Annotated in this window: 100 protein-coding genes and 1 tRNA gene (1 of these 101 only partly in view); 47 read left to right on the top strand and 54 right to left on the bottom strand. The window is 45.2% G+C overall.

What is annotated here, in order from left to right; genetic code table 11:
* The first annotated feature begins 275 nt into the window (after positions 1–275).
* Together HF322_RS07595 and rnr are read left to right on the top strand one after the other, a co-directional pair.
* Entirely contained in the window at positions 276–1,517 is a 1,242-nt protein-coding gene (locus HF322_RS07595; protein ID WP_169392795.1) for a toxic anion resistance protein, read from the top strand.
* Between the two features lie 115 nt (positions 1,518–1,632).
* Positions 1,633–3,891, top strand: coding sequence for a ribonuclease R (gene rnr / locus HF322_RS07590; protein WP_169392794.1), 2,259 nt, complete (start codon positions 1,633–1,635; stop codon positions 3,889–3,891).
* A 77-nt stretch (positions 3,892–3,968) separates the two neighbouring features.
* Here rnr and HF322_RS07585 read toward each other — a convergent pair whose 3' ends face one another.
* The 3 genes from HF322_RS07585 to hisA all read right to left on the bottom strand — a co-directional run bounded on the left by HF322_RS07585 (position 3,969) and on the right by hisA (position 6,651).
* Positions 3,969–4,229, bottom strand: a complete 261-nt coding sequence (locus tag HF322_RS07585; protein ID WP_169392793.1) for a hypothetical protein — start codon at positions 4,227–4,229, stop codon at positions 3,969–3,971.
* Between the two features lie 110 nt (positions 4,230–4,339).
* A complete protein-coding gene (locus tag HF322_RS07580; protein WP_169392792.1) occupies positions 4,340–5,818 on the bottom strand; it encodes a mechanosensitive ion channel family protein in 1,479 nt (492 codons plus the stop codon).
* A gap of 92 nt (positions 5,819–5,910) precedes the next feature.
* A complete protein-coding gene (hisA, locus tag HF322_RS07575; RefSeq protein ID WP_169392791.1) occupies positions 5,911–6,651 on the bottom strand; it encodes a 1-(5-phosphoribosyl)-5-[(5-phosphoribosylamino)methylideneamino]imidazole-4-carboxamide isomerase in 741 nt (246 codons plus the stop codon).
* A 626-nt stretch (positions 6,652–7,277) separates the two neighbouring features.
* On the opposite strand from hisA, the gene HF322_RS07570 reads away from it, so the two are divergent.
* The 13 genes from HF322_RS07570 (at position 7,278) to HF322_RS07510 (ending at position 22,441) form a co-directional block, all read left to right on the top strand.
* Positions 7,278–8,630, top strand: a complete 1,353-nt coding sequence (locus HF322_RS07570) for a Na(+)-translocating NADH-quinone reductase subunit A (RefSeq protein WP_169392790.1) — start codon at positions 7,278–7,280, stop codon at positions 8,628–8,630.
* Between the two features lie 5 nt (positions 8,631–8,635).
* Entirely contained in the window at positions 8,636–9,871 is a 1,236-nt protein-coding gene (locus HF322_RS07565) for an NADH:ubiquinone reductase (Na(+)-transporting) subunit B (protein ID WP_169392789.1), read from the top strand.
* Positions 9,852–10,730 carry a Na(+)-translocating NADH-quinone reductase subunit C gene (locus HF322_RS07560; protein ID WP_169392788.1) on the top strand — a complete coding sequence of 293 codons (879 nt, stop codon included), beginning with the start codon at positions 9,852–9,854 and terminating at the stop codon, positions 10,728–10,730. Before HF322_RS07565 ends, HF322_RS07560 begins: the two co-directional genes overlap by 20 nt.
* Positions 10,723–11,394 (top strand): NADH:ubiquinone reductase (Na(+)-transporting) subunit D, encoded by a 672-nt coding sequence (locus HF322_RS07555; protein ID WP_169392787.1) that lies wholly within the window; start codon positions 10,723–10,725, stop codon positions 11,392–11,394. Before HF322_RS07560 ends, HF322_RS07555 begins: the two co-directional genes overlap by 8 nt.
* Positions 11,394–12,002 (top strand): NADH:ubiquinone reductase (Na(+)-transporting) subunit E, encoded by a 609-nt coding sequence (nqrE, locus tag HF322_RS07550; RefSeq protein WP_169392786.1) that lies wholly within the window; start codon positions 11,394–11,396, stop codon positions 12,000–12,002. The genes HF322_RS07555 and nqrE overlap by 1 nt, the downstream gene beginning before the upstream one ends.
* A 36-nt stretch (positions 12,003–12,038) precedes the next feature.
* Positions 12,039–13,274, top strand: a complete 1,236-nt coding sequence (gene nqrF, locus HF322_RS07545) for an NADH:ubiquinone reductase (Na(+)-transporting) subunit F (RefSeq protein WP_169392785.1) — start codon at positions 12,039–12,041, stop codon at positions 13,272–13,274.
* A gap of 106 nt (positions 13,275–13,380) precedes the next feature.
* Entirely contained in the window at positions 13,381–14,475 is a 1,095-nt protein-coding gene (locus HF322_RS07540; protein WP_169392784.1) for an FAD:protein FMN transferase, read from the top strand.
* Positions 14,476–14,698: 223 nt separating this feature from the next.
* Positions 14,699–14,947, top strand: coding sequence for a (Na+)-NQR maturation NqrM (gene nqrM, locus HF322_RS07535; protein WP_169392783.1), 249 nt, complete (start codon positions 14,699–14,701; stop codon positions 14,945–14,947).
* Between the two features lie 409 nt (positions 14,948–15,356).
* On the top strand, positions 15,357–16,607 hold the full coding sequence (locus HF322_RS07530; RefSeq protein WP_169392782.1) for a CynX/NimT family MFS transporter: 1,251 nt from the start codon (positions 15,357–15,359) through the stop codon (positions 16,605–16,607).
* A gap of 134 nt (positions 16,608–16,741) precedes the next feature.
* Positions 16,742–17,548, top strand: coding sequence for an arylesterase (locus HF322_RS07525; protein WP_169392781.1), 807 nt, complete (start codon positions 16,742–16,744; stop codon positions 17,546–17,548).
* A gap of 37 nt (positions 17,549–17,585) precedes the next feature.
* Positions 17,586–18,350 (top strand): ABC transporter ATP-binding protein, encoded by a 765-nt coding sequence (locus tag HF322_RS07520; protein WP_169392780.1) that lies wholly within the window; start codon positions 17,586–17,588, stop codon positions 18,348–18,350.
* Positions 18,347–20,977, top strand: coding sequence for an ABC transporter permease (locus HF322_RS07515; protein WP_169392779.1), 2,631 nt, complete (start codon positions 18,347–18,349; stop codon positions 20,975–20,977). Before HF322_RS07520 ends, HF322_RS07515 begins: the two co-directional genes overlap by 4 nt.
* Positions 20,978–21,094: 117 nt before the next feature.
* Positions 21,095–22,441, top strand: coding sequence for a valine--pyruvate transaminase (locus HF322_RS07510; RefSeq protein WP_169392778.1), 1,347 nt, complete (start codon positions 21,095–21,097; stop codon positions 22,439–22,441).
* 30 nt (positions 22,442–22,471) lie between these two features.
* Here HF322_RS07510 and HF322_RS07505 read toward each other — a convergent pair whose 3' ends face one another.
* From HF322_RS07505 to hisB, 3 genes are all read right to left on the bottom strand, one after another.
* On the bottom strand, positions 22,472–22,843 hold the full coding sequence (locus tag HF322_RS07505) for a hypothetical protein (protein WP_169392777.1): 372 nt from the start codon (positions 22,841–22,843) through the stop codon (positions 22,472–22,474).
* Between the two features lie 79 nt (positions 22,844–22,922).
* Positions 22,923–23,555, bottom strand: coding sequence for an imidazole glycerol phosphate synthase subunit HisH (hisH, locus tag HF322_RS07500; protein WP_169392776.1), 633 nt, complete (start codon positions 23,553–23,555; stop codon positions 22,923–22,925).
* On the bottom strand, positions 23,552–24,187 hold the full coding sequence (hisB, locus tag HF322_RS07495; RefSeq protein WP_169392775.1) for an imidazoleglycerol-phosphate dehydratase HisB: 636 nt from the start codon (positions 24,185–24,187) through the stop codon (positions 23,552–23,554). The genes hisH and hisB overlap by 4 nt, the downstream gene beginning before the upstream one ends.
* Positions 24,188–24,449: 262 nt before the next feature.
* On the opposite strand from hisB, the gene HF322_RS07490 reads away from it, so the two are divergent.
* The 7 genes from HF322_RS07490 (at position 24,450) to HF322_RS07460 (ending at position 27,671) form a co-directional block, all read left to right on the top strand.
* The gene (locus tag HF322_RS07490; protein WP_169392774.1) at positions 24,450–25,157 is read left to right on the top strand and encodes a hypothetical protein; all 708 of its coding nucleotides are present in this window, start codon (positions 24,450–24,452) and stop codon (positions 25,155–25,157) included.
* Positions 25,158–25,219: 62 nt separating this feature from the next.
* Entirely contained in the window at positions 25,220–25,642 is a 423-nt protein-coding gene (locus HF322_RS07485; RefSeq protein WP_169392773.1) for a hypothetical protein, read from the top strand.
* A 91-nt stretch (positions 25,643–25,733) separates the two neighbouring features.
* Positions 25,734–25,809: transfer RNA gene (locus HF322_RS07480), tRNA-Phe, on the top strand.
* 211 nt (positions 25,810–26,020) lie between these two features.
* Positions 26,021–26,521, top strand: coding sequence for a DUF4385 domain-containing protein (locus HF322_RS07475; RefSeq protein WP_169392772.1), 501 nt, complete (start codon positions 26,021–26,023; stop codon positions 26,519–26,521).
* Between the two features lie 54 nt (positions 26,522–26,575).
* The gene (locus HF322_RS07470; protein ID WP_308811487.1) at positions 26,576–27,268 is read left to right on the top strand and encodes a phosphoglycolate phosphatase; all 693 of its coding nucleotides are present in this window, start codon (positions 26,576–26,578) and stop codon (positions 27,266–27,268) included.
* On the top strand, positions 27,265–27,465 hold the full coding sequence (locus HF322_RS07465; protein ID WP_169392771.1) for a DUF4177 domain-containing protein: 201 nt from the start codon (positions 27,265–27,267) through the stop codon (positions 27,463–27,465). Before HF322_RS07470 ends, HF322_RS07465 begins: the two co-directional genes overlap by 4 nt.
* Before the next feature lie 23 nt (positions 27,466–27,488).
* Positions 27,489–27,671: a Fe3+ hydroxamate ABC transporter substrate-binding protein gene (locus tag HF322_RS07460; protein WP_169392770.1), complete on the top strand. Its 183-nt coding sequence runs from the start codon at positions 27,489–27,491 to the stop codon at positions 27,669–27,671.
* Here HF322_RS07460 and HF322_RS07455 read toward each other — a convergent pair.
* The gene (locus tag HF322_RS07455; protein ID WP_169392769.1) at positions 27,668–29,194 is read right to left on the bottom strand and encodes a YifB family Mg chelatase-like AAA ATPase; all 1,527 of its coding nucleotides are present in this window, start codon (positions 29,192–29,194) and stop codon (positions 27,668–27,670) included. The genes HF322_RS07460 and HF322_RS07455 overlap by 4 nt on opposite strands.
* Before the next feature lie 341 nt (positions 29,195–29,535).
* On the opposite strand from HF322_RS07455, the gene hemN reads away from it, so the two are divergent.
* Complete coding sequence (gene hemN, locus HF322_RS07450) at positions 29,536–30,975, top strand: oxygen-independent coproporphyrinogen III oxidase (protein WP_223193230.1); 1,440 nt, start codon at positions 29,536–29,538, stop codon at positions 30,973–30,975.
* Positions 30,976–31,056: 81 nt separating this feature from the next.
* On the opposite strand, the gene HF322_RS07445 is transcribed toward hemN, so the two are convergent.
* The 5 genes from HF322_RS07445 to HF322_RS07425 all read right to left on the bottom strand — a co-directional run bounded on the left by HF322_RS07445 (position 31,057) and on the right by HF322_RS07425 (position 37,491).
* Complete coding sequence (locus tag HF322_RS07445; protein WP_223193220.1) at positions 31,057–32,520, bottom strand: esterase-like activity of phytase family protein; 1,464 nt, start codon at positions 32,518–32,520, stop codon at positions 31,057–31,059.
* A 202-nt stretch (positions 32,521–32,722) separates the two neighbouring features.
* Positions 32,723–35,032 (bottom strand): FepA family TonB-dependent siderophore receptor, encoded by a 2,310-nt coding sequence (locus HF322_RS07440; protein ID WP_223193219.1) that lies wholly within the window; start codon positions 35,030–35,032, stop codon positions 32,723–32,725.
* Between the two features lie 245 nt (positions 35,033–35,277).
* Positions 35,278–36,135 carry an SPFH domain-containing protein gene (locus HF322_RS07435; RefSeq protein ID WP_169392768.1) on the bottom strand — a complete coding sequence of 286 codons (858 nt, stop codon included), beginning with the start codon at positions 36,133–36,135 and terminating at the stop codon, positions 35,278–35,280.
* An 84-nt stretch (positions 36,136–36,219) separates the two neighbouring features.
* A complete protein-coding gene (locus tag HF322_RS07430) occupies positions 36,220–36,705 on the bottom strand; it encodes an NfeD family protein (protein ID WP_169392819.1) in 486 nt (161 codons plus the stop codon).
* A gap of 258 nt (positions 36,706–36,963) precedes the next feature.
* Positions 36,964–37,491, bottom strand: coding sequence for a porin family protein (locus HF322_RS07425; protein WP_169392767.1), 528 nt, complete (start codon positions 37,489–37,491; stop codon positions 36,964–36,966).
* A 398-nt stretch (positions 37,492–37,889) separates the two neighbouring features.
* On the opposite strand from HF322_RS07425, the gene HF322_RS07420 reads away from it, so the two are divergent.
* Both HF322_RS07420 and HF322_RS07415 read left to right on the top strand, forming a co-directional pair.
* Positions 37,890–39,110 carry an 8-amino-7-oxononanoate synthase gene (locus tag HF322_RS07420; protein ID WP_223193218.1) on the top strand — a complete coding sequence of 407 codons (1,221 nt, stop codon included), beginning with the start codon at positions 37,890–37,892 and terminating at the stop codon, positions 39,108–39,110.
* Between the two features lie 63 nt (positions 39,111–39,173).
* Positions 39,174–39,956 (top strand): methyltransferase domain-containing protein, encoded by a 783-nt coding sequence (locus HF322_RS07415; protein ID WP_169392766.1) that lies wholly within the window; start codon positions 39,174–39,176, stop codon positions 39,954–39,956.
* 94 nt (positions 39,957–40,050) lie between these two features.
* Here HF322_RS07415 and dnaK read toward each other — a convergent pair whose 3' ends face one another.
* Together dnaK and grpE are read right to left on the bottom strand one after the other, a co-directional pair.
* A complete protein-coding gene (gene dnaK / locus HF322_RS07410; protein WP_169392765.1) occupies positions 40,051–41,997 on the bottom strand; it encodes a molecular chaperone DnaK in 1,947 nt (648 codons plus the stop codon).
* A gap of 323 nt (positions 41,998–42,320) precedes the next feature.
* Positions 42,321–42,926 carry a nucleotide exchange factor GrpE gene (gene grpE, locus HF322_RS07405; protein WP_169392764.1) on the bottom strand — a complete coding sequence of 202 codons (606 nt, stop codon included), beginning with the start codon at positions 42,924–42,926 and terminating at the stop codon, positions 42,321–42,323.
* Positions 42,927–43,378: 452 nt separating this feature from the next.
* Between grpE and HF322_RS07400 the strand changes: the two genes are divergently transcribed.
* Positions 43,379–44,902: an alpha/beta hydrolase gene (locus HF322_RS07400; protein ID WP_169392763.1), complete on the top strand. Its 1,524-nt coding sequence runs from the start codon at positions 43,379–43,381 to the stop codon at positions 44,900–44,902.
* Positions 44,903–45,069: 167 nt separating this feature from the next.
* The gene (locus tag HF322_RS07395; RefSeq protein WP_169392762.1) at positions 45,070–45,252 is read left to right on the top strand and encodes a hypothetical protein; all 183 of its coding nucleotides are present in this window, start codon (positions 45,070–45,072) and stop codon (positions 45,250–45,252) included.
* Between the two features lie 145 nt (positions 45,253–45,397).
* On the opposite strand, the gene HF322_RS07390 is transcribed toward HF322_RS07395, so the two are convergent.
* The 8 genes from HF322_RS07390 to fmt form a co-directional block, all read right to left on the bottom strand.
* Positions 45,398–46,498, bottom strand: a complete 1,101-nt coding sequence (locus HF322_RS07390) for a metallophosphoesterase (RefSeq protein WP_219848193.1) — start codon at positions 46,496–46,498, stop codon at positions 45,398–45,400.
* Between the two features lie 69 nt (positions 46,499–46,567).
* A complete protein-coding gene (locus HF322_RS07385; protein ID WP_169392761.1) occupies positions 46,568–47,551 on the bottom strand; it encodes a TIGR01777 family oxidoreductase in 984 nt (327 codons plus the stop codon).
* Positions 47,552–47,745: 194 nt separating this feature from the next.
* Positions 47,746–48,402, bottom strand: coding sequence for a Sua5/YciO/YrdC/YwlC family protein (locus tag HF322_RS07380; RefSeq protein WP_169392760.1), 657 nt, complete (start codon positions 48,400–48,402; stop codon positions 47,746–47,748).
* Between the two features lie 37 nt (positions 48,403–48,439).
* The gene (gene dprA / locus HF322_RS07375; RefSeq protein WP_169392759.1) at positions 48,440–49,660 is read right to left on the bottom strand and encodes a DNA-processing protein DprA; all 1,221 of its coding nucleotides are present in this window, start codon (positions 49,658–49,660) and stop codon (positions 48,440–48,442) included.
* 16 nt (positions 49,661–49,676) lie between these two features.
* Positions 49,677–50,774 carry a LysM peptidoglycan-binding domain-containing protein gene (locus HF322_RS07370; RefSeq protein ID WP_169392758.1) on the bottom strand — a complete coding sequence of 366 codons (1,098 nt, stop codon included), beginning with the start codon at positions 50,772–50,774 and terminating at the stop codon, positions 49,677–49,679.
* A gap of 262 nt (positions 50,775–51,036) precedes the next feature.
* Entirely contained in the window at positions 51,037–52,464 is a 1,428-nt protein-coding gene (thrC, locus tag HF322_RS07365; RefSeq protein ID WP_169392757.1) for a threonine synthase, read from the bottom strand.
* Between the two features lie 44 nt (positions 52,465–52,508).
* Positions 52,509–53,999 (bottom strand): 16S rRNA (cytosine(967)-C(5))-methyltransferase RsmB, encoded by a 1,491-nt coding sequence (rsmB, locus tag HF322_RS07360; protein ID WP_169392756.1) that lies wholly within the window; start codon positions 53,997–53,999, stop codon positions 52,509–52,511.
* A gap of 13 nt (positions 54,000–54,012) precedes the next feature.
* Entirely contained in the window at positions 54,013–55,065 is a 1,053-nt protein-coding gene (gene fmt, locus HF322_RS07355) for a methionyl-tRNA formyltransferase (protein ID WP_169392755.1), read from the bottom strand.
* 383 nt (positions 55,066–55,448) lie between these two features.
* On the opposite strand from fmt, the gene HF322_RS07350 reads away from it, so the two are divergent.
* Entirely contained in the window at positions 55,449–58,286 is a 2,838-nt protein-coding gene (locus HF322_RS07350; protein WP_169392754.1) for a response regulator, read from the top strand.
* Between the two features lie 44 nt (positions 58,287–58,330).
* On the opposite strand, the gene HF322_RS07345 is transcribed toward HF322_RS07350, so the two are convergent.
* From HF322_RS07345 to rpmH, 8 genes are all read right to left on the bottom strand, one after another.
* Complete coding sequence (locus tag HF322_RS07345; RefSeq protein ID WP_169392753.1) at positions 58,331–58,993, bottom strand: riboflavin synthase; 663 nt, start codon at positions 58,991–58,993, stop codon at positions 58,331–58,333.
* Between the two features lie 305 nt (positions 58,994–59,298).
* Positions 59,299–60,375, bottom strand: a complete 1,077-nt coding sequence (gene ribD, locus HF322_RS07340; protein WP_169392752.1) for a bifunctional diaminohydroxyphosphoribosylaminopyrimidine deaminase/5-amino-6-(5-phosphoribosylamino)uracil reductase RibD — start codon at positions 60,373–60,375, stop codon at positions 59,299–59,301.
* A gap of 32 nt (positions 60,376–60,407) precedes the next feature.
* Positions 60,408–60,887: a transcriptional regulator NrdR gene (gene nrdR / locus HF322_RS07335; RefSeq protein ID WP_169392751.1), complete on the bottom strand. Its 480-nt coding sequence runs from the start codon at positions 60,885–60,887 to the stop codon at positions 60,408–60,410.
* 49 nt (positions 60,888–60,936) lie between these two features.
* Positions 60,937–62,340, bottom strand: coding sequence for a tRNA uridine-5-carboxymethylaminomethyl(34) synthesis GTPase MnmE (mnmE, locus tag HF322_RS07330; protein WP_169392750.1), 1,404 nt, complete (start codon positions 62,338–62,340; stop codon positions 60,937–60,939).
* 139 nt (positions 62,341–62,479) lie between these two features.
* On the bottom strand, positions 62,480–64,165 hold the full coding sequence (gene yidC / locus HF322_RS07325; protein ID WP_169392749.1) for a membrane protein insertase YidC: 1,686 nt from the start codon (positions 64,163–64,165) through the stop codon (positions 62,480–62,482).
* 196 nt (positions 64,166–64,361) lie between these two features.
* Entirely contained in the window at positions 64,362–64,721 is a 360-nt protein-coding gene (gene yidD / locus HF322_RS07320) for a membrane protein insertion efficiency factor YidD (RefSeq protein ID WP_169392748.1), read from the bottom strand.
* Positions 64,718–65,086, bottom strand: coding sequence for a ribonuclease P protein component (rnpA, locus tag HF322_RS07315; RefSeq protein ID WP_223193216.1), 369 nt, complete (start codon positions 65,084–65,086; stop codon positions 64,718–64,720). Before rnpA ends, yidD begins: the two co-directional genes overlap by 4 nt.
* A 160-nt stretch (positions 65,087–65,246) precedes the next feature.
* A complete protein-coding gene (gene rpmH / locus HF322_RS07310; RefSeq protein WP_007394757.1) occupies positions 65,247–65,381 on the bottom strand; it encodes a 50S ribosomal protein L34 in 135 nt (44 codons plus the stop codon).
* Between the two features lie 533 nt (positions 65,382–65,914).
* On the opposite strand from rpmH, the gene dnaA reads away from it, so the two are divergent.
* The 5 genes from dnaA (at position 65,915) to HF322_RS07285 (ending at position 74,446) form a co-directional block, all read left to right on the top strand.
* The gene (dnaA, locus tag HF322_RS07305) at positions 65,915–67,336 is read left to right on the top strand and encodes a chromosomal replication initiator protein DnaA (protein ID WP_169392746.1); all 1,422 of its coding nucleotides are present in this window, start codon (positions 65,915–65,917) and stop codon (positions 67,334–67,336) included.
* A gap of 157 nt (positions 67,337–67,493) precedes the next feature.
* Positions 67,494–68,669 carry a DNA polymerase III subunit beta gene (gene dnaN, locus HF322_RS07300; protein ID WP_169392745.1) on the top strand — a complete coding sequence of 392 codons (1,176 nt, stop codon included), beginning with the start codon at positions 67,494–67,496 and terminating at the stop codon, positions 68,667–68,669.
* A gap of 38 nt (positions 68,670–68,707) precedes the next feature.
* On the top strand, positions 68,708–69,943 hold the full coding sequence (gene recF / locus HF322_RS07295) for a DNA replication/repair protein RecF (protein ID WP_169392744.1): 1,236 nt from the start codon (positions 68,708–68,710) through the stop codon (positions 69,941–69,943).
* A 342-nt stretch (positions 69,944–70,285) separates the two neighbouring features.
* Positions 70,286–72,865 (top strand): DNA topoisomerase (ATP-hydrolyzing) subunit B, encoded by a 2,580-nt coding sequence (gene gyrB / locus HF322_RS07290; protein WP_169392743.1) that lies wholly within the window; start codon positions 70,286–70,288, stop codon positions 72,863–72,865.
* Positions 72,866–73,003: 138 nt separating this feature from the next.
* Complete coding sequence (locus HF322_RS07285; RefSeq protein WP_169392742.1) at positions 73,004–74,446, top strand: hypothetical protein; 1,443 nt, start codon at positions 73,004–73,006, stop codon at positions 74,444–74,446.
* 45 nt (positions 74,447–74,491) lie between these two features.
* On the opposite strand, the gene rlmF is transcribed toward HF322_RS07285, so the two are convergent.
* Positions 74,492–75,523, bottom strand: coding sequence for a 23S rRNA (adenine(1618)-N(6))-methyltransferase RlmF (gene rlmF, locus HF322_RS07280; protein WP_219848191.1), 1,032 nt, complete (start codon positions 75,521–75,523; stop codon positions 74,492–74,494).
* A 162-nt stretch (positions 75,524–75,685) separates the two neighbouring features.
* Between rlmF and HF322_RS07275 the strand changes: the two genes are divergently transcribed.
* Both HF322_RS07275 and guaA read left to right on the top strand, forming a co-directional pair.
* A complete protein-coding gene (locus tag HF322_RS07275; protein ID WP_169392741.1) occupies positions 75,686–76,846 on the top strand; it encodes a MalY/PatB family protein in 1,161 nt (386 codons plus the stop codon).
* A 212-nt stretch (positions 76,847–77,058) separates the two neighbouring features.
* Positions 77,059–78,657: a glutamine-hydrolyzing GMP synthase gene (gene guaA / locus HF322_RS07270; RefSeq protein ID WP_169392740.1), complete on the top strand. Its 1,599-nt coding sequence runs from the start codon at positions 77,059–77,061 to the stop codon at positions 78,655–78,657.
* Between the two features lie 67 nt (positions 78,658–78,724).
* Here guaA and HF322_RS07265 read toward each other — a convergent pair whose 3' ends face one another.
* The 6 genes from HF322_RS07265 to HF322_RS07240 form a co-directional block, all read right to left on the bottom strand.
* Complete coding sequence (locus HF322_RS07265) at positions 78,725–79,576, bottom strand: NgoPII family restriction endonuclease (RefSeq protein ID WP_169392739.1); 852 nt, start codon at positions 79,574–79,576, stop codon at positions 78,725–78,727.
* 15 nt (positions 79,577–79,591) lie between these two features.
* Positions 79,592–80,584: a DNA cytosine methyltransferase gene (locus HF322_RS07260; RefSeq protein WP_169392738.1), complete on the bottom strand. Its 993-nt coding sequence runs from the start codon at positions 80,582–80,584 to the stop codon at positions 79,592–79,594.
* Positions 80,585–80,672: 88 nt separating this feature from the next.
* Positions 80,673–81,311, bottom strand: coding sequence for a GDYXXLXY domain-containing protein (locus HF322_RS07255; RefSeq protein ID WP_219848189.1), 639 nt, complete (start codon positions 81,309–81,311; stop codon positions 80,673–80,675).
* Entirely contained in the window at positions 81,308–82,471 is a 1,164-nt protein-coding gene (locus HF322_RS07250) for a DUF4401 domain-containing protein (protein WP_169392737.1), read from the bottom strand. Before HF322_RS07250 ends, HF322_RS07255 begins: the two co-directional genes overlap by 4 nt.
* Positions 82,471–83,571, bottom strand: a complete 1,101-nt coding sequence (locus tag HF322_RS07245; RefSeq protein WP_169392736.1) for a DUF2157 domain-containing protein — start codon at positions 83,569–83,571, stop codon at positions 82,471–82,473. The genes HF322_RS07250 and HF322_RS07245 overlap by 1 nt, the downstream gene beginning before the upstream one ends.
* A gap of 108 nt (positions 83,572–83,679) precedes the next feature.
* Positions 83,680–83,934, bottom strand: coding sequence for a DUF2798 domain-containing protein (locus tag HF322_RS07240; RefSeq protein WP_169392735.1), 255 nt, complete (start codon positions 83,932–83,934; stop codon positions 83,680–83,682).
* 142 nt (positions 83,935–84,076) lie between these two features.
* On the opposite strand from HF322_RS07240, the gene HF322_RS07235 reads away from it, so the two are divergent.
* Positions 84,077–84,811: an aspartate/glutamate racemase family protein gene (locus HF322_RS07235; RefSeq protein WP_169392734.1), complete on the top strand. Its 735-nt coding sequence runs from the start codon at positions 84,077–84,079 to the stop codon at positions 84,809–84,811.
* Between the two features lie 56 nt (positions 84,812–84,867).
* Here the strand turns inward: HF322_RS07235 and HF322_RS07230 are convergent, their stop codons facing one another.
* The gene (locus HF322_RS07230) at positions 84,868–86,436 is read right to left on the bottom strand and encodes an MATE family efflux transporter (protein ID WP_308811486.1); all 1,569 of its coding nucleotides are present in this window, start codon (positions 86,434–86,436) and stop codon (positions 84,868–84,870) included.
* A gap of 298 nt (positions 86,437–86,734) precedes the next feature.
* On the opposite strand from HF322_RS07230, the gene HF322_RS07225 reads away from it, so the two are divergent.
* Positions 86,735–87,679, top strand: a complete 945-nt coding sequence (locus HF322_RS07225; RefSeq protein WP_169392733.1) for an alpha/beta fold hydrolase — start codon at positions 86,735–86,737, stop codon at positions 87,677–87,679.
* Here HF322_RS07225 and HF322_RS07220 read toward each other — a convergent pair.
* Entirely contained in the window at positions 87,676–88,659 is a 984-nt protein-coding gene (locus HF322_RS07220; protein WP_169392732.1) for a YheT family hydrolase, read from the bottom strand. The two genes, HF322_RS07225 and HF322_RS07220, sit on opposite strands and share 4 nt — an antisense overlap.
* A 122-nt stretch (positions 88,660–88,781) precedes the next feature.
* Complete coding sequence (locus HF322_RS07215) at positions 88,782–89,384, bottom strand: YigZ family protein (protein ID WP_169392731.1); 603 nt, start codon at positions 89,382–89,384, stop codon at positions 88,782–88,784.
* Between the two features lie 143 nt (positions 89,385–89,527).
* Between HF322_RS07215 and HF322_RS07210 the strand changes: the two genes are divergently transcribed.
* Together HF322_RS07210 and HF322_RS07205 are read left to right on the top strand one after the other, a co-directional pair.
* Positions 89,528–90,232 (top strand): pseudouridine synthase, encoded by a 705-nt coding sequence (locus HF322_RS07210; RefSeq protein ID WP_169392730.1) that lies wholly within the window; start codon positions 89,528–89,530, stop codon positions 90,230–90,232.
* Positions 90,233–90,531: 299 nt separating this feature from the next.
* Positions 90,532–91,569 carry a thioredoxin fold domain-containing protein gene (locus HF322_RS07205; protein ID WP_169392729.1) on the top strand — a complete coding sequence of 346 codons (1,038 nt, stop codon included), beginning with the start codon at positions 90,532–90,534 and terminating at the stop codon, positions 91,567–91,569.
* 108 nt (positions 91,570–91,677) lie between these two features.
* Here HF322_RS07205 and HF322_RS07200 read toward each other — a convergent pair whose 3' ends face one another.
* On the bottom strand, positions 91,678–92,337 hold the full coding sequence (locus HF322_RS07200; RefSeq protein ID WP_169392728.1) for a DUF2939 domain-containing protein: 660 nt from the start codon (positions 92,335–92,337) through the stop codon (positions 91,678–91,680).
* Between the two features lie 453 nt (positions 92,338–92,790).
* On the opposite strand from HF322_RS07200, the gene dnaJ reads away from it, so the two are divergent.
* The 3 genes from dnaJ to HF322_RS07185 all read left to right on the top strand — a co-directional run bounded on the left by dnaJ (position 92,791) and on the right by HF322_RS07185 (position 95,808).
* Positions 92,791–93,927, top strand: a complete 1,137-nt coding sequence (dnaJ, locus tag HF322_RS07195) for a molecular chaperone DnaJ (protein ID WP_169392727.1) — start codon at positions 92,791–92,793, stop codon at positions 93,925–93,927.
* A gap of 164 nt (positions 93,928–94,091) precedes the next feature.
* Positions 94,092–94,943, top strand: a complete 852-nt coding sequence (dapB, locus tag HF322_RS07190; RefSeq protein WP_223193215.1) for a 4-hydroxy-tetrahydrodipicolinate reductase — start codon at positions 94,092–94,094, stop codon at positions 94,941–94,943.
* 37 nt (positions 94,944–94,980) lie between these two features.
* Positions 94,981–95,808, top strand: coding sequence for a hypothetical protein (locus tag HF322_RS07185; RefSeq protein WP_169392726.1), 828 nt, complete (start codon positions 94,981–94,983; stop codon positions 95,806–95,808).
* An 83-nt stretch (positions 95,809–95,891) separates the two neighbouring features.
* Here the strand turns inward: HF322_RS07185 and HF322_RS07180 are convergent, their stop codons facing one another.
* From HF322_RS07180 to erpA, 9 genes are all read right to left on the bottom strand, one after another.
* Positions 95,892–97,067, bottom strand: a complete 1,176-nt coding sequence (locus tag HF322_RS07180; protein WP_169392725.1) for a type III PLP-dependent enzyme — start codon at positions 97,065–97,067, stop codon at positions 95,892–95,894.
* An 86-nt stretch (positions 97,068–97,153) separates the two neighbouring features.
* Positions 97,154–97,690 carry a peptide deformylase gene (gene def / locus HF322_RS07175; protein WP_169392724.1) on the bottom strand — a complete coding sequence of 179 codons (537 nt, stop codon included), beginning with the start codon at positions 97,688–97,690 and terminating at the stop codon, positions 97,154–97,156.
* 217 nt (positions 97,691–97,907) lie between these two features.
* Complete coding sequence (locus tag HF322_RS07170; RefSeq protein WP_169392723.1) at positions 97,908–98,162, bottom strand: GlsB/YeaQ/YmgE family stress response membrane protein; 255 nt, start codon at positions 98,160–98,162, stop codon at positions 97,908–97,910.
* Positions 98,163–98,528: 366 nt separating this feature from the next.
* Positions 98,529–100,031 carry a UDP-N-acetylmuramate:L-alanyl-gamma-D-glutamyl-meso-diaminopimelate ligase gene (mpl, locus tag HF322_RS07165; protein WP_169392722.1) on the bottom strand — a complete coding sequence of 501 codons (1,503 nt, stop codon included), beginning with the start codon at positions 100,029–100,031 and terminating at the stop codon, positions 98,529–98,531.
* Positions 100,032–100,212: 181 nt separating this feature from the next.
* A complete protein-coding gene (locus HF322_RS07160) occupies positions 100,213–100,839 on the bottom strand; it encodes a copper resistance protein NlpE N-terminal domain-containing protein (protein WP_169392721.1) in 627 nt (208 codons plus the stop codon).
* Positions 100,840–101,237: 398 nt separating this feature from the next.
* Complete coding sequence (locus tag HF322_RS07155) at positions 101,238–101,747, bottom strand: disulfide bond formation protein B (protein WP_169392720.1); 510 nt, start codon at positions 101,745–101,747, stop codon at positions 101,238–101,240.
* 46 nt (positions 101,748–101,793) lie between these two features.
* Entirely contained in the window at positions 101,794–103,386 is a 1,593-nt protein-coding gene (gene gshA, locus HF322_RS07150; protein WP_169392719.1) for a glutamate--cysteine ligase, read from the bottom strand.
* Between the two features lie 318 nt (positions 103,387–103,704).
* Positions 103,705–104,061 carry a roadblock/LC7 domain-containing protein gene (locus HF322_RS07145; protein WP_169392718.1) on the bottom strand — a complete coding sequence of 119 codons (357 nt, stop codon included), beginning with the start codon at positions 104,059–104,061 and terminating at the stop codon, positions 103,705–103,707.
* Positions 104,062–104,383: 322 nt separating this feature from the next.
* On the bottom strand, positions 104,384–104,758 hold the full coding sequence (gene erpA, locus HF322_RS07140; RefSeq protein ID WP_169392717.1) for an iron-sulfur cluster insertion protein ErpA: 375 nt from the start codon (positions 104,756–104,758) through the stop codon (positions 104,384–104,386).
* 204 nt (positions 104,759–104,962) lie between these two features.
* Between erpA and HF322_RS07135 the strand changes: the two genes are divergently transcribed.
* The 3 genes from HF322_RS07135 to HF322_RS07125 all read left to right on the top strand — a co-directional run bounded on the left by HF322_RS07135 (position 104,963) and on the right by HF322_RS07125 (position 108,623).
* Entirely contained in the window at positions 104,963–107,059 is a 2,097-nt protein-coding gene (locus HF322_RS07135; RefSeq protein WP_169392716.1) for an ABC-F family ATP-binding cassette domain-containing protein, read from the top strand.
* Between the two features lie 119 nt (positions 107,060–107,178).
* Entirely contained in the window at positions 107,179–108,177 is a 999-nt protein-coding gene (locus HF322_RS07130) for a DnaJ C-terminal domain-containing protein (protein WP_169392715.1), read from the top strand.
* A 122-nt stretch (positions 108,178–108,299) separates the two neighbouring features.
* Entirely contained in the window at positions 108,300–108,623 is a 324-nt protein-coding gene (locus HF322_RS07125) for a chaperone modulator CbpM (RefSeq protein ID WP_169392714.1), read from the top strand.
* A gap of 82 nt (positions 108,624–108,705) precedes the next feature.
* Here HF322_RS07125 and sstT read toward each other — a convergent pair whose 3' ends face one another.
* From sstT to HF322_RS07110, 3 genes are all read right to left on the bottom strand, one after another.
* A complete protein-coding gene (sstT, locus tag HF322_RS07120; protein ID WP_169392713.1) occupies positions 108,706–109,920 on the bottom strand; it encodes a serine/threonine transporter SstT in 1,215 nt (404 codons plus the stop codon).
* A 193-nt stretch (positions 109,921–110,113) separates the two neighbouring features.
* A complete protein-coding gene (locus HF322_RS07115; RefSeq protein ID WP_169392712.1) occupies positions 110,114–110,593 on the bottom strand; it encodes a DNA polymerase III subunit chi in 480 nt (159 codons plus the stop codon).
* The gene (locus HF322_RS07110; protein WP_169392711.1) at positions 110,594–112,201 is read right to left on the bottom strand and encodes a leucyl aminopeptidase; all 1,608 of its coding nucleotides are present in this window, start codon (positions 112,199–112,201) and stop codon (positions 110,594–110,596) included. It lies immediately after the preceding gene.
* Positions 112,202–112,562: 361 nt separating this feature from the next.
* Here HF322_RS07110 and lptF point away from each other — a divergent pair, with 361 nt between their 5' ends.
* Positions 112,563–113,780: an LPS export ABC transporter permease LptF gene (gene lptF, locus HF322_RS07105; protein WP_169392710.1), complete on the top strand. Its 1,218-nt coding sequence runs from the start codon at positions 112,563–112,565 to the stop codon at positions 113,778–113,780.
* Positions 113,777–114,985 carry an LPS export ABC transporter permease LptG gene (gene lptG, locus HF322_RS07100; RefSeq protein ID WP_169392812.1) on the top strand — a complete coding sequence of 403 codons (1,209 nt, stop codon included), beginning with the start codon at positions 113,777–113,779 and terminating at the stop codon, positions 114,983–114,985. Before lptF ends, lptG begins: the two co-directional genes overlap by 4 nt.
* A 105-nt stretch (positions 114,986–115,090) precedes the next feature.
* On the opposite strand, the gene HF322_RS07095 is transcribed toward lptG, so the two are convergent.
* A protein-coding gene (locus tag HF322_RS07095; RefSeq protein WP_169392709.1) for a class I SAM-dependent methyltransferase crosses the window boundary here: on the bottom strand, positions 115,091–115,343 show its end. 356 nt of this gene lie beyond the right edge of the window; 253 of the gene's 609 nt are visible here — the last part of the coding sequence; its start codon lies off the right edge, out of view; its stop codon occupies positions 115,091–115,093.

Below are 115,343 nucleotides of genomic sequence, written 5' to 3'. Positions count from 1 at the left end.
AATTGCTCTTGGTAATTGATGGCTTTTTTGCGTTTTTTAGTTGTGAAAAACCGCTGCCGTTACCTAACTCCTGAGTCAGGTTACAATTTAGCGCTTAAAAGCAGGACTTGGCTCAGCTACTCTTTTTAAAATGGCTTATTAAGCTTACCTCTTGAATATCAAGCTAGCCGCCGCAATAATTAAGCCTAACCATAATAATTAACAATAATTTAACGTCTGGTTTTGAATAAAAAGCGTTTTAAATAAAAAGCGATTAAAAATTAAAGGATAACCTTATGGCGCAAGAATTGACCCCTCCGGATACTGCAAAATCTTCAGTTATTGCCCTAACCCCGCCTGAGCCGGTAACGCAAGTGGCAACGAGCGAAGCGGATCAAATGGTAAGTTTGGATAAAAATAAAATTCCTGAGCTTGATGCCAAAGTCGCCGCGTTTGTCAATCATGTGATTACCAATCCGGTTCATAGCCCTGATTTTCAGCAAAATGTGCAATCCATTCACAATTTAGGCAATAAAGAAATCCGCGAATCGGCGCAAGTGTCGAACCGAATGTTGCAATTGCCCGCTAAAAGTATCGATGATGGCTTGTTCGAAAACTCCCCCATTGCCAAATCTCTGACCGAGCTTCGCGGTATCGTTGAGGACTTAGACCCCAGTAAAAAAACGCTTACCCACTCGCGAAAGCTGTTTGGCATTATTCCTTTTGGCAATAAAGTTCAAGATTATTTTCGCCAATATGAATCGGCGCAGTCGCATATTAATGCGGTGGTGACCAGTCTTTATAATGGCAAAGATGAGCTGATTAAAGACAACGCCATGATTGAGCAAGAAAAAGTCAATATGTGGGAGCTGATGCAGTCGATCCGGCAATATATTTATGTCGGTAAAAAAATTGATGAAGAACTTGAGCGCAAAGTTGCTGATTTAGAAGCTACCGATCCTGAAAAAGCACGAATTATTAAAGAAGAAATGCTGTTTTATGTTCGCCAAAAAAATACCGACTTTTTAACGCAATTGGCAGTGAATGTTCAAGGTTATTTGGCGCTAGATACTATCCGCAAAAATAACTTAGAGTTGATAAAAGGTGTTGATCGAGCAACCACGACGACCATTTCAGCATTAAGAACGGCAGTGGTTGTCGCGCAGGCCATGACCAATCAAAAATTGGTGCTTGATCAAATCACGGCGCTCAATAAAACAACGAGCAGCGTGATTGAATCAACGTCAGCCATGCTTAAACGCCAATCGCTTGAAATCAATCAGCAAGCCACCAGCAGCACCATTGAGCTTGATAAGCTGCAAAATGCCTTTAACAATATCTATGAAACGATGGATATGATTAGTAAATATAAAATCGAAGCCCTTGATAATATGAAACAAACGGTCGATAGCTTAACCACGGAAGTCGATAAAGCACAAAAGTATCTTGATAAAGCCAACCAAACGACGGTGCTTGAGGTTTCAAAAGAGCTTGAGACTTCAAGAATCACTGATGAGAGCAACTCAATTCAAATTTGATCGCTTAAAATGACCAGACAAAATCCTTAGTGTTTATCAGGATAAGCATTAAGTAATACTGACAGGATCGTGTTAAAATGACACGACTCAATAATTAATGAAGACATGGTAATTTATGACTTGGAATGATCCAAACGCTCGAGCTGAAGCGCAAAAATATGACAATCCGATCCCAAGCCGCGAGCTGATCTTGACGACGCTTGCCGAGCATAGTGACATCACGCATCCAAAGCTTGCGGCGATTTTTGGTATCAGCGATCCGGATCAATTTGACGCGCTAGGCAACCGCTTAAAAGCCATGACGCGCGACGGTCAAGTCAATCGCGAAGGTCGACCTTATCGCTATCGCGTGGTTACCAAGCACGATGTGGTAACCGGAGTCGTATCAGCGCATGCCAAAGGCTTTGGGTTTGTTATTCTTGATGACATGCCCGATTTGTTTTTGCATGAAAAGCAAATGCGCTGGGTCTTTAATGGCGATAAGGTCAACGCTATTGGTACGGCAACGGACAATCGCGGTCGTACTGAAGGTCGTATCGTTGAGGTGATTGAGCGCCAACAAAATGAGTTTATTGGAACGCTGTCCGGTGACGATGACGGCTATTTTGTTGAGCTTGGTAGCCCAAATTCGCATCAGCCAATTACTGTGACTGAAGAAAACGTTCAAGCGCTGAATGCCAAAATTGGCTTTCCGGTTAAAGTTGCCATTATCGATTGGCCAAATCAGCATGAATTTGCTACCGGTAAAATCACGGAAGTGCTCAATGATGACAATGATCGCGAATTGATCATTGAAACGACGCTATTAAACTACGATATCCCCTCAGAATTTAGCCAAGCGGCACTTGATCAAGCCAACAGCTACCAAGAACCAAGCAACAAAGAGCTGTCAGGTCGTGTTGATTTGCGCGACATTCCGCTCATTACCATTGATGGTGAAGATGCTCGCGACTTTGATGATGCCGTTTTTGCCGAAAAACGCAGCGGTGGTAACTATCGCGTATTGGTTGCCATTGCCGATGTTAGCCATTACGTCACGCCAAACTCGCCGCTTGACCATAACGCTTTTGAGCGTGGAACGTCGGTTTATTTTCCGCACCGCGTGATTCCGATGCTTCCTGAAGTCCTGTCAAATGGGCTTTGCTCACTCAACCCTGACGTTGATCGCTTATGCATGGTTGCCGACATTAAAGTCTCGCGCGCCGGCAACGTCACCGGCTACGAGTTTTATCCGGCGGTCATGCACTCGCAGGCACGGCTGACTTACAACCAAGTGAATGCTTATTTTGCTGACCCTAAAGATGAGAGCATTCCCAAATCTTTAACCGAAAATAAAGCGGTTAAAAAATCGGTCGATAATTTGCATCAGCTTTATGAATTACTGCTAAAAAAACGTGAAGAACGCCATGCGATGGAGTTTGAAACGGTCGAAACGTTAATCGAATTTAATGAGGAAGGCGGGATTAAAGATATCGTCCCAAGAACGCGCGGCGATGCTCATAAGCTGATTGAAGAATGTATGCTGCTTGCCAATACCAGTGCGGCAAACTTTGCCTTAAAAAATGAGCTTCCCGTGCTTTATCGAAATCATGATAAGCCGGATGCCGAAAAATCCTCTAAAATCCATGAGTATGCCAAAAACTTTGGCTTAAGCTTCCCGCAAGAAAGCCCAACGCAGGCAGATTATCAGCGCATTATCGAGGCGACCAAAGACCGTCCTGATGCCGTGAGCATTCACAGTATGCTGCTGCGATCAATGATGCAGGCAAATTATGCGCCCGACAACATCGGTCATTTTGGTTTGGCTTATGATGAGTACAGCCACTTTACCTCGCCGATCCGCCGCTATCCGGATTTGATGCTGCATCGGGCGATCAAAGCCAAAGTCACGGGTAGCAAGCAACCGGTGATGGACTTTAATTTGGCAGAAGCCGGAACGCAAACGTCCGATACTGAGCGCCGTGCTGAAAAAGCTTCCCGCTTTGTTGAATCGTGGCTCAAATGCCATTATATGAAAGACCATATCGGTGAAGAGTTTGATGGCGTTGTCACCACCGTGACCAACTTTGGCTTGTTTATCACTTTAACGAGCTTATTTATCGATGGTTTGGTGCATATTTCAAACGTTGGTGATGATTATTTTGTCTTTGATGAAAAGCAGCAGCAATTAATTGGTCAAGACCACGGCAAAATCTTTGGTCTTGGTGATTTGGTTCGAGTAAAAGTTGCTGGCGTGAATATGGACTTATTGCAAATTGATTTTGAATTGGTCGCTAAACTGCAATCAAGTCAAATGAATCAGTCCAAAAAAAAGCGCAAACGTAGCTTTGATAACGGGGATAAAAACCATAAAACCAAAGGTAAAAAAAGCTAATTGCTTTTAATCCATTATTAAAATAAAAAAGCTCACAATATCGTGGGCTTTTTTTTGGCATTACCATTTTTTAAAGCTTATTGTTGGTCGGCAGCGGCTAATTGCTGATTGCTTTGTTTTTGCGCGGCATCAATCTTGCTGTTGGCGTCATCAAGGATGGCTTTTGGCTGCTTACCTAATGGCGTTGAGTTTGGCGTGGTCAATGGCTCAGCGGTTTGATCATTTTGATTGAGCATGGCTGAGCGCTGACTGTCATGGCGCTGATTGCTAATGATATTAAATCCTGCCAGCATCACAATGGCAACTAGGCTTGCGATAATCACATGCTTGATTTGCATTTTTATATCCTTGGGCAACAGTAAGGGGTCTTGCCAACACTGCTGCAGGATTCGTGCCGACTTGTTGTTAATGACTCACTTACCAAAATTACGCCATCAACCATTTAACCTCACTCTTGCGGGCTGTCTTTATTTAACAAATCCGTTTCTTGGTTGGTATTGGCGATTTCTTGTTTGACTTTATCAAGCAGTTTATTGTCATTACGAGCATCAAGAACGTCATCATTATTTTGTCGACTTAAGACGTGCTTTGATCGGGCGCGGGCTTGCTGCTTTGCTTGATCATCGAGGGTTTCGCTATCAATCTCTGGCAAACTTACCGTGTTATTTTGCGACCCCCATTTTGGCAATTGCTCAAGCGATTTTTCAAGGTTTTTATTAAAGCGCAATCGGTAAACAGGCTCTGGCAAATTAAAACCTTCATTTTCAATCGCGTGCTTGGCTTCGCGAATGGCAATGCTGCGCGCTTTGGTAAAATCGGTCGTCGATTGATCGACCCAAACCAAAAACTCAAGAACCGTGCTTGCCTCGCCGACCTCAACGATAATGGCAACGGCTTTGGGCTTTTCGAGAACAAAATCAAGCGATCTTATCGCCTCAAGACCCACTTTCATTGCGGCAAGCGGATCGTCGTTGCTGTTGATGCCAAGCTGAAAGCTAAATCGGCGCTCAGGATTTTTGGTGTAATTTAAAATGGTGCCTTTAAACACTTCAGCATTTGGAATTCGCAATTGGTTGCCATCAAGGGTCATCAAAATGGTGGCTCGCGGCGTCAAGCGAACCACAATGCCTTCTTGACCGTTAATTTTGATATGATCGCAAGCCCGAAACGGTTGGCGGATGCTCAGCATCATTGAGGCAATGTAGTTTTCAATCGTGTCTTTGATGGCAAAACCAACGGCAATGCCAATCACGCCTGCGCCGCCTAATAGCGTCCCTAAAATGGTCTCAGCGCCAATCAAGCTTAACCCTAAAATTAAGCCAAAAATAACAAAAATGATTTTGACCGTTTGCGAGAGCAGCTCAGCGACAAACGGATTTGGGGCGATACGCTGCCAAAGTGCTTGCCTACCCGACAACCAACTGCCAAAGCTTGCCACCAAAATAAAAATGATAATGCCCACGATTAATAAGGGCAGCGCTTTAACGAGCGTTTGAGCTTGATGCTTTAATCCGTTAAATACGCTTGAGACGTTATCTTGAACATCAAGGGTTCGGCTGATGCGATCTTCAACGGTGACGACATCGGTTAAGCGGTTGGTGATGTTGATGGCTTGTTGGGCTTTTTTTTCATTGGGCGTCTCACCACCTAGGCGGACGACGCCTTGATTGACCCTAATAGTGACCGATTGCAAGCCATCAATTTCCGAAAAAATGCCGCTGATTCGGTCATGAATGTCACGATCTTTTTGTGGGTTGGGGTGAGATTCAATTTTTTCGTTGTTGGTGGTCTCGCCATTAATGACAGGAACGGCTTTGGTTTCACTGTCAGGCTTGGCATCTTGAGAGGTGCTGGGGATGCCAAGCGCGGCTGCGGTATCGGAAATAACGTCACCTTCAGCAAGGACAGCCGGCGAATAAACCGTCATGACCAAACTGAAAGTCAGCAAAAAAAGCCAAGCTAGACTTAGCGCTTTTGTTGTTAGTTTAGTATTGTTAGCCGCGCACTTGGTCACTGATGCTAAGCTCGATCTAAATAACTTTGCGCCTCGCCCAAATCAAGCGTCCCTTCATAAATAGCACGACCGGTGATGATGCCTTCAAGCTCAGCACCAAAAGGCTTGAGCAATTTGATATCTTGCATGTCAGTGACGCCGCCTGAGGCAATCACTGGCAAGCCGCCTTCACGAGCCAAATTGACCGTTTGCTCAACGTTAACGCCTTGCATCATACCATCGCGGGCGATGTCGGTATAAACGATAGAGGACACGCCCACATCGGCAAAGCGCTTGGCAAGCTCGGTGGCGCGGGTGTCGGTCACATTTGCCCAGCCGTGGGTTGCCACCAAGCCGTCTTTGGCATCAATGCCTACGATGATGTGACCGGCAAACTCGCGGCAAGCTTCAGCCACAAAATCAGGATCTTCCACAGCTTTAGTGCCGATGATGATGTAAGTAAGTCCAGCATCAATATACTGCTCAATGGTGGTCATGTTGCGAACGCCGCCGCCAAGCTGAATCGGCAACTTTGGATAGGCTTTGGCAATGTCTTGAACCACGCGCTTGTGAACCGGAACGCCATCAAAGGCGCCGTTTAAATCCACCAAATGTAGACGGCGAGCGCCTTCTTTGACCCATCGCGCTGCCATCGCGACCGGATTGTCCGAAAAGACCGTATCGTCTTCCATCCGACCTTGTTTTAAGCGAACGCATTTGCCATCTTTTAAATCAATAGCCGGAATAATCACTGGCGCTTTAATCATACCCTGATCCTTATTTTATCAATCCAAACATAATATTCTTTTATAAAACTTAAAAAATTTTGCCAATAGTTTCAAGCGCTTTGCTATTGCCAAAAATTAGGAAGGCAATAAAAATTGCGAATTTTAGTTGCAAAAAATCGCAATCAAAGCGCTGGCAAACTGGTAATTTTAGGTAAGTTTAGCGTATAATCCTAAGTAAATTTGTTTTTACTTATCCTAAGATAGCTTTTATTGTGACAATTTGCAGCATTTTTGTGAGGCAAACCGCAGAATAAAGGGTTTTTAGGGTATGGGGCAAATTTAAAGTTATAAAAATATGACGGTGGTTGCTATTTTGTCGAAGGTTAGCTTGAGCTTATCACGGCAAAAAGCAGTATTAATAATATTGCTATCACCCTCATGACTTTGGTAGCCGGTCGCCTTTTGGTTATGGATTAAGACATTAACGTGTTGTTAAGGAGTCTAAGGTCAGCGTTAATAGGCTTATTTGCAGTAATTTTTAAGCGCAAAACTGCCCTAATGATGCCTAAAATTTAGGCGTTTGGGCGCCGCTTTTGTCTATTACTGAGGTCATACCATTCAAAGACGTCTGGTATCGTTTTAGACTATGGACTAAGTTTTCGCTTATGATTACCATCAAAAAAGGTTTGGACTTGCCGATTTTAGGCGAGCCTTCCCGCGAGATATCCGAGCACAGACCTGCTCAAGTCGCCCTTATTGGCTATGATTTTGTGGGAATGAAACCCACAATGAACGTCAAAGAAGGCGATATGGTGGCAAAAGGTCAACCTGTTTTTGAAGATAAAAAACGGGTCGGGGTCATTTATACCGCCCCTGCTGCCGGAAAAGTTGTCGCCATCAACCGCGGCGAGCGCCGAGTGTTTGAAAGTCTAGTGATTGCCGTTGACCCTCAAGGGGAAGAGATCATCTTTACTCAATTTGACTCCCAAGCGCTAGCTGACCTTGACTCACAAACGGTTGCCACGCAGCTTGTTACCTCAGGCGAATGGACAGCGTTTCGAACGCGACCGTTTAGCCGAACGCCCGATATTGGCGAGCGCCCGCACGCCATTTTTGTGAATGCAATGGATACCAATCCACTTGCCTTTGATCCCATGCTGCTCATCAATGAGCAAATAGACGCCTTTAACGATGGCTTAGCCGTGCTCTCAACGCTCAGCCCAAAGACCTTCGTTTGTCATCATGGCAATGCCAATTTGCCAAAACTTACCAAAACGGCGCCCAATAACGTCACTGAATACCACAGTTTTGCCGGAAAACATCCGGCAGGACTTGCTGGCACGCACATTCACTTTTTACATCCAATTGCTCGCGGCGTGAGCGTTTGGACGATTGGCTATCAAGACGTGATTGCCATTGGTAAATTATTCACCACCGGACGGCTTTATACCAAACGCTTAGTCAGCCTTGCAGGACCTTCGGTGAAAAATCCGCGATTGATTGCCACTGAGCGCGGCGCAAATATTCTTGATCTTGCCAAAAATGAGCTGATTGCTGGTGACAACCGATTAATTTCAGGATCGGTGCTGTCAGGTCGCAAAGTTGCAAGAAATACCGAATATTTAGGGCGTTTTCATGACCAAATCAGCGCTCTGACTGAAGGCTACGAGCGCCCTTCGCTGCATTTTTTAAGCGCCGGAAGCAACCGCTTTTCCAAACTGCCCATTTATGTGTCGCAATTTTTTAGCCGCAAAAAATACAATTTCACCACCTCAACCAATGGCTCACCACGAGCGATGGTGCCGATTGGCACGTTTGAGGAAGTGATGCCGCAAGATTATTTGCCGACTCAGCTGTTGCGGGCGCTCATCGTTGAGGACATTATTACGGCGGTGGATTTGGGCGCGCTTGAGCTTGATGAAGAAGATTTGGCGCTTTGCACTTTTGTGTCCCCCGGAAAATACGAGTTTGGCGACATTTTGCGCGACAATTTAACGCGAATTGAGCTTGAGGGCTGATGACGATGAAATTTTTACACAATAAGTTCGATCGTATGGCGCCATCGTTCAACAAAGGCGGCAAGTACGAAAAATATTATGCCCTCTATGAGATGTTTGATACGTTTTTGCGTCAACCAAGCTCTACCACGTTTTCAGCATCGCACGTTCGCGATGGTATTGATTTAAAACGGATTATGATTACCGTTTGGCTTTGTACGTTTCCGGCAATGTTTTGGGGAATGTACAACATCGGTCATCAAGCTTTAACTGCCATTGCCCAATTGGGACTTCAGCCGGACGGTTGGCGAACGGTGATCACCTCTATGGTCGGCTACAATCCGGACAGTGTCTGGGCGTGCTTTGTTTATGGCGCAATGCAGTTTTTGCCGATTTATGCGGTGACTTTTTTGGTAGGCATTTTATGCGAAATCATCTTTGCGGTGGTTCGCGGTCATGAAGTCAACGAAGGCTTTTTTGTCACCTCGGTGCTGTTTGCGTTATGTTTGCCGCCCGATATTCCGCTTTGGCAAGTGGCGCTTGGCATTACCTTTGGCGTAGTTGTTGCTAAAGAAGTCTTTGGCGGCACGGGCAAAAACTTTCTTAACCCTGCCCTATCGGGTCGCGCATTTTTATATTTTGCCTATCCGGCTTATATGTCAGGCGATACCGTTTGGACAGCGGTTGATGGCTTCTCAGGCGCCACGCCTTTGGGACTTGCCGCGCTTGGGGTTACGCCGGATAAATTCACTGATGCTTATGGTCATGCCATCACCTGGTCGGATGCGTTTTTGGGAAATATCCAAGGCAGTATTGGCGAGGTATCCACCCTTGCGATTTTAATTGGCGCGGTATTTTTGCTTTGGACGCGGATTGCGTCATGGCGAATTATGGCAGGTTGCGTGGTCGGCTTAATTGCCACCTCGATGATTTTTAATCTTGTTGGCTCTGAAGAAAACCTAATGATGAACATGCCATTTTACTGGCATTTGGTCTTGGGCGGCTTTGCCTTTGGTGCGGTATTTATGGCAACCGATCCGGTGTCGGCGGCGCATACCAACAAAGGTCGCTGGGCTTACGGGATTTTGATTGGCTTTATGACCGTGCTCATCCGCGTGGTCAACCCCGCCTTCCCTGAGGGCATCATGCTGGCGATTTTATTTGCTAACTTGTTCGCGCCGCTGTTCGACTATTTTGTCACCCAAGCCAACATCAAACGCCAAACGGCACGGAGGATGCGCTATGTCCAAGCCCAAAAGTAACAATATGAAAACCATCAGCGTGGCGCTCGTGCTGTGCTTGGTGTGCTCAATATTGGTGTCAGCGGCGGCGGTGGGGCTAAAACCTGCCCAAGTCGAAAACGCGCGCCTTGACCGCAACAAAAATATCTTGGTGGCGGCAGGCATGTTTGACCCTGAAAAAGACACCAACGCCGATGTCGCAAAACGCTTTGAAGACTTTAAGGTCGAAATTGTCGATTTAAACGCCGGCAACTATTTGACCGATGATGAGCTTAAAAAAGTCGGCATCCCTGACCGTAACGCTTATGACGCAAGTCAAGCCACCAAAAACCAAGCATTAAGCGAAGATTTGGGCGCCAATGACCCTGCCAGCATCGGTCGCAAGCCCAAATACGCGAAAGTTTATGTAAAAAATGACGCGTCGGGAAATCCTGAACTGGTCGTGCTTCCCATTCAAGGCTACGGGCTTTGGGGAACGATTTATGGCTTTTTGACTTTGGAGAGTGATTTAAACACCATCAAAGGCATCAGCTTTTACGACCATAAAGAAACCCCTGGTCTTGGCGCCCTGATTGAAGAGCCAAAATGGCGCGCGATGTGGCACGGCATTCATTCTTACGATGACAATGGCAATGTCGCAACCGGCGTCACCAAAGCGGGCAACCAGAAAGACAACTGGGTCGATGGCATCAGCGGTGCCACCTTAACGAGCCGCGGGGTCAGTAACATGATTCAGTTTTGGCTTGGCGACCAAGGTTATAAACCGTATTTGGACTATTTGCGTAAGCAAAGCGGTCAAAACCCTAATAGCCAAAATCAAGCTGCAACTCAACCCAGCAATAAGCTTTCCGCTCAAAGCAAGGAGGCAACTCATGGCTGATACCAAGGGCATTTTAGTCACGCCCATTTTTGACAATAACCCGATTGCGCTGCAAATCCTTGGGATTTGTTCGGCGCTTGCGGTCACCACCAGTGTGGCAAACGCTTTGGTGATGTGTGTGGCGTTAACGCTAGTCACCGCATTTTCAAGCTTTTTTATCTCCATTATCCGCAAAAATATCCCATCGAGCATCCGAATTATCGTTCAGATGACGATTATTGCCTCCCTCGTTATCGTCGTTGACCAAATCCTAAAAGCGGTCGCTTATGACGTGAGTAAAGGCTTATCGGTATTTGTAGGTTTGATTATCACCAACTGTATCGTGATGGGTCGCGCCGAAGCGTTTGCGATGAGCAATCCGCCAATCCCAAGCTTTTTAGATGGCATTGGTAATGGTATGGGCTACTCGGCGGTGCTGCTGTTTGTTGCCACTATCCGTGAGATTTTAGGTGCTGGAAGTTGGTTTGGGATTACCCTATTGCCAACCACAACAGATGGCGGCTGGTATTTGCCAAACGGGCTGTTATTGTTGCCACCCTCAGCGTTTTTTATCATTGCGCTGTTTGTCGTTATTATCCGAATTTGGAAGCCTGAACAAGTTGAAGCGGCAGAGTTTGTCATCAAGCCGCAATCAAAAGGCATGGTTCAAGGGGGCGGTCACTAATGGGACATTACGTCAGTTTATTTATTACCACCGTTTTCATTGAAAACATGGCGCTGGCTTACTTTTTGGGGATGTGTACCTTTTTAGCAGTTTCCAAAAAAGTATCGACCGCCATTGGTCTTGGAATCGCGGTGGTGGTGGTGATGAGCATCACCGTACCGTTAAACAATTTGTTGTATCAATTTATCTTAAAAGACGGGGCGCTTGCTTGGGCAGGATTCCCTGATATTGATTTAAGCTTTTTGGGGCTGCTCAGCTACATCGGCTTGATTGCGGCGGTCGTGCAAATCTTGGAGATGTTCCTTGATAAGTTTGTACCAAGTTTATATAACGCGCTTGGCATCTTTTTGCCGCTGATTACAGTCAACTGCGCCATTATGGGCGGGGTATTGTTCATGGTTGAGCGCGATTATCAATTTGGTGAATCGGTGGTTTACGGGGTTGGCGCAGGACTTGGTTGGGCAATTGCGATTACCGCGCTTGCTGGTATTCGAGAAAAACTCAAATACTCTGATATCCCAGCACCCCTTCGTGGTCTTGGGATTACCTTTATCACCGTAGGACTGATGTCACTTGGCTTTATGTCGTTTGGCGGCATGTCCATTTAAGCAGCTTTCATTTATTTATAAATTAAGGATACATTCATGGATTATGCTACGGCGATTGGTGGCGTTGCCATGTTCACGGTGATCATCATGAGCTTTGTTGCCATTATTTTGGTGGCGCGAGGACGGTTGGTCAGCTCAGGTGACGTGACCATCCATATCAATGATAATCCCGACAATGACGTGGTGACCGCAGCTGGCGGTAAGCTTTTACAAACCTTGGCAAGCGAAGGCATCTTTTTGTCATCGGCTTGCGGTGGGGGCGGGACTTGCGCTCAGTGTCGCTGCCGCGTGATTGAAGGTGGCGGCTCGATTTTGCCGACCGAAGAAGGTCATTTTACCCAAGGGGAAATCCGCGATCATATGCGCTTGGCGTGTCAGGTAGCCGTCAAGCAAGATATGAAAATCGAGATTGACCCTGAGTTTTTTGACGTTCAAAAGTGGGAATGCGAGGTCATCTCAAACGACAACGTGGCGACCTTTATTAAAGAGCTTGTGCTAAAAATTCCTGAAGGCGAAGCGGTGAATTTTCGCGCCGGCGGTTACGTTCAGTTAGAAGCGCCGCCGCACGAGGTTCATTATAAAGACTTTGATATTGCGGAAGAATACCGCGAAGATTGGGACAAATTTGGCGTTTTCAAATACGTCTCCAAAGTCGATGAGCCGGTGGTTCGCGCCTATTCAATGGCAAACTACCCTGAAGAAAAAGGCATCATTAAGTTTAACATTCGTATTGCCAGTCCCCCACCCCGCGGCGGTGACGGCATCCCACCAGGTAAAATGTCGTCTTGGGTATTCAGCTTAAAGCCGGGCGATAAAGTCACCGTTTCAGGACCTTATGGCGAATTTTTTGCCAAAGATACCGACGCTGAAATGATCTTTATTGGCGGTGGCGCGGGCATGGCTCCGATGCGATCGCACATTTTTGACCAGTTAAAGCGCATCAACTCCAAACGCAAAATCAGCTTTTGGTATGGCGCGCGCTCCATCCGCGAGATGTTTTACGTGGAGGATTACGACGAGCTTGAAAAAGAGTTTGATAACTTTGAATGGCACGTGGCGCTGTCCGACCCACTTCCTGAGGACAATTGGGAAGGCTACACGGGCTTTATTCACAACGTATTATTTGAAGAGTATCTCAAAGACCATCCAAACCCTGAGGACTGTGAGTACTACATGTGTGGGCCTCCGGTCATGAACGCAGCGGTGATTGAGATGCTTCATGGTTTGGGCGTTGAAGATGAAAACATCTTGCTTGATGACTTTGGCGGCTAGTTTTTAGAAAGATTAACGCCTTTTAAAAATAGGATGAACAACAACGGAGCGTCAACGTCAGTATTGGCGCTCTTTTTTTTATTTTTTTTTGACTTAGGTCATTGTTATGAAAAACTTTTCAATAAAGATTGCAGCAGTAAGTTTTACCCTTGCTACCACTACCCTACTCAGCGCTTGCCAAAAGTCCCCTGAATATCACTATTTAACGGGGGAAACCATGGGAACCAGCTACCATATCAGCTATCAGTTGCCGGACGGCGCAAGTGAATCTGCTATCCAAAAGGAGGTTGATGATCGCTTGGCGCAAATTAACACCAGCATGTCCACCTATATTGATACGGCAACCATTTCAAAATTTAACCGCTTAGGTAAAAATACCCCCATTACCATTGACCCTGATTTTAGCCATGTGCTAAGCGTCTCAAGGCAAGTGTATCAGCAGTCGGGCGGCGCATTTGACCCAACGGTGATGCCATTAGTTGAAACTTGGGGCTTTGGTAAAACCATGACCGTTGAGCGCTTGCAAAGTCCGCCATCAAGCGAGGAAATCGCCAAAGCCAAAGCCTTGGTTGACTTTGATGCCGTTATTCAAAAAAACAATCAGCTTTATAAAACCAAAGATGGCGTGAGCCTTGATTTTTCAGCGGTGGCAAAAGGTTACGGCGTTGATGTCATTGCAGAAGTGCTCAAAGACAGCCACAACATCCATAACTATATGGTCGAAATCGGCGGCGAGGTGGCAACGTCCGGCGTCAATCAACAATTAAAGCCGTGGCAAATCGCCATTGACGCGCCCATTGTCGGCAGTACGGTCAGCAAACGGCAAACCATTGCCTCAATCCGGCAGCCAACCTCGCAAAATAATCAATTGCATTTGGCAACGTCTGGCAATTACCGAAATTCAGTGATGTTTAACAATCAGCGTTTTAGCCATACCATTGACCCAACAACCGGCTCGCCCATTGCCGGTGGCGCGCCCTCAGTGACGGTTGCCGCAGCCTCCACCGCGCTTGCAGACGCTTGGGCAACGGCGCTTACCGCGATGCCTTATCAGACCGCACTAAACACTGCCAACCAACAAAATATTGCTGCGCTATTTGTCATCCATGATGCGTCAAAATCGGGTGAGGATGATATTAGCGACTGGCAAGTGGTCGAAACGGCGGCGATGAAACAATTGCGAGCGGATAAGAATCTCTAATTTTAGCTGTCTTAAAAGCAATACCGCGATGCTGGGATGAATTTTTTGCCGCCTCTGTGAATGAAATGAACAGCAAGCAAAAAAAATTTATACCAGTTGAGCGTCTTTAATAATAGTAACTATTTTAAATATAGCAAAATCAAAGCCTTGTAAGCTAATTAAGACGCGCCAGCCAAATTTTGCTATACTACTCACTATGATTAAATAACCGCGAGGTTACCTTATGCTCAGCCAACTTCTTATTATCCTTGCCATCACGTTTGGCGTGTTTTTGCTTTTTTTTATCTTTATGGGCATCGGCTATATGGTAAAAAAACAGCCGCTTAAAGGCTCTTGCGGCGGCGTGGCGGCATTGATGGGCGACACCCACTGCCAGTTTTGCGGCAATGATCCAAATAAATGTGAGTCATTGATCGAGGATCAGCAAAAAACGGCACTAAAAGCCGCTGAACTTGGAAAACCTGCCAATTAATTTAATCATTATCTCAATTTTACCTCCAAGTGCCTGAATGTCGCTGATTGTTCGGGCAATTGTTACCATTCGCTGATACTATAGGTCGATAACGGCTTTTATAACTGCTTTATATTGTCGCCAAGGCTTAGTTTAAACTTACAGGCTTGGCGTTACGCTGCATCGTTGTTGAGGCAAGGTTTTTAAGTCAAGATTGAATTCTTGACTTGCCCTCACCAACTGTTCTTATTATTCTAAAGTTTGTGCTGCCATTGATTTCTCATGAATTGCAGCACGACGAGCGATTTTCTGTTTTTTCAATCATGAATCGACCGCCGATTTATGAGCCTTTTTTTAGGTTGTTTTTATCGGCAGTTAAACGCTGCTGGTGACTGCCTTATTCTTTTTTCATTTTGATAGTTGTGCTGCCATGACCACCTCTGCTGATTTGTCATCTAAGCCTGTAGATGAGCAAAAATCAAAGTTACCCTCAGGCAAGTTTGTTTTTTGGTTAGTGATTTGCGCGATGGTGCTGCTTGGCACCAACATGCGATCGCAAATCGTGCTGCTTGGCTCAATGGCGCCTGTGATTCAAGAGGCGCTGAACATCAGTGAAATTCAAATTGGCTGGCTTGGCGCCGTTCCCATGCTAACCTTTGCGGTCGGAGCACTGATATCCCCTGCCATTGGCAAGCGCTTTGGCATTGAAAACACGCTGATCGTGATGATTGCGCTGTTGACTCTTGGGATTTTTATTCGCGCTATTGTGCCAACTTGGGGCGGATTTTTAACCGGAACGCTCTTGTTAACGCTTGCCGTTGGTTTCGCAAACACGCTTGCAGCTCCGGTGATTAAGCAGCGAACGCCCAATCATATTCCGCTGGTGACGGGAATATTTAGCTTAACGATGACGGTAACGGCAGGGCTGGTTTCAGGGGTGGTGCTGCCGTTATCTGAGCATGTGGGCTGGCAATGGGCGATTGGCGGTTGGGGTGTTTTGGGCATTTTTGCGCTGATCGTTTGGAGCATTATGCGCCTAAAACTGGGCGCATTAGACAGCAGCCAAACGGGCAGCTTGGAAATTGCGCCGCAAGTTTCGGTTTGGCGATCAGCGTTTGCTTGGCAAATCGCCATTTTTATGGGAATCCAATCCTTACTTTTTTATACCGTGGCAAGCTTTTTGCCCTTGATTTGGATCAGTCGCGGCTTGGATGCCAAAACCGCCGGTCAAATGGGGTCGATGTTCCAATTTATGGCGCCAGTATCCATCATTACCTTAACCTGGCTGATCAATCGCGGTCGACCAATTCGCGCGTTAGCCATTTTGGCAACGGTGCTGAACTTTATTGGCGTTTTGGGGCTTGGCTATTTGTCGCCAAGTTGGTCACTGATTTGGTCAGGAATGATGGGGCTTGGCTGCTCAGCGATTTTTACCTTAAGTATGATGCTGTTTTCCATGCGGACTTATACCACCAATCAAGCCAGTGAATTGTCCGGAATGGCGCAAGGGGTCGGTTATGTGCTCGCTTTTTTTGGTCCCTTAGGAACCGGATTTTTGCATGAGCTTACGGGCAATTGGAACACGCCGATTTTGGTGATGCTGGCATTTATGGCAATTAATATTTGGTTAGCTTGGCTCGTTTGTCGCCCTGTCATGGTCGATGGTCAAGCGATAAAATAACAAGCTTTAATTTTTTAAATCAATAATCAGCGGTTGGGTTGTTCACAATGCGTTACGCTTGAATGAACCAAGCGCTTTTTTATTTGCTAAACTAACCTTGAGCCTTTTTAATTTGACATGGTTAGGATGCAAGTATGCGCTTAAAAAATGGCAATACGCAGCTGCTTACGGTAACGCTGATTGCTGCTCTTGGGGTGGCGCTTAGCGCTTGCCAGCCAAAATCATCTACAGACAATAACCAACCGTCAGCTGATTCACAAAGCACCACGACCAAAACCAATTTACAAAATCAAGCTGCATCGCCAAACGATGTTAAATTAACGCCAATAACCATTTTAGCGCTTGGCGACTCGCTCACCGAAGGTCTTGGGGTGGCAAGCGATGCCAATTATCCGGCGCAATTGCAACGCGCATTGCATCAAAAAGGCTATAAAAATATCCAAGTTATCAATTCAGGGCTAAGCGGTGAAACCAGCACGGGCATGATAAATCGCCTTGATTGGGTCGCGCAAACTCATCCGGACATCACCATTTTAACCATTGGCGCTAACGATGCCATTCGCGGAATTGACGTTGCGATTGTGGATAAAAACATCCGAACGGCAATTGCGAGATTGCAAAATGACGGCAGCGTTATTGTTTTGGGCGGCATGCAAATTTATGACAATTTGGGCAGTGATTACGTTAACGCGTTTTCCAAAATGTATCCAAAAATCGCCAATGATACCGGCTCGGCGCTGATTCCGTTTTTTTTGGAAGGCGTTGCTGCGGATCGTAAGCTAAACCAAGCTGACGCCATTCATCCGACTGCTGAGGGCTATAAAATCGTGGTCAATAGCAATATTTTACCGGTATTAGTGCCAGTCATAGATAGCACGATTCAACAAAAACAAGCTCAAAAAAATGATAATTTAGAAAGTAGCTATGAAAAAAAACAATGAAAAAAACAACCTTTCAGAAAAATAATAAGGTCGCCTTATGACGCCTCAAGCCTCAATGTTAAGTACCACTGACAATCAAAAAAACGCGCCACTATTAATCGCCAAGCAGCTTAATAAATCGGTTCGCCTGGGCGAGCGCCGCCTTGATATTATCAAAAATGTTAGCTTAAGCGTTTTGGCAGGCGAGTTTGTTATCATCATGGGAAAATCAGGCTCAGGCAAATCAACCTTACTTGGGCTTTTAGCGGCTCTTGATTATCCCGACAGCGGCAGCATTGAGCTTGATGGTAAGCTTCTTAATACTTTAAGCGAAGAAGAACTGGCTAAAATCCGTCAGTCAGAAATGGGCTTTGTGTTCCAATCGTTTCATTTATTGCCAACATTGACCGTTAGCGAAAATATCGCCTTTCCCCTTGATATTGCCAAAGCGCCTGATGCTGACCGCGTTCAAGAATTAATTACGGCGGTCAATTTAAACCACCGAAAAGACAACTTGCCCTCTCAATTGTCCGGCGGCGAGCAGCAGCGAACGGCAGTGGCGCGAGCGTTGGTCGCCCGACCAAAAATCGTCTTTGCTGATGAGCCAACAGGCAATTTGGATGAAGAAAACGCCAAGCAAGTGCTTAATTTGCTCCTTGATTTACGCAAAGACTCGGGCAGTGCTTTGGTAGTCGTCACCCACGACTCTGCCCTTGCCAAGCTTGCCGACCGCGTGATTATCATGAAAGATGGCAGCATTGAGGACAGCAGTTTGCAAAATTCGCAAATTGCAAACGCGGCAAAAAGAGAGGTTGAAATTTGAGCCTTGACCATCAAAAAACGCCAAATCCGCCCAATGCTGCCAAATCAAGCGAAACCTTTTTAGCATCGTATTTTTTAGAATTGTTTTTTGGGCGATCACTGGGCAATAAAGCACTCTCACAAGCGTGGTGGCGGCGCTGGATTTATCCACTGCTTTTGCTATTAACGCTAAGCTTATCGCTTGCCACCTATTTAAGCCTTGACTCCATTCAAGCGTCGGTTGATGACTACATCAATGACAATCAGCGCGCCCTTGTTGGCGGCGATTTGATCATTAGCAGCAATCAAGACTGGCCGCCGGAACTGCTTGCCAATATTCAAAAGCTTGACCCTAATAACGTGGTGATGGATTATCGCTTTAACGCCATGCTGACCACCGACAAGCAAACTCAGCTTGGCTATGTCAAAGCCGTTAGCGCCAATTATCCGCTTTATGGCGCGGTCAAACTTGGCTCAAATAAAGCGCTTTGGCAGCAATTATCCGACCAAAATATCATCGTCGCGCCCGAAGTCCTCACCGGACTTAATGCCAAAATCGGCGATAACATCACCATTGGCGAAGGTCAGTTTGTCATTGCTGATACCTTAATCAAAGAGCCCGACCGACCGCTGACTGCCTTTGGATTTGGCGGTCGGGTGATGATGAGTGAGTTGGCGGTTGCCAAAACCAAACTGATTGGCGAGCGCAGCCGCGTCAGCTATAAAATTGCGCTAAAAGGCAGCCCAGATACCATCGATGCCGAGCGCGAAAGCTTAAGCAATATTTTGACCCATTATCCGGACATTAAACTGAGCGACGCGCAATCTGCGGACACCTCCATCACGCGGATTTCGGACAACGTGCTGCTGTTTTTAAAACTGCTGGTTATTGCAGTGCTGCTGCTTGCGTTGGTGGCGATGTTCGGCATCATCACCGCCTTTGTCAATAAGCAGCAACCCGTTAATGCCACAAGGCTTGCGCTTGGTGAATCAAGGCGCGCGGTAAATATCAGCTATTATCGCCTTTTTGCCATTTCCGCTATCCTTTCTTGGCTGATTGCCACGGTATTAAGTATCGGCTTTCTTATCATTGCCAGACCGCAGCTTGGCGCGATTTTACCTGCCGATATTAGCTTGAGCATCAGTCCCATTAGCGTCATTAAAACGCTGATTATTGCCTTGGTGCTCACTTTATTTATCACCCAACGCGCGCTGATAAGCCTTACTAAAATGCAACCTGCGGTGCTGCTTCAAGAAGACACAAGCGCAAACCAAAGCAATTTTTTACCGCAAAAAAAATCATGGCTAAAAGTTATTCTCATCGGCTTGGTACTGTTCGGCTTTTTTACTTTGGAAGCAGGCTCGTGGCAATTGGCACTTGGATTAATGGTTGGCTTAGTTACTGTATTAACAATTTTTTGGGGATTGGCGCAAGCTTGGCTTTGGCTGCTCGCAAAACTTGCCAAACACCATAATGTTGGTCTCTTGCCACGACTCGCCATTCACAATTTATCGCGAAAAGGCAACCAATCGGCGCTGTTTTTTATGACCCTTGCCTTGTCTGTCGCCGTGCTTGCGCTCGTGGCGACGCTCAATCACAGCATCACCAAGCAGTTTGTCACCAGCTACCCAAAAGACGCGCCAAATCTGTTTTTGTTGGACGTTCAAAGCGACCAACACGACAGCATTAATCAAATTATTAACGCGCCGGTGACTTATTTTCCGGTCATTCGCGCCCGCGTGGTCAGCGCAAACGGGGTAAAAGCTGCTGATATCGTGCCCAAAGACGGCTTTGATGACCCAACCCGAGTCTTTAATTTAAGCTACAGCAATGAGGTGATGGACACCGAGTTTATCAAATCAAGTGTTAAAAAAGACGCGCTGTTTGCGCCTGTCAGCCAAGATAAAAGTCAGCTTGCCGGCGCGCTAAAAATGGCGCCGATGTCGATTTTAGATACTGCTGCTGACTTGTTAAACGTCAAAATGGGCGATGAAGTCCGCTTTAATATTCAAGGGATTGAAATCATTGGTAAAATTACCAGTATTCGCTCACGATTTGAACAAGGTCCAAGCCCGTTTTTTTACTTTTTATTTGAGCCGGACGTGTTAGCTAAAGCCCCGCAAATTCAATTTGCCACCGCCCATGTTGAAAAGCAAAATATCGCGCCGATTCAAGGGGAGCTGACGCGGCGCTATCCGGCAATTACTACCATTGATGGCGCGATGATTGCTGAGCAAGTTCAATCGCTCATTGCACAAATGAGCCGATTGGTGTTTGTATTTACCTTGCTAGCGCTGATAACCGGTTTTATGGTGCTGATAAGTTCCTTGCTAGCAACAACCCAAGAGCGCTTAAAAGACAGCGCCTCATATCGTTTGCTTGGCATGCAACAGCGTGATTTGTACGCGCTCAACATCATCGAAATTATCTTGATTGGCTCAAGCGCTGCGGTGTTTTCACTTGTGGTAGCCAGCCTTGGCGCTTGGTTTGTGGTCACCCAAAAATTTCAGCTGCCTTTTAGCTTACCTTGGCTGCAGTTTTTATTGGGGCTTGCCGTGCTGCTGATTATTTTGATTGCCATTGCGCTGATTTACGTTCGCTTGGTGATTGGTCGCGGGATTATGGCACGGGTTCGGGCGCTGATTTAGTTGGTTTAGGCGAAAACGAATTTATCTAAACCATAGTCAAAAGCGTCAACGCCAAAAGCCAAGCTTTGCTATACTAATTTTATTTTTAACTTTCAGACAATGATTTAGGCAAACGTTATGAAATTTTCAAGTTTTGGGCAAAAATTTACCAAGCCCACCGGCATTTCACAATTGATGGATGATTTGGGCGACGCGCTCAAAAGCGATCAGCCCATTAACATGCTTGGCGGCGGCAATCCGGCGCGAATCAATGCGGTGAATGATGCCTTTTTAACGATTTATCAGCAGTTGGGCGCAGCGGATTTACTTGCCAATCAAGCTTTAGAGAATATCGGCAACTATTCCAACCCGCAAGGCGACGGCAAATTTATCGACGCGCTTGTTGATTTTTTTAACCGTCATTACGATTGGCAATTGACCAAAGACAATATCGCGCTGACCAACGGCTCACAAAACGCCTTTTTTTACTTATTTAACTTGTTTGGCGGCGAGTTTGCTGATGAACAAAATCAAAGCGAAAATGACAAAAGTGCCGAAAACAATAAAAAAATAAACAAGTCCATTTTGCTACCGCTTGCCCCTGAATATATCGGTTATAGCGACGTTCAGGTTGGCGGTCAATATTTTAAAGCGGTGCTGCCAAAGATTGAACCTTGCGAGCATGACGGCGATGCCGGATTTTTTAAATATCACGTTGATTTTGACGCCCTTGAAAACTTGCCGGAACTCAACAACGGCGAAATCGGCGCGATTTGCTGTTCACGCCCGACCAACCCCACTGGAAACGTGCTGACTGATGAAGAAATGCAGCGCCTAGCCGCCATTGCCAAACGCTTTGATGTGCCGCTCATCATCGATAATGCTTATGGTATGCCGTTTCCTAACATCATCTATTCCGATGCGACGCTTAATTGGGACGACAACACCATTTTGTGCTTCAGTTTGTCCAAAATTGGCTTGCCCGGAATCCGAACTGGAATTATCGTGGCAAATCCTGAAGTGATTGCAGCGGTCAGCGCGCTAAATGCCGTGGTTAATTTGTCGCCAACCCGATTTGGCGCTGCCATTGCCACGCCGCTGCTGCAAGATGACCGAATGAAAGCCTTATCCGATGAGGTCATTCAACCGTTTTATCAGCAGCAAGCCACCACCGCCGTTCGCTTGTTAAAAGAAGCGCTAGGTGATTATCCGATGCAAATTCATAAGCCGGAGGGCGCGATATTTTTATGGATTTGGCTCAAAGACTTGCCGATTACTACCCTTGAGCTTTACGAGCGCCTAAAAGCAAAAGGCACACTGATTGTGCCAAGCCAGTACTTTTTCCCTGGGGTTGATGTTGATAATTACGACCATGCTCATGAGTGCTTTCGGATGAGTATTGCCGCCGATGAACAAACATTAATTGAGGGCGTAAAAGTGATTGGTGAAGTCGTTCGCGAAATTTATGACAACGCAAACGGTTAATTTGAAAAATTAAGCATAAAAAAAGCTGCGTTAACGATTTAGCAGCTTTTTTGGTTCGGTGATTTTATTAAATAGTTTGGTAAAATAACTTAAAAAATAAAGCACGTAAGGCAGCAGGCAAGTATTGATAAGGTCATGAATGCTGTCGCGAATCTCCTTATCACTTAAACCTTTAAGCCCTGCCTTAATCAGCGTGGGCTTGTTGTCCAAATACTCACCCAAGAGCGCAATCATCGTGACGACAATTAGCGCCATGATACCGCGAGCGCCCAATTTTTTGATAACGGGTCGCAGCACGATTAAGCTCAGTAAATAAATACTCACGCCGACATAAATATGCAGCGCATCTTTATCAAGACCGCTTACAGCAACGATGCCTTCTTTAAAATTGTAAAAATCCACCAAACGCCCCCTAACTGTTAAGAGCGCCTAGTTTACCGCACCGGATTTTCATTAGCGTAAGCCAAATGTAGCTTTTAGATTAAATCTTCCAATCCACAAAGTTCTTGAGCAGTTGCAGCCCTGCGGTGTGGCTTTTTTCAGGGTGAAATTGGGTGGCAAATAAGTTGTCTTGAATCAAGCTTGCGCAAAACGGCTTGCCATAATCGCAAATTGCGGCGACCACGGATGCCTCTTTTGGCGCGCAGTAATAGCTATGGACAAAATAAAAGTACGAGTCCTCAGCAATATTTTTCCAAAGCGGGTGCTCGGTTGCCATCTGATTGATGGTATTCCAGCCTATATGCGGGACTTTTAACACCTTGCCTTGAGCGTTAAATAATGGGTTATCAAAGGCGTTGACCGACCCTTTTAAAATCTCTAAGCACGGTGTTCCGCCATTTTCCGCCGACGACTCAAACAGCGCCTGCATTCCCACGCAAATTGCCATCACCGGCTTGTTAAAAACCGCCGATTTAATCACCTCATCGATGCCAGCATCTTGCATGCCAAGCATACAATCGCGCATTGCGCCGACGCCCGGAAAGACGATTTTATCCGCTGCCGCCACCACTTTGGGGTCAGCGGTGATGCTCACTGTCGCCCCAACACTCGCCAGCGCCTTTGCCGCCGAGTGCAAATTTCCCATTCCATAATCGAGTAATGCGATTTTCATAAAGCCTCTTTGGTTGATGGCAAGGTGTTCAGCGCTCGCGGGTCGTACTCGCAGGCCATGCGTAGCGCTCGGGCAAACGCTTTAAAGGTACATTCAATTTGGTGGTGGCTGTTTTTGCCTTTTAAATTATCCAAATGCACCGTCATCCAAGCGTGATTGACAAAGCCGTAAAAAAATTCGCTAAATAAATCGACATCAAACGTGCCCACGTGCGAGCGGGTGAATGGAATATCCATGTGCAGCCCCGGGCGACCTGAAATGTCCACCACGGCGCGGGTTAACGCTTCATCAAGCGGCGCGTAAAAATGACCGTAGCGGCGGATGCCTTTTTTATCGCCAAGGGCTTTAGCAAATGCTTGCCCAAGGGTGATTCCGGTGTCCTCAACGCTGTGGTGGTCGTCGATATAGGTGTCGCCCGTGCATTTAATGTCCAAATCAAACAGACCATGACGCTTGATTTGGTCAATCATATGGTCCAAAAACGGCACGCCCGTATCGACCACCCCTTGACCGGTACCATCAAGGTTGACCGTACAGATCACTTGAGTCTCGGCAGTGTTGCGCTCAACGGTGGCGGTGCGGTCAGGACGATTGGCAAGGACTTTTGTGTCATCAGTCAAATTGGCGGTCATGGCTACTCTCAATAATAAATCGTCAATAATGAACGTCGGTTTTAGGTGTTAGCTTTGGATGTCAAATTTTGGCGGTCGATTTTGGCGTCAATAACCATGGGTTATCAAAATCGAACCATTGAAAAGTTCTGCTTATGATAGCAAACCCTGTGATAATCGGCTATGGCTTGGCAGGATTGCGGGTAAATATTTATAAAGGTAATTAAAATATTCGCAAATCATTTATAATATTACTTTTGTTTACTAAGTCAGGATAGGAAAAATGCAAGTTAATATTAATACTTCAACTAAGGTTGCCCTGCTTTTTTGTGGTGCCCTTATGAGCAGCAGTGTTTTTGCAGAAAACGTCATTCCTAAAGGTGCAAGCAACCTACCAAGTTTAGAATTTGGGGCACTGGTCAAAACATACATGATTGATAGCACGTCAAAAAGTACTTGGAACTTCTCGACCAATAGCCAAAATATACTTTGGGATTCTGGTATTAGTTGGAATACCAATACTAAAAAATATGAAAAAGACGGATTTGTGAGATTACAGTTTGATGGGTTTAAATTAAAGGAAAGTGCTTATGACAATCCAAAAAAAGTTCGACCCGAAGCCGCTTGGAATATTAACTACTCAGGAACAAATAAAAGTAATGTCAACCAAATAACAATTGAGCACTTTTTAGGTGGATTTTTATCAAGTACGGATGAAATAGAAATACCTGCTATTCAGTCTCTAACAAAATATAATATTAATTATCATCCAGTCTGCATCCATAAATACATATTCGGTAACTATAGCACGGCATATAAACTCTCTGTTTTAAAGAAAAAGGATATTTACCTATTATCAACTGTTTCAACTGGTGGTTCTGGTAATCTTTCTGTAAGTTATATTTTGTTTCCAAATAAAAAGGATTTTTTAGATTATTTTTACGACTTCACAGATACAGATGATGATAGTTCAAACTGTATTTCTTTTTAGATAAAAACTATATAAACAAAACTCTGCTAAAATAATCTTTATATTTCCATCAGGAACTTGCCATGCCCCTTGAAGCCTTTGCCATCACCCGCCTTGATGCGCCGCTGATGAAAAAACCCGCCCGAAAAAACGAGCTTGCCGAGCGCCTAAAAGACCTTTATGATGCTGACGACAGCCACCCTGACGGCGATAGCGTACTAAACCTTATCGAAGCCAGCTTTGCGCGCGGCGGCTGCCTTTATGTGGGGATGTTTAACGACAAGCCCATCGCGGCGGTCGGCTGCTTTGATGACGGTCAAACCAACAGCAAGCGCTTACAATACCTCACCGTGCATCCGCAAAATCGCGGTCGCGCCATCGATGCCAAATTTATCAAAATGGTCTATGACCTTGAAGTCAAAAAAGGCGTCCGAGCGTTTGTTCCTGCCGAAACTTCGATTCACCAAATCATGAGCGATTACGGCTTGCTTGCTCTTGACGGCTAATTTTGCCAAAAATGGCAACTATTTTGACTTTTTTAGAAAAATATCTTGACAGTAGCACTAATATTTAGTTTAATAGCGCCTCAACGACATTGGCTCGATAGCTCAGTCGGTAGAGCAACGGATTGAAAATCCGTGTGTCGGCAGTTCGATCCTGCCTCGAGCCACCATTCGTTGACCAGTTTTTAAAAGCCTCACTCCTTTGGGATTGAGGCTTTTTTTATGGTTAAATTTTTATCTTTTAAAAGCAAATAATCAAAAAAACAAATAGCCCAAAGCCGTCAGTCACGGTTTATAACAGTTTTGCGCCAACCTTTTGCCTATACTAAATCATGGCAAAGCTGAGCTGTGGCAAAGCTAAGCCGTGGCAAAGGAGGCATTATGGCGGAATTTGATTACGATTTAGACTACAAAGCGCTTGATTTGCGCGCACACCCTGAACTTTACCGTATCGGTCGCGGCGAGCAAGGCGTGCTTTTAGTTGAGCCGTATAAGTCAGAAATCCTGCCGCATTGGCGCTTTGCTACGCCTGAGGCTGCCCAAAAAAGCAGCGACACCATTTATCAGATGTTTTTGGACTATTTGGCGGCAGGCGACTTTGTTGGTGCGGACATGGCGCGCAAGTTTTTGCAAATGGGCTTTACCCGAGCGCGCCGCTACGCCAATCATAAAGGCGGCAAAAAATATAAAGGCGCGGTTCCCGATGATAAAAAAGGTCAAAGCGGCGCTCATGGTCGCGACGAGTTGCCACGGCAGGTTGAAGACCCAATCAAAGCCGAATCAGCGCGAATTTTTAAAGAAAAATGGGACTTGTGCCGAGAAAACAGTGATTATCAAGCGCAAAAATCTGACCACAAACGCCGTTATGAAAGCGCCAAGTAATAAACTTCCAATGCCAAATCAGCCGTCTAAATAATAAGAATAAGGAAAAATTTCGTGCAACAAAAACAATTACTCATGTTTGATTTTGATGGCACGCTGATTGATAGCGTTGCCGATTTGACCGCCGCTGTTAACGTCATGATGCAGCATCTTGGTCGCGACCCCTACCCGCTAGAAACAATTAAAACTTGGATTGGCAATGGCGCGTTAATGCTGGTGAAGCGCGCGCTGTCAGGCGACATTCAAGTTAATGAGTCGCTTTCAGAATCCGAAATTCAAGAGTCTGAGCGCTTATTTTTAGCCGCTTATGAGGCGCTTGACTGCTCGCAAACCATCGCCTACCCCGATGTCACCTCAGGCTTAAATAAGCTTCATCATGCTGGCTTTACCTTAGCGCTGGTCACCAATAAGCCCATCCGCTTTGTTCCCAAAATTATCAATTATTTTGGCTGGTCGCCGCTGTTTTCAAATCTGATTGGTGGTGACAGCTTGCCGCAAAAAAAACCGGATGCCGCGCCACTTTTGCACACTTGCCAAACGCTAAATATTGACCCAAAAAACGCGGTGATGATTGGCGACTCGATTAATGATATTTTAGCCGGAAAAAATGCCGGAATTGACACCATTGGGCTGTCTTACGGCTACAACTACGGTCAAGATATTAGAGATTGCAATCCCAATTTTGCCTTTGATGACTTCTCTGAGCTGACCGAATTTTTACTTAATACCTATCGAGAACAACAATGAACTACGAATATCAATTTATAAAAATAGAATTTAAGCGGCTAACCGGCGAACCACGTGAAAATTATCAGGATATTATCATTGAGCAAGCTAAGCAAGGTTGGCGCTTTGTTCAAATTTTCTCTCCTGATTTTGTTACTTCAGGAGTAGCCGTTGGTTCATATTTTGAGTTGATCTTTGAGCGCTCTAGTCAACAGTGACTTTAGCATTCAAGGATAAGGACATGTTTATTAAACGCCCATTATACTGCGCCAATTGCGGTAAAGAAGTGAATGGTGGCGAAACCATTTTTGCCAAAATGCCCGCGCCAGAAAATATCGTCATGGTCGAAATTAAAGCATACTTAAAAAAGAACAGCACCATTTTTTGTGAAGCTTGCTTTAAAAACGAGTCAGCAAAACTTTAAGCTTTACTGCGATAACTGAGCGCCTCGGACAAATGGCGGCTGTCGATCGTGTCACTTGCTGCCAAATCGGCAATGGTTCGCGCCACCCGCAAAATTCGGTGATAACTGCGAGCGGATAAATTAAGCTTTTCTTGAGCGACTTGCAATAGTTGCTGCTCAGTTGCGCCAAGGATGGCAAATTTGTCCAAATCGCTTGGGGTCAGCTCACTATTGGCTTTATTTTGGCGTAAAAGTTGCCGCTCATAAGCTTGACTTACTCGAAAACGAACGTCAACAGAGGCTTCACTGGCTTGCGCGTTTTGCAAATCGCTAATTGGCAATGCAGGAACGGTAATATGTAAATCAATTCGGTCAAGTAATGGTCCTGACAACTTATCCTGATAGCGCTTGACCTGCTCAGGTCGGCAGCGGCAACGACCAGACGGGTCGCCATCAAAGCCGCAAGGACACGGATTCATCGCGGCTATCAGCTGAAAATTTGCCGGAAACGTCAATTGGGAGCTGGCGCGGCTGATGGTGATTTGTTTGGCTTCTAACGGTTGCCGCAGTACTTCCAAGACGCTGCGCTCAAATTCGGGCAATTCATCTAAAAAAAGCACGCCTTTATTGGCAAGGGTAATCTCGCCAGGCCGCGGTTTTGAGCCGCCACCAACCAACGCCACTGCCGAAATCGTATGATGGACTTGACGAAAGGGTCGCGTTCCAAAATGATAATCGCTGTCGGCAATTGAATAGGTGCTTGCCACCTCAAGCGCTTCCTCGCTGCTCAGCTCCGGCAAAATCGTTGGCAAGCGCTCTGCCATCAAGGTTTTTCCCGACCCTGGTGGCCCTGTAAATAATAGTGAGTGACCGCCGGCTGCGGCAATCTCAAGGGCGCGGCGGGCATGATGCTGACCTTTAACGTCGGCTAAATCGACCGAATATTGAGCTTGATTTTGGCTAAAATCAGGCTGAACGACCGCTAAAGGCTCGGCGTTGATGCTCGTAGCAGCTGCGGTTTGGATTAAACTTTGCAAATGCGCGCAAACGGCTTTTAGATTAGGCGCGGCAAGTACAGTCAAACCTTCAACGCGAGCCGCCTCCTTACCATTATCATTAGGAACGATCAGCTGCTTGACCTTTGATTTTGCAGTCATCATGGCGCGAGCAACGGCAAGGCTTCCGGAAACCGGTCGCAAATCACCATTTAAAGCAAGCTCACCGATAAACTCAAAATTACTTAGCGTTTCGGCATCAATTTGACCGCTTGCTGCCAAAATACCAATGGCAATTGGCAAATCAAGGCGAGCGCCGTCTTTGGGCAAATCAGCAGGGGCTAGATTAATCGTCAATCGGCGGTTGGGAAACTGAAATCCTGAGGTCAAAATCGCTGAGCGAACGCGGTCTTTACTTTCTTTGACCGCCGTGGCAGGCAAGCCAACAATGGTTAGCGCCGGCAAGCCTTGCGACAAATGAACTTCAATCACTACTTCAGGCGCGTGAAGCCCAACCACCGAGCGCGTAAATACTTGCGCAAATGACATGATATTTCCCAAATTGCGTTAATTGCTAACGATAATAAATCAATCTTTATAACTGCGCAATTGTTTTGCCTTAACTTAAAATCGCTGACCTTTGTTAGTGTCCTGATTAATCCTTAATCTTAATGCTGATTTGCAGTCAAGCTTTGTTATAATGGTCTAAGCTTAATTATCACGCCGCTCATAAAAACGACTGCTGATAATTTGCCGCCTTATTTTTATAAAAGGAAAGTCAGATGCCAAACTCTACCCCAAATCTTAATGCTCAAGACTTTTCGCCGCAAGAGATGCCAACGACCACCAGACCCATTGAGGACTTACTTCAGCGCCAAAGCCCGTACGCGATGATTGAGGGCAGCCTTGGCAGCAAAAAACTGCCTAAATTTGATGAAGCGCTTATTCAAAAATATAACCGCTCAGGACCTCGCTACACCTCCTACCCAACCGCGCTTGAATTTGCGCCAATTGCTGACGGGGTGGAAGTCAAAATTTTAAATCAGCGCGAAACTGCCGCGCCATTATCGCTTTATTTTCATATCCCCTTTTGCCGCCACCTTTGCTATTACTGCGCTTGCAATAAAATCATTACCAAAAAAAATAGCGACTCAGGCGACTATTTAGAATATCTCATGAGCGAGATTACCGCCAAACACAAGCTGCTTGCCAACGCGGCGAATCAGTATAAGCCGTTTGTAAAACAGCTGCATTTTGGCGGCGGCACGCCAACATTTTTGCAAGATGAAGAGTTGGTTCAGCTTTGGCAGTTTTTACAAGATAAGTTTGAATTTGCCCCAGAGAGTGAGGGCGATTATTCCATCGAAATTGACCCGCGCGAGCTTGGTGACAATACGCTTGCCACCTTGCGAAATCTTGGCTTTAACCGAATCAGCTTGGGCGTTCAAGATTTGGACAATCAAGTTCAAATTGCGGTCAACCGCGTTCACGATAGCGAGCTGATTGCCAATGTTTTAACTGAAGCTCGTAAATTGGGCTTTCACTCCATCAATTTAGACTTGATTTATGGTCTGCCGCACCAAACCCCTGACAGCTTTGCCAACACCGTTGCGCAAATCCTTGAAATGAGCCCTGATCGCTTATCGGTGTTTAACTACGCGCATCTGCCTGAACGCTTTAAGGCTCAGCGACAAATCAAAGACGAGGATTTGCCAACGCCAAGCGAAAAATTAACCATTTTAGGTAATACCATCAACACCTTAACCGATGCCGGTTACCAATATATTGGCATTGACCACTTTGCCAAACCTGACGATGAACTGGCAATTGCTCAGCGCGAAGGCAAGCTGCACCGTAACTTTCAAGGCTACACTATCATGAGCGATTGCGATTTGGTCGGTTTTGGGGTGTCGGCAATTAGCCAAATCAGCAACGCCACCAGTCGCTATATGTTGCAAAACGCCACCGATTTGCAAGATTATGAGAACAGCGTATTGGCAGCAAAAAACAATCCGGCGACGCTTACCGCGGTTAAATATATCAAAACGTCAATTAAAGACCGCCTTCGCGAGTACGTGATTATGAACTTACTTTGCCATGATTATCTTGATTTTAAAGACGTCAATCAAAAATTTGGCATCGATGCGGTCACTTATTTTATTGATGAAATCGAGCAGCTTGGGGAAATGCAAGCGGATAAGCTCATTGATATGGACGCCGCCGGAATCCGTATTTTGCCTAAAGGTCGCCTGCTTGGTCGTAACGTAGCGATGGTATTTGATGAATATTTGGGCAAAAAACATCAAAATAGATTTTCGAAGGTGATTTAATTTTTTAAAATGGTTGTATCTTGATAATAAAAAAGACCTCGAAGTAAGGTCTTTTTTTGGCACTAATGATTGTCAAAAAGTTTACTGAGCTTTCGGATCAATGACATATAAGCGATTAACGTCCAATATCTTATTGTCTTTATCCAAATATTTTTGCAAAATCACATTGTTTTGGGTTTCCACCGAAAAGTCATCATCGTTAATCAGTCCAAGCTTGCCATCTCGGCGCAGCCACAATCCTTCAAGCTTATCATGCGGATAGTTGAGCGCCGCGACGGCATCAAGCACCAACTGTTTTTTAACAGGGCGAATTTTTAGTTCAAGTAATTTTTCTAAAACATCCGAGCGCCCTGCTGACCACTGCTCAAGGGTTTTATTGTCAATCATCAGCCCAAGTTTAGGGTCATAAGTCATGCGTTTGGACGGGGTTAAATTTTGAATGTTTGTGGCGCCTTTTAAATCAATTTTGTAAATGTGCTTTTGCGAGTTGGTATCTTGCAGCGGAAATTTGCCATCGCGCTCAATCACGTAAAACTCATGATCGTTAATGGCAACAATGCCAGAATTGGAATATCCAGCTTGATTTTGTGGGTAAAGGTATTGGCGCAATTCACCCGATTTTAAATTGAGGCTCACAATTCGCGTCAGCACACTTTTGCGACCGGATTTGTCGGGGTTGTCCATGGCGGATTGCATGATGCCAACTAAGGTGCTTTGATCCGGCGTGATGGTCAAGCCTTCCATACCACGATTGGCGCGGCGATTGGCAAATTCAGCGGGCAGCAGGATTTTTTTGCCATTTACCACGACATTATTGCGCGGATCATTGGCAAAGGCGTTAATGCGACCAATCTCCCTGCCCGCTTGATTATAATGGACGATATGCGGTCCATATTCATCACTAACCCAAAACGTACCGTCATTGAGCGCCGCCAAACCTTCAGCATCCAAGCCATTCAAATCTGTTTTGGTGGGGTTGGTTTTGGGATCAAAAGGCAAGTTGGGATGAACGGTCAGCGGCGCGCCTTGCAGATCATAAGCAATTTCATGGGTCGCGCCAAATTCGCTTGGGTTGGGAAGACCATTAATCGGTTTATTTTGCGCCGTTTTTAAAACGATTTGTTTAATAAGCCGGATTTGTCCTGAATTGGTCAGCTCAAATAAGCCAATTTTAGGCGAATAATCGGGGATTAAAAACTGCTTGCCCTCGCCTTGAGCGCCTATAAAATCCGTATTGGGACCGCGATCGGTGAGCGCGTAAAATTGATTGGGCTTGCTTGGATGCGCAGCAGCATCAGAACCAAAGCCGCCATTGTGGATTTTAATGGTTTGGTTGGTCGTTGGCGCGCCCCAATCGGCTTTTAATAGGGTAAATGGTAAAGCAATTCCTGAGTTCACTGAATTACTAGCGAGTTGATGAGACGCGTCTTTATTGAGCGCGACTTGAGCATGGGCAAGTGACTGACCCCCAAGGATGCCCATTGTGGCGATAACTAAACCATGAACATATCTTTTTTTTAATATCTGAATTTTTGACTCTGTCAAACGTTTAGGCTTTAAAATCATTATAATTACCCTTTTATAAAAATGCTGATCACCCTAAAAAATAATCAATTACCACCCATCAAAATTAAATCAGCAAGCTTAGTGTAAGCAAAAATTATGACAGCCATAAGACAGTGCGTTTGAAAGTGAGCCATAAAAAAGCCGCTCAAATCAAGCAGCTTTTTTTATTTTAAATTGCAAATTAAAAATCAAGCTTGATGCTCGCGGTATAATAACGCCCCGGCTCATTAAAGGTTCGCGCTCCTGCATTGACGCCGGTGCCTTCACGCTTCACGGTTTCGTCAAATAAGTTTTTAACACCAGCCCCAAGGCTTAAATTGTCCGTCACTTGATATCGGGTATTGACGTCAACCACGGCATAAGGCTTGACATCCAAAAGCTCGCCTTGCAAGGGATCATTGGTCGTCACTGAGCGCTTGGGCGCGGTAATATTGCCGTAATAGCTGACCCCAAGACCGGCGTACCAGTCAGGTGTCACGTTCCAATCAACGTTGGTATTGACCGTATAGCGCGGGATTAAGGAGAGCGCCTCACCATTGTCTTTACGCTCCGAGCGCAAATTGGTGGTCAAGTTGGTGTTCCAAACCAAGCTATCAGTGACAGGAACGGTCACAAAGCCTTCAAGACCTTCAATGATGGCATCGCCTTGGTTTTCCCAGCGGTAAACACCCGCTTTATTTTGATCCGCAATTTCTGGATCAAAATCGGTGTAACCGGCGGCAATGCGATTTTTATAATCATTATGATAATAGGTCAATCCTGCGCCAAGTCCTGTGCCATCATCATAAGTGAAGGTTAACTCTTTATTTAGCGAGGTTTCATTGTCCAAATCCGGATTTCCTAACACATAACAGCCGCCACCGTTATTCCCGCCAGCAAAGGCGCTGTTTTGACCATCAGGACAGCCGTTGCCTTTGGTGTAATACACATAGTTGGGGTTCAATTGGAACAATCCGGGCGCTTTAAAGGCGCGGCTGACCCCCGCTTTTACTGACCAATTGGGGCTAAAGTGCCAAGTTGAGTTGAGACTGGGCGATAAATTTACTCCCGCTTTGTCATGATAATCCACGCGAAGCCCTGGGGTCACAAACCAATCATCGGTAACTTGATAATTGTCCTCAACATAAGCGCCAATCAAATAAGATTTGGAAATGGGATCACGGCTGCTCGGATCGTTACTGGTTCCTGGGATATCAATCGACCCATCCGCGATTTTTTGCTGATTACTTGCTGAGTCATTTAAGCGCTCACCGCGAAACTCGCCGCCTGCGGTGACCGTATGGCGATCAAAGTATAAATCCCATTCTGACTTGGCATTTAACGTGTCGTATTTAGACTTTGTCCATTGGCGATCGCCATTTTCAGGCGTTGCAATCTGACCTTCACCGCCGCCGGCAAGACCTTCGCCTAAGCGCTCATTGTCCATTCGGTTAAATTCAAGGTAGCTGTTGGCGCGCGTGTTGTCCGTGTCATATTTATGGGTTAACGCCACGCCATAGCGGGTCAATTCATTGGTGGTTGTCCCGTACAAGTCATTAATCAAATCCTCATTGATGACTTGAAATTGTGAATCACCCGCCCAGCGATTTTTTTGGTTGCTAAAGTTGACTTCAACGCCAAAGGTATTGATGGCATCCATCGCGTATTCAAACAGTTGGCGAACGTCAACATTTTGAACCCCTTCGCGACCGGCGGCAATGGATTTATTGCCTTTTGAGTCCGTCACAGCAGAATCGGCATTAATATAAGCATCATCGGGCTTGCTGTCGTGGTAGCCAAGCGTGGTTCGATAGGACAATTTATCGTTGATGGGACCTGCCATATTGACCCCAGTACGCCAGCTTGCGCCTTCAAGATCGTTTTCAGGATATTCATAATGACCGGTGATAGAGTATTCCGCTTGAGTTGGCGATTTGGTAATGATATTGACCACGCCGCCCATACTTCCTGAGCCATAACGCGCCGCTGCAGGACCCCGAAGCACCTCGATGCGCTCAATGGCGGATGGCGGCACCCACTGCGAGTCGCCGCGACTGTCACGCTCGCCTGCGCGACCTAAGCGAATGGCATTTCGCGCGGTCACTGGTCGACCATCAATCAAAATGAGCGTGTTATCAGGTCCCATACCGCGCAAATCAATCTGGCGCTGGTTGCCGCGCTGACCTGAGGTTGATGATCCCGATAAATTTACCCCTGGCATTTTACGAACAATTTCGGCAATGTCATTGCTAACAGGCTGATTTTCAAGCGTCTTTTCGCCGATGATGGACAGTCCTGCGGCTTGTTTTAGCTCATCTTTGGCAGCTTTTACCACAATGGTATCAAGCGTCGCTGACGGCTTATCAGCCAATTCTTCTTCTGCGGTCGCTGCCATAGCTTGCGCGCTAATCAGGGTTGAGGCGCCCATAACCGCTAAGCAAAACTGAAGGTAGGATAAGCGAAAGGTGGGAAGTAAAACCGCACAGCGGCGGCTCTTTGCTTGACTTGACATAAAAAATCCTTGAGCCATCAGCACAAAAAACAATCCAACTTGCGGCTATTTTTTGTGCTCAAATCATCACTTAATAATAAATGCGTTAACTTTCACAGCATTTCTTAGCAAATCTTAATAAACCGATGCTAAAAATTGCTGGATTGTTAAAATTTATAAATAGTAATATAAATGATAATTAGTTTCAATTAAAATCTAAATTAATTTAACTTTGGCTCAAGTTAATGATGCAAATGACTTTTAAACTAGGTTTTGATTTTATCGCCAACCAAGCCTTTTACGGTCGTTAAAATATCGGCAGGCAATACCACCATTTTTGAGTTGTCTGATTCTGCCAAATCGCGCATAGCTTTGATGTACTGCTCACCTAATAAATAAATGATCGGCATTTCTTCCTCGCCCATCGCACCGGTAATCAAGCGAATGGACTCTTCAGAACCTTTGGCAAGCACGACTTGAGCTTCAGCGTCACGGCGCGAGGCTTCCAATCTGCCATCCGCTTCCAAAATCGCCGCTTGTTTTTGACCATCAGCTCGGGTAACGGTTGCTCGGCGTTGACGCTCGGCGGCGGCCTGCTCTTCCATTGCCATTTGCATGGTTGATGAGGGATTAATATCTTGAATTTCAACTGTTTTTAAGGTGATTCCCCAATCGGAGATATCCTCAGAAATCGCAAGCTTTAATTGAGCTTTGATTTGATCGCGGCTTGATAACGCGCTGTCCAAATCCATCTCGCCAATGATCGATCTGAGCGAGGTTTGCACCAAATTGCGGATGCCATATTCATAATCTTCAATGCCATAAACCGCGCGCTCAGGATGAACAATATTGATATAAGATACAGCATTGGCAATGATCACCACGTTATCGCGGGTGATAACTTCTTGCGAGGGAATATCAAGAACGATGTCTTTAGTGGTCACTTTATAAGCGACCGAATCCACATAAGGGATGATGATATTGAGCCCCGGCTCTAAGGTTTGATGATATTTCCCAAGGCGCTGGACGATCCACTTATAGCCTTGCGGAACAATACGAACCCCTTTAAAAATGGTGAATACCACCAATAATACCAGCACCAAAATAACAATAGTTAACCCCATAATGTTCTCCTTATCACAATGTTCTCCTAATTATTTGTTAAATCTTAGCGGTTTATTTGGCTTCTTTATTTGTTTAAAAAGTTATCATGCCTTATGAGAAATAACTTGCTCATCCAAGCGCTTTGCTGGCGCGACAATCAACTCATTACCGCTGATATCGACCACAACGACACGATCACCAACCTCAACTCCTTGCTCGCGAGTCCGGCAAAACCACTCATCGGCGCCAACAATCGGAACACTAAATCGAACGCGACCCAATTGATTGCCTTGGGGTTTGACAATAAGCATTCCCGTTTCCCCAATAATCACACTGCCGCCAAGCCCCGCTTTGGTGCGATCGACCGATAGAGGTTTGATATATTTAAACCAAGCAATCATCAGTAGCACAGCTAAACCTAGCCAAATTAGCACTTGCCAAAGTATCGAGATCGGCAGTAACCAAGCTAAAGCGGCAACTATTATCGCTGCCGCCCCAAACCAAAGGCTGGCAAACGTGGGAATAAACATCTCCACAATCATCAGCACAATTCCAAGAACCAACCAATGCCACGGCTCAACAGCAAACATCCACTCCATCACGGCTCCTTGTTAGCAATTTAAACCGTTAGATTTAAAATTTTAGTGATCACTGATTAATAATGTAACATACTTTTGTTATGAAAATTGCCGAATTGCCAAGTAAAAATTCAATATTTTCAATCGCATAATTAGCGTAAATTTTTAAAAGCAAAAAAAAACGACCACTCAAGGTGATCGTTTTTTAGGACTTTTAGCTATTAACTTATTAATATAAAATTTGATTTATATTAAGCTATTAAGCCATTATTAGAATTTTAAGTTAGCGCCAACCGTCATTAAGTTGGTATCGCCATTTAAAATGTCGTATTCAGCTTCAAGACCGAAGTTTGGATTCACTGAGTAGCCAAGACCAACACCGCCTGCTAGGCTAGTTTTGCTGCTGTCCACATTGCGGAAAGTGCTTGAGCCTTTCACTTTAGTTTCAGCGATACCTAGTTTACCTTTTGCGTAAAGTCCGGTATTTGGGAAGCCATAGCGGTAAGTACCATAAGCGCCGTAAGTTTTGGCATCGATGTCGCCGTTGTAGTAATCGGCATCATCTGATCCAACATATTCAGCTTCAACGCCGAAGTTTGGATCAAAGTTGTAGCCAGCAACAACACCATAAGCGGTTGGATCTTTTGCGCCATCTACATCAAGATCAAATTTACCTACTTTTGCGCCAACATAAGGTTGACCAGTATAGCCGTTGCCATAAGAGACGGCTGCTTGAGCGCCTACAGTAAGTAATGATCCAGCTGCAAGAGCAAGTAGAGTTTTTTGTAGCGTTTTCATCGTCATCTCCTTAAAATCACTTTTACAAACAAGTTATTTATTTAGTTGGAATCATCCAAGTTTGATAAAGAGTATCTTTTCAAACCATCGCCTTGTCTGTTAACGATGATTATATAGTAACAAATCATGTCGTTTTCTCTGTCAGTGTTTAATAGGTCGCGAGTTAATTTTTGCTATTATTTGTCATCTGCTGAGTTACAAAGCCGGTGCTATGAAAACTTTTGTTACATTAGCTGGTGTTTAGCAATATTTTAGCTAATAATTATCGCGATTTTTGACGCTTTGATGGCTTATAAAATTTTTAAAGTCATTATAATCGTTAAGTGAATACCGAAATGATAATTTTCGTCTCAAATCTTTGACATTAATGACTACTTTTAAAGCTTAAGGACAACTAAATGGCAATGACTCAGGCTTTGCAATCGGCATTAATGACGCTAAAAAACAAGCAGCAATACCGGCAACTGACCCAATTGTCGCAATCTGGATGTTATATTAAAGATGGCGATCAGCTGATGCTAAATATCGCCAGTAATGACTACTTAGGATTATCCACAAATAGCGATTTGCAGACTGAATTTTTTGAAAAAGTGACTGCCAACTGCTTTGAGTTGCCAAAAATGAGCGCAGTATCCTCGCGGCTGATTACGGGAAATAGCGATGAGTTACAACAACTTGAAGCTGATTTAGCAGCTTGGCATCACGCTGCATTGACTGACGATCAAGCCCTCCATAAAAAAGCTGCGCTCGTTATCAACAGCGGCTATCATGCCAATTTGGGGATTTTGCCGGCGCTGACGGCAATTGATTTGCCAACGCTGATTTTAGCGGACAAGTTGGTTCATGCCAGCTTGATTGATGGGATTAAACTCAGCCAAAGCCGTCATTGCAGCTATCGCCGCTATCGTCATAATGATTATGATCAGCTTGCTCTGATGGTTGCAAAATCGGATGCCAAACGCATCATCATCGTCACCGAAAGTATTTTTAGTATGGATGGCGATTGCGCAGATTTGCAAAAGCTTGCGGCAATCAAAGCGAATGACGCTCGCGTTGAGCTTTATGTCGATGAAGCTCATGCGGTAGGCGTTTTAGGTCATCAAGGCTTGGGACTTGCAGAATTGTCCGGAACGCTTACCGATATTGACTATTTGGTGGGAACGTTTGGCAAAGCCTTTGCCTCGGTTGGCGCTTATATTTTTTGTGATGATATTGCAAAAGAGTGGCTCATCAATCAAATGCGACCGCTGATTTTTAGCACCGCATTGCCGCCAATAAATCACGCTTGGACGCGTTTTATTTTGGCAAAAATGCCGAAGCTTTTGGCAGAGCGCAAGCATTTAAGACAAATCTCAAATGAGCTTTATAAAGCCATTAGCCAAAAAAACGACAGTAACGGGTTTACTTTGCCACCGCAAAACATCGCCACGCCGATTATTCCTTATATTTTGGGAAGCAATGCGCGCGCGCTACAAAAGGCAGAAGCGCTTAAAGCTGCCGGATTTTATGTTCAAGCGATCCGCCCGCCAACCGTTCCTGTCAATACCGCAAGACTACGATTGGTCATGAATGCGGCAATGAGCGGCGATGACGTTAAAACACTTATTGCCGCGCTCTAGTCTTTTCTCAAAAGTATTTATACTTATATTGCAAAACTACTCTTTTTAAGTCGCCTGTTTATCATGACCCAAGCCATTAGCCACTCTCAAAACCTTCGCAAACAAGCCATCGCTCAACATTTTGCGAGCGCTTTTAATTATGATTACCACGCCACCATTCAACGCGAAATTTGTGAGCAGCTTATTGAGCAAATTTTAGAAGCCGAGCAATTCAAAATTCTTGAAATCGGCGCGGGAACGGGTCAGCTGACTAAGCTTTTGGCGCAAAATGTGGACGGCGATGATATCGTCATTAACGAACTTGCAGCTTGCCAACGTGATACTCTGCAAGCTATTTTGCCAAAAGCTACTATCATTATTGGCGACGCTGAAACGTTAGATTTTGGTCAAAACTTTAGCTTAATCATTAGCGCCAATGCCATTCAATGGTTTGATGAGCCGTTAAGTTTGGTGGATAAGGCATTTTTTAGTCTAAATTCTGGCGGTCAACTGTTATTTAATACCTTCTCCCCTAAGCATTTTTTGCAAGTCAAAGCCTTAACCGGTCAAGGTCTTAATTACCCAAGCAAAGATGCTTGGCAAGCGCGCTTAATTCAAGCTGGATTTACCCAAATTCAAATCACCACCAAACGCTTTGACCTATCTTTTGCCGATCCGATGGCGGTGCTGAAACACATGAAATTAACTGGCGTTTCGACCAATTGCCCGCAAAAAGCGTTTGTTTGGACTAAAGCCAAACTTGCGGAATTTATCAAACAATACCAAGCGCAATTTTTTAATCCAAATAAGCCGACAGAGGTGATATTAACTTACGACGCGCTTCTTATTTCAGCCATCAAACCTTAATTTAGTGGTTTAACAAGGCTGCTTTAAAAATAGGCATAAAAAAACGCAACCCTTAAGGCTGCGTTTTTTGTTTATTAACTAAGTTAATAACTACTTATTTTTTGTCGTCATTAACTTCGGTAAATTCAGCATCGACCACGTCATCATCAGTAGTGCTTTGAGCGCCTTGCTGACCATCTGCTGCTTGTTGGAACTGGCTTGGATCCATTCCGGCAGCGCCTGAATCAGTGTCCGCGTAGATTTTTTGGCTTACTGGCAAGAAGGCGTTATCAAGCGCTTCAAGTTTGGCTTTGATGTCGTCATGATCGTCTTCTTTGGTTGCCGCTTCAAGATCGCTAATTGCCGATTCAACTGCTGATTTTTCATCGCTTGAGACTTTATCCGCCGCATCTTTTAGTGCTTTTTGAACGGCATGGATGCGACCATCGGCTTCGTTACGAACTTGAGCAAGATTAGCAAATTTCTCATCTTCAGCGGCGTTGGCTTCGGCGTCACGAACCATTTGTTCGATTTCTTCATCCGAAAGTCCAGAGTCGGCTTTGATTTGGATGCTTTGCGCTTTTCCTGTGCCTTTGTCTTTGGCTGAAATGTTCATGATACCATCAGCGTTGATATCAAAGGTGACTTCAATTTGTGGCATTCCGCGTGGTGCTGGTGGAATGTCGGTCAAGTCAAAACGACCAAGCAATTTGTTTTGGTTTGCCATTTTACGCTCGCCTTGGTAAACCTGAATGGTCACCGCAGGCTGATTGTCTTCCGCCGTTGAGAACACTTGTGATTTTTTGGTTGGAATCATGGTGTTCTTTTCGATGATTGGCGTTAACACGCCGCCCATGGTTTCGATACCCAAAGTCAATGGGGTCACGTCAAGTAGTAGCACGTCAGTTTTGTCACCGGACAATACCGCGCCTTGGATCGCTGCACCAACTGCTACTGCTTCGTCAGGGTTCACGTCTTTTCTTGGTTCTTGACCAAAGAATTCTTGAACTTTTTGTTGAACCAATGGCATGCGAGTTTGACCGCCAACCAAGATCACATCATTCACGTCAGAAGCTTTTAGTCCGGCATCTGCAAGCGCGATGCGGCAAGGCTCCATCGTGCGCTGAACCAGCTCTTCGGTTAAGCTTTCAAGTTTTGAGCGGCTGATGGTCACGACCAAATGCTTAGGTCCTGAGCTGTCAGCAGTGATGTAAGGCAAGTTCACTTCGGTGCTTTGGGCGCTTGATAGCTCGATTTTAGCTTTTTCAGCCGCTTCTTTTAGGCGCTGCATAGCAAGTGAGTCGCCTTTTAGGTTGACGTCTTGGTCTTTTTTGAATTCGCTTACCAAGTAATCAATCAACGCTAAGTCAAAGTCTTCACCGCCCAAGAACGTATCACCGTTGGTCGCCAATACTTCAAATTGCTGCTCGCCTTCAACGTCGGCAATCTCAATGATCGATACGTCAAACGTACCGCCGCCTAGGTCATAAACTGCAACAACGCTGTCGCCTTTTTTCTTATCCATACCGTAAGCTAAAGCAGCGGCAGTTGGCTCGTTGATGATGCGTTTGACATCAAGACCGGCGATTTTACCGGCATCTTTGGTAGCTTGACGCTGAGAGTCGTTAAAATATGCAGGAACGGTAATTACCGCTTCAGAAACGGTTTCGCCAAGATAATCTTCGGCGGTTTTTTTCATTTTTTTCAAGATTTCAGCAGAAACTTGTGGTGGTGCTAATTTTTTGCCATTGATTTCAACCCAAGCGTCGCCATTGTCGGCTTTGGCAATTTTATAAGGCACCATTCCAATGTCTTTTTGAACGACTTTGTCATCAAAACGGCGACCAATAAGGCGCTTAATCGCAAATAAGGTGTTGGTTGGGTTGGTGACGGCTTGGCGTTTTGCAGACTGACCGACCAAGATTTCTTCGTCTTTATAAGCGACGATCGATGGCGTGGTGCGCGTGCCTTCGGCGTTTTCAATGACGCGAACGCTGTCGCCTTCCATCACTGCCACGCAAGAGTTGGTGGTTCCTAAGTCAATTCCAATTACCTTTCCCATTATTTTTCTCCAATGTTGTTATTGCTGAATGATTTTTAGCAAAATATGGCGCTCAATAATAATTGTGCCGCAAGCAGTTTGAGCAGATATGAAATTATCTGGAAGTTATCTGTCTTGATGCGGCTTAATTTACAATAGATAATCTTGAACGCTGACTTGCTGCTTTATATCGGTTTTCTTACGCTAATTTTCAAGGCATCTAAACAGCAAATTTTCAATTTAATGTGAAGTTTTGTGAAAATCCGCACTGTTCTTAAGGAATAGGTTTTAAACACTCATTTTAAAAGTTTTTAATTAAAAGCCAATTCCTATGCCAAACGTTATTATTGACCCACGCGAACCATGGCAGGGCGCAATAATCGACCGTTTAAGCTATAGCCTTTTTGCAAGACTTCGCCCACGGTATTGGCAGCAGCTTCGGTATCGATACCTACCGCTTCGTGAAAATCGGCGTTAAAGTCCTCGCCTTTGGGGTCGATAACGTCAACGCCATGCTTATTGAGAACGTTTAATAACGCTTTGTGGGTCAATACCACGCCTTCGGTCACCGCATCGTCCGCGCTGCCATTGTCGATGGCGCGCTCAAGGTTATCAACAATGTCTAAAAGCTCTTTGGCAAATTTTTGCAGGGCAAATTTTTTGCTTTTATCGGCTTCTTGCTCCATGCGTTTTTGCGCGTTATAAGCTTCGGCATTGGCGCGGGCGGTTTGCTCTTTGGCTTGTTTGACCTCGCCTTCAAGCTCAGCTATGCGCTCATGAAATGCGTTTAAATCAATCTCGCTTTTGATGGTCTCGTGACTACCATCATTGACTTTTGGGTCAAATTCCTCAAGGGTTTCCTCAAGAACACTGTCCTCGCGCTCGATGTTGCTTTGCGCAGCTTTTGGGTCTTTGGTATCAAACTTATGGTTTGGGGTCTGCTCGCTCATGATATCTCCTTATGATTGTTATTTGTTGGGGCAGTAATCCTAACAAAATATAGCAAATCGTGATTTTAATTGGGTGAACGCTGCATAAAGCAAACAAGAGTTTGCACAGCGTTGACACAATGACCAGTAAAAACGCTTAATTATGGTTTGGATTGCAATAGCGAATTGATAAAGGCGAACCGCTATGATTTCAAGGTTAAAGCTCAGGATTTTTTATACCAAAAGTGGTGAGTTACGGATTGATTACCAAAGATGACCGAACATGGCTTAAATTATGGAAAATTGCCTTTTATGATGGCGGTAATTTGACAAAGGATTTAAACAATGCGGCAAGTTTTACCAAAAAAGCGTTAATAGCTAATTAAAAAAACTGATAAAAAATGAGATGAAGCAAAACTTTTAATAAAAATTGAGCAGCAGAGCAAATTGAGCAAAAAAACTTGGAGAGGATGATGACGGTGATTCAACAGGATTTAAAGGTTTATCAGCAGCCAACCGAAGCGGACACGAGCAAAACATTGGGGCAAAAACTGGCAAAAAAACTGCAAGAGTTAGGACTGTCTTGGTTAAAATCGGCGATTAACTCAAGCATTAAACCACAAAATAAGCCAAGCTCACCACTTGACCGCAAGAGCAATTTGGCAATGCCAACCGCTAACTTGTCAACATCAGCGCCATTGAGCACTTTACAAGAAATTAAGGCTATGGCTTACCAGCCGATTGCGATTTATCACGATCATCATTTATATTTTGCGCTAAAAGCCGTCGGCTTGTTGCCAGATCGCGTCATTGAGCGCATCAATCGGCAAATTGGCGCGCCCACCAAAACGGACTATCCAAACGCAGACGCGCATTTGCGCCTGATTTTTGGCATTAATCGTAAAATTCGCCAGCCGCTTGATTTGGCGCATTTAGTTGCTTTTCGGCGCCGCTTTGATGCTTATGTGGTGGCGCTACAATCACCGATGGTTTGGCGAAATGCAAAGCTTGATCGATCGGCACTCAGCCATCCGTTGTGCCAAGCTATTTTGGGTAACAAAATTTTTAGCCAAAACGTTCATTGGCAAGACCAACTGATTGCTAACGCCGATGACGGCGAGATGCTCATTCGCTGCTATCACTCTTGTTCGCAAGATCAAAAAAACCGCGCAAAATCTTTACCAATACTGCTTTATTTTCACGGTGGCGGCTTTTGTATTGGCAATGTCGACACCCATCATGAGCTTTGCTATCAGCTTTGCGCCAAATCTGGCTGGACGGTCATTAGCGCCGATTACCGCTTAGCGCCCGAGTTTCCTGCGCCAACTGCGCTCAAAGACTGCCTTGCAGCTTTCGCTTGGGTATCACGACATGCCAAAGATTTTGGGGCTTCAGCTGAAAATATCATTGTGGCAGGCGACAGCGCAGGCGGCTGCCTGTCAGCACTGGTGGCGCAGCAGTTGAGCAAAAGCCAACATTTTGATTATCAAGATAAAAGCGCTCAAGAGCAAAGCCTTCAAGACGATGACATCAGCACTCAAATTTTTCGCCACGTTGCAGGGCTGACCCCGCCGATTGCTCAGCTGGCATTTTATCCAGTCACCGACAGCAATATCGATTATCCAAGCTGGTCGCTTTACGGCAAAGGCTTACTGCTCGATCATGAGGACGTGATGGTCTTTGACTCCGCTTATATCCAAAAAAGTGAGTTGATGCGATCGCATGCGCTCATCTCACCGATGGCGGGGGACAATTCAAAACTTTGTCCAAGCTTTGTGGTTGCTGCTGAGCTTGATATTTTGCGCGATGAAGCCATCGCTTATGCAAAAAGTCTTGAGGCAGATGGCGTGGTTACCAAAACACATTTGGTCAATGGCGCGCCGCATGGGTTTTTGCATTTAGCCGGCGTTCACCACGGTCTTCATCAAGAAACCAATTTAATTATCAACGACTTCATTGCCTTTGTTCAGCCGTTAATCCACGACCAATCATCCTAATACTTTCACTTTTTTAATAGTATTTCGACGAGCTGCACATTTTGTTGCTTAAACTGACTATAAAGCTTCGATAAGTTTTGTTAGATTAACCCCAAGCTATTTTGTTATTTTCTGACGTTTTACGATACTATCTTACGATACTGTTTTACTATAATAAGGATCGATTTATGGCACAAACCAGTTATGAGTTAACAGTCGCTGACCAAAGCGCGGCTAATGAATTGATTGAAGCGGCAGGAAAATTATCAGGTGTAAAATGGGTCAATGTCAACATGGACAAAGGCACGGTTGTCATCACCCACAGCGATGACTTTAATGAAGCGGATTTTAAATCCCTTGCTGGGCTTTGATTTATCTGCTTTTTGATTTATCTGCTTTAAGTTATCTCATTTTTATCATTTTAAAATGAGGTCACGCCCTAGTAAAAAGCCGCTCGTAATTAGCGGTTTTTTATGGTTTGTTATTTTATATGGGTTGTCATTTTAAAAACTAATTTTAAGTCTTTGATTTTAAAGTGACAATCCAAATCTCCGATCGCGTCCCCAAACGAAACGGCACGGCGCCAAAGCCAAATCCTGAGGTCACCAAAAACTGCGTATCATAAAACTGCTGCTGACCGTAAGCGATGGGCAAGACCAGTTTCATTAGCGAAGTTAATGGGAAAATCTGACCGCCATGCGTATGCCCTGAAAAATGAATATCAATGGGAAGCTCGCCAATTTCGATCACTGCGCTTGGGCTGTGCTCCAAAAATACAATCGGCTTATTACCTTCCGTTCCTGCAAGCAAGTCTCTAGCAGCAGGACGGTTTGGGTCGGTTTCATCCGAGCGCCCAACCAGCCAAAGCTCATCATTTAAGAGCTCTTTTTTATTGTCAATGACCGTAATTCCAGCATTTTCTACTGCTTTGGCAATGGCAACTTGATTTCCTGAATAGTCATGATTGCCAAGTACCGCAAATACCCCAAGCGGCGCTTTGATTTGGGAAAGCGCGTTTTGCATTTGGTATTTGTCAAAATAATAGGTGCTGTCATTCATGATATCGCCGGCAAAAAGTACCGTATCCACATTATTATCATCAATCAAAGTTGCCAATTTTTTCAGCTGACCATTGCCAAACCAGCGCCCCAAATGCGTGTCAGAAACGAGCGCAATTTTTAGCGGCGCAGGCAGGGGTTTATCAACTTCAAGGGTCAAATATCGCGTCGTTGGTGAATAGGCTGAAAATAAAGCCGTCGCGACAATGGCAAGGTAGCTTATTAGAAAAACGCCGCGAAATAGATGATCAACTCCTGACTGAAAAGCTGAGTTTTGATGTTGAAACCGTTTAATTACCCAAGCGATCAGCATAACAACCACAGTGATCACCGCGGCATAAAGCAAAAAGCCTTGCAAAATACTGATGACCAAATACACATGAAAGCGCTCGCGCCAAAACTCGCTTAACCCATAACTGAGCGCCAAATTATTAATGATAAAAACGAGAGCTACCCAGATAATGATGACTTTGCGACTTTTTAAGCGCAATAACCAAGATAAAATCAGGCTGGTAGATACCGCCAGCCCTTGCGAAATGAGTACAAATAACCAAATCATAATTAAAGTTTCACGTGAAACAAAAAAACGAACTAGGAATAATTCGTTAGAAATCAGCCTTAAAAACCATTACTTAGAATTAATACCAAGCGCTTGCTCAAGGGTTGGCTGGTGAAATTCAAATCCTGATTCAAGCAATGCCTTTGGTAAGACCTTTTGACCCTCGAGCAAAAGTGTGGACATCTCACCAAACATCGCTTTGAGCACTGGCGCGGGCAAACTCATGATCGTTGGTCGATGAACAAAACGACCAAGCGCTTGGGTAAATTCAAGATTGGTGACCGGATTTGGTGCAGTAAAGTTAAAAACTTGGGCTTTGGTGTTATTGCTGCTATCGCGCTCGTTATTAACATCGGTGATCTTATCATTTGCTGATAGCTGATGATTGATCACAAAAATCGCCGCGCGAACCCAATCTTCACGGCTGATCCAGCTCATGATTTGCGCGCCATCACCAAGCTTGCCGCCAAGACCAAGCTTAAATGGCTTTAATAAGCGCTTGACCATACCGCCTTCAGGATGAATGACAATGCCGGTGCGAACGATGGTAACCGGAACGCCAAAGTCTAAAGCCGTCATGGCAAGCTGCTCCCACTTTTCACAAAGCTTATGGGCAAAGTCTGGATTGGCAGGGCTTGCTTCATCAAGTGGGGTGTCGCCTTGGACGCCATACCAACCAACCGCCGAGCCGCTCAACAGCAATTTGGGCTTAATCGCAGCTTTAGCAATAAATTCTAAAATTGCCTCCGTTGGTTTGATCCGGCTTGCCATAAGCGCTTTTTTACGATCATCGCTCCAGCGCGAATCGGCAATCCCTGCCCCTGCTAAATTGACGATCACGTCAAAATGTGGCTCAGCTTGCGATCGCGATTTTAATTCCTCATAAGTGATGATATCGATATCATCATTGTGATCTTGATTCGCGTTTCGCGACAGCCAAGTCACCTTTACCCGCTCCTTGATGCCGTCATTTTGCTGACGGGCTTGGCTGATAAGCGCGTCACTTAACGCTCGCCCCAAAAACCCGCTGCCACCGCTGATTAATACGTTCATTGCTTTATCCTTATTTTGTAAATCGCTGCTTTTATTACGATATTTTTCATTGATAAAGACAGTTTGGCAAATCATGACGACCAATTACAAGAGGACAATTGTAGAGGTTTACGTTATTAAAGGAATCATCGACAAACGGTAAACTCATTAAGACTAACGGTAGCTTTTAGATTGATGGTAGTTTTTAGCAAGCTTTAGCGAATAAGCTGTCCGCTGATGGCATCACGGATTTGGCTTGGAAGCTCATAACCAAGCGTATCGCCTGCTAAATACTGTACATGTTGCGCCGCGACTGATGATCTAAAATAGCTTAGCGCATCATCCAAGTTAAGCGCTGGCGGCTGACCGGTTAAGTTACAACTGGTCGATACCAAAAAGCCAAATGGATTGGCGTCATTGACAAGAGCAGCGCAAAGTTTTTGGATAAGTGGATGATTGATAACGCGGATGGCAAGACTTTGATGAGCGCCTGTCACCCAAGTTGGGATTTGCGGATCAAGATTTTTTGGGAGGGGAAGCAACCACGTTTTGGCTTGATTTTGGCTGTTTGGAGTTGACTGCCAGCTTTGAAGGATTTGCTCGCGCTGATCGGCAGTGAGTGGCGCTAAAAACGGCTCAATGCGCGAAATGCTGTCCGTCACCACGATCAAACCTTTTGCTATCGGTCGCTGCTTGATGGTAAGCAAGTTGTGAACGGCATTTTGGCAAAATGGATCACAACCAATACCCCAAACGCTTTCGGTGGGATACGCCAATAACTGACCGTTTTTTAGCCACGTTGCGGCTTGTGAAATATCGTTAGTAACTAAATCATGATTCAAAGAAGGATTGCTATCGGTTAAACAAGTCATGGCAAAGCATCATGTTAAAAAGCTTATAATACCACGACTAAACGCGCAAATAACGACCGCCTTGCTCACGAATGGCGCCTAAAAGCTCAAGCTCCATCAACTGACCGATCAGCTCAGGCGGGCTGATTTTTGTGGCTGTCACCAAAGCATCCAAATCTTGACCATGCCAATCAAGCCGTTGATAAATGCTATTGAGATGATCGGGAACCATCAAAGCTTGCGGTAAGGCTTTTTTGACGTGATAGCTGACCGCTTTGGGTTGATTATCAGTCGTATTGCTGGGCGCTGGTCGTTTTGGTAATAAAGGCTTTTCGTATGGCGCATCATTGACATTAGCCGTAACCGCCGTTGGCAATTGCCAACTGACATCCATCAGCACTTGATCAGGATGATAAATGAGCGTTGCGCCCTCGCGGATCAGATGATGGCAGCCCTCAGCATTGACATTATCAATATGACTTGGCACGGCAAAAACTTGCTTGCCCTGCTCGGAGGCAAGCCTTGCGGTAATGAGCGAGCCGCTTTTTAGCGCTGCTTCCGTGACGATGGTGGCGGCACTTAATCCTGCCACCAAGCGATTGCGTCGCGGAAAGGTATGCCGCTGCGGTGGCGTCTTTGGCAGCAGCTCACTGATAATGCAGCCGCCTTGATCGATGATTTGCGCGATCAACTGGTCATGATGATTGGGGTAGCAAACGTCAATCCCTGTTCCCATGACGCCAATAGTTCGACCTTGATATCTGGGATCAGATTGCAAAAGCGCCCCTAAATGAGCGCGTTTGTCCACGCCCATCGCAAGACCGCTGGTGATAACAAGTCCGGACTGCGCCAGATATTGCGCCAAATCAAAAGTGATTTTTTGCGCATGAGCACTTGGCTTTCGGCTACCAACAATCGCAATTTGCGGCTCAACCAAGCGCTTAATATTACCTTGATAAAATATCAAGGGCGGCGGGTCAAAAAGCTCAAGTAAATTTAGCGGAAAATCTGGATGATCGGCAAAAATTAGCTGATACTTTTGCCGAGCAAGTCCAATTTCAATCGTTTCGATAAATTTAAGCGTTGCCGCGTTATCTTTATGGCGCTCAATATGAAGCTTGTGAATGCCAAGCTGCTGCCATTCAGAAGCGCTTGCCTGCCAAGCGCTTAATGCCGACCCAAACTTTAACATAAGCTTTTGATAAGCGCTTAATGAGCAGTTGACCTCAAACCAAAGGGCAAGCGCTGATCGATTATCAGCCGTCATAGTTACCGTCATGACCATCACCTATTCCCTATAAAGAAGGCGGCGGCAACAATTTATCACCGACATTCAGTGGCAGTTCTGACTCCAAAACATAAGCATAGCTGATGTCATCAAAGGTATTAAACACCATGACCATGCCGCTTTGCTCGCTTGGCAGACGAACGGGCGCATCATTGTCGCGAATATCACGAATTAACGGTCCTTTTTGATAAACACTTAATACATCGCCCGGTTTTGCACCATGACGACTGCCCAAGTTGATTGCCACCACACTACCACGCGCCGCTGAGCTGATCGAATCGAGCACCCGAACGATCATGCCACCGCGTGACACCTGAGCAGGCGCAGGATAAAACACCGGCGGGATGGCGTGATCAAGCTCAACAAACACACGATCGCCTTCGCGGACTTCTTTACCATAAGAGCCGGTCAACTGAAGGCTGGTAATTCCATCGGTGTTGGCATCTGTTACCAGTCCAGTTGCCACCTGCGTGACTTCAAGACCAATGACGCGCTGAGTGGTTGGGTCAACGTACGGCTGACCTTCGCGGTAAATGCCATAGCGCTGACCGACAATCAGCGGAATACCTTTGGCATAAACTTTATCGCCCACGCCTGTGATCAAATTGCGATTTTTGGACGCCAAAACGTACGGGGTGGTATTAAAGTCCTTTGCATTAATGATGATGGTTTTATCAAGCCAATGCTGAATCGCTGACCAAGGGATCGGCGGGATGCTATTTGCCGCTGAGGTCACTGCTACCGCTGTCGTGACCACAGCTCCGGTCAACTGCGCCTCAACGCCTACGCAGCCCTCGCCGGTGTCTACACCAACCAGCGTTTTTCCTTGAATCACGCACAAAATCAGCACATCGTTTGGATAAATTAAATTAGGGTTTTTGATTTGCTTATTGGTTGCCCAAATCTCTTTCCAGCGCCAAGGGCTTTGCAAATAGCGTCCTGAAATGTCCCAAAGCGTATCACCTTTTTTGACCGTATAGCGGTTGGGGGCATCGGCTTTGATGGTGGGTGGCGGGTTGTTGGCAACAGCGGTATTCATCAACAGCGCGCTACTAACTACGATGGCAGCTACAGCTTTGGTCAGCATTGAGAGACGATGGGTCATTGTTAATTCCAGCTAAGTCAATTGCAAGCGCCAAGCCGCCACCAAGAAGCTCTCAAGCCATGGAGAACTCCCTTATTTAGTTCGCGCAGCAAGCACTTAAAGTAAAATTATGAAATAAATATTTTGCGACTACCATACCACAATATTAAACACTTTTTTACAAAAGGGTAACTTTTATTTGGACTTTTTAAACTTATAAATTAAAAAAAAGCTCCTCTGTTTCACGTGAAACAAAAGAGCTTTTTATATTAATAAGCTAAATTTAAGCGTTTGCAGAATTTGGTTTGACGAACTTTTTAATTTGTTCAGCAACCAAGTTAGCATCGTTATCAAGAACGGTCACTTTTTGTGGCAGCTCTTCTAAGCCTTGCGTATGTTCAGGTCGCGGCAGGTCAACTTCACCAACGGCTTCGACAATCGTTTCGGCAAATTTGGCAGGAAGCGCGGTTTCCGCGCAAATAATCACTTCATTAGGCTGTTGTAATTCACGAGCAACCTTGATGCCATCGGCAGTATGTGGATCAACCAACTCGCCAAATTCTTCATAAACGCGCTTAATGGTATTTAGGCGGTCTTGATGGCTTGACTTGCCAGCAGCAAAGCCATAGCGCTTATTGATCGCTTCCATGAGATCAGACAAGTCAAAACCTTGACCAGATTTCACCCCATCAAACAAGTCATTTACGCGATGGCTGTCTTTATCCAGCAGCAAATAAACAAAGCGCTCAAAGTTTGACGCTTTTGAGATGTCCATCGAGGGACTTGAGGTCACAAACGTTTTGTCTGCCGATCGCGGGTTATAAGCACCTTGGTTAAAAAAGTCGTTGAGCACGTCGTTCTCATTGGTTGCCACAATTAAGCGCTCAATCGGCAATCCCATTTCGCGGGCAATGTGACCGGCGCAAATATTACCAAAATTGCCTGAGGGCACGCAAAAGCTTATGCGCTCATTGTTGCTGCTGGTCACTGCAAAATAGGCTTTAAAATAATAAACGATTTGCGCCAAAATCCGACCCCAATTGATGGAGTTGACCGTTCCTAAATCGTAATCGGCTTTAAATTTGGCATCTTGCTGGAGCGCTTTAACAATATCTTGGCAGTCGTCAAACATGCCCTCAACGGCGATATTATGGATATTGTCATCCATGAGGCTGTACATTTGCGCCCGCTGAAAGGCGCTCATTTTGCCATTTGGGGATAACATAAAGACTTCGATGTTGTCTTTACCGCGAAGGGCGTATTCTGCCGCACTTCCGGTATCGCCACTGGTTGCACCAATGATGGTTAAGCGCGCGCCTTTTTGTTTGAGGACATACTCAAACGCATTGCCTAAAAACTGCATGGCAACGTCTTTAAACGCCAATGTTGGACCATTGGACAGCTCTAAAATGTGCAAGTTTTCGCCCAGTTTTCGGGTCGGAACGATGTCTTTTGAGCCAAAAACTTCTGCCGTATAAGTGCGATCAATGAGGTCTTTTAAGTCTTCTTTTGGGATGTCGGTGGCAAACAGCGACATGATGGCAAACGCAAGCTCGGGATAGCTGAGCTTTCGCCAAGCATCAAGCGTCGCTGAATCAATTTGCGGATAAGTTTCAGGAAGCATCAAGCCACCATCAGGAGCAAGCCCCATCAAAAGCACATCACTAAATGCCATCGGCTTGGTATTACCACGAGTACTGATATAGTTCATAGCAACTCTCAATAAAGAATAAAATTAAAAATAACAGCGACTGATTAATTTTTCGCTGGTTTTTGTAATAAGGCAAAATAAAAGCCATCGCCGCCTAACGTATCTAAAGGCAAGCACTGTCGACCAACACTTTGCGTGATGCCAAAGCTGCAATCATCATTAAATTCAATTGCCACTGCCTCTTGATGGCGGGCTAAAAACGACTGCATTTGTTGCTCGTTTTCTTGTTTTAAAATTGAGCACGTGACGTATAACAAAAACCCGCCCGCTTTTAATTGCGACCAAAGGTTGTCTAAAATGTCCGCTTGCAACTTTACGGTTTGGGCAACATCGTCCTCAACGCGCAGCAAGCTGATGTCCGGATGACGGCGAATCACGCCTGTTGCCGTACAAGGCGCGTCCAATAAAATGGCATCAAAGCCGCCAGTGTTGCCCTGACCATCTTCCTGCCAAGTGGTGGCATCGGCGCAAACATTTTGAACGTTAATTTTTGCCAATTTGGTCAGTTGTAATCGCTCAAGATTGTCATCAACGCGCACAAGTCTTTTGGCGTCATTATCGAGCGCGCTGATATTGATTTGTTTCACGTGAAACTTGTCTTTATCTTGGTTGAGTAAATCAAGCCAATGCGCCAATTTCCCGCCAGGAGCAGCGCAAGCATCTAAAATTTGAATTGGCTCAGCATCAGCATTATTATTGTCATTTTTTAATTGTGATAATAGCGCTTGATGAATGATGGGCGCGGCAAGCTGAGCATGAAGGTCTTGAACACTAACAGCGCCCTCGCTAAACTTTGGCAATGCGCTGACCGAAAGGCTACTTTCTAATCGTAACGCTTCGGTTTTTGCGATAGTTTTATTCGAAAGCATTTTGTCAGCAGACACTTTATCAGCAGGCATCTTACTAACAATGTTAAGCCCAATCGTTTGGCAAATTGATTCAAAATCAATACCACTATCTAACAGCGCTTTTTTATAATCATCCGCGTTTTCAACGACGTTATTGACCCGCAAAAACATCGGCGCAGGCTGTCGCAAGGTTTTGGTTAAACTGTCATAGTCAGCCGCCCAATCTTGCTTTAATTGATAGGCAAGCCAGTTGGGCAAGCTGTGATTTTTATCCACTTTTTTACGAAACTTATTGGGGTTTTTAGCCACTTTTCGCAAAATGGCGTTAATCAGCCCCGTTGCTCGCGAAAATCCTAGACCTTTAGCCGCTTCTACCGTTTCATGAATCGCCGCATGGTCAGCAACTTGTAAATACAATAGCTGCGTCAGCCCCAAGTGCAACACCGTGCGAACTTCAATCTCGTCAATAGGATTGTCAGCTAAGCTATCAATTAATCGCGACTGAGCGTGCCAATGCCGAAGCGTGGTAAGCAGCAAGGCATGAGCAAAGCTTTTGTCAGCATTGCCAACGCGGGCAAGCAGACCATCAAGCAGGCTTGATAGCGATTGACCGCGCTGAATGGCAATCAAAACTTCGGCAATAAGAACACGGGTATTTTTTGAGTCCGTTTTTAGATGTTGAGTCATGGTTTATTTTTCTTTAAAACAGTGAGCGGTCGGCGCTGGCATCATTTGCAAACCCATCGCCGTCATTGATTTGGTTGCCGTGACAAAGTTGCTCGGCGCTCATGGGTTTGCCGCCTGCAAATTGCAACTCAGTGATGGCAAGGGCAGTTTGTTGAATGTCATCAACATTGTCGGCGTTATCTGTGCCGCAAGCCACCAAAATGGCTTTTTTGCCAACGCTAATCACGCGACCAAACGGCGCTTGAACTGACGAATTGAGCACCACCGGATACGCCGCCAAAATCTTGACTCGCTTGCCATTTAAAAAGCTAAATGTTCCGGGCCAAGGATTTAAACCGCGAATTTGCCGCTCAATGAGGTTGGCTGAAATATTCCAATCAATTAAGCCTTCATCTTTGGTCAGCTTTTGCGCGTAATTGGCAAGGCTATCCTTTTGCGATTTGGCGTTGGCTTGATAATTTGGCAAGTCGCCAATCACCGTCATAATCGCCTTTGCGCCCAAATCGGCTAAGCGGTCATGAAGGCTGGCTGCGGTATCGCTTGGCTCAATTGAACAGCTGACTTTATAAAGCATATCGCCGGTATCCAAGCCTTGATCCATCTGCATGATGGTAATTCCCGTCTCCATATCGCCTGCCAATAGCGCGCGATGAATGGGAGCCGCGCCGCGGTAGCGCGGCAGCAACGAGGCATGAATATTTAAGCAGCCAAACTTGGGAATGCTCAACACGCCCACTGGTAAAATCAACCCGTAAGCGGCAACAATCATCAAATCCGGATGATAAGATCGCAATGTTTCTCGAGCATTTAGCCCCTCGGTTACCGACTTTTTAAAGGTAGATGGCTGCTGAACAACGATATCATTGGCAATCGCCACAGCTTTTACTGCTGATATGGCAAGCTTTTGACCGCGACCCGCTTTTCGATCAGGCTGAGTATAAACGGCGACAATCTCAATATTCAGCGCTTCTTGCTGCTCAATAAGCGCCTCTAGGCTTTTTGCCGCAAACTCAGGCGTTCCTGCAAATACCACGCGTAATGGCGGCGCAATCAGCTCGGTCATCATTTTAGTCTTTCCAAGGGTCGATAAAAATAAATGCTCACGTCAGCCATCATCAGCTGATTGATCATTATAGGCAAGTTTTGCTGATAGCGCTATGATTACCCGCCGCTTATTAAGCGACTTTTGCACCAAGATGATGTTAGTAGCAAAGGATAATCACTCACCTTTAACCTAAATTTTATTCTCTTTGTCCTGATCACTTTCCTAACTTAACTAAAAACCGCTACAATCTGCCGCTCGTCTCTTTTGCTAAAACACGGCTCAAAAATCATTAAGAATGATGGCGTTATCCCGAGCATTGTTTGTTAAGATAGAGCCTCATTGTGACAAAGGGTTTTAATGACAAGCTGTCATTACATTAGGGTCAAAAGCTAGGATCAAAAGCCATGCCGCAGTTTCAGTCATTAAAACGCTTGCTGACTTTTTATTTAATGACCCTCATCATGATGTTGATCTTATATTATGCCATGATGGTGGTGGTGCTTAAAAAAAACCATCAAGAGCAAAGCTTGCAAGCACTTGCCGCGTTTAAATTTGACATCTTAAGCTTAAATACCCCAAGCAATGATGACATTGAAAGCATTTTGGCAAAGCCGATGTTTCAAGACTTAAGCTATCAGCTGATTTTGATGCAGCCTTCGGGGCAAACTTATATCCACCGAGCCAACCGCTCCGATGAACCCAAATTTGCGACGGTTATTTTTCCTCATCAGCACAGCGACGACTATACGCTGACCAATCATGTGGTGACGGCAACCTTTGACTTAAACAATAACGCTCAGGTGTATTTGGTCATCAAGCATCGCCCGATTCATATTGACTGGACAGCTTATGAGTCATGGCTACCTTTGATCGTGGCGATCAGTTTGTTTATCGGGGCATTACTATTTATTTTAAAACGGCGCAGCAATTGGGAGCAGGTGCTGACTTATACCGATCAGCTGATTAATGACACCAAAGAAAGCTATGTTCCGCCGCCTTTTGATAATGCCAGCTCCCCGATTGAATTTTTGCGCTTAGGTCACCTGCTCGGTCGTATCAGTCACGATCTGCATCAAAAGCATCGGCGAATCAAAATGCTTAATCACAGGCTTGAGCGCTTGGTGGATAAAGCGCCGCTGCCGATGCTTATGGTAATGCGCCAAGGTCAAATCAGTTTTTTTAACCAACGCTTTGAGCAAATTTTTACGACCAACTTTCAGCGCGGCATAAGCTATAAGCTCACCGATTTTGTTACGGGCAGCGATAAAACGACCCAACAGGCGCTCAGCCGACTTGGTGATCAAAAGGTCGCTCGAACCTTGCTGGTTTACGGTCTTGAAGATAAGCTTGCCTATCAGCTTCATATGACGCCTTGGTTTGGTGAGCACGGTCAAATTCATGGCTTTACTGCGGTACTTAGTAACGTTGATAAATGGTTGAACCAAACCCAAACCCTTGAGCGCCAACTTGAGTCGCAAAATCAAACCATCCTTGAGATGACGCGACTGCGCTCGGTCATCGGTCATGAGCTGCGAACGCCACTAAACGCCATCATCGGCACCCTTGATTTAATCGATAGCGAGGATTTTACTGCCAAGCAAAAAGAGATTTTAGCGACGCTAATGCAATCGAGCCAATCCATGCTGATGCTGCTCAACGACATGCTTGAGATGGCAAAGATTGAATCTGGAAACGCCGTGATTGTTGATGAGCCGGTGGATATTTTTAAAGTCAGCCAAAACACCAGCACGCTCATGATCGGTAGCGCCAGACGCAAAGGCTTAGAGCTGGTTTACGCCTTTATGCCCAACTGCCCGCGATATATTCATACCGATCCTACCAGGCTTCGGCAAATTTTACTGAATCTTCTTGATAACAGCATCAAATTTACCCCATCCGGTCATGTTGCCTTAATCGTTGATTTTATTGACAGCGATCAGATGCTCTGCATTGCTCAAGATAAATTAAATGAGAAAAAGTCCAAACGTGATAAAGCGCTCAGCACAGTTGCGATAACTCATATCGAGCCGCCAGTTCATCATTGGCTAGAAGACATTGCCCAAAAACAGCAGTCTTGGATTCGCTTTCGTATTCAAGATACGGGCATTGGCATCAGTGAGGAGGAGCAGCAGCAACTGTTTTCTTATTTTAACCAAGCCAACTCGCAGATTCAGCGCCAATTTGGGGGCAGTGGTCTTGGTCTTGCAATTTCAAACAGCTTTGCCAACTTGCTTGGCGGCTTTATCGTTTTGACCAGCCAATCAGATCATGGCAGCTGTTTTGATTTATTTTTGCCAAGCCAATATCCTGAATTTCGACCGCTTTATCTATCCACTCATAATTTCAGTCATATTCATCTGATCGGCGTGATCAACAACCCGATTCGTGAATATCACCTTCAGCGCTTAGGCGAGCATTTGGCATTGACCACCCAGCTTTACGCCACGATTGACGAGATAGCTTTAGACGACATTAAAGCTACGTTATCAAAGCTGCCAGCGACTAAAACTCCCATATTACTTATTGATTACGAATACTATTTAGCCGCTCATGAGACTTTTGCACACAATTTATTCAAGCAGTTAATCGAAATCCCAAATCTTGCTAAAATACTCATGAGCATGAAGTCTGAGCGCGGCATTTCATCTGCCCTTTTAGATCAGTTTGACAGCTTTTTAAACAAGCCTTTAGACGTGGCGCTGTTGTTATCTGAGCTGACGCGATTAACCCAAATGCCGTTTGATGTTAACTTAAATCTTTCACCGCCAAATTTAAATCAATCGGATCATCCTGACGCAATACCACAACTGGCACCATCGCAATCCTCAGCAGCGACATCGATTACTGATCCAATTGACCCTTTAACTGCTACAAAGTCCTCACTGATTTTAGTTGTAGAAGACAACCCGACCAACCAAAAAATCACCCAAAAGCTGCTTGAAAAACTGGGGTATATCAGCTTACTTGCCGAAGATGGCGAAAAGGCGCTTGAGGTGTTAAAAGCGCATCGACAAGACATTGCCCTGATTTTGATGGATTGCCGAATGCCTAATATGGATGGTCTGCAAGCTACCCAAGCCATCCGAGCAATGGGTGATGACATCACCATTGTTGCCCTCACAGCGAACAATAGCGATGAGGACAAAGCAGAATGTTTGGCAGTTGGCATGAATGATTTTTTAGCCAAACCCATCAATAAAGATCAGCTAAAAAACGTATTGACCAGATTTTTAAGCGCTTAGAAATCATTTAATGCCATCAAGTTATTGGCAAAGTTAAATCACCTTTATTTTAAAAACCCATTTTCTGCTAAAAAAGCTTCTGTAATTTTAGACTCAGATGATTTTGCGACCGAGTCTTTATTTAGCAGGCGCTCCAAATAGCGCGCCACCACATCGACCTCAATATTCACCTGACTGCCAACTTGCCAATGCTGATCAATATTGGTCACCTGAGCGGTGTGTGGGATGATATTTAAACAAACGATATTATCTTTTACCAAATTGCTGGTCAGGCTCACCCCATCGACCGTGATAGAGCCTTTGGTAGCCGCAAATCGCGCCAACTCCTCAGGAATGGCAATTTCAAAATAAATGGAGCGCGCATCTTGCTTGCGCTTTTTGACCACCCCGACGCCATCAACATGACCTGATACGATATGACCGCCAAAGCGCGTGGTGGGCAGCATTGCCTTTTCTAAATTAACCGTTGAGCCAGTTTTTAGCTCGACCAATGCCGTTCTTGCGATTGTTTCACGTGAAACATCAACGGCGTAGCTTTGCTTGCCAACTTCAACCACGGTTAAGCAAATGCCGTTGGAGGCAATGGAGTCCCCAAGCGCCACATCGCTAAAATCAAGATTCGGAGCGTCAATTCGTAAACGAATATCACCGCCGACGGGCATTAGCTCGCTGACCGTTCCTGTGCTTTCAATAATTCCGGTGAACATAGTAACCTCAGACGTTAATGATAAAAATGATGAAATTTTAAGCGCTAAAAGGATAACTTTGTGGATAACTTTTAAAACACGCCGTTATTTTCAAAAATAGGAGCTAAAATTTAAAGTTATCCACAGTATGTCAACATTTGAATAAATTATCAAAATAAATCTTTTTATAATTTAACTTATTGATTTCAATATAGATAAATTTAAAAATTTTGAAATTATCATATTAAAATTTTCATGTGAAACCTAGTTATTCACACCCTTGCGTTTCATGTGAAACCATTTATAGTTATTTAAAATTTAGGAAACTAATCCCAAAGTGGCTTTAAAATCAGCTTTAAATCATTGCCAAGCTGCTCAACATATTGATATTTAAATCGTAATTGCTGACTTAACGCCAAAATATTTGTTGCTATCATGGCGCGAGCATGGGTTCCAAGCAAACAAGGCGCTTGATAAACAATAAGTTCATCGACCAAACCTTGCTGCAAAAAGCTTGCCGCAACGCTTGCGCCAGCCTCAACCAAAACGTCATAACATTGATGATTTTGAACCAAATCACCTAGCAATTCGGTTAAGTTGTTTTTGCGATAATAAAGCGTCTCAAAGTTTTGGCAAAGTTGATACGGGGAGTTTTTATTAAAACCTAAGCGATTACGGCGGTCTAAAATGACCACTTTCGGCATGGGAATCTCATCCAATTTCACGCCCATTGGGGCAACTCGGACGTTTAATTGCGGGTTGTCTTGAATGACGGTTTCGCTTCCTGTGATGATCGCCCCACTTTTTGCCCGCAGGATTTGTACATCAAGCCGAGCCTCAGCTCCAGTGATCCATTTGGACTCGCCCGACGCCATTGCCGTCCTGCCATCAAGACTTGCTGCAATCTTTAGGCGAACATAAGGCAAATTTTGGCGCATGGATTTTAAAAAGCCTTGGTTAAGCGCTTCGGCTTGCTCAGTTAATACCCCAATGGTAACTTCAATCCCTGCTTGTTCAAGCAGCTGAACACCGCGACCAGCAACTTTTGGATTGGGATCAAGTCCGGCAACGACGACACGGCGAACCCCAGCATCAATAAGCGCTTTGGCACAAGGCGGGGTTCGACCCGTGTGGCTACAAGGCTCAAGCGTCACATAAGCGGTCGCGCCAATTGCTGAGCTTCCAGCATCCCTTAGCGCAAAAACTTCCGCGTGCGGCATACCTGATTTTGGATGAAAGCCTTTACCAACCACTTGATTGTCTTTAACAATCACGCAGCCCACCGCTGGATTGGGGCGCGCGGTAAATTGACCAAGTTTTGCTTGCTCAATCGCCAGCCCCATAAAATAAACGTCTTGAGGATTGGCGCTAGGATGACTTATTGCATGATTTTGAGGTTGCATTGCTGTGCTCAATGGGTCAAATGAGTTAAACATCACGACTCACCATCGCTTGCTATTGATTTTTCAGGGCGGATATTGGCAAGCTCTTGATGAAAGGCATCGATGTCTTGAAAATCGCGATAAACGCTGGCAAATCGGACATAAGCCACATCATCCAAGCTTTTAAGCTCACTCATGATGATCTCCCCAAGCACTTTGCTGCTAATTTCTCGCTCGCCCATTTGCCGGACACGCTTTTCAATTCGGCTGATCATTGCTTCTTGTTCATCGATGGTGATGGGGCGTTTTTGCAAGGGCAGCATGATCGATCGGCGCAATTTGTCACTGTCATAAGGCTCTATTTTGCTGCTGGATTTGATGATTCGTGGCATCACCACCTCGACCATCTCAAAGGTGGTAAAGCGCTCTTGGCAACTGCTACAAACGCGGCGGCGGCGAACTTGAGCGCCTTCGGCAGCAAGCCGCGAGTCAATCACTTTGGTTTCTGACGCGTTACAGTACGGACAATGCATCCACTTGCTCCAAAATTTGCGCGCCAAGATTTAGCTTGAATCACGCGTCCTATTTTCCAATACAAAAGCTGCTAAAAATTTTGCCTAACAAGTCATCGGCGCTAAATTCACCAGTGATTTCGCCTAAATTCACCTGAGCTTGCCGCAAGCTTTCAGCAACCAACTCGCCGGCTTGAAATACGGTCAACTGATCATGAGCTTGGACTAAATGCTGAGCGGTTCGCTTCAGCGCATCAATATGCCGCGTTCGAGCAATTAAGCTATTTTCTGGTGGATGAAAGCCCACTTTATCGCAAAGCAAATTGATCAATTGCTCAATCCCTGACCCTGTTTCACATGAAACATAAACGTGTTGATAGGGTTCTGAGATAGATAAATTTTGAGTATTGATCTCATCTTGTGAGATTAAATCGCTTTTATTGGCAATCATAATTAAGCGCTTTGGATCAGGGATTTCGCCAAATAAGGCTTTTGCCAACTCAATCGGCGAGCCATCGTTAATATCACGAGCGGCATCATAAACCAGCAGCAATAAGTCAGCTTCCCCAATCGCCTTTCGCGCCCGCTCAATACCAATACGCTCAACCGTATCATTGGTATCGCGAAGCCCTGCCGTATCGGTCAAATGCAGCGTCAAACCATTTAACACCACCGTTTCTTGCAAGGTGTCGCGCGTCGTTCCAGCAACGTCCGTAACAATAGCGCGATCAGTACCGGCTAAGCAATTGAGCAAGCTTGATTTACCCGCATTTGGGCGACCAGCAAGCACCACATGAATGCCATCGCGAAGCAGCTGACCTTGCTTTGCCGTCGCCAAAATTTGCTCAATTTGCGCTTGAGTGGCGGCAAGTTTGCTTAAAATGACACCATCGGATAAAAAATCGACGTCCTCTTCATCGGGAAAATCAATCGCGGCTTCCACGTAAAGGCGCAGCTCAATGAGTTGAGCAAGCAGCGTATTAATTTTTTGGGAAAACTCGCCCGTAAGCGAGCGAATAGCACTATTTGCCGCCGCCACACTGGTTGCATCAATCGCATCAGCAATGGCTTCTGCTTGCACCAAGTCCAACTTGTCATTGTCAAAGGCGCGATAAGAAAACTCACCTGCCGCAGCTTGCGTTGCTCCCAATTCAAACACGCGAGCAAGCAATTGATTTTGCAAAATCATACCGCCATGACCTTGAATTTCAATCACATCCTCACCGGTAAATGAGTTTGGCGCTTGAAAATAAAGCAGCAAGCCTTCATCGATCAGCGTGCTGTCACCGTCAAAAAAGCGGCAAAAATAAGCATGTCGCGGTTTAAAATGATGACGACCAGTCAACGCTTTAGCAATTGACACCGCTTTTGCACCGGACAACCGAATTACCCCAACGCCGCCGCGACCAATGGGCGTGGCGATTGCCGCTATCGTTGGCAAATTTATGCCTTGATCGTCCTGTGTTTTTGTCACAACCGCATCCTTAGCCAAAACCGTTTAAACCCCTTATTATAGTCATCCGTGATCCATCGTTCAAAACAATCTTGATTATTCTCATTTTTTAATAAAAAACCACCGCCGAAGCGATGGTCCTTTTTAATAAAAGCAAGCCTTAATCAAGAACTTTAACGGTTCGATGCTTTTGCTCTTCTTCTACTTTTCGGTTCACAATATATTGCTGAGTCATACTAAATAAGTTGTTCACCGTCCAGTAAAGTACAAGACCGGCTGGGAAAAACAGCATAAATACGGTAAAGATAATTGGCAAAATCTTCATCACTTTTGCCTGCATCGGATCAGTCGGCTGCGGGTTTAATTGCTGCTGAATGAACATCGACGCGCCCATAAGCAGCGGCAAAATAAACCAAGGGTCCATCGCTGACAAGTCTTGAATCCACAAAATCCATGGCGCATGACGCAATTCAATACTTTCAACGAGCACCCAATAAAGCGCTAAGAAGATCGGCATTTGCATTAAAATCGGCAAACAGCCCGCCATTGGATTGACTTTTTCTTCTTTATAGATGTTCATCATTTCTTGCGACATCTTCATGCGATCGTCGCCGTGCTCTTCTTTAAGCGCTTGCAGTCTTGGGGCAATCGCGCGCATTTTTGCCATGGAATAGTAGCTTTTATTTGAAAACCACATCAAGGCAATTTTAACCAAAATGGTCAACACAATAATCGACCAGCCCCAGTTGCCAATCACTTTATGAATGCCATCAAGCAGCGCAAACAACACTTTTGAAATTGGCCAAAGCAGACCGTAATCGACCGTTTTATTGAGCCCAACAGCCACGTCTTTAAGCTCTGATTGAACTTTAGGACCTGCGTAAAGGGTCGCGCTTAACGTTGCTTGCTTATTGGGTGCAACATTCATCGGCTGACTGTTAAAGCCAATAAAATAATCGCCTTTATCTTCGCGGCTAAAAAACTGACCTTTAAAGTTGTTCGGCGTCCAAGCGGAAACGAAATAATGCTGAACAATACCAACCCAGCCTTTGTCACTGGTCACATTCAGCTCATTATTAAATTTGCCAAATTTCAGTTTGTTATAAGGGTCCTCAGGCGTTCCCCAAGCGCCGCCAAGATAAGTCGCCATGCTAAGCGCGCCTTTATTAGACATGCCAGGATCTTTACTGTCATCGCGTTTTAACTGCGCAAACATCTGACCTTGCCAAGGCGTTTTGCTGCGGTTTTGAATCTGATAGCTGATATCAATGGGGTATTTATTTTGGGTAAAAGTAAAGGTTTTAACAACCGTGACACCATCTTTTTCATAGGTGAGCGGCACCGATAGCGTTTGCTGACCTGGCTTCATGGTATAGCTGTTCGCCGCGTGCTGATATTTTGCCCGACCTTCGGCAGTATCAATGCCATTAGCGCCGATCAGCCCTGACTGCGCTACATAAACCCGATTGCCGTCATTTTCAAGCAGCACAAATGGCGTATCGCTATTGAGGGTCGCATCGTATTGTTTAAGCGCGGCATAAACGATATCACCGCCTTCAGGGTTGATTTTAATATCATAGCGGTCGGTCGTTACCGAAATCAGACCTTGATCTTGGCTTGGCGCGACATTGGGCTGATTGATTGTGGCGCTATTGGCTGCCGGTTGCGCAGGAAGATCCCCCGGCGCCCCTTGGGTCGATGGAATGTCAGCCCCACCCTGCGTTACCGTTTGTTGCACAGCTTCTGTCGCTGGCGCATCGGCATAATCATCTCGCCATGCCAAAATCAGCAGATAAGCGGTGATGAGCATCGCAACGATGATCATAAGCCGAAGTATCTTTTGCATAAACCTATCCTACAGTGAAAAATTTGGGCATAAGCCAAGAGCTAGCGATTCACGCACGAATTACCAAGCGTTGGTCGATCTTGACCTAAAATGGTCATTATTTTACTAAAATTTGCCTTTAAATGATACTCACAGAATTTTTTGCAAGATTTTAGACGTAACATTTTTTGTCTAAGTTGCTAGCCTTGCTATGACTTTATCGTGATTTTGATAGCCAGTGGTTTAATCGCACCCGATAACTGAAAGTATCAATAGCTACCCCAACGTTATGAGCAACAGGCTTTTTTGCAACCTGATAAGTAAAGCGATTAAGAGGCAGCGGGACAAAATCGATCCCATGACCGCCAAATGGCTGACAGCGACTTAAGCGTTTAAGCAACAACCAGCTGCCTTTTATTCCACCATGCCAATCTAGCGCCTGATTGCCATAATTAGAGCAGGTCGGATAATATCGGCAGCGCGCAGGAATAGTAGGGCTAATAAATGATTGATAAATTTTTATTAATTTTTTAAAAAAAATAAAAATAATTTTTTCCAAATTTTTAAATTTTTTCATTTATTCTTATTTTTTATTTTGTTAAAAATATTATTTATTTGTTTTTTCAATTCTTTGTTATCCAAATCGGAAATAGAACTTTTAACAATAAAAACAACATCTTTATTTTGAAGCTGATGCGACTGAAGTCGAAATTGCTCACGAATTTGCCGTTTTAAGCGGTTTCGAGCAACCGCAGTAGGAACCCTACGTTTGGTGACTGCCATGCCAATACGCGGCATTTGAGCCTCATTTGAGCGTATAAACGCCATAAGATGACTTTGATGCAATTTACGCTCAGGAGCGTCAAAAACGCTCTTAAAATCAGCGGCAGTTAATAATCGCTGAGACTTCGTAAAACGCGTGTTAGCGCCATTTTTAGGCAATTTAGGTGCTGATTGATCAAAAGGGTTTGGCGACATAGTTTCACCTTAATTCAAATATAGATTAGATCTGAAAATAACATAAACCAAAAAAAAGCGCCGATAGAGGCGCTTTTAATTAAATACTAGGGGCTAGATGAAACGATTAAATCTCAATCCGTTCCTAGACGGTCAAACGATGACGACCTTTAGCACGGCGACGCGCCAATACTTGACGGCCTTTTTTGGTCGCCATACGAGCACGGAAACCGTGAGTACGCTTGCGTTTAATCACGCTTGGCTGGAATGTACGTTTCATAACTCACCTATCAAATAATGGGACTCAATTCGTAATAGGGCAAAATTATATCACGGCAATTTTTTAGGGTCAATTACTTAACACCTTGAAATTGCAAAATAAGCTATAAATAAATTGTTTGCTTACTAAGCCGATGGCAATTTTATGGTTATTTTTAAGTATTTTTTTCAAAATTTTAGCAAATCAATAATAATAAGGTTTTATTAATATTATATATCTTATTGTTGTTAGTAAGCCTTTTTTCTGAGGATAAGTGGTTATTTATATTAAAAATCAGCAGGTTAAGTTATGGATAACCCTGTGGATATCTTGTGGATGAATTGTGGGTAACTAGACCTTTTAAAAATTAAGAAAATTATCCCCAAAGTTATTCACAGGGTTATCCCCAAGGTTATCCACAGAAAACGGCTATGTTATCCACAGGCTAATTATGCTAAATTACGCCGCAATCGGCTTGAATGAAAAGCGACACCATCGCCTGCCAAATCAGACCGTCCGTTTGCACTATTTAAAACTATGAGGTTAAGTTAGCCATGATCGACACCACTGCCATTTGGGATAAATGCTTGGAAGATTTACGTTATTCTGTGAAAGATAACGTGTTTACGATGTGGCTGCGACCCTTGTCCGCTCAGCTATCTGGTGATAGCTTACTTATCCGAGCGCCTAATGATTATTTTGTTGCTTATATCAAAAAAAATCACTTGGCGGACATCAAAAGTTTGGTGGTCAAACACAGCCAAGGTCAAATCAGTGAGGTCAACGTAGGGGTTGATAACCTTCCTTTAGAATCTATTTTTGAAACTAGCCCCTCCCCTACAGCTAGCTTAAGCGATGAAACACTTCCAAAACAAACCAATTCTAGCAATAAAATCAAAGAGATAGATAAAAAATTAGCTCAAGCTGCCATAGAAGATGCTGCCGATGCTAAATCGCTAAGCTACTTAAATCCTGATTTTACTTTTGAGACTTTTGTAACCGGAAAGTCTAACCAACTTGCTCACAAAGCTTGCTTTGAGCTGAGTAAACGTCAGCCGAAAAATCGCCACAATCCGTTATTTATTTACGGTCCTTCTGGTTTGGGAAAAACGCATTTAATGCATTCTGTTGCTGATCGATTTGTTAAAATGAATAAAAGTTTTTATTATTTCACTTCTGAAAAATTTATTAATCAATTGGTTTATTCATTAAGAAATAATAAAGTCGAAGATTTTAAGAAAAAAATAAAAAAAGTAGATTTGTTAATTGTTGATGATATTCACGTTTTAGCAGGAAAAACCAAAAGTAGTAATGAATTTTTAACCTTGTTTGCCGATTTTACGAGCGGTGATAAACAGCTGATATTAGCCTCCGATCGTCACCCTTCTCAAATGACGGAGTTTGATGAGCGCTTTCGGTCGCGGTTTTCTTGGGGGCTGACCGTTGCTGTTGAGCCGCCTGAAATTGATACGCGAATGCAAATTTTGCAAAAAAAGGCAGCAGCGCACCAGATGGTTTTGCCAAGAGAGTGTGCGTTATTTATTGCTCAAAATGTGGTGTCTAATGTCAGGCGGCTTGAGGGCGCGCTTAATCAAGTCTTTGCCAATGCCAATTTGACCGGCGCTCCCATTACCCTTGAGATGGTTCAGTTTGCACTCAAAGACGTGGTTGCCATGCGCGTTCAAGCGGTCAATATGGACAACATTCGTAAAGTGGTTGCTGAATATTACAATGTGAGCGTCAAAGACATCATGGGTCGCAAACGCACGCGGCAGATTGCAAGGCCACGACAAATTGCAATGGCGCTTGCACGTGAGTTGACAGGCGACAGTTATCCCGATATTGGTCAATCCTTTGGAGGTCGCGATCATACAACAGTGATGCATGCTTGTGAAAAGGTGGCTGAGCTGAGAGCTTGTGATGCCACAATCGATAAAGATTACAAAGCGCTGTCACTAATGCTGCAAGCAGGCTAGCAAGCGTATTTTTGAAGTAAAGTTTGCGCTTATTTCATGGCAAATTATGCTATAATTTAAGGTTAATATCTTAAGATTGCCTTAGCTAATTTTTAAAGGTGCTCGTTCTAAATTTAATTTTTAATTCACCATATTTTTATGATAAAGGGCTTGTCAAATGCAGTTATCGATCAATCGAGAAGCGTTGTTAAAAGCGGTTAATCTGATCGCAAAAGCCGCCGACCGGCGTCATAATATGGTGATTTTAGGCAATATTAAATTGGTCTTATCGCCTACTGAACTGATTTTAACGGCGTCTGATTTGGAAGTTGAGCTGACCGCCACGCTAAAGCTTCCTGAGGGCGCTTGCATTGAGGCGGGCTCCACTACCCTGCCTGCAACGAAGCTTAAAGACATTTGTAAATCACTGCCGCCGCAGTCACAAATTACGCTCACCTCGCAAAATAACGAGCGCTGTTTGTTAACCAGTGGCAAAAGCCGATTTTCATTAGGAACGCTTCCTGCAAAAGATTACCCGCTATTAGGAAATCCTGAAAACATCTCGGCGCTGAGCATTAAAAGAGACTATCTTTTTGATTTAATTCAAAAAACGCAATTTGCCATGGCTATTCAAGACGTTCGCTATTATTTAACGGGAATGCTCTTTGATGTCGCTCAAAGCCAGTTGACCACAGTTGCCACCGATGGTCATAGATTGGCGCTGGCGCGAAGTGCGATTGACTCACCATTGGATTTAAATTTGCAAGCCATTTTGCCAAGAAAAGCGGTCATTGAGCTTGAACGACTGATTAGTGAGCTTGGAAAATTGCTTGGTGATCATGACAGTCATTTAACTTTAAGCTTTGGTCGCGAGTTTTTACAAGTGAGCTTGCCCTTTGGTGACGTTGATAGCAGTGGTCAAGCTAATGACCATCTAAAAGTAACCTTTACCGCGCGCCTGATTGATGGCAAATTTCCTGATTACAAGCGGGTAATGCCAAGCAGCAGCGACAAGCGAGCGTTGTTAAATAAAGACAAATTAAGCGAAGTGCTGCGCCGAGTGGCGATTTTAAGTAATGAAAAATCGCGCGGAGTGGTGTTTCATTTTGCACCTGATGGCACGATTGAAGTTCGCGCAAACAATGCCGAACAAGACGAAGCGGTTGAGATGCTTCAAGGAAAATATCAAGGCGATGCCATTGAACTGTCCTTTAACGCCGCTTATTTGCAAGATGTTCTTGGGGTGATTGACGGCGAGGTTCAGTTGCAAATGAGCCAATCAAATGCTTCTGTGCTCGTTAATCAATTGGGTGATGAGCTGCATCAATTTGTCATCATGCCGATGCGCCTTTAATTTGCTGATTTTAAGCAAAGTTCTTATGACCCATTGCTATGATTGAGCGCTTACAGATCAGCCATTTACGCAATTTGACTCAGGTTCAACTTGCGCCAAAAGCGTGCAATATATTTATCGGCGCCAATGGCAGCGGCAAAACGTCCTACCTTGAAGCCATTTTTCTATTATCGCGCGGTAAAAGCTTTCGTCACCATCAGCCAAAGCGCTATATTGAGCATCATCAAAGTTCAGTGACGGTATTTGCCAGCCTTGTTGATGGCACAAGCCTTGCGATTCAAAAGCAGCTGGATGCAACCACGACACTGCGATTTAACCATGCCAATGTTTACAATCAAAGCGTACTAACGGCAAAGCTGCCGACGTTATTGATTGACCCCTCTTCTATGGAAATGCTTGAGCAAGGTAGCTCACAGCGGCGGCAATTGCTCGATTGGCTTGTGTTTCACATGAAACCTGGCTTTCATCCGCAGTGGCTTGCCTATCAGCGCTTGCTCAAACAGCGCAATCAATTGCTCAAACATCCCAAACCTTTATCAAGTGCTCAGCTTTCTGAATTGCGGTCTTGGGATAGTGGACTGTCAAACCATGCGGCGTTGATTGACCATTATCGGCGGCAAGTGTTCGAAGCTTGGCAGCCTTATTTTCAAGACACAATGGCAAAGCTGTTGCCAAGTTACGCCAACCAATTGACCTTGAGTTATTCATCAGGATTTGACTCAAGCTTGCCGCTTGCCGAGCAGTTATCGGAGCGCTTAGTGCAAGATTTGCAATTGGGATATTCTCGAATTGGCAGTCACCGTGCGGATATTCACGTTCATTGGCGCTCAATTGCCGATGAGCCGCAAGGAAAAACGCCAGACGATATTGCTGGTGTTGCCATAACCGATAGCGAAAATGATGCTGAGCAAAATATTGCCAATGCCTCTCAAGAAACCATCGCTAAAGCAAAGCCAATCTTAAAAGAGCAAGCAGCAAACGTCTTATCTCGCGGTGAAAAAAAGCTGCTCATTACGGCGCTAAAATTGTCGCAATTGCCGTTATTGCTAACAGCGGAGCTAGGGGCGCTATCGGCAACGCCTGTGGTGCTGCTTGACGACATTACCGCTGAGCTTGATGACAATGCGGTTAAGGTGTTGTTATCAACCCTTGCTAAATTGCCCTGTCAAATTTTTATTACCAGTCTTAGTGATGAGATATTGCCTTTGATTGAACATTATTGGTCAGAAGCTCAGTTGTTTCATGTGAAACATGGGCAAATTTTGCCGTTTTAATTATGTTATCTAGGCGCGATAAATCGCATTTTCATCTTTATTTCGGGTTTTATTTTTGCTTTAGTTTTCCTCTATTTTTTTAAAATCGTCTTTGGCTCATTGCGCTTAAATTCATGCGTAAACAGTGACTTAGCAGCAAAAAAATGCTAAAATAAGACTTTATTTTTCACCTCGTTTTTGCAAGCGCTTCTGCTTTTTTTTAATCATAACCTTGAGGATTGATGGCAAAAAAATTGCTGTCAATGCTTTGATTTTGTTGGTTATTTTTAAAAAGCTGAATTTCACAATTTGATTTAAAAAATAATGGCGCGGGCAAAAATTAGGATTGACTAAGGAAGACGTATGAGTGAGTCATTTGCGACCCATAGTAATGAGCAAGCTTCTGAAGGTTTAGCTCAATCTAGTGCTCCTGAAGCGATTGCCCCAAGCTCGGATTATAGCTCAAAAGACATTCGCGTGCTTCGTGGTCTTGAAGCCGTTCGCGTGCGTCCGGGGATGTATATCGGGGATACGGATGATGGCACGGGGCTTCATCATATGGTCTTTGAGGTGGTGGACAACTCAATTGATGAGGCGTTAGCCGGTCACTGTAACCAAATCGACATCATCATTCACGAAGATGAGTCGGTAAGCGTCATGGACAATGGTCGCGGCATTCCGGTGGATATTCACCCAGAAGAAGGCGTATCAGCGGCTCAGGTGATCATGACGGTGCTTCATGCGGGCGGCAAGTTTGATGACAACAGCTACAAAGTGTCCGGCGGTCTTCATGGCGTTGGCGTTTCTGTGGTGAATGCGCTGTCCAAAAAGCTTGAAATGAACATTTGGCGTGAAGGCTTTCATTATCAGCAAACTTACACCGATGGCGTTCCTGATGGCGAGGTAACAAAACTTGAGCCAACGCCAAAAACTGGCACGCAAATTCGCTTTTATCCTAGCGCGGAAGTGTTTAGCAGCACCATTTTTGACTATGATATTTTGGCAAAACGCTTGCGCGAGTTGTCGTTTTTAAACTCCGGCGTTCGCATTGTATTGACCGATGAGCGCATCGGCAAGCGCCATGAGTTTGAGCACAAAGGCGGTCTTTTGGAGTTTGTCAGCTATATCAACGCGGGCAAAGACGGCATCAATGATGTTTTTCACTTCATTAGCAGCCAAGATGACGGCATTGGCGTGGAAGTGGCGCTTCAGTGGACGGACACTTATAACGAAAAAGTGCTTTGTTTTACCAACAACATCCCGCAGCGTGATGGCGGAACGCATTTGTCGGGATTTCGCTCGGCATTAACTCGCGGTCTGAACAGCTACATGGACCGCGAAAATATGCTTAAAAAAGAAAAAGTAGCCATCAGCGGCGATGATGCTCGTGAAGGCTTAACGGCGATTGTGTCGGTCAAAGTTCCTGATCCAAAATTCTCCAGCCAAACCAAAGATAAATTGGTCTCAAGTGAAGTTAAATCGGCGGTTGAATCTGCCATGCATGACAAATTTAACGACTATTTGCTTGAAAATCCCAATGCTGCCAAAGCTATTGTCGGTAAAATCATTGATGCGGCGCGCGCCCGCGATGCCGCTCGAAAAGCTCGTGAGATGACCCGCCGTAAGACCAGTTTGGACATTGCAGGGCTTCCAGGAAAATTGGCAGATTGCCAAGAAAAAGACCCTGCGCTGTCAGAACTTTACATTGTGGAGGGGGACTCAGCAGGCGGCAGTGCCAAGCAAGGTCGCAGCCGTAAAACGCAAGCTATTTTGCCGTTAAAAGGTAAAATCTTAAACGTTGAGCGCGCCCGTTTTGACAAAATGCTGTCATCCGCTGAAGTTGGAACGCTCATCACTGCGCTTGGCTGTGGTATTGGTCCTGATGACTACAATCCGGACAAAGTTCGCTATCACAAAATCATCATCATGACCGATGCGGACGTTGACGGCTCGCATATCCGAACGCTGCTGTTGACCTTTTTCTTCCGGCAAACGCCTGAACTGATCGAGCGCGGTTATATTTATATCGCTCAGCCGCCGCTATATAAGGTGAAAAAAGGTCGCCAAGAGCTGTATTTAAAAGACGATGAGGCGCTTAAAGCCTATTTGTTGTCCTCAACGATTGATGATACCAAGCTTCATATCAGCGCTGACGCTCCTGCGATTTCAGGGCAAGCGCTTGAGCAGTTATTGAACGATTATAACCAAACGCAGCTGATTAAAGCGCGATTGCAGATCCGCTATCCGGCAGTATTGCTTGATGCGCTGACCGCCACGGAAAAGCTGACGTTGGAAATGACGTTTGATCAAGACAAAATGCAGTTATGGAGCCAGCAGCTTCAAGCCAAACTCAACCATTTTGGCGCAGAGCTACAGCCTGAGATTGAGCTGGTCAATATCCATGATCAAACGGACAGCAGCAATCAGCCAGAATCGATGCTCAGCTTGAATTTAGGTAGCAATAACAGTACGTTGTTGTCCGATAAAGCGCAGTGGCTGCCGCGAGTGACCATTTATATTCACCAATTGGCGCAGCATTATTTGCTCGATGCCAGCTTTATTGCGTCCGCTGAATATAGCAAGCTGCTTCGCTTGGCAGGCGAGTGGAACACCTTGTTAACCGACAGCGCTTTTATTCAAAAAGAGCAATCCGGAACCACTCGCCAAATCGCCATCCGTGACTTTGAGCACTTATGGCAACAAATGATGCTTGATGCCCGCCGTGGTCTTGCCATTCAGCGCTATAAAGGTCTTGGCGAGATGAATGCCGATCAGCTTTGGGACACCACCATGGACCCTGAGCATCGCCGCATGCTTCGGGTGACCATTGAAGATGCGATTGCCGCTGATCATATGTTCACCTGCCTCATGGGCGATCATGTTGAGCCGCGCCGCGCTTTTATTGAAGAAAATGCGCTCAGCGTCTCAAACCTTGACATTTAAACACGCTATGTTTAAAGGCGCTATAAAAGCCTTGATCATTAAGTAACATAACCGCTACCGCTTTCTACATGAAAGCGGTTTTTTAATTTTAGGGCGCTATTTAATATAATAAGACAGGCTACAAAGTAAGGAGCATCTATGCTTTCTCAACGTGACCGCGAGCGGTTAAGTTTTATTGAACCAAGCGCGCTGATTGATTTTATCACCAATATTTATGGTTTGGATGACAGGCTGGATCTGCGAATTGATGAGCTGCTTCAGCAATATTACGACCCAAAAACCACGGACAGCTTAAGCTTTCGCATTCAAGAACTGCGCGACCATTCGCTTGAGCATTGGGATGAAAACAGCCTGATTGCCAATCTTAATGAGCTGACCTATCGCATCATGAGCTTAAAAAATGCGCAACCTTTTGGCTGTTTGCAGCTTTTAGCTAAGCTTTTGCAATCCGCCGACGAGCTATTGACACAAGTCCGTAATAATAATACTGAAGTAACTTTTGATAATAATGATGTGTTTTTCGAATATCAACAAATCGCTCAGCTTTGGCTTGATACGGCAAGAGGCTGCTTGCAAAGTGATAAGCAGCAATTGCGTTCTGATCGCGCTGCAATGATCAGTCTTAATCAAAGCTGGCAAGATAGCGTAAAACAGCTTGTCGATCGCGATCATTTTGGTGTGACGGATCGGATGCTCAGCCGAATTTATAAATTGCTTCCAAAAGCCAATATTTTAGCGTTATTAAGTAGTTATCAAGCGGATTTGACCGAGCTTTTAGCGCAAAAGCCGCAAAATAATTTGGCGATAACGCTGATTTGCCAACGCATCGAAGCCTTATCGGCTGCCACCAAAGATGCGGCTCTTTTTGAACAAAATTTTTTGACCCTTTACGCCAAATCAGGACTAGAAAATAAAACTCTTGCCAGAATGCTGCAATTTTTTTATGACTTTGATGTGTTTGATCGGGCAATTTATTATTTAAATGAAGTTTGGTCGGTTCAAGACAAACCAAGCCAAGTGGCAAGGCTTGATTGGTTGACCAAAATTTATGGCAAGCAAGATGCCAGCGATCATAAGCTTGCTATCATGGCAGAAGCGTTTGAGATTGATCCAAGCCCTAAGCGCTTGCAAGCCATTTTGCAAATGGTCCCAAAAGACAAGCGCGATTATTGGCAACAGCAAGCGCTCATTCAAGCAAAGTCACATCAAGATGTGGTACAAAAGCTGATCCTACTGTTTGCCTTAGATGAGATTAAGCTTGCCAACAATACCGCCGTTCAGATGATGTCGGCGCTCAATCAAGTCCCAAAAGATAAGTTGCAGTTGTTATTAACCCAAGTGCCGAAGTCCGCTTATTTAACCCAAGTGGTGATTTATAGAAGCTTACTGCGGCAAGCTTTGGCGCAGTCAAGCGGCGATCACGACCACGAAAAAGCGCTTTGGTATTATCAGCAGTTGCAGCTGCTTGATGACGCCATGTCAAGGCAGCTTATCAGCTATGAGTCGCTGGCGGATCATGACAGCTTTAGCCAAACTCTTAAAGCCACTTGGTCGGACTTTTTACCAAAAGCTCAACTTTAAGGTGGATCACCAAAGCCATTAAGCTTTTGTTTCACGTGAAACTTTTTATTGTTCAGCCGCTGTTTGAAATCGCCAAGCCATCACCCGCGTGTTTTTTTGACCTTGGCTCATGTCGATAATGCGAACTTGCGCGGCTCCCAATTGATTTAATAACAATTGCAGCGGTTTCACGTTTTCAGACTTTGACACCAGCGTGGTAAACCAGCCCACGTGACCTGCAAAGTCTTGACTCTCCTTTGCCATTTTGGTCAAAAAAGCAATCTCGCCGCCATGACTCCAAAGCTCTTGATGCTGACCGCCAAAGTTGAGATTTTGCGCGGCATTGACGGTTTTAGAAGCGTTTTTGCTGATTTTTTCATGGTCATTATTGGCGCGGTGTCTTTGCAGATTGGCTTGTTTTCGGCTATTGGCATCCATGGCTTCGGCGAGTGAGGCATGAAACGGCGGGTTGCAAATCACCACATCAAAATAATCTTGGCGACCGATGATATTTTTAAAAATAAACCGCGAGTCCGGCTGCAATTTTACTTTGATATTACTTTTAAGCTTAGGATTGCTGGCACAAATCAGCGCGGCTGTATTAACCGAAACCGGATCAATATCAGAGGCAGTAAAGCGCCAACCGTAGCTTTGGCTGCCGATAATCGGATAAATGGCGCTCGCTCCTGTACCGATATCCAAGGCATGAATAGTTTTGCCCATGGGCGGGGTATTATCGTCATTTAGGTGCGTGGTTTGCGCGAGCAAATCGGCAATATAATGGATATAATCGGCGCGACCTGGAATCGGCGGGCACAAATATCCTGCCGGAATGTCCCAAAACTTGACGCCGTAATAATGCGCCAATAATGCTTGGTTGAGCACCCGAACCGAAGCATTGCTTGAAAAATCAATGGTCGGCTCGCCCTTTGGATTGCTGATGGTATGATCGGCAAGCTCAGGAAAGGCTTGGGTCAATACGGCAAAGTCATAGCGACCTTGGTGCGGGTTTCGCGGGTGCAGCTTTCCCAGTCGCTTTTGAGTTTCAGGGGAGCGGTTTCGGTAGTGGCTTGTCGGGTGGTTTGGATTACGGGTCATGGTTTGGGCTACAATTATAGAAATATAATCGATGATTGTAGCAGATTTGGCAGGGTATCACTTGGCTATCGTTGGGTGATCAAAGTTGATCAATAAAGCCATTGGCGACGCCCCCGATCATGTTGTACCCTAAACCCTCTTTTTGCTAGAAGGAAATTGCTGGTGCTATACAATTTCGACGAAATCATCGACAGACGTCACACCGGATCGCTTAAATGGCACTATCGTGATGACACCATCGCGCTTTGGGTCGCGGATATGGATTTTAAAGCCGCGCCCCCCATTTTAAATACGATTCAGCGCGTTTTGAATCATGGGGTACTAGGCTACACTCGACCAACCGCGCCGCTGTATGAGGCGATTATTCAGTGGCATGGCAGCCGCTATAGGCTGTGGCTTGACCAAAAAAATATTTTGTTTTCCCATGGGGTCGTGCCAAGTTTGGCGCTGATGATTCGGCTTTGGACGCAGGCGGGGGACGCGGTACTGGTCAATGATCCCATTTATGCGCCTTTTATGACCAAGGTTCGCGATAACGGTCGGCGGCTTATTTTATCGCCGTTAATAGAAGCTCAAGGTCGCTATTATTTGGACTTGGCGGATATTGAAGCCAAAATCATTGAAAATGACGTTAAGCTGTTTTTATTTTGCAATCCGCACAATCCGGGCGGTCGCGTTTGGTCAAAAGATGAGCTTAAAGCGCTGCTTGAGGTTTGCAAAAAGCACAATGTTGCCATTGTCAGTGATGAGATTCATCAAGATTTAACCTTGAGTCCGCACAAATTTACCCCTTTTTTAACCTTAGCGGCAGGCTATGATCACAAGGTAGTAAGTATTACTTCAATGACCAAATCCTTTAACGTGGCGGGAATCAAAAGCTCCATGATTTTTGTTAAAGATTTGGCATTGGCTGAACAAATTGCCCATCAGCAGCGGTTAAGTGATGAGCATGATCTGAATTTATTTGCTTATGAAGTGACCCAAAGCGCATATTCAGAGGGCGGCGCTTGGCTTGAGCAGTTGCTGGCTTATATCGAGACCAATATTGACGTAACGTTACGCTTTTTAGCGGAACATTTGCCTGATATTAAAGTCATGCGACCAGAAGCGTCTTATTTGATTTGGCTGGACTGCGCGGCTTATGGTCAAGATGACCAAGCGCTTTATGATCAGCTTCGAGCGGCAAAAGTTGAGCTTAGCTCTGGTATTCAATACGGCAATGAGGGTCACCTTAAAATGCGGCTGAACGTGGCTTGTCCGCAAGCGCTGCTCATTGAAGGGTTAAAGCGGCTACAAATTGCCTTTAACGGAATAAAGCCTTAGTGTTAAAAATCAATCAATTGCGCTGGAAAATGTGGGTTTCGGTTAGCTTAATTTAGCGGCTTTATCACTTTATAATTGTAATTAGTCTTTTGCTTTTTTAGTTTGAACCAAATAACTGAGAATAATTTGGCATCTAATAACCATCGCCTTGCTGAAACTTGGTAAAATAAGCGACCCAGATTTTCTATAACCCTCTATTGATGGACTCTGCTATGACGACCCCCGAAAGCAACATCCCCGAAATCAAAGAAGACCGAATTCTCATCCTTGATTTTGGCTCGCAGTACAGCCAGCTCATCGCCCGCCGCGTCCGCGATTCTGGCGTATTTTGTGAAATGTTCCCGTTTGATATTGAAGATAATCGCATCAAAGATTTTGGCGCAAAAGGCATCATTTTATCCGGTGGTCCTGAAAGCGTTCACGTTGAGGACAGCCCGCGAATCAATGAAGCAGTATTTGAGCTTGGCGTTCCAGTGCTTGGCATTTGCTACGGCATGCAGGCAATGGCAGAGCGCTTTGGCGGTAAGGTTCACGCCAGCGACATTCATGAATTTGGCGCAGCAAGCATCCGCTTAAATCAAGACTCGGCGCTGACTCGCGGCATCGAAGATAGCAAAGACAGCTTAAGCGTTTGGATGAGTCACGGCGACAAAGTCATTGACGCGCCTAAAGGTTTTGAGATCATCGCCTCAACCCCAAGCTGCCCAATTGCCATTATGGCAGACGAGTCGCGCCACTATTACGGTTTGCAGTTTCACCCAGAAGTCACCCACACCTTGCAAGGCGAGGCGCTGCTTGGTCGCTTTGTCCATGAGATTTGCGGCTGCGCGGGTGATTGGACGCCGGACAACATCATTGACTTGCGCGTTGATCAGTTAAAAGCGCAAATCGGTGAAAAACAAGTTCTGCTTGGCTTATCCGGCGGCGTTGACAGCTCGGTGGTGGCAGCGCTTTTGCATAAAGCCATTGGCGACCAATTGACTTGCGTATTTGTCGATACTGGACTACTTCGATTGCATGAAGGCGACCAAGTCATGCAAGTATTTAGCGAAAATATGGGCGTTAAAGTGATCCGCGTTGACGCTGAAGATCGCTTTTTAACCGCTTTGGCAGGGGAATCCGACCCCGAAGCCAAACGCAAAATCATTGGCAAAACCTTTATTGACGTCTTTGCCGACAGCGCTCGCGACATCAGCAATAGCAGCGACGGTAAAGAAATCGAATTTTTGGCGCAAGGAACGATTTACCCTGATGTGATTGAGTCTGCAAAATCGCACCAAGGTAAAGCGCATGTGATTAAAAGCCATCATAACGTTGGCGGGTTGCCGGACGATTTGGCGTTTAAACTGGTCGAGCCGCTCCGCGATTTGTTCAAAGATGAAGTCCGCAAGCTTGGTATCACCTTAGGATTGCCGCACAAAATGATTTACCGCCATCCGTTCCCAGGCCCCGGCTTAGGCGTTCGAATCTTGGGTGAAGTCAAAAAAGAATACGCGGATATTTTACGCCAAGCGGATGCCATTTTTATGCAAGAGCTTGAAAAATCCGGTTGGTACGACAAAACCGCGCAAGCTTTTGCCGTATTTCAGCCCATCAAGTCGGTTGGCGTGGTCGGTGACGGTCGCCGCTATGCTTGGGTGATCGCCCTTCGCGCTGTGGAAACGGTGGACTTTATGACCGCGCGCTTTGCTCACCTGCCGTATGAGCTGATTGAGACGGTATCCAACCGAATCATGAACGAAATCAAAGACGTTTCACGCGTAACGTATGATGTGTCAAGCAAGCCACCGGCGACGATTGAGTGGGAATAATTTTTACCCTTAATTGTTAAATAAAAAACACTCAACGAGGTTGGGTGTTTTTTGGTTTGAATAGGAGCTATTTTACTTTCAAAGCAATACAAACCGCCGAAATTAGATTCACAGGGTTGTTCGGGTCTTTTACTTTTACAACTTTTTTCTCAAGAGTGCCTATCTGAACCAAGTTCTCAATTTCACGTAAAGTTTTTGCCTCAAAAGATAAGTATTTATCTTCCGGAATGAGTAAAAACACCTGAAATTTTAACGTGCTGTCATAGTCAAACAGATAATCAAACACCTTGACGGGTGGCTGAATCAGCCACATGCCGCGAATTCGCATGTTGGTAATTTTGAGCGGGTCAACACGATTTAAACGCCCCAGTTCTTTGGTTTCGCTAAATTCTAAGGCAGGATTGGTGGATAAAGTGTCGCCAATTTGATGTTTTATCGCTAAATAAATGTCCTCATCGGCCGCATAAAGACTGCCATAAACGCACCATAACGACTTAAGGCTTTTATCACTTTTATCGACATGACCAATGGCATAAATAATATCGCGCTCCGACCAAGTTTCACAATCACGGCATGTTTTATTGACAAATGGACTGTTGGCATAAAGCTTGGATTTTGGATGCGAGCTGTTAAGCTGCAATTCAGCAAATATGTTTTCGGTCTTTTTGATTTCAATAGCATCACCCTCGCGAAGCATCAAATCAGGCGGCCGAGCGCTTGAGCCTTGGTAAGAAAATACCTTATGAAAAACGCTTAATTTTTCTTGAATTGGTAAGTCAAAGGTTCCTGCGATGGCTTCTTTAAGATACTCTTCTAAGCCATCACCGACATTATTAATTCGGTTACTGCCTTTATAGAGCGTATTCACGGTCAGGCTTGTGGTTTTAGATAAGTTAGTCAGCAAGTTTAGAATATTCATTGATAACCTTAGCGTTTAATTTGTCTCAATCTGCTGTTTGATTGACTTGGCTAAATGATACGCCAGCTGCACCGGAACGGCGTTACCAATCATCTTATAACCAGAATTTACTTTATGATAATCAAAGATAAAATCATCAGGGAAGGTTTGGATTCTAGCGCATTCTCTGACCGATAGCCTGCGGTATAAGTGCTCTTGACCTTGAACAAATTCGCGTTTGTCCACGCCAACACTGACCATTTTGGGCGCTTGCGGATGTAGCGGCGCGTGTCTGCCGCTGGCTTGGATGGTAAATGAGGGCTCATCCCAACTTCTAACCCGATTGCGCGACATATAAATCGAAGAAAAGCCGCCAGTCATATATTCATGATTGGGGATATTGCAGCCTTGTTTATTGGTATTTTGCAGCTCAAGCGCGGGAATGGCGCTATCTTTTAAATCGGCAATGGCGTCTTTTAAATTGTACCTCTCAGCAAGCGGCTCAGGGAAGGTAAACGTGATTCCCAAATCACGGCGTATTCCCACAAAAAATACCCGTTTGCGGTCTTGAGGAACGCCAAAATCCACCGCGTTTAACATGGCAAAGGACAAATCATAGCCAATTCCTGCACTTTTAAACATCTCTTTGATGTTATTTAGCGCATCATCGTGGCGTTTAAACAGCATTCCGCTGACGTTTTCTGCCACAAAAAATTTCGGCTGTTTGGCGGCAAGTATTCTGATAAAATCAAAAAACAGCTGACCGCGCTTGTCGTCAATGCCTTTAAGCGCCCCAGCCTCACTCCAACTTTGGCAAGGCGGCCCGCCGATGATGCCATCACAATCCGGAACATTATCGGCTTGAATTTCGGTAATACTGCGAGTATCCAAAATAGTATTGGGATGGTTTAAGCGATACGTTGACCAAATCTCTTTATCAAACTCATTTGCCCAAATCACCTCAAATCCTGCTTTTGAAAACCCCAAATCAAGACCGCCAGCCCCTGCAAAAAAAGACACAACTTTCAACATCAACCTCTAACTCATCACCCATTTAAAGAGTTGAAATTATACCAAGATTATAGAGCAGCTTATAAAATGCGAGTAAATTTAGCGGTTATTTTTCAGACGCAATCACCTTAAAATCTTCATTCACCATTGATTGCAACAGCGGTGCACCCTTATCATTCACCCGAAATAGCCCAAATTTTGCATTTTCAAACGCCTCGCTATGGCCTTCTTGAAAGAAAAACGCGTTGGTGGCAATATAAATGCTGCCGTCACGGATTTTGTAGCGCAGGGCGATTTCGTTGTTAGCTGTCGTGTCAGAATTATCCGCAAGCCTTACAAAATGCCCGACGTGGTGCTTATCAAGACTTAAAATCACAAAGCCGTCATAATGCCAAAACTGCTCAGGAAGTGGGCGGCGAAACCAACTGTCATTTTCCCAATCGTTTTGAACGGCATCATCCGCCACAGGATTTGCCACTGACTGACTTAGCGCGTTGATAATGTCGTTTTCAAGTGCATAGCCAAGCGCCATATAGTCGCCTTGCATCAGACTTCGCGGATCAACCGGCGCAAGTTCAAGCAGCACCACGCGACCATTTGCCAATTGCGACTCATATTTTGCAATAGAAATATTGACGACGCTCAAGGTAATCATCAATCCAATTAAGGCAACAAAAATCGCCAAACTACGCCGCGTTACTGAAGAAGTAGAAGGCGCAAACCAGTCACGAAACCAGCGGCTCATGAGTTACCTCCGCGAAACCGCGGGCTAAAAATCACCGCCCGCAAAAATAAGCAAACCATCGCTAGAATAAGTAACGCGGCTGATTTGACAAGTAAGGAGGTATCTAATTGATAATAATACCAAAAGGCGTAACCGATCAGCGTTGCCATACTCAGCGCTTGCAGCAAACGCTCGCTATTAGCAAAGCTGATCGTGATCACAAGCGCAATTGCTAAGAGTCCTGATGCCCAAAAAGACAGCGTACCAAGGGCGATAATGGCAATCATTACAAGTAAAAATGGCAGCGATAAAATAGACATCGTATAGCGTTTAGCAAGTATCATTGCCGCTGCAATGCCGACCAGCGCTAATAATCCTTGCGATAGCATCAACATCACAGGGTCGGTCAGCTGCAAAACTGCCGAATCAGCATCTATGAGATCCCATACAATATCAACGAAAAATATCGCCGAAATCATTAAGAGGATTGCCGATGAAAAGCTGAGCGACCGCAAAACGGAGATGCCATTTGCCAAAAATCGTGGTGGCAACATGATCAATAATTTATGGGAAAAAAGCGTTGTGCTGATAAAAATGAGCGCAAGCAGCGCCAAACTGACTGCCGTTACGCCAAAAATACTTAATAAATAAAGCAAACTTGCCAGCATAATCGTGCTACTTATCAGCCGATAAAACAAGCTTGGCATAATTACCGTTAATATCAGCTCAGCAACCATTAACCCGGCAACTCGAAAGGCTAAACTGTCCTGATTATCAACGATTGCCATGAGCCAATAGCCTTGAGCGCCGATCGCTAAGCTTAATGCCAATCCTGTGACAAAGGGCGAGCTGCGGCTGGCATGCGTCAGCAAAACATAGCCCAACGCGCTCAGCATTATGGCAACTGTCACAAAAAGCGTAGTCGATTCCCCAAAACCTAAAGCTATCAGCATTAACGCGATCGCCGCAAGCAACAACACACTGATCACCAGACCGCAAAGCCCAAAAAATAGCTGAATAAACCAAGGCGTGGACTCTAGGGTTAGATCATCGTTACGTTCAGCCGCTTTAAATTGCACAAAGGCGCTTGAGGCTGGGTCAATGAGCTTTGCCTCGACCAGTTTGTCGAGGGTTTCGGTCATATCAGCCGTCGTTAAATCTTTGCGCTCAAAAGGCATCATCACGATCTCCTTACGCGTAAACTTGCTGCCGATAAGCGCCGAAGCCAACCCACCGCAAGCGAGCTTATGATCAATAATATCGCCGCCATAATAAAAAGCGTTGCCATTTCCCAGTCAAAATCAAGCCACTTAGCACTCCAAACCATCACTACCGCAACGATTGCGGCGCAAAAATAGGTGAGCATCAATAAATTTAATCTGAGCCAATAAAAGTGATACCACAAAACCCCAAGCCAAAGCAGCCAAACGACATGAGCAAGTAAGGTGTTGGCAAAACTGACATCATTAATCACACTATTGCTGGCGAGTATCGTGGCAAATCCTGTTGCCAATAGCCCTACCAAATTGGTGCTCCAATGCAAATGAACGGGCGGGGCGGTGGGCTTTTTTTGATCAAAATTCATACTTTGATGGTCAAGTTGGGCGTCTTGATTGATAGCTGATAAGTTTGCTTGGCGGGTCATCATTGGCAATCGTTCAGCAAAGATAAGCCAAGCTAAAAATGCCGCGCTGTTCATCAAGGTGAGCAGCAGCATTTTGCTAAAGATAGGATGAATAATAAAAGCAAATGGCGCGATAGCAAACCATGAGCTTTGGGCATAGCTGACCATCACGGTTAAATTGATCAGCCCAAGCCAAAGCAGCCAAAGTATGGGAGATCGAGCAATGAGTACCCAAGGAATAATCAGCGCCGACCAAATGGCAAACAGCTGCCATGAGTCCGCGCCCGTTTGGTAAACTTGACCGACAAGCGCGAGCAGAGCGCCTGTAATCAGACTTGCCGCCAGCAGGAACAATTGCTGTAGTAACGAAGCTTTTTTTAGCCAAACGAGCGCCAAATAGCAAATGAGGGTGAACACCAACGCGCCTTCAACCAGTGCAAATTTGCCTATTTTGCCCAAATCAAACCAGTTAAAGGCAATAAAAAATATCAGGCTAAAGGCAATCGCCACCACGCCTACCGCTAACAGCGTCACTTCAAAAAAGCGCTGCCAAGCAAAAGGATGAGGATAAATGCCAAGGTTGATCGCGGCTTGATCAGCATGTTTTGGCGGCAGCACACCGCTTGCAATCAATTGCTCAAGGTTGCGCTTTGACATTTTGCCGACCTTATCGTGAGGGTGATAAGGATTATCTTAGCGAGAATTAAGCATTTTATTTGTCAAAAAGTGTTAATTAACAATCAAATAAGCCAGCTTTAATAACACTTAATAAAACTCAATCCGGCTTAAAATGTGCTCTTGAACCAAATACGCGCAAGCATAAGCGCTTGGCCACGCCACCAAAAACGCCAATCCCCAAGAGTGCAGCAGCTCCATAAAAAAGCCGTCAACAAAGCCAACTTTAATCAGCATGAGCACGGTTGAGATGATCAGCGACATCATCAGCGCCATCAGTCCTGTGAACATCAAGCGGTAATATTTACGCTGGGTTCGAAATTTAAAGGATTTTTCAGCAGTCATAAGCAGGTTATTCCCAAAATCATAATGGCGATTAGGATTTTGTTTAATCGGTATTGAAAGGCAAAGATTTTGATTATAAGTGATATTATCGATGAGGCTAAATAGATTGTGGCGATACTAACAATTTTAATAAGGAAACGTTATGCCTCAAACGCAGCAAACGCTTGGAATTATTGGCGGGATGAGCTGGGAGAGCACTCAGCAGTATTATCGATTAATCAATGAGGGCATCAAAGCTCAGCTTGGCGGTTTGCAATCGGCAAATCTGCTGATTCACAGCCTTAATTTGGCGCCGATCAGTGAGCTACAAGCCAGCGGTGATTGGCAAGCGCTGAGTGAAATAATGGCGGACAGCGGTAAGCGTTTGCAGGCAGCAGGCGCTCAAGGACTTTTAATTGCCACCAACACAATGCATAAAGTTGCCGATAGGGTAACAGCCGCCACAGGATTGCCGCTGATTCATATTGCCGATGCTACTGCCGCCGCGATTCATCAAAAAGTGCTAAAAAAGGTTGCGCTGCTTGGCACCCAATTTACCATGACGGAAGACTTCTATCGCTCGCGGTTAACAGCATTTGGACTTGAGGTGATCGTTCCTGATCTTGAGTCGCGAAAGGAAGTCCACCGAGTGATTTATGACGAGCTTTGCCAAGGTCAGTTTCATGATGAATCAAGGCAATATTACCGCCAAGTGATTGCAAAGCTTGCCGACCAAGGGGCAGAAGGCGTGATTTTAGGCTGTACGGAAATTGGTTTATTGATCAACCAAAACGACAGCCCCATTCCCGTTTTTGATACCACGGTCATTCATGCCAAAGCAGCCGTAGATTTTTTATTGGGTGAGGCAAAGTTGAGTTTTAACCAAACAACTTTATAAACATATAAATCTTACTTTGGGCATTTTAACGTTTGGCTTAGTGAATCTTGTATAAATTAGCCATGCGATCGCCGTTTAATCTTTCTTCTTAGCACGCGCCGTTGCAATCGGCGCTGCAAGTTTTTAAGTCGGCGTCGCAGCGGTGAGCGCTTCCAAACCGTCGTTGGCATCAGCTCGCGACCTGAGGCGCTGGCTCCGGTATCAATGCGAAATTCTTCGGAATGTTGCGCGGCTTCAGTAGCAGGTAAGATTTTGCCTTTTCGCCAACCGCCGTACCAATAAAGCCCCGCGCCCATCACCGCCGTTGCCACCATGCCGGCGGGGAACGACCACCAAAGCGCGTCTGCACCAAGTATCGGATACAGCCCAAACGCAAATCCCAAGCGCACCGGATACATGGAAATAATCATCACAATCAGCGGCCAAATCACGTAGCCGTTGGAGCGCATCGTCCCAAACAGCACTTGAGCAACCCCAAAAAACAAATAGCCCCAAGTCGCCACCAGTTGAATATGCCGACCGATGGGAACCGCATCGCTGTCGCTGCCAAGAAATAGCCCCAAAGCGGCTTCATCAAAAATGGTCAGCACCAGTATCAGCGCGCCGGTTAACACCAAATTAAAAATAAGTCCCCATCGGGTAATGTCAGGGACGCGATCCCACTTATTGGCGCCGATATTTTGCGCCACCATCGCACTAGCTGCCGCACTCAAAGCCATCGCTGGCATCTGAACGTACGTCCAAAGCTGCTGGGTTGCGCTATACGCGGCGGTGGTTTGAACGCCTTCGCGGTTGATTAAAGTCAGCATCGTGAGCGCCGCCGATGAAATCACAATCATCTGAATGCCCATCGGTAAGCCCTTGGTAATCATTGACTTTAAAATCTGTGGGTCGGCGCGTAAAAAGCGCAACTCAGGCAGTTTTAATGCCAAAACAGAGCTACGAAAATACAAAGTAGCAATCAAGCCAACAAGTGCCACCACGTTGGCAACAGCGGTCGCAAACGCTGAGCCAAAAATGCCCCATTCTGGAAAAGGTCCAATTCCTGAAATCAGCACTGGTGATAACACAAGATCAATCAGCACCGACAGCCCAATAAACCAAAGCGGCGTTGTCGAATCGCCCGTTCCCCGAAGCGCCATCATGATAAGCGTAAAGGTTAGCGTTGCCGGCATGGCAATAAAAATCATCCGAAGGTAGGTTAACGCAAGCTCCGCCGCGCTTGCTGGCGTTCCAAGCAGATCAAGCAGCGCGGGCGAAAATAGCCAGCCCAAAATTGCAATAAAAATACTCAGCGGAATGATGCTGCCAAGCGCCGTTCCCATGGTTTTTTTCACTATTAAAGGGTTGCGCCGACCCATTGCTTGACCAATCAAAATGGTCGATGCCATGCCAAAGCCAAAAATAAAGGAAATCAGGATAAACATCACGATATTGCCGTTTGCCGTTGCTGCAAGCGCATTTTCACCCAAAAACTGACCAACCCAAATGGCGTTAATTGAGCCGTTAAGCGACTGCAATGCCGATGACCCAAGCGTTGGCAAGGCAAATAGCAGCATGGTTTTGGCGATTGACCCTGTGGTCAAATCACGCGATTTTTTGGGGGCGGCGGCAGCATCACTCACGGGTTATCCTTTTACATCATTTATTATTATGGTTTATAAAAATTTTATTGAAGTAAATTCAGCGAAAGCCTTTATCATAAAGGACAACGCCAATGCCGTCTTTATTAGAGCTGTAATTCTTACCTTCTAAAAAGTATATCGGCTGCTGAGCGCTTTTAATTGACTTAAAAAGTGGCTTAAAAAGTGACTTAAAAGGCAAGTCTAAACGTTGCCCCGCCAAATCTAAGCGTTACACTGTAGCCTTAAAGCACGCGCTAAATTTATTTTTGCTGCCAATTTTTATCAATAAGGATGTTTTATGTCGCTTAAACGCTTAAGCCTTGCCGCGCTGATCAGCTTGTCGGTAATCGGCTGCACCACGCCCAACCCCTTAACCATTAACGCCACCCAAAAACTGGTCAATTTTGAGCGCCATAAATCAAGCCTTGAAGCCAAAAGCTTAACCCTTAACTCCGGCTATAAAATAGCCTATTTAGAAGGCGGCAATTTAAACGGCGCGCCTCTGTTGTTGATTCATGGCTTTGGCGGCAATAAGGACAACTTCACCCGAATTGCGGATAAATTGGGCGAGTATCATTTATTGATTCCGGATTTGCTTGGCTTTGGCAACTCAAGCAAACCGATGGATGCTGATTATAGTAGCGATGCTCAAGCGCGGCGATTGAATGAATTTTTACGCCGAAAAAACCTTAACAACGGGATTCACATCGGCGGTAACTCCATGGGCGGCAGCATCAGCGTGGCTTATGCGGCAATGTTTCCGGATGAGGTGAAAAGCTTATGGCTGCTTGATAGCGCAGGATTTTGGTCAGCAGGGTTGTTTGAGCGCTATCAAAACGCGACGGCGGACAACAATCCGTTGGTCATTGGTGATACCAAGCAGTATTTTAAGCTTTATCATTTGGTGATGAACAAGCCGCCATTTATTCCAAAAACGGTGCAAGCGGTATTTGCTCAGGACAACATCAATAACCGTGCGCTTCACAGCAAAATTATTGAGCAGGTCGTGACCGACAACGTCGAGGCACGCGCCAAAGTCATCACTGAGCAGCAAATCCCAACGCTTGTGGTTTGGGGAAAAGAGGATAAAGTTATCAAACCTGAAACGGCATATTTGATGAAGCAGCTTATGCCGCATGCCAAAGTGCTGTTGATGCCGGATGTTGGTCACGTGCCGATGATTGAGGCGGTGAATCAGACGGCAGCGGATTATAAGGAGTTTCGGGCGGAGATTGACCGTTAAATCAGTAAATTAACTTCCTTAAAAAAGCTCACCGCCGTATTTGGCAACCAGCTTAAATCAAACTTTTTATCTTGATAGGTTAAAAAGCCGATATGACCGCCATGAGCCGTATCAATTAAAGTGACCTCTTTTGACACGTCACCAAATGTCGCAGTAACGCCTAAAAATGGGTCATCTTTGGCGCTAATCATTAAGGTTGGCTTGGCAATATGAATCAAATGCGGCAGCGCAGACGCTTTATAATAATAATCGTTTGCCGAGCGAAAGCCGTGACGCGGGGCGGTAAAAATATTGTCAAAATCGCTCATTCGCCGCGCTGATTTAATTGCCGCGATTTCATCCTCGCTTAAATCGTTGGCAAGCGCTTTTTCAATAATCGGATTGAGTAAATACGGCGTATAAACGCGGCGACCCAAAAAACGCTCCATCGCAAGCGACGCCGAAAGCAAATCAACGGGTGCAGATGCCACAACCGCCGCTTTACAAATGGCATCATCACCAAAATTGCTCATGTATTTTGCCAATGCATTGCCGCCAAGCGATACGCCAACAGCAAATATCGTCCGGTAGCTTTGGGATAAATGGCGCAGCGCATGGTCAATTTCAGCGGTGTCGCCAGCGTTATAAAACACGCGACCTTTAACCGGAACGCCGCCGCAACTGCGAAAATGCACCACCACAAAATGCCAATCTTGAGCTTGCGCTGCCTTGGCAAGCACCCTTGCATAATGGCTTTGGCTGCTGCCTTCCATACCGTGAAACAAAACAAGCAGCGGCTTTTGAAATTGATTTTCGCTCAGGTGAATATCAGCAGTGTCAACAAAATCGTAAGCCACTTCGCTCTCGTTTAATGAGTCTTTGACCAACTCGCGGCGATAATTTGGCGACGTTGGGGCAATAAATTTGGGTAAAATGGTTTGCAGATGCGGGTTAGCAAGCCAAAACGGCGGTTTAAACGGTTGGTAATTAAAACTTGTCATAAATAGTTGCAGCTTTTTGGTTGTTTTTAATTTTTAAAAGTTTCACGTGAAACTTGGGATTCTAATTTGCGATCAAAATTTTGTTAGAGGTAGATGATAGCTTGATTATTATTTTCAATGCTTTACTTGGTATCATTTTCAATCACTTTGCCATAAATGCCTAAGTTTTCTTGAAGCTCGGCGATATGTTCATTGGCAATCGTGACTGGCAGCTGTACGGTTTGGCTGTAATTGACCTCGCCGATTACACCATCCAATTGCGCGGCAATATAGCGGCACTGGGCTTCATTGGCAAAATCCGTTTCGATAATGAGCGTGGATTTGGGAATAAATTCAACCAATTGCATTTCATCAACTGCCAATTGCGCTGACCCTGCATAAGCTCGCGTTAATCCGCCTGCGCCAAGTTTAATGCCACCAAAATAGCGAACAACGATGATAATTACGTTACCAATGGCTTTATGCTGCAACACATTTAAAATCGGTCGCCCTGCCGTGCCGTTTGGTTCGCCGTCGTCATCAAATCCCGCGCTTGTGGTGTTGTTGGGGTCGCCGATGATATACGCCCAGCAGTGGTGGCGCGCATCGGGAAACTCAAGCCGTAATTGTTCCACATGAAACATCGCTGCGTCGCGCGAAGCTACCGGATAGGCAAAGGCGATAAATTGCGACTTTTTGATTTCTAAATTGGCGCGGACAGGGCGCTTTAGGGTTTGATAGCTCATAGCACATCGTTGTCTTGGTTAGGAATCGTTCAGCTTGCCAACCCAAATATGCTAAACTTGCGGCAAGTTAGGTCAGGTTTTGACTTATAATTTTTTAGTTTTGAATCATCATTATAGCGATGATAATAACGGATGGGCAAATAATGCGCTTAGATAAATTAATCAGTAAGGCAACCGAGCTGTCTCGAAAAGAGGCAAAAAGAATCCTGCACGCGGGCGAAGTCACTGTTAATGATGAGGTGGTCAAAGACCCCGGATTGCACGTTGATATTTTAAATGATGAGGTACTTTGGGCAGGCGAGCCGTTGTCGGTTGCCACTGGCAACCGCTATATTTTGTTGTATAAACCCGAAGGCTTTGAATGTACCCTCAAAGCCAAAGAATATCCTATCGTCACCGAACTGATTGCCGTTCCTGAATTGCAAAGCCTGCGAATGGCAGGGCGCTTGGATGTGGACACCACAGGGGCGCTGATTTTAAGTGATGATGGTCAATTTTTGCACCGAATTACCAGTCCTAAGCACGAGCACCCCAAAGTTTACGCGCTCACTTTAGCTGACCCGATGGACGCCGATGCGCAAGCCGATGCGATTAAGCAAGTGGCAAAGGGCATTTTACTTGATGGCGACTATGAGCCGACCAAACCGGCTACCCTTGAATTTATTGATGAGACCCATGCCAAACTGACGTTAGTTCAAGGAAAATACCACCAAGTGAAGCGCATGATGGGCTATTTTGGCAATAAAGTGATTGAACTTCACCGCGAAAGCATTGGCAATATCACCCTTGATGGTTTGGAAAAAGGCGACAGCCGCTTTTTATCGGAAGAAGAAATTAGCCAGTTTTAAGGCGTTTGGGTGAAGAAGAGCCGTCTTAAACTGTTTCTCGGGTCTTAATATTTGGTAGCCAAATTGCAAAATCAGCTTAGTTTGGGTTAAAAAAAAGGTCAGTTATGCTACAGTCGATATCTACTTTAATTTACCTTTTTGCATAATATAAAATTTGCGGCAGTCGATTTTAGAATTCATTGTTAGTTAGTATTGTTTATTAATACTGTCGATAATTATCAATGACTTTTAAAGCGCGCCGCTAAATCTTTTGCAAACTAAATCATGATATTTAAAATGATAACTCGATAGGATGTGCTGTGAAACGACCTGTATTAGCTCTAACCCCTCTTTTTGCTGCCCTGCTTGTGACCAGTGCTTGCGCTCAACCTGCCCCAACGCCTGTTCAAAAAACGGCTTCCGCGACGACAAGCGCTGCAGTCAGTCCTGCCATCGATAGCAAGTTGCGCCAAGTGCTCAATCAAGCAGGAATTAAAGCGCAGATTTTAAGCATTACCCAATCGAAACTGCCCAATATGTACCAAATTAGCCTTGCTGGTCAGCCGCCCTTGCATATGACTGGCGATGGCAAATACGTCATCCAAGGCGAGCTGCAAAAAAACCCAAGCCCCAAGCGCAACAGTCAAATGCCACCAAGAGCAAGTAGCGCTCAGCTTGGCGAACCCATCACCGCGACCGCCAAAAAAGTGCTGCTTGATAACATGAGCGCCCTTAAAAATATCAATGCCAAAAATCCATTTTTTTATACGGCAATCCCGGGCGTGATTTGGAGCGCATCACTTGAGGGCGTACCATTTTTGGTGAGTGACGATGGCGCTTATATCACCGACGGCGAAATTGCGGTGATTCAAAATGGTCAATTTGCCGGTCTTGATAACACGTTTGAGAAGCGCAAAAACCAAGCCGTCTTTAAAACGCTTGATGAGTCGCAGCTCATTACTTATCCGGCAACGACCACTGAAAAAGCCGTTATTTATATTGCAACAGATGTCAATTGTCCCTATTGCCGCAAATTTCACCAAAAAATCCCTGAGCTGAATAGCAAAGGCGTGACGGTAAAAGCCATTGGCTACCCGATTTATGAACAATCGCCTGAGCAAATGCGCGCGGTTTGGTCGCAAAAGGGTGACAGCGCTCGCAGAGTTGCCCTTGATAATGCGATGCTTAAAGGTCAAATGCCGACTGCAAAAGTAAGCGCCGACTTTGTGACCCCAAACCGTGATAAAGCGGCAGGACTTGCCGTGGTGGCAACGCCAGCGATTTTCCGAGCTGATGGTGAGCTGTACCAAGCAAGCTTTGATAGCCCTGAGTTTTTACAATTTTTAGGGGTTCGTTAGTTTTTAAACTGTTATTTAAAAAGCTTTAAGTTGAAATTTTGCAATAAAAAACCGCCATCAACTAGGGCGGTTTTTTATTAACACTGTTTTCATTAACGTTATTGATAGCTATTCTGGCAAAGTCACGTCCACGATTTTCCAAGTGGTGAAGCCTTGTCGCGCCATCTCAATCGTTACCGGATAGCCTTTGACCACGCCGCTGATGGTAAAGCAATTGATGCCGCAGTAGTTAAGCTTGGGCTTGTCCGCTTCAGGCGCAGTTTTGGCAGTTTCAATGCGCTGAGCTTGGTTGTTCATCACCAAATTAACCTGCTTTTTAACGACCGCATCGATGTCGCCGCGCTCAATAATCATATCGCGGATGAGCGTTTTTAAATTAATTTGGTTACTGGCAATTGCCCAAGCTGCCGCAAGCTCTTTGGTGGCATTGTTAGCTTGACCTTGGGTGGTAATGAGCTTTTCAACATTTTGCGCGGTAATGGCATCATCAACGGCGTTGTCAATAAAGCCATTTGCTGCTTCCATAAGTGGCGCGCCGCCAAGCTCCACCACCGCCGGATACTGCTTGATGGTAACGGCAAATTTGTCTTTTAACTGCGATTTGACGCTTGGCTTGAGCGTTTCATAATCAATGGCAGCGGCAATAAGCGCACCATTTTTATCCTCAAAAGCAGTTTTGAGCTGATAAGCGCGGTAATAGGGGGATGCAGCAAAAATAGCGACCATAATAACAATCACCAAAAGCAGCAGCGAGGTCAGCTTTTTCATAACATCATATCCTTTATTTTACCTGCCACGCTTGTTTATGACGCAAAAAACTGCTTAATAAGGCAAAGCTGGCAGGAGCTAAATCTTATCACGACTGCCAAAAAATCGATATAACAGAAATGCGCTAATGATAGGGATAAAAACAATAGCGTCGTTTTTAGGAGCAAAGCCTTGCTTAGCTTTATTGATTTGCAAACTAAAAATATCTGGCAATCAGGTCTTGATAATTACGGCGCTCATCACCATTAACAGCGCAAACTTTTACTAATTCACTAGTATTTATTGACTGGTTTGAGATTAAAGCCGTTTTTGCCATTAAGCTTGCCGATCATCGTGATGATAACTTTCATTTCGTTTCACGTGAAACTTTTTAAAGTTAACATAGAGGGCTTTGAATGAAGCAAGCGCAATTTGATTGCAGGCAAGACGGCTTCGATGACAAGAGGAGAGGCCATGAGTAAGCGCGATTTTTATGAAGTGTTGGGGGTCAGCAAAACGGCGGATACCAAAGAAATCAAGCGGGCTTATCGCAAACTTGCGATGAAATATCACCCTGATCGCAACTCTGATGACCCTGATGCCGAAGAAAAATTTAAAGAAGCGTCGCTTGCTTATGAGGTATTGAGCGATGATGATAAGCGCTCAGCTTATGACCGGATGGGTCATGCGGCATTTGAAAATGGCATGGGCGGTGGCGGCTTTGGGGGCAGCGGCTTTCAAGATATTTTTGGCGACTTGTTTGGGCATTTTGGCGGCAACTTTCAAGACATTTTTGGTCAAGGTCGCAGCAATTCATCACGACCGCGCCGTGGCTCGGATTTGCGCTATATTTTAGAATTAACGCTTGAAGAAGCGGTTCGCGGTTGCCAAAAAGAGATCACCTTTACCGCGCCTGCGCCTTGCGGCACTTGTGATGGCACGGGCGCTAAAGACCCCTCCGACGTGGTCACTTGTCAAACTTGTCACGGCTACGGTCAAGTTCGAATGCAACAAGGCTTTTTTGCCGTTCAGCAAACGTGCCCCCATTGTGGTGGTAGCGGTAAACAAATCAAAAACCCATGCCCAGACTGCCAAGGCAGCGGCGTCAAAGAAAAAACTAAAACCCTTGAGGTCACCATTCCAGCAGGCGTTGATGATGGCGATCGCATCCGATTGGCAGGTGAGGGCGAAGCCAGTGGCGCCGGAACCCAAAACGGCGACTTGTACGTTGAAGTTCGCATCAAGCCGCACGAGGTATTTAAACGTCGCGGCGCCGATCTATATATGGACGTTCCGGTGAGCATTACGGACGCAGCGCTTGGCAACGACGTTGAAATCCCAACGCTTGATGGCAAAATTAAAATCAAAATTGCTGAAGGCACACAAAGCGGTAAGCAGCTTCGAATTAGAAGTAAAGGCGTCACGCCAGTGAAAACCACTATGAAAGGCGATCTGATTTGCCGAATCATTGTGGAGACACCTGTGAATTTAAACCAAGAGCAAATTGAGCTGCTTCGCAAGTTCCAAGAAACGCTTGATGGCGACAGTCATCATCAGCAGTCACCACATAAAAAATCCTTTTTTAAAAAAATCGGTGAATTGTTTGATTAATTTTTAAATCAAAATTGCTATCGCTGACTCAAAAGTTTCACGTGGAACTTTTGGGTTTTTTATTGCCAGTTTTATAAGGCGATCAGCTTGGACAAATTAATCCGCGCCACGTTTCATGCTATGATGACCGCATTTAAAAATTATTTTATAAAGGATGTTTTGTCATGACGACCACGGACTTGAACCATACGGACTCACAAAAACCACTGGCTATCGGCATTATGGGCGCAACCGGACGAATGGGGCGGATGCTGATTGAAGCCGTGGTTGACCATCCTGATTGCCAATTAAAGGCAGCAATTGCGCGCGCAGGATCAAGCCTGATTGGTAGTGATGCCGGTGAAGTTGCAGGAATTGGCAAGAAAAATATGGCTATCGTTGATGACTTAGCAACCGTCATTAAAGATATTGACGTACTGATTGACTTTAGCTTGCCCGATGCCACGGAAAAAACCATGCAACTTTGCGCCAGTCATGGCGTTGCGATGGTGATCGGGACGACCGGATTGAATGATGAGCAAGAGAAAATTTTAAACGATGCCAGCCGCCAAATCCCTATCGTTTACGCCGGAAACTATTCAACGGGCGTCAATTTATCGCTTAAACTGCTTGAGATTGCTGCCAAAGCTTTTGGCGATACTGCCGACGTTGAAGTCATTGAAGCGCACCATAAACACAAAATCGATGCGCCTTCAGGAACCGCGTTTATGATGGCAGATGCGGTGGCAAATGCTCGCGGTCAACACTTAAAAGACGTTGCCGTTTATGGTCGCGAAGGTCAAACTGGCGCGCGTAAGCAAGGCAGTATTGGTATTCACGCCGTTCGCGGTGGTGAGATCATTGGCGATCATACCGTGATGTTTATTGCCGATGGTGAAATAGTCGAAATCACTCACAAAGCACGCTCGCGGATGACCTTTGCCGCAGGAGCGGTTCGCGCCGCCGTTTGGCTTATCGATCAAAAAGCAGGTCGCTATGACATGAAGGACGTTTTGGGATTAAACGACTCCCAATAACAAGGCAATTCGGCAATGGATAGAATGGGTGGTCGCGATGAGATTGATAAAAAAATTGACCTGCCGAAGGTTGATGCTTGGGATAAGTGTTAGCGCGGCGGCTTTGCCACTATCAACGCAAGCAGCAATCTCGCAAACCTTTGTCATTGAAAGTTATGGCGGCGCCGCACTTATTGCCCCCGTTCAGCAATTGCTCAATCAAAGCCCCGAGGGTGGTCGCGTGACAAGCTATCAAGATAAGCTGATCGTCACCACCACCAGTCAAAATTATCAAGCGGTGAAAAATTTACTTTCACAAATTGACCAACAGCCCAAACCAGTGGTCATTAATGTCCGCGTTGGTGGGGACAAAAGCCAATTTGGGCAAATTAATCAAGGTCAAGTGATTATCAATCAGCGCGGGATTTATGCTCAAGGCGGCGCTTATCAGCAAGCAAGCCAATCGCAGTCTAGCCAGTCCTATCAAGTGCAAACCTTATCCGGATATCCGGCAAGTATCAGCACAGCAACGCTACTTGCCCTCTCGCCGCAGATCAACCGGCAGCCGATTTTTGGTCAAATTATCATTAATCAAATCGGTTTGATTTCAGCGGCACAAGGCATTAACGTGACCCCAAGGTTACTTGCCAATGATCAAATTGAAGTCAAGCTTCAACAAAAAAATGACAACGTGGTTCAAGGATCAAGCTTAAATTCGCCCGTCATTAATCAGCAATCATCAGCAACCACACTTGTTGTTTCACGTGGAACTTGGCAAAAAATTGGAGATATTCATCAACGCCAAAATCTAACCCAATCAACATTTGGCAAAACTGGTCAATTCTCACAAACTATGGGCATACCGATTTGGCTGATGGTGCAATAGTTTGTTTGCTGAATTAATCCGCAAAAAAAAGCGCTGAGATAACCAGCGCTTTTTTATTTTCAACTGCTTATTTGACCAAAGATTTAATCAATATAAACCACATCCAGCGGCGGGAAGCCGTTAAATTCAACCGACGAGTAAGAGTTGGTATAAGCGCCCGTAGTCAGCCAATATATTTTATCACCAATTTCAAGCTCTTCTGGCAACTGATAGCCAGCTTCTTCGTACATGATGTCGGTTGAGTCACAAGTCGGTCCCGCCAAAACCACCGTGCCCTCGCTGGTTGAGGTTTCCATTTTTGGGGTATAAACCGGATATTTAATCGCCTCGCCAAGCGTTTCGATCAACCCTTGAAACAATCCGACATCGGTATACACCCAGCGCGTCAAATCAGTATCTGATTTTCGAGAAATGAGCACCACATCACTCACCAAAACGCCTGAGCCGCCAACGAGCGAGCGCCCCGGCTCAAGGATAATGTCCGGCATTTCCTCATCGCTATAATCATCGGTCAAATAGCTTTTGATTTCTTCAGCGTAAACCTGAATGGGATTAACTTCGCTAATATAATTGGTCGGAAATCCGCCGCCCAAATTGATCATGCGAAGCTTAATGCCTTCCTCATTGAGCATCCAATCAAACATATATTTAACTTTAGCCAAAGCATCATCCCAAGCCGCCACATCTTTTTGCTGGCTTCCCACGTGAAACGAGATGCCATACGGGTCAAGACCAAGCGCTTTGGCTTGAATCAATAGATCAATTGCCATATTGGGATGGCAGCCAAATTTGCGTGACAGTGGCCATTCGGCAGTTTCTGAACCTTGAACCAAAATTCGCACAAAAATTTTGGAGCCCGGTGCAAATTTAGCAATATTTTTTAAATCGGCTTCGGAGTCAGTAGCAAACAAGCGAACGCCTTTATCAAAGGCATATTTGACATGATCTGCTTTTTTGATCGTATTGCCGTAAGAAATCCGCGAGCCATCAACGCCGCAATCAAGAACGCGATCAAGCTCATAAATGGAGGCGCAGTCAAAGTTTGATCCCAAATCCGCCAATAAATTAATCACCTCAACGGCAGGGCTTGCCTTCATGGCGTAATGAATTTTTGCCGTTGGGAACAGCTCAACCATTTCATGATATTTGGTTTTGATCCGGCTTAAATCCACCACCAAAAATGGCGTGGCACGACCTTCCGCAGCTTGGGTAAATTTTTGCCAGCTTACAGAATCAAAGTATTGTTCAATTTTAATCATCGTTATCAAAACCTTTGAACGTGGGGTGAAAAAAAAGGGTTAACATCAAAAAAATGTGAGCTTAAGCGGTTGCAAAGTAATGGCAATTAAGAGGCGCTAACCGGAACGTGACTGGCTTTTTCACGCGCCTTAATGACTTTTTTTACCTTATCGCGCGCTCGCGACTGCTTAAGCCGCGATAAGTAATCCACAAAAATAACCCCATTTAAATGATCCATTTCGTGCTGAATACAAACGGCGAGCAGACCTGTCGCTTCAATATCAAGCGCTTCACCATTTTCATCAAGCGCTTCGATGCGCACCTTGGTTGGTCGCTCCACATTATCATAAACGTCTGGAACGGACAGACAGCCTTCTTCATAGGGCTGTTTTTCATCGACCAGCGGCGTGACTTTAGGGTTGATAAATACCATCGGCGTGTTTTTATCTTCAGACAAATCCATGACGATCACCTGAACGTGATGATCCACTTGCGTGGCAGCAAGACCAATACCTTGAGCGTCGTACATGGTCGCTAACATGTCTTTAATGAGCGTTTTTATGGTCTCATCAACCACTTTGACAGGCGCTGCGATCGTCCGCAAGCGCGGATCCGGATAGCTTAAAATAGGAAGTAAGGTCATACCGCATCCCTTTTGATCAGTAATCAGAAAAAATTGAGCGTTATTATAAAAGATTTGCGGTCAAAAGTAATGATTATCAAGGTTTTAATAAAAAAGTGAGGCTAAAATTTTTTATCAAAACCGCAACTAAACTGTTTTTACTCAGACAACGGACATAAAAAAGATCTGAACAGATCAGACCTTTTTTATTATAGTACTTTATCAAAGCCGGTTAAGCTTAAACGCGGCGTTTGCTCATCACAAATTCATAGATGAATAGTAAGATAATTGCGCCGATTACTGAAAAAATCAGCCCAGTAAAGCCGCCATCGGCATTGATACCAATCATGCTGGCAATAAAGCCACCAATCATCGCCCCAACGATACCAAGGACAATAGTCATAATCCAGCCCATTGGATCACTTCCTGGTTTAATGGCTCGTGCTAGAAGTCCCGCTACCAGTCCCACGATAATCATCCAAATAAATCCCATCATCTTTCTCCTAAAATTTTTATTAATTTCTAATTTTTAAAGGCTATAACCGCGGAAGTTGCCGCTTAACTTATTGTGATTTGATAAAGCTATTGTAAAAGCAATAGGCGTCAAAAAATAATCAAGAAGTGTTAGCTGTGTATGGGCTGTGTGAGAAAAAAACCCAAATTGCTACCGCGTGAATAGGTTCGGTAAAGGATCGGTTAATAAGGTAGTTACTTGGAAAACGTCATCAAAAATAGAAAGGTTTTAGCGAAAATCGAAGCAAAAAAAGCGCCAAACTTAAGCGATTGGCGCTTTGTAATAAAACTAAAATAGTGGTGAAAGAAAGCCAGAATAGTAAGGTTTATTAAGGGTTTATTGCGATTAAGATTGTTCAGTAGTAGCAAGATTTTTGAGTAAGCGCTGATGAATGCCTTCAAAGCCGCCATTTGACATGATGATAATGGCATCCCCTGATTGGGCATTTTGAGCGAGATGATCAATGATGGCGTCGGTTGAGTTGAGCACCTGCTGATCATTAGCCACCTTTGCGCTCAAAATCGCGTCTTTTAGTCCCCACTCAAGCCCCGCAGGCTCAAACCAAAGTGCCGTATCAGCAAGATTTGCCGACGCCGCAAGCTCATTTTGGTGAATGCCCATTTTCATGGTATTGCTTCTTGGCTCAATGATCGCCCAAATTTTGCGACCTGAAAGTTTCTTTTTAGCGCCATCTAAGGTGGTCAAAATCGCCGTTGGATGGTGGGCAAAATCATCAAACACTAAGATGTCATTAACTGTGCCGATGTGTTCCATCCGCCGCTTGATTCCGGCAAAATTGCTCAGCGCTGCGCAAGCTTTTTCAACACTCACGCCCACGTGAAACGCAGCAGCAATTGCCACCAAAGCATTGTTCACGTTGTGAAGTCCGCTCATGCCCCAATCGACGCGACCTTCAAGATTTTTGGCACCGGTTTTGTCTTGAGTTTCTGTGTTGCCGTTAAATTTAACCAAAAACTGGCTGCCATCTTCGCTCAGCAATTGCGCTTGCCAATCGCTGTCATAAACCCTTTGATCATCGTTTTGCTTAGTTGTATTTACAGATTGATTGGTAACTTGCGTTCGCCAAACTGGTGTCCAAACGCCTTTAGCTAAGGTGTCCTCAAGGCTTGGGGTTTGGCTTGGCATAATAATTTGACCGTGACTTGGGATCATTCGGATCATATGGTGAAACTGAGTTTGAATCGCGTTTAGGTCGGCAAAAATATCGGCGTGGTCAAATTCTAAGTTGTTTAAAATGGCGGTTTTGGGGCGATAATGAACGAACTTTGAGCGCTTATCAAAAAACGCCGAATCATACTCATCGGCTTCAATAACAAAATAACCTAGAGCATCCGAATCACCAGTTGCGCCTAAATGGCTGCTATGAGCAAAGGCATTTTGTAAGCGCTCATCCTCTGTATTAACGAGCGGAACGCCACCAATTAAAAATCCGGTATCAATCCCTGCAAATTGTAAAATCCAAGCCAGCATCGTGGTGGTCGTGGTTTTGCCATGCGTTCCGGCAACCGCCAAAACATGGCGCGATTGCAAAACCGCTTCGGACAAAAATTGCGGTCCTGAGGTATAACGAATGTTAGAATTGAGCAAATATTCAATCACTGTCATCCCGCGCTTCATTGCGTTGCCAACCACCACCAAATCAGGGGCGGGCGTTAAATGCTCAACCAAATAGCCCTCAAGAATTGATACGCCCGCTTTTTCAAGCTGGGTGGACATCGGCGGATAAACATTGGCGTCCGATCCCGTCACCGTGTGCCCCAAGCTTCGCGCAAGCAGCGCCAATGACCCCATAAATGTCCCACAAATTCCCAAGATATGAATGTGCATCAATTGCGCTCGCTGTTGTTAAAATGGCTTAAAAAGGTTTGAATCATTGTAAAGTAAAGCAGAAAACTTCGCCAATAACAATCCTTATCAGATTTTGATCGCCCATAAAAAAAGCCTACGAGGTAGGCAAAATGGAGTAAGAATTGTTATAACAATCAAAAATTAAAGGGGCATATAAAAGCTATTTTCTAGAAAGCATGTAATCCGGATTGGGCTGTTTGTCATCACCCATCATCACCAAATGATTGTCCTGAATCTCAAAGGACTCAACGGATTTGTCTTCATAAGCAATAATGATCTTATTGTTGTCTTGCTGATAAACGCCGGACTCAGATAACGGCGGGGTGGGCGTTTCTGGCGCTTCAAAAACACTGGTTTTAATCACCGAACCATCAGAAAATAAATTGAGCGTCACCATTGTGCCTTCACAAAAGGAGCACGGTAGCATCCCTTCATAATCACCAATTAAGGTAGCATGTAAAGACGCGTCGCTGCGGTTGTCGCGAGTTGCCATATTTTGCGCAGGATTGTCATCTGTTTTAGCGGCGGCTAATAAAGATTGACCATGATTTTCAGGTTCAGCTGCGATTTCGGTATCGCGAGAAGCTTTGGCATTTGCTTGATTTGGCTGATCGCCCAGCGCTGAGGATGAAGCTGTCTCTGCTGCCGCTTCATCCATTGGCGCATCAATCATAGAAAATGTCGCCGACTGGCTGTCGCAACCGGACAGTAAAGCCGCTCCGAGCAATAAACTGGCAAGCGTTATGTGCTGGCGCTTGTTAACTGCTTGCTTAAACTTTACCGGCATTTTGGCGCTGGCTGAGGATAACCAAGCTAAACTCTGATCATTTTTTATCATACCAATAATAACTGTTAGCAGACCTTAACATTTAACTTAACACCTTATCTTTTACATTCAAATTGTCTTTCACCAAGTTGTTTTACACAATCAAGATAAGCTAAATGGCGTCTTTTAAAAAAGAAGGCTTACTAAATTACTGATAAAAATGCCAGCGTTTGGCATAATTTTAGTCCAAAACCTAATAAGCGTGATATCCGCCTAAGATAACAAAGTTAACTTTTACTAATGTAAGCGTTTGTTATATTCTAGAAGCATTTTGCAAGTAAGTAATGAATACAAAGTCAGCTTTTTTAGTTGGTTATTTAGCTACTAAGATTTTGATAATCAGCTACTAATGATTTCAATTAGCTTTTTGTCTTAATCATTCGCCAAAATAACAAGACGTGAATGATGAGCAAGATTAAAAAGAAAATAATGGCTTGTTCAGGGATGCTCAATCCCAAAAACCGCCATTCAACCAAGGCGCACTCGCCTGATCCGGACAAGACCTCATGAAACACTTGCTGCATCGGCAAGGTATCTAGCCAATAATCAAGACCAGGACCACAAGAGGGCACTTGATCGGCAGGCAAGTGTTGAATCCAAACGTGACGCGCCGCAACGCCGATTGACCATAAAATTCCGGCAAGACTGCCAAGCCAAAGCAGCAATTTTGCCACCAGTGATTTTGGGTTCACAATCGCAGCAATAAGCGCAAAGCCACCCATCACCATCAATCCTACGCGCTGAAAAATGCACAGCGGGCAAGGGGAGAAGCCCATATATCGCTGTAAAAATAACAACGCAAATGCCATGCCAAGGACAGCGGCGGCAACCAGTAGCCAGTTTAAATTGCGATAGCTCAATCGTGACATTTAAAATCTCATGGTAACGTTTTGTTGATTTGATCTATGTGTTAATTCAGCGGTACTGCTGCAAAAAAGTATTAAAGTCCACGGTGTCATTCGCTTCAATTTCTGCTTGCTGAAGCCTAGATTTTTCAGCCAAAACTTCATATTTGGCTTGATCTTTTGGGCTTAACGTTTGTTTTAATAGGCTTTGTTTATGAAGCTTAGCAAGCGTTGCCCCAAGCTGCCAAAGGCTTCCTAAGCGCTCACTGTCCGCGCTGACTTGCGCTGAGATGGTCGAGTCGCTGTGACCGGCTTTACCTTGCATTAAGGCAATGGCAGTTCGGTAATCGTTGCCGCCGTGATGCTCATCAAGCAGCGCCGCTAACGGCTGCATTTGGTTTAAATGCTCAAGCATCCAGTCTTTAAGTAACACTTCAGCGCTGCCGGATAAGACTTGTAAGCCCTCAAGGCGACCTTGGTTTACCACGCGCTCAACATTTAGCGCAAGCTCTTCTTCTTCATCAGGCAGCAGCAGCGGAGATTCTGCAAGCAGACAGTAAAGCGCCATCACTTCTAAAAAACAAGCGCTGGATAAGCGGATGCCAACATCGCTATAAGGGTCTAAATCAATAGCTCGAAACTCAACATAAGCAATCCCACGCTGCGCCAATGCCTCAGTTGGCGTCTCGCCACTTTGGGCGATTTGTTTTGGGCGAATGGGACTATAAAACTCATTTTCAATTTGCAAAATATGGTCGTTAATTTGGATCGGCTCGCCGCGATCATCCTCAAGCCCAAGCGCTTTAAAGCGCTCATGTGGCGTTTGAATGGCTCGGCGAAGTCCCGCTACGTATTCTGGCAAATGGTTGTAGCGGATATCAAGCGATTCTTGAACGCTGTTGGTGTAGCCAAGCTTTCCCATCCGCAGGCTGGTGGCAAACGGCTTATAATAAGTGCTCTCGTTTAACGGCTCTAAATTGTGGGCTCGACCTTCAATAAAGCTTGCGCAAACGCTTGGACTTGCCCCAAGTAAATATAAAATCAAACTTGTTAAGCGCTTAAAGTTGCGAATGAGTCCCAAATATTTATCATTTTTAAAATCAGCAAGCAACTCATGATCTTGGCTATATTGAGCGTCCTTTTGCTGCTCTTCTGCCAACCAGCGCTCAAATAACTCATCGCCAAAAGACAAATTGTAATGCAATCCTGCAATGGCTTGCATTCGTCTGCCGTAGCGAATCCCAAGACCGCTTCGATAAAGCGTTTTTAGCCGACCTGAATTTGACGTGCCATAATCGGCAAGCGGAATGTCCTCATCCTGAGCCGATGTCATACACGGCATGGACAGCGGCCACATCAGCTCATCTTCAGGAAGCGCTTGATAAACCAAAACATGAAGCTGACGCAGCATGGCAAGGGTATCTTTAGGCGTGCTTTTAGGCTCAGTGATTAATTCAAGCAAGTTTTCAGAATAATCGGTCGTGATAAACGGATGAGTTAACTTTGAGCCCAATTTTTCAGGGTGAAAGGTTTTTGCCAAATGACCATCGGTCAACACTCGAAGCCCTTCTTTTTCAATGCCGCGCAGCATTCCGGCTAAATGGTCAGGTTCAATCCAGTTCGGGGGGGTAAAATTGGCAAAATTTGCGACAAGATCACTCATAATTGGCTTCTGTTCATTATTATTTATTGTCAAGCTTGAGGTATCAAAGCTTAAATGAAATCGGTAATATGGGGTTAAATCAGCTTAAAAATTCAAACAATGGGTTAAGTTTATCCCAAAGCTTATCGAAACACCACGCGCGATTACAAATTGCGTAACCTTTACTTGGGCTGACTTAGCTTAGATGAATAGCGACTTATAAGGTCGCATTTTGATTGAGATTAAATAATAAAACCATCAAAAAAGCACCTACCATGAGGGTAGATGCTTATGATAAAAAATAATATAGAATGAAGGTTTAAAGCAAAGCAGGAGCGATTAAGAAAAATCAAGCTCAGTTTCAAAGCTTTTAAGGTTGTGGCGCGCCATGGCAAGGTTTGATTTTTGGCGATCCAAAATAAGGTACAAAAATAAGTTGTGGTTGCGAACGAGTGGACGCAGTAAGTGGTACTGCTTGCTCAAAGTGATCAAAATATCTTCGATGTTTTCATCAAGACCAAGGGCGTCAGCAACTTTGCGTTTGGCGCGGATCACTTCGGTATTTCCCGCTGCGGCAAGCTCTAAATCAATGCCGGTGCCAAGCGTTGCTAAAGCCAGTCCTGATTCGCTGTCAACTAAAGCTGCGGCAACAAAGCCGTCGATTTCATTTAAAGGGTCAAGCGATAATTTTGCCATATAAAGGTATCCTTTAGAATAATAATGTAGTGATAAAAAAGGGATCGCAACGAGCAAGATAATAGTTGATTACCATCATCACCAAAACTGCTAACGGCACTAATTGGCAAAAAATGAGCAAATAACAGATTATCATTTCAGTGGCGAGGCTGGGCGGCGATCATTAATAAACATCAAAGCTTATCGCTTAACTTGCTAAATTAATAAAACGCCTCAATCCCAGTCGATATTTAATCACAACTTAAGAATTAAACAAGCCCCAACCCGATTAGCTGAGGTTTTTATTGTGTAACTGGCAAAAATGGCAATTTTTAATGATAAGTTAAATAGAAAACGATGAGCCGCAGCCACAAGTGGTGGTGGCGTTCGGATTTTGAACGATAAAGCGCGCGCCCTCTAAACCTTCAACGTAATCGACGGTTGAGCCTTGCAAATATTGATAGCTTAATGAGTCAACGACAAGCGTTACATCGCCATTTTGAAAATCGGCGTCGTCTTCATCAGTCTCAGTGGCAAAGTTAAAACCATAAGAAAAGCCCGAGCAGCCGCCGCCAGTGACATAAACGCGAAGCATCAAGTTGTCATCGCCTTCTTCTTCGCGAAGACGGCGCACTTTTTGCGCAGCGCTGTTGGTCAAATTAAGAGCGGTTGGGTCAAGCTGATCATTAGGGTTAAATACGGCGGCTTGTACGGACATGGTTACCTCATAATAGCAATAAGGCAGAGCATAACTGCCTGATGGTCAATCGTTAGTATAGCATAATTGGGGCGGCTTTTATTTTGTCAAGTGGCTGATTGTTCGATTGCCTAATAGCAACGCGTTTGAAATAATAGCGCCTAATAAGGTTGAAATCCGTCAATTTTTAGGGGTTTTGACCGTCACTTTTTAAAAGATGAAGCTATGATTGAATTTAAAGAAGTTGCCGTTCGCCGTGATGGCAGGGTGTTGTTTAGTGGCGCCAATTTTCAGCTGCACCCCAACCAAAAAATTGGCTTGACTGGCAATAATGGCACGGGAAAATCCACGCTGTTTGCGCTGATTTTGACCCAGATGCAAGCGCTTGGCAATGTTGACGGTCAAAGTGATGAGGTCAGCGTGGATAGCGGCAGCGTTGGCATTCCTGATAGTTGGCAAGTCGCGCACATGGCGCAGGAAGTGGCAGCAAGTGATCAATCTGCCATTAATTATGTACTAAGCGGCGATGAAGAATGGTTTAGTTTAAATGAAAAGCTCAATCATATTGAAGCGCTCAGCGATGATGAGATTGCTCAGTTGCATCAGCGCTTTGATGAGATTGATGGTTATAAAACGCCGACCAAAGCCGCACAAATTATGTCAGGGCTTGGTTTTTTAAACCATCAGCATGATCTGCCTGTTTCAGGATTTTCAGGTGGCTGGCGGATGCGGCTAAATTTGGCTAAAACTTTGATGAGCCGCGCCGATTTACTTTTGCTTGATGAGCCGACCAACCATTTGGATTTGGACGCGATTTTGTGGCTTGAAACTTGGATTAACCAGTTTAGCGGTTTAATTATTGTCATTTCTCACGACCAAGCGTTTCTTGACACCACTGTGAACAACATCCTTCACGTGGAACAGCAAAAAATCACTCTGTATTCAGGGAATTATCAGCAGTTTATCCGAACCCGAAGCGAGCGCTTGGCTCAGCAGCAGCAAGCCTTTGAAAAGCAGCAAGCCACTCGCACGCATTTGGACGACTTTATCCGCCGATTTCGCGCCAAAGCCAGTAAGGCAAAGCAAGCGCAAAGCCGGATTAAGCAGCTTGAGCGCATGAGCGAGCTGACGCCGGTTATGGCGGACAATCCGTTTAGCTTTCAGTTTTATGCGCCTACCCACATGAGCTCGCCCTTGATTGTCATGAGTGACGCTAGCATTGGCTATGATCATGTACCGATGCTTAACCGCGTGAATTTGCAAGTCACGCCGGATTCTCGGATTGGGCTTTTGGGAATTAACGGCGCAGGAAAATCGACGCTGATAAAAGCTTTAGTTGGCGAGTTGCCGCTGATATCGGGGCAATATCGGGTTTCTGATACGCTAAAGCTTGGCTATTTTAATCAGCATCAAATGGACAGCCTTAATGAAAACGCCACGCCAATGCAAATGCTGCGCCGTTTGGCAGGGCTAACCTCGGACGCAGATTTGCGATCGTTTTTGGGCAGTTTTGATTTTCGCGGCGATCGCATTGATACCCAAAGTAAGCTGTTTTCAGGCGGCGAGCGGGCGCGATTAACCCTCGCGCTGATTGTTTGGCAGCGACCCAACGTTTTGGTTCTTGATGAGCCAACCAACCATTTAGACTTGCAAATGCGCCAAGCGCTCACCTTTGCCTTGCAAAGCTTTGAGGGCGCGGTCGTTTTGGTATCGCATGACCGCGAGCTTGTGGCGAACGTTTGCGATGAATTGTACCTCGTTCATGATGGCGCGGTTGATGAATTTGACGGCGACATTCACGATTATGGTAAATGGATCAGCGAGAATAAAAAACAAGCTTCACGTGAAACAAAGCAAAAACTGCCTCTTGAATCGGCGCAAAATAACCTCACTAACTTAAAAGATGCTAACAAATCGTCACTAAATTGCTCATCAAGCTTGAGCGCTCAAACGTTACAATCAAACGGTTCGGCGCCTCAAATCAGCAGCGCTCGTCAAACCAACAATGAAAATAAAGAGAGCACAGGCGGCGAAAAGCTCAGTAAAGATGCCCAGCGAAAGCTTGCCGCCGAGCAGCGCAAATTGACCGCGCCCATTCGCCGACGCATTGAAATTGCAGAAACAGCTTTGGTCGAATTAGAAAATAAACTTGCCGCTATGGACGAAGCGTTGAGCGACACTGAGCTTTATAATGATGAGCGCAAAAGTGAGCTGTTAACGCTGCTTGATAAACAAGCCAATTTACAATCCGAGCAGCTATCGCAAGAAGAAGCCTTGCTTTGTGCCATGAGTGAACTTGAAGATATGGAAGCCCGATTTTGATGGGCTAGTTTTAAAGTGACAGTTTTTCATAAAAACTATCTTTAGTAATGACGATATTGGCAAATTTTAGCTAAGAAAATAAATAAAAACGGCGGTAATTTTATAAAAGGAATAATAATATGGCTGAAAAAAACTATTACGATATTTTAGGGGTCAGTAAAGACGCCTCGGACAGTGACATCAAAAAAAAATACCGCAAGCTGGTTCGCCAATATCACCCTGATGTCAGTGATGCGCCCAATGCTGATGCCAAAATCGCTGAAATTAACAACGCTTATGAAACCTTGCGCGATAAAGACAAGCGCGCCGAATACGATGCTATGCTTGCCAATCCGTTTGCAGGTCAAGGCGGATCAGGATTCGGCGGCGGTTTTGGTGGCAACGCGGGCGGCTTTCGCTGGGAGGACATCAAAGACCAATTTGGGGATGGGGGCAGCTTCAATGGTGGCGCGGGCGCAGGTGGCTTTCGCTTCGATGATATTTTTTCCGCCTTTGGTGGCGGCGCTCGCGGTCGGCAGTCGCAGGGCGGATTTGAGGGCTTTGGCGGCTTTAATCAAAACCAGCAAGGTCAAGACCAACATGCCGAAATCAGCGTCGATTTAGCCTCGGTTTATACCGGCGACGATTACAGCATCAAGCTGAACGTCCCAACCCGTAACGCCGTGGGACAAGTTGATTATGAAAATAAAACCCTAAAAATTAAAATCCCTAAAGGTATCACCGAAGGTAAGCAAATCCGTCTGTCCGGTCAAGGCGCGGCAGGAAGTGGCGGCGGTAAAAATGGCGATTTATTTTTAAAAGTGAAAATTACTCATCCAAGCAATATCCGGCTTGAGGGCGCAAATGTTTACCAAAACGTCAATATTACCCCTTGGGAAGCTGCGCTTGGCGATAAAATCAACATTACCACACCTGCCGGAACGCTTGGTGTCAGTATCCCAAAAAACAGCAAATCTGGTAGCAACTTGCGCTTAAAAGGCAAAGGCATTCCGGCAAAACAAGCGGGCGATTTATTTTTAACCTTGAATATCGTCAACCCAGAAGTGAAAACCAATGATGAGCGCGCGGCTTTTGAGCAGTTAAAGCAAGCTTTTAGCGGTATTAACATAACGCGCTAAATTAAGATGTTAAAATTTAGATAAATTTTCAAAAAAATCAATAATTTGCCTGCTAATATATTATGAGTTATAACATAGTCGATAACTATAAGAATACGACATAGATAACGAGGACAATAACGATGAAGCACTCGCCCGAATTAACCGACATTATCATGGATTTAGATGAGCTGATCGCCGCTTGTGGTCAAGACCGGCAGTGGGTCATTGCCTTAATTGATGAAAACATCATTGACTATGACGTCACTGAGCCGCGCGGCTTTTCAGGGTTTCAGCTGACGACCGTTCGCCGAGCCTCACGCTTAAGCCGTGATTTTGATGCCAGCGTCCCTGCCATTGGGCTGATTTTAGAATTGCTTGATGAGCTTGAGCAGCTTCGCCAATTTAAACGCCAATGGCAAAGTGACCGTCCAGCCATTGAGGTGGCAGTGACGCCAAGTAAATAGTTTTTAAAATAAAGCTTTTAAAAAAATGACACTAAAAAAGGGCAATGAATGCCCTTTTTCTTTTTTAGCAATGAACCAAAAGTTATTGCACCGATCCACGAGCATATTTTGGATCAGCCGCTGCGGTGAACAGCACGTCCGTTGAGGAGTTGAGCGCCGTTTCGGTGGAGTCTTGAATCACCCCAATAATAAAGCCAATCGCAACCACTTGCATGGCAATGTCGTTTGGGATGCTAAATAAGCTGCTGGCAAGCGGGATCAGCAGCAGCGAGCCACCCGGAACGCCGGAGGCGCCGCAAGCGCTGATGGTGGCAACGAGACTTAGCAGCAGCGCTGACGCAAAGCTAACCTCAATGCCAAGCGTATGCGTTGCCGCAAGGGTAAGCACGTTAATGGTGATGGCGGCTCCTGCCATGTTGATGGTCGCGCCCAAAGGAATGGTGATGGAATACGAATCCTCTTGAAGCCCAAGCTTTTCGGCAAGGTTCATATTGACTGGGATATTTGCCGCTGAGCTTCGGGTAAAAAACGCAGTGATCCCCGATTCTTTTAAACAAGTAAACACCAGCGGATAAGGATTTTTTCCCGTTTTTAAAAAGACGATTAATGGGTTGGCAATCAGGGCAATAAATGCCATACAACCAACCAAAACGGCAAGCAAATTGGCATAGCCTTTAAGTGCTGAAAATCCAGTTTCCGCAACAGTATTGGCAACAAGTCCCAAAATACCAAAGGGCGCCAGCATAATTACCCATTTAACGACTTTAGAGATGGCATCGGCAAAGTCGGTCACCACAAGGCGTGCGGTGCTACTGGCTTGGCGTAGCGCAAAGCCAATAATCACTGCCCAAGCTAGGATTCCCATATAGTTGGCATTGGCAATAGCGTTCACCGGATTGGCAACCAAGCTTAATAATAAATTGGTCAATACTTCTTGCAGATTTGCAGGGGGGATTTGCTCAACGGTATCTTGAACTAAAACGAGCGTGGTTGGAAATAAAAAACTTGCCGCAACGGCGGTCAATGCCGCCAAAAACGTACCGATCAAATATAAAATAATGACGGGCTTTACAAACACTTCATTGCCGCTTTGGTGCTGACAAATCGCTGCCATCACCAAAACAAACACCAAAACCGGCGCTACCGCTTTGAGCGCGCCAACAAACAGCGTCCCTAACAGTCCAAGCGCGATGCCTGCACTTGGCGCAAGCCAGCCGATAAGTACCCCAAATATCAGCCCCAAAATAATCAGCGGCACCAGCCCAATGCGCTGATACGCCGCGATGAATGATTGCATGATGTCGCCCCCGTTCCTGATCAAAATGTGAATAATGAAATTTTGACTATCGATATGCTAAATTTGCAGGAATGGTAACACTTTTTAGATTGAGGGGCGAATAAAAGTCCTCTCCAAGCTGTCAAATTGAAAGCTTGAAATTCTCTAACTTGAAACTCTCTAAATTGGATTCAAAATTTTAAAATAAAACAGCTTAAACTTTAAAATGTTGCAGCTTGCAGCCTTGTGACTTATAAGCTTGGTATTTTTGCCGACCAAGCGCAGTGCTCTGCTCGTTCGGCAATACCAATTCTAAAATTCGGGAAGGGTTTGAGTTTTGAGAAGGGCTTTGAGAATGGTTTTCAGAATTTAAAACCAGCGCTTTTGGCGTTAAATTAATGACGGCTCCTGAAAAACCGTTGGGAAGGGTTGGGCTTAATAGTACTCGCGGTGAAAAGTTTTTTGGCTCAAGATTGGCATTGTCATCCAAAACTTGATGCGGAATAAAACTGGTTACTTCAAAGTCCCAAAGCTCGTCATCGATTTGCGAAAGCTTGGCGCTATCGTCACTTAAAATGACGACGGCAAGCTCGCTTTTATCAATAACAGTTTGGGTTAAGCTGCAAACAAAGCCCAAGATATCTTGGGCTTTGTTCTCACTTAAGACATAAAAACTGACGGAAACGGGCGTCATTTATAAGGCGTCAGCGCTATTTTTGAGGTATTGCATGAATAATGGCACAGGGCGACCGGTTGCGCCTTTGTCCGCTCCTGAATTCCAAGCCGTTCCAGCCACATCTAAATGTGCCCAAGCTTGACCGTCTTCAATAAAGCGCGCTAAGAAACAAGCCGCAGTGACGACGCCGGCATCGCGACCACCAATGTTTTGCATATCGGCAATCGGTGAGTCCAATTGCGATTGGTACTCATCATCAAGCGGCATGTGCCAAACCAAATCGCCCGATTGGCTGCTGGCGTTTTCAAGGGCAAAAAGCACGTCTTCATCGTTACTAAAGACTGCTGAGCGAACGTGACCTAGCGCAATCACGCAAGCACCCGTAAGCGTTGCCACATCAATGATGGCAGCTGGCTGATAGCGCTGAACGTAGCATAAAGTGTCGGCGAGCACCAAGCGACCTTCGGCGTCAGTGTTTAAAATTTCAACCGATTTGCCGTTCATGGCTTTAACGATGTCGCCTGGGCGAGTGGCATCACCTGATGGCATATTTTCCGCGCAAGCTAAAGCGCCAACGACGTTAATGGGCAATCGCGATTCGCAAAGGGCTTTGATCGTTCCTAATACCGATGCTGCGCCGCCCATGTCAAATTTCATCTCATCCATAGCAGCGCCTGGTTTAATTGAAATGCCACCTGAGTCAAAGGTCACGCCTTTACCAACCAAGGCAATTGGCGCGTCAGGGCTGATGGTTTTGTCGATGCTGTCGTCAGTTTTAGCAGATTTTTTTGGTAATTTACTGGTGATGGCTTTGACCACCCCAGATTTGGCTTTGGCGCTGAACTTTGAGCGACCTTGGTATTCTAAAATAACCAATTTGCCTTCTTTTTTCGAGCCTTGAGCCACCGCTAAAAAGCAGCCCATTCCTAATTCCGTCATTTCTTCTTGACCTAAAACATGAACGGTCAATACGTCGGAATGCGCTTTTGCCAACGCTTGCGCTTGTTCCGCAAGGTACTCAGGGAAGCAAATGTTACCGGGTTCATTGGCAACGTCTTGGGTCAGCGTTTGACCTTGAATTACCGCTTTTGCAAACTCAAGGGCAGGAGCAAAGCTGTCATCGGTCAATAAATAAATATGCGTTAATAATGGCGCTTTTTGCTCAGATTTGTACTTATCAAAGCGGTAAGTGGCGGACAATAAAGCGCGGACAAACTGGTCAAATTCTTCTTCAGCAAAGGCGTCGCCAAGCGCGATGGTCAAGGACTCAACGCGGTTTTTGGTGGCGCTATAAATGGCTTTGGCGATTTTTTGTAAGCTTGAATGATTGAGCTTATCAAGGCTTCCCACACCAACAAGAAGTAATTGAACCGGATTTTGCTTGGTGGTTTTTTTGTCGCCTGCTAGCGCATAATCGGCAACCGTTTCGCCAACTTTGCCGTCAAAATGTGCCACCTCAACCAATTGCTCAACGCGCGCTTGATATTCGCTTAATTCCGATTGAGCGATCATGGTTTTTTGGTCGTCAACCAATACCACAAGGCAAGCGGCGTCTTTGGCGGTGGGTTTTTTGAGGATCTTTTGGGTGTGCGTTTTTGGCAGCTGATTGGTCAGTTGAATGTTCATCATGATGTCCTTGGGTCAAATTATAATCATGCCAGCAGGCGGCTTATTGTTCGGTAACGTCGTGAGTTTCGATGGGTTTTAAGTGAACCACGTTTTGGCTTTATTTTTCAAACCAATTTTGGCAATTAGTGTAGCATATCTAAAAAGCTTTGCGCAGCGAGCAAGGTCGAGGTAATGTTTTCAAACACAATTTGCAGCCATTTTTTACAAAAACATGCTAGCATTAGCGGCTGCGCGGCGTCGATATCGTTCATGCCAAGCATTGCCCTAATTTTTAACAGTTTTGATAATAACGTCACCGCTAACCCGTCTAAAAAGCCAAAAAGAAAAAGAGAGTTTCATTGTGATATTGCGCCGCTACATGACTCAGCAAGTTGCCTCAACCACGGCATTGGTGCTTGGGTTTTTGGTGGTGATGATGCTTGGCGGTCGCTTGATTCGCTACTTTGGCATTGCTGCTGAAGGCGGTCTTGATGTGGGACTGCTTTTCACTATTATCGGTTACAATTTGCCGTATTTTTTAGAATTAATTTTACCGCTGTCGTTTTTTATCGCGTTGATGTTGGTGTTTGGGCGGCTCTACGTTGACCAAGAAATGGCGGTAATCAATGGTAGCGGCATCTCACGCGGCAGGCTTGGGCGATTGATGATGCCGCTGATTTTGACGCTATTTTTGGTGGAAGTTGGCTTGTCGGTGGTTGCCAAACCTTGGGGCGTTCGCGAGTCTGAAAACATCTGGAAACAGCAAGCGCTCAGCAGTGCCTTTGATTTAATCCGACCTAATGAATTTATCAGCAGCGGCAATTATCACTTATATGTCGGCAGCTTAAGCGAAGATAAAAAGCAGCTGCAAAATGTGGTCTTGATTCAAACCGAAGCCCAAGAAAAAGGTCGACCGACATTTAATGAAGTGGATGCCAAAGCGCTGGAATCGCTGCCGGATATTCCAAAAAATATCGTGAACAACGCTGATAACATCAGTAAAGACACCATTATTTTGGCAAAGCGCGCCGCTCAAGTGGAAAATCCGGCAAGCGGCATTACGCAATTGGACTTGTTCCAAGGTCGCCGCTATGAAGTTGGCGCAGGAAGTCTAAAGTACAACCAAGTGGGCTTTGACCGCTACCGAATCACTTTGACCGAGCCGCCAAAAGAAGAGGTGACCGAGGATAATATTGAAACTCAGCCCATTGCGCCACTTTGGAACGCGGCGTTTCATAACAATAACGCGGCAGCAACCACCGCTGCCCAAGGCGAGATTGGTTACCGCTTGGCGCTGCCTTGGCTGATGATTATCGCGCCGATGCTTGCTGTGCCCTTAGCGCAAGTTCGCCCAAGGCAAGGTCGTTGGCTCAGATTATTTCCGGCGGTCTTACTGTTTGTTAGCTGCGCGCTTGGGGTGATTTCTTTAAAAAATGCGGTCGGTAAAGGCAACGTCAGCATTTGGGCAAACGCTTGGCTGATTTTAGGCTTTATGGCGTTGGCGCTTTATCTCAATTGGGGCAGCCGAATTCAGCACCGATTGCGCTTTCGGATGGCAGATAAAAAAATGCTAAATAACGCCGGAGGTCAAGACTGATGGCAGCGTTTTTTAAAGCTAATAAGCAAAGCGAAACCATTAGCCCAAGCTTGTTATCCGCTAAAGTTCTTGGTCGCTATGTCAAAAAAAATGCGCTATTTGCCATTGTTGCCGCCGTTTTAGGGCTTTGGGCGCTGCAAATTGTTTTTTCGTATTTGTCCGAGCTTGATTCGTTATCCGACACTTATACCACCAGTGAGGCGCTTTGGTATATTTTTTACCGCTCGCCGTATTTTTTAGAAGAGTTTATTCCCACAGGCGCGCTGCTTGGGGCGGTCGTGGGGCTTGGGCTTTTAGCCAATAATAGCGAACTTGTTGTCATGCGCGCGGCAGGGGTCAGCGTTTATCAAATCGTTGGCTGGGCGCTGCAACCGGCGCTGATTTTTGTGTTGCTTGCCCTTGCCATCAATCAATTTGTTTTGCCGATTTCCAATCAGCGCGCCGGAGAAATTAACAACGACGATGCCACAAGCCTTGTCACTTCGGTTCGCGGTTATTGGACGGTTCAGCCAACCTTAAAATCAACGCCAAACGGCGAGGTGGTCGATGGCAACGATGTGCTTTATATTGATTATGCGGATGTGAACGGCAATATCGGTGAGGTCAAGCGCTGGCATTTGGACAATAAAGGCAATTTGCAAAGCGCCATTCACGCAAGCGGCGGCAAATATAGCGGCAAAATCCCGCTTAACCCTGAAAGCGAAACTTTGACCGAGCGCTACCGGTACAATTGGCAGCTGAACAACATGACCGAATTGACCATCAACCAAGGCTTTGATACCGCGCAAAACCGCAAGCCCTCGCAGACGCTCAGCCTACCTTTTGCGCCTGAATCGGTGTATTTATTGACTAAAAAAGCTGATGATTTATCACTCACTCAACTTTACGCGCACAGGCAATTTATGCGCGATCAAGGTAAGCGCTCACTTGACCACGAACTGGCATTTTGGCAAAAACTGCTCTCACCGTTGTCGATTTTGTCACTGGTGATTGTTGCTTGCTCGTTTGTGTTTGGCTCATTGCGCAGCCACAGCTTGGGGCTTCGTATCGTGGTGGCGCTACTTTTTGGCTTGCTGTTTAGCTATTTGCAAGATTTGGTGGGGTTTGTAGCACTTGCCGCAAACTTATCGCCACTGATTATGGTGATTTTGCCGATTGTTGCCAGTGCCGCACTTGGGCTTTATTTGCTTAAACGGCAAATGTAACCGCCTGATTTTCCATAAAATTTCGTCAGAAAAAAGCACGCTAAATCATAAAAGTTTAGCGTGCTTTTTATTTTATGCTCTTAGCTCTTATTAAAAGCGTAAAAGCTACTCTTTTACCGCCATAGTAATGGTGTAAGTCTTGCCCTGCTTGACTTTATCGCTGTTGCCAAACACTTCGGTAAACGCGCGTTTCATAAATTGCCGCAGCCCATTAATCGTCACCACATAAAAACGACCGCCCTCGCGCATTTTGGCATGGGCATCAAGCAAGTATAAATAATGCTGCTCTTTGCCAACTTTGGCAGGCAAGTTTGACATCACAAGGCTAAAGTCTTTCGTCGGGTCAACCTCGTTAAAG

This window comes from Psychrobacter sp. MF31, from assembly GCF_012847335.1.
Taxonomy (GTDB): Bacteria; Pseudomonadota; Gammaproteobacteria; order Pseudomonadales; family Moraxellaceae; genus Psychrobacter.
The sequence above is the reverse complement of the archived record's forward strand: the minus strand, read 5'-3'. Positions and strand labels throughout refer to the sequence as shown.

Excerpts from the sequence above, each read along its gene's own strand:
- rpmH (WP_007394757.1), bottom strand. The coding sequence starts at position 65,381 with ATGAAACGTACATTCCAGCCAAGCGTGATTAAACGCAAGCGTACTCAC.
- HF322_RS07220 (WP_169392732.1), bottom strand. The coding sequence starts at position 88,659 with ATGACAAGTTTTAATTACCAACCGTTTAAACCGCCGTTTTGGCTTGCT.
- HF322_RS07265 (WP_169392739.1), bottom strand. The coding sequence starts at position 79,576 with ATGAATATTCTAAACTTGCTGACTAACTTATCTAAAACCACAAGCCTG.
- HF322_RS07185 (WP_169392726.1), top strand. The coding sequence starts at position 94,981 with ATGAGATTGATAAAAAAATTGACCTGCCGAAGGTTGATGCTTGGGATA.
- HF322_RS07430 (WP_169392819.1), bottom strand. The coding sequence starts at position 36,705 with ATGTTTGCTGTTGAGCCGTGGCATTGGTTGGTTCTTGGAATTGTGCTG.
- HF322_RS07580 (WP_169392792.1), bottom strand. The coding sequence starts at position 5,818 with ATGACGGTTTATTCGCCGGCTGTCCTTGCTGAAGGTGACGTTATTTCC.
- dapB (WP_223193215.1), top strand. The coding sequence starts at position 94,092 with ATGACGACCACGGACTTGAACCATACGGACTCACAAAAACCACTGGCT.
- nrdR (WP_169392751.1), bottom strand. The coding sequence starts at position 60,887 with ATGCATTGTCCGTACTGTAACGCGTCAGAAACCAAAGTGATTGACTCG.
- erpA (WP_169392717.1), bottom strand. The coding sequence starts at position 104,758 with ATGTCCGTACAAGCCGCCGTATTTAACCCTAATGATCAGCTTGACCCA.
- HF322_RS07385 (WP_169392761.1), bottom strand. The coding sequence starts at position 47,551 with ATGAACGTATTAATCAGCGGTGGCAGCGGGTTTTTGGGGCGAGCGTTA.
- HF322_RS07390 (WP_219848193.1), bottom strand. The coding sequence starts at position 46,498 with ATGATTTGGTTATTTGTACTCATTTCGCAAGGGCTGGCGGTATCTACC.
- dnaA (WP_169392746.1), top strand. The coding sequence starts at position 65,915 with ATGATCGACACCACTGCCATTTGGGATAAATGCTTGGAAGATTTACGT.
- hemN (WP_223193230.1), top strand. The coding sequence starts at position 29,536 with ATGATTGAGGGCAGCCTTGGCAGCAAAAAACTGCCTAAATTTGATGAA.
- dprA (WP_169392759.1), bottom strand. The coding sequence starts at position 49,660 with ATGACGGTAACTATGACGGCTGATAATCGATCAGCGCTTGCCCTTTGG.
- HF322_RS07520 (WP_169392780.1), top strand. The coding sequence starts at position 17,586 with ATGACGCCTCAAGCCTCAATGTTAAGTACCACTGACAATCAAAAAAAC.
- def (WP_169392724.1), bottom strand. The coding sequence starts at position 97,690 with ATGACCTTACTTCCTATTTTAAGCTATCCGGATCCGCGCTTGCGGACG.
- HF322_RS07115 (WP_169392712.1), bottom strand. The coding sequence starts at position 110,593 with ATGACGCCCGTTTCCGTCAGTTTTTATGTCTTAAGTGAGAACAAAGCC.
- HF322_RS07570 (WP_169392790.1), top strand. The coding sequence starts at position 7,278 with ATGATTACCATCAAAAAAGGTTTGGACTTGCCGATTTTAGGCGAGCCT.
- guaA (WP_169392740.1), top strand. The coding sequence starts at position 77,059 with ATGACGACCCCCGAAAGCAACATCCCCGAAATCAAAGAAGACCGAATT.
- HF322_RS07380 (WP_169392760.1), bottom strand. The coding sequence starts at position 48,402 with ATGACTTGTTTAACCGATAGCAATCCTTCTTTGAATCATGATTTAGTT.
- HF322_RS07490 (WP_169392774.1), top strand. The coding sequence starts at position 24,450 with ATGCAAGTTAATATTAATACTTCAACTAAGGTTGCCCTGCTTTTTTGT.
- HF322_RS07465 (WP_169392771.1), top strand. The coding sequence starts at position 27,265 with ATGAACTACGAATATCAATTTATAAAAATAGAATTTAAGCGGCTAACC.
- HF322_RS07435 (WP_169392768.1), bottom strand. The coding sequence starts at position 36,135 with ATGGGGTTAACTATTGTTATTTTGGTGCTGGTATTATTGGTGGTATTC.
- hisB (WP_169392775.1), bottom strand. The coding sequence starts at position 24,187 with ATGACCGCCAATTTGACTGATGACACAAAAGTCCTTGCCAATCGTCCT.
- mpl (WP_169392722.1), bottom strand. The coding sequence starts at position 100,031 with ATGCACATTCATATCTTGGGAATTTGTGGGACATTTATGGGGTCATTG.
- HF322_RS07125 (WP_169392714.1), top strand. The coding sequence starts at position 108,300 with ATGAAGCACTCGCCCGAATTAACCGACATTATCATGGATTTAGATGAG.
- HF322_RS07235 (WP_169392734.1), top strand. The coding sequence starts at position 84,077 with ATGCCTCAAACGCAGCAAACGCTTGGAATTATTGGCGGGATGAGCTGG.
- HF322_RS07475 (WP_169392772.1), top strand. The coding sequence starts at position 26,021 with ATGGCGGAATTTGATTACGATTTAGACTACAAAGCGCTTGATTTGCGC.
- HF322_RS07455 (WP_169392769.1), bottom strand. The coding sequence starts at position 29,194 with ATGTCATTTGCGCAAGTATTTACGCGCTCGGTGGTTGGGCTTCACGCG.
- thrC (WP_169392757.1), bottom strand. The coding sequence starts at position 52,464 with ATGAACTATATCAGTACTCGTGGTAATACCAAGCCGATGGCATTTAGT.
- HF322_RS07345 (WP_169392753.1), bottom strand. The coding sequence starts at position 58,993 with ATGTTCACCGGAATTATTGAAAGCACAGGAACGGTCAGCGAGCTAATG.
- gyrB (WP_169392743.1), top strand. The coding sequence starts at position 70,286 with ATGAGTGAGTCATTTGCGACCCATAGTAATGAGCAAGCTTCTGAAGGT.
- HF322_RS07425 (WP_169392767.1), bottom strand. The coding sequence starts at position 37,491 with ATGAAAACGCTACAAAAAACTCTACTTGCTCTTGCAGCTGGATCATTA.
- HF322_RS07415 (WP_169392766.1), top strand. The coding sequence starts at position 39,174 with ATGACCCAAGCCATTAGCCACTCTCAAAACCTTCGCAAACAAGCCATC.
- HF322_RS07525 (WP_169392781.1), top strand. The coding sequence starts at position 16,742 with ATGCGCTTAAAAAATGGCAATACGCAGCTGCTTACGGTAACGCTGATT.
- ribD (WP_169392752.1), bottom strand. The coding sequence starts at position 60,375 with ATGCAACCTCAAAATCATGCAATAAGTCATCCTAGCGCCAATCCTCAA.
- grpE (WP_169392764.1), bottom strand. The coding sequence starts at position 42,926 with ATGAGCGAGCAGACCCCAAACCATAAGTTTGATACCAAAGACCCAAAA.
- HF322_RS07585 (WP_169392793.1), bottom strand. The coding sequence starts at position 4,229 with ATGCAAATCAAGCATGTGATTATCGCAAGCCTAGTTGCCATTGTGATG.
- dnaJ (WP_169392727.1), top strand. The coding sequence starts at position 92,791 with ATGAGTAAGCGCGATTTTTATGAAGTGTTGGGGGTCAGCAAAACGGCG.
- sstT (WP_169392713.1), bottom strand. The coding sequence starts at position 109,920 with ATGCAATCATTCATCGCGGCGTATCAGCGCATTGGGCTGGTGCCGCTG.
- HF322_RS07200 (WP_169392728.1), bottom strand. The coding sequence starts at position 92,337 with ATGAAAAAGCTGACCTCGCTGCTGCTTTTGGTGATTGTTATTATGGTC.
- fmt (WP_169392755.1), bottom strand. The coding sequence starts at position 55,065 with ATGATGACCGAGCTGATTGCGCCGCCATTACGCGTGGTATTTGCAGGA.
- dnaN (WP_169392745.1), top strand. The coding sequence starts at position 67,494 with ATGCAGTTATCGATCAATCGAGAAGCGTTGTTAAAAGCGGTTAATCTG.
- hisA (WP_169392791.1), bottom strand. The coding sequence starts at position 6,651 with ATGATTAAAGCGCCAGTGATTATTCCGGCTATTGATTTAAAAGATGGC.
- rlmF (WP_219848191.1), bottom strand. The coding sequence starts at position 75,523 with ATGACCCGTAATCCAAACCACCCGACAAGCCACTACCGAAACCGCTCC.
- HF322_RS07510 (WP_169392778.1), top strand. The coding sequence starts at position 21,095 with ATGAAATTTTCAAGTTTTGGGCAAAAATTTACCAAGCCCACCGGCATT.
- HF322_RS07285 (WP_169392742.1), top strand. The coding sequence starts at position 73,004 with ATGCTTTCTCAACGTGACCGCGAGCGGTTAAGTTTTATTGAACCAAGC.
- HF322_RS07460 (WP_169392770.1), top strand. The coding sequence starts at position 27,489 with ATGTTTATTAAACGCCCATTATACTGCGCCAATTGCGGTAAAGAAGTG.
- HF322_RS07130 (WP_169392715.1), top strand. The coding sequence starts at position 107,179 with ATGGCTGAAAAAAACTATTACGATATTTTAGGGGTCAGTAAAGACGCC.
- HF322_RS07565 (WP_169392789.1), top strand. The coding sequence starts at position 8,636 with ATGAAATTTTTACACAATAAGTTCGATCGTATGGCGCCATCGTTCAAC.
- HF322_RS07245 (WP_169392736.1), bottom strand. The coding sequence starts at position 83,571 with ATGTCAAAGCGCAACCTTGAGCAATTGATTGCAAGCGGTGTGCTGCCG.
- HF322_RS07160 (WP_169392721.1), bottom strand. The coding sequence starts at position 100,839 with ATGCCGGTAAAGTTTAAGCAAGCAGTTAACAAGCGCCAGCACATAACG.
- HF322_RS07240 (WP_169392735.1), bottom strand. The coding sequence starts at position 83,934 with ATGACTGCTGAAAAATCCTTTAAATTTCGAACCCAGCGTAAATATTAC.
- HF322_RS07110 (WP_169392711.1), bottom strand. The coding sequence starts at position 112,201 with ATGAACATTCAACTGACCAATCAGCTGCCAAAAACGCACACCCAAAAG.
- HF322_RS07255 (WP_219848189.1), bottom strand. The coding sequence starts at position 81,311 with ATGAGCCGCTGGTTTCGTGACTGGTTTGCGCCTTCTACTTCTTCAGTA.
- HF322_RS07210 (WP_169392730.1), top strand. The coding sequence starts at position 89,528 with ATGCGCTTAGATAAATTAATCAGTAAGGCAACCGAGCTGTCTCGAAAA.
- HF322_RS07135 (WP_169392716.1), top strand. The coding sequence starts at position 104,963 with ATGATTGAATTTAAAGAAGTTGCCGTTCGCCGTGATGGCAGGGTGTTG.
- yidC (WP_169392749.1), bottom strand. The coding sequence starts at position 64,165 with ATGCAAAAGATACTTCGGCTTATGATCATCGTTGCGATGCTCATCACC.
- hisH (WP_169392776.1), bottom strand. The coding sequence starts at position 23,555 with ATGAAAATCGCATTACTCGATTATGGAATGGGAAATTTGCACTCGGCG.
- recF (WP_169392744.1), top strand. The coding sequence starts at position 68,708 with ATGATTGAGCGCTTACAGATCAGCCATTTACGCAATTTGACTCAGGTT.
- nqrF (WP_169392785.1), top strand. The coding sequence starts at position 12,039 with ATGGATTATGCTACGGCGATTGGTGGCGTTGCCATGTTCACGGTGATC.
- HF322_RS07400 (WP_169392763.1), top strand. The coding sequence starts at position 43,379 with ATGACGGTGATTCAACAGGATTTAAAGGTTTATCAGCAGCCAACCGAA.
- HF322_RS07555 (WP_169392787.1), top strand. The coding sequence starts at position 10,723 with ATGGCTGATACCAAGGGCATTTTAGTCACGCCCATTTTTGACAATAAC.
- HF322_RS07180 (WP_169392725.1), bottom strand. The coding sequence starts at position 97,067 with ATGATTAAAATTGAACAATACTTTGATTCTGTAAGCTGGCAAAAATTT.
- HF322_RS07440 (WP_223193219.1), bottom strand. The coding sequence starts at position 35,032 with ATGTCAAGTCAAGCAAAGAGCCGCCGCTGTGCGGTTTTACTTCCCACC.
- lptF (WP_169392710.1), top strand. The coding sequence starts at position 112,563 with ATGACTCAGCAAGTTGCCTCAACCACGGCATTGGTGCTTGGGTTTTTG.
- HF322_RS07225 (WP_169392733.1), top strand. The coding sequence starts at position 86,735 with ATGTCGCTTAAACGCTTAAGCCTTGCCGCGCTGATCAGCTTGTCGGTA.
- rsmB (WP_169392756.1), bottom strand. The coding sequence starts at position 53,999 with ATGACTCAACATCTAAAAACGGACTCAAAAAATACCCGTGTTCTTATT.
- HF322_RS07155 (WP_169392720.1), bottom strand. The coding sequence starts at position 101,747 with ATGTCACGATTGAGCTATCGCAATTTAAACTGGCTACTGGTTGCCGCC.
- HF322_RS07395 (WP_169392762.1), top strand. The coding sequence starts at position 45,070 with ATGGCACAAACCAGTTATGAGTTAACAGTCGCTGACCAAAGCGCGGCT.
- HF322_RS07250 (WP_169392737.1), bottom strand. The coding sequence starts at position 82,471 with ATGATGCCTTTTGAGCGCAAAGATTTAACGACGGCTGATATGACCGAA.
- HF322_RS07560 (WP_169392788.1), top strand. The coding sequence starts at position 9,852 with ATGTCCAAGCCCAAAAGTAACAATATGAAAACCATCAGCGTGGCGCTC.
- HF322_RS07595 (WP_169392795.1), top strand. The coding sequence starts at position 276 with ATGGCGCAAGAATTGACCCCTCCGGATACTGCAAAATCTTCAGTTATT.
- yidD (WP_169392748.1), bottom strand. The coding sequence starts at position 64,721 with ATGAAAAAATTTAAAAATTTGGAAAAAATTATTTTTATTTTTTTTAAA.
- HF322_RS07540 (WP_169392784.1), top strand. The coding sequence starts at position 13,381 with ATGAAAAACTTTTCAATAAAGATTGCAGCAGTAAGTTTTACCCTTGCT.
- rnr (WP_169392794.1), top strand. The coding sequence starts at position 1,633 with ATGACTTGGAATGATCCAAACGCTCGAGCTGAAGCGCAAAAATATGAC.
- HF322_RS07145 (WP_169392718.1), bottom strand. The coding sequence starts at position 104,061 with ATGGCAAAATTATCGCTTGACCCTTTAAATGAAATCGACGGCTTTGTT.
- HF322_RS07215 (WP_169392731.1), bottom strand. The coding sequence starts at position 89,384 with ATGAGCTATCAAACCCTAAAGCGCCCTGTCCGCGCCAATTTAGAAATC.
- dnaK (WP_169392765.1), bottom strand. The coding sequence starts at position 41,997 with ATGGGAAAGGTAATTGGAATTGACTTAGGAACCACCAACTCTTGCGTG.
- HF322_RS07370 (WP_169392758.1), bottom strand. The coding sequence starts at position 50,774 with ATGACCCATCGTCTCTCAATGCTGACCAAAGCTGTAGCTGCCATCGTA.
- nqrM (WP_169392783.1), top strand. The coding sequence starts at position 14,699 with ATGCTCAGCCAACTTCTTATTATCCTTGCCATCACGTTTGGCGTGTTT.
- HF322_RS07485 (WP_169392773.1), top strand. The coding sequence starts at position 25,220 with ATGCCCCTTGAAGCCTTTGCCATCACCCGCCTTGATGCGCCGCTGATG.
- HF322_RS07170 (WP_169392723.1), bottom strand. The coding sequence starts at position 98,162 with ATGGGATTTATTTGGATGATTATCGTGGGACTGGTAGCGGGACTTCTA.
- nqrE (WP_169392786.1), top strand. The coding sequence starts at position 11,394 with ATGGGACATTACGTCAGTTTATTTATTACCACCGTTTTCATTGAAAAC.
- HF322_RS07420 (WP_223193218.1), top strand. The coding sequence starts at position 37,890 with ATGGCAATGACTCAGGCTTTGCAATCGGCATTAATGACGCTAAAAAAC.
- HF322_RS07530 (WP_169392782.1), top strand. The coding sequence starts at position 15,357 with ATGACCACCTCTGCTGATTTGTCATCTAAGCCTGTAGATGAGCAAAAA.
- gshA (WP_169392719.1), bottom strand. The coding sequence starts at position 103,386 with ATGAGTGATCTTGTCGCAAATTTTGCCAATTTTACCCCCCCGAACTGG.
- HF322_RS07350 (WP_169392754.1), top strand. The coding sequence starts at position 55,449 with ATGCCGCAGTTTCAGTCATTAAAACGCTTGCTGACTTTTTATTTAATG.